The following is a 115343-nucleotide window of genomic DNA, read 5'->3' on the forward strand; positions in this document are numbered from 1 at the left end:
GTGGTGGCCGAGGCGGTCGGTACCTCGGAGTACATGCGGACCGGTGACGAGCGCCTCGGGGTCCACCCGATGCTTCGCCTCCTGCCGCCCCGCCGGTCCTTTCGGGACCTCTCGCCCGACCGGGTCCTGCTCGGCCACGGGGCCGGCGTCCACGACCACGCGAGCGCGGCGCTCTCCGCGGCGCTCTCGGGGTCCCGTCGGCGCGCACCCGCGCTGTACGCGAAGGCCGCACGGCTGTTTCTCCCCGGATGACCGCGGGCGCGCCGCCCGCCGACGGTCGGACCGGCCGATGAGGACCGTCCACGCGACCCGCGGGCTGGTCGACGGGCTGCTCGACTTCGCGCGCGAGGCCGAACCCGAGGCGGTGACGATCCCGCTCGCGACCACGCCCGCGGGCGAGTTCGCGCCCGACCTCCCGCCGGAGACGCCCGTCTTCACGCACTTTTACTTCCCGGAGGCCGGCGGTGCGGTCTCGGCGGTGTTCGGGATGGACCTCGGGGTACCGGCCGGACAGACCCAGGGCCGGTTCGTCTCACATCCCCAGGGAAAGCTCGAACTCACCAAGGCCGACGACCTCCACGGGACGGTCTTCGTCGCGGTCGCGCCGTGGGAACGCGCGTCGCTCGCGGCCTTCGGGCGCGACGGGCGGAAGAAGTCGCTCGAACTCGTCGACGCCGAGCCACCCGAGGAGTTCGTGGACTACCCGAGGTAGCCCAGATCCCGGAGCTGGTCGGTTATCTCGTCGAACTCCGCCTCGGTGAGTTCGCCCTGTTGTTGGTGTTGGATCACGATGCTTCGGAGGAGGAAGCGAACGAGGTCGCTGGTGCTCGAAAAGCTGGTGCCCTCGATGGTCTCCTCGACCCGGTCGGCGAGGTCCTTCGGGATCGAGACGGTGGTGTAGTCGGTCATAGGGGAGGAAGTACAGTCCACCGGATAGTCGTTGTGCACTGGCCGGAGGGTTTTCCTCGCCCGAGCCGTACGGCAGGTATGGCCGCGCGCCCGCCCCAGGATGACCCCGCCGAACCCGACGCCATCACGTTCGGGATCGCCGCGCTCGACGGTCGCCTCGCCGAAGCCGACCTCACCTACCCGACGGACGCCGCGACGGTCGTCGAGACCCTCGGCGACCCCGAGATCCCCTGTGACCCCTCCGGTCAGACGGTCGCGCTCTCGACGGCGCTCGACGAGGCGGGTCCAACTCGATTCGAGGACGAGAACCGACTGCTCGACGCGCTCCACCCCGTCTTCGAGGAGCGCCGGCAGTCCGCGTCCACGGGGTTGCTGGCGCGGCTCCGGGCGCTGTTCTAGTCGCGTTCCGCGCCGACGCGTTCGGCTGGCGGGTCGGTCGAGGGGTCGCGCTTCGGTGACCGGTCCGGCTCGTCGGCCGATTCGACCCGCTCCACCGGACCGCCGGGCCGGCGGTAGTCGTCCGTCCGTGAGCGGTCGGTCGCCTCCCGGTCGAGCAGCGCCTCGAACCGTCGGGTCTGCTCGCGGTTGATCGCGAGGATCATATCCGAGAGCACGCCGAAGATCACCAGCTGGACGCCGACGATGATGGCGAAGGCCGCCGCGACCGCGAGCACCTCGTGGGAGACCCGGAGGGTGACCCACTCGACGAAGACGTAGGCCGCGACGGCGGTCCCCGCGATCCCCGAGAGCACGCCCGCGCTCCCGAAGTAGAAGAGGGGGTTGTTGGTCTTCGCCAGCCGGTAGAGCGTGAGGAGGATCTTCGCGCCGTCGCGCACGGGTCTGAGGTTGGTCTCCGAGTTCTCGGGGCGGGCGAGATACTCGATCGGCACCACTGCGAGGGGGACCCCGTGTTTGACGCACTCGACGGCGAGTTCGGTCTCGATGCCGAAGCCGTCCGCCGCGGGGTTGCACTGCTCGAACGACTCGCGGGTGAACGCACGATAGCCGCTCAGCACGTCGCCGACGTCGCGACCGTGGATCGAGCGAAACGCCCGGTTGATCAGTCGGTTCCCGACGCCGTTGAACCGGGTCATCGCACCGTCGGCCATGTCGGCGTAGCGGTCGCCGACGACGTGGTCGGCCTCGCCGGAGAGAAGGGGTTCGAGGAGCGCCTCGGCGTCGGCCGGGCGGTACGTACCGTCGCCGTCGAGCATCAGGAGGTAGGGAGCCGTCGAGCGCGCGACGCCCTCGCGAACCGCCTGGCCCTTGCCGTTGCCCCGCCCCCGTCCGGACTGCTCGACGACGCGTGCACCGTTCTCGCGTGCGACCTCGACCGTGTCGTCGGTCGAGTGGCCGTCGACCACGAGCACGTTCTCGAAGCCCCGTCCGCGGAACTCGCCGACGACGTCGCCGATCGTCGCGGCCTCGTTGTAGGTCGGGATCAGCACGCAGACGTCGCCGCGGTCGACCATTTCACCCACGTCGGCGACCCACGCGCAAAACCCTTCGGACTCGGTCGGACGCCGCCTCGCAGCCGCTGCCGACGGAAAACGTCCTTCGGCGACGAATGACAGCGCGTTTAGGGGCCTGGCGACGAAGGGGCGGCCATGAGCGACCCGACGGGGACCCTCGACGACCTGGGTCTCACGGAGTACGAACGGCGGGCGCTGGCCGAGCTGTTCGAGCTCGGTCGGACCACCGCGCCGACGCTCGCGGGAGCGACCGGGGTGCCGAAAGCGCGGATCTACGGAGTGCTGGAATCGCTCTCCGACCAGGGCTTCGTCGAGGTGATACCCGGGCGGCCGAAGGAGTACCACGCCCGGTCGCCGGCGGAGGTGCTCGACCGCGCGACCGAGAACCGCCGACGGGAGTACGAGGCCTTCCGCGAGGCGGTCGAGGGGTCGCGTGAGGCCTTCCTCGCGGAGTTCGGCCCGCGATACGACGACGCGGCCGAGAGCCGGGACGACGAACTGTTCTCGGTCGTGGACGTCGGCGAACCGAGCGAGGCCGAGGCGCGCCGGCTCTACCGTACCGCCGAGACGGAGGTCAACGTCATCACGACGAGTTTCGAGTACCTCCCGACCGTCGAGACCGCGCTCGCCGAGGCCCTCGACAGGGGGATCGAGGTCCGGGTGCTCATGCTCCACCCCGACCACATCCCGGGCGGGGGACGCTCGCCCGCGGAGAAACGCGAGGTGCAGGCCGGGATCGTCGACCGCCTCGCGACGGCGTACCCCGCGGTCGAGACCCGGTTTTCGAGCGGCAAGCTCCCGTGGCGCGGCACGTTCTGCGACCCGAGCGCGGCCTACGATTCGGGCGAAGCGGTCCTGCTCGTCGAGGAGAACGACGTCCCGGACGCGATCCGGCAGGCGGCCATCACGAGCAACGGCTCGTTCGTCGCCGGTCTCGAACGCTACTTCGAACTGATCTGGGACCACGAGAGCCTGGCCGAGTATCCGGACCCGTCGCCCTCGGATCGACCCGGGTGACTACGTCCGTTCGTCCTCGGTGTAGCCGAGCGCCGCTAGCCGGTCCTCGACCGCCGCAGACGCCTCCTCGCGGTCGGTCGAGTTCGTGGACTGGGGCTCGCGGGTGTGTCGGTCGGTCGCGCTCGTCACGAACCACGGCACCTCCCGCAGCACGTTCAGGGGAACGTTCGGGTGACCGTAGATCCCCCACTCGCCCGCCGCGTTGCCGTGGTCGGCGGAGATGGCCACCCGCTCGGCATCGAGGTTTTCGAGGAGGCTGGTCACGTCGTCGAGGACGTATCGGAGGTTCGCGGCGTAGGCGCGCCAGACCTCCCGTCGCGTGAACTCGCCGCGCCGGAGGCCCTGCCACGCCATCTCGCGACCGTCGCGCCACTCGTCGAGGGTCGAGACGTCGCCGAGCGGGCGCGGCACGCTCGGGAAGTGTGGCTGCATGTAGTGGACGACGAGCCGGCCGTCCGAATCGAGGTGGTCGCGGCCCGCCTGAATGGCGCGGTCGGTCACGGTTCGTGCGGGCACGATCCCCGCCTCGTCGTCCCAGCCGTCGCGCCAGACCTCGTCGAGCACGCGAAATCGCTCGGCGTCGAGATACTGGTGGGTGAACGGGTTCGCGCTGACGTGGACGGTGTTCGCCATCTCCTCTTCGTACTCGTCGGTGAACGTCCGCTCCAGCCACTCGTAGGAGGTCGATCCCGGCGAGCGGTGCGTCCCCGGCGAATCGAGGAAGTCGTAGGCGGGTGCGGTTCCTCGAAGGAGGTCGGCCCGACAGCCGTCGAGGATCAAGAGGGCGTCCCACTCGCGGTCGTAGACGTTCACGCCGGGGTCGACGAAGCGGTCCGCCCGCCGGAGCGCGCCGACCCGGAGTTCGTAGGCGCTCTCGTGGACGCCGGCCATCCCATCGCGGGCGACCCGCGCTCGGGTCTCGTCGATCCAGTCGGCGAGCGTCATCGTCTCGACAACCTCGATCCACTCCCAAAGGTCTGTCGGGGTCGGCTCGGTAGGACCGACTCAGCGGTAGCCGAGCGCACGGAGCCGCTCGTCGATCGCGAGGCGTTCGGTCTCGACGCCCTCGGATTCCGGGAGCCGTCTCGCGAGCGCACGGAGTCGGTCCGGGTCCGGGTCGTCGACCGGCGCGCGTTCGGCGGGGTCGGCGGCGAGGTCGTAGTATTCGGGTCCCCAGTCGCGGTTCGGGTACTCGACGTACTTCCCCGTCGAGGTTCGAAGGGCCCGAACCCAGTTCTCCTTCCCGCGGAGCGCCGCCCCACAGGCCCGGATGTAGGCCTCGCGGTCGTCGAGTTCCTCATTCGCCGGATCGAGCAGCGATTCGCCGTCGACGTCCTCGCTTCCGTCGAGCCCGAGGGCGTCGAGCAGCGTCGGGTAGAGGTCCACCTGCCGGCAGACCGCGGTCTCGCGACCCGGTTCGATGCCGGGCCCCGAGAGGACGAGCGGAACGTTCGCGACGTGGTCGAAGACCGTCTCGCCGTGGCCGTTCTCGACGAAGTGGTCGTGGATCGACGCGGGCGCGAGGGCCTCCGCGAGGCGGTCGAGCCGTCGTTCCATCCCCCGGGTATCGACGCCGAACTCGTAGCGGGCCTTGTCGCGGGCGCGTTTCGCGACGCGGCGGAGGGGGTTGTGTCGCCAGGTGATGCTCTCGCCGTGGTCGCCACAGAGCGCGACCACCGTGTCCTCGGGAACCGATTCGAGGAGCCGTTCGAGGGAGGGGTCGAGCGCCGAGAGCGCCCGCTCGTAGGGCCACCGGCCGTTCTCTCGACCACGGAACTCCGCCGGCACCGTGATGGGTTCGTGGAGCTCCCAGAGGTGGAGATAGCAGAAGGAGGGTTTCTCGGTCGCGAACAGGGAATCGAGTTCGGTCGGTTCCCAGCCGTCGAAGAGCGACTCGGTGTTCTCGCGGTAGCGATACGTATCGAACCCCCGGTCGAGGTCGGTCTCGGCCACCAGCGGGCCGGTGACGAACGCGGCGGTGTCGTAGCCCGCTACGGAGAGCCGCTCGGCGAGCGTCGAGACGCCGGGCGCGAGGCGGGCTTCACGGAGCGAGCGCACGCCGTTGCCCTCGGCGTACCGACCCGTCATCATGCTCGCGACGCAGGGGGTCGTCGTGGTGGCCGACGCGAAGCAGTTGGCGTACGAGCGCCCACCGGCGACGAACGAGTCGAGAAACGGGGTCTCGCCCCAGCCGTCGTCGACGGCGTCGCCGCGTAGGCAATCGACACAGAGGAGAAGCAGGTTCGGCGTGTCGGGCATCGAGTTGGTGGGGGTTGCGGGCAGGCGGGCTTCAAAACATCGATGGGAGCGGGATCAGCGGACGGGAAGGTTTCGTCGGACCGTGGCGCGAAACCGGTTCGAGAGCCCGACGAGCCCGGCGAAGTAGACCGCCCCGCCGACCGCGACCAGCCCGACCGTCCAGGGAACGCCGGAAGGCGCGAAATTGCGTGCCACGAGAACCACGACACCCATCGCGACGGCGGCGGCGACCTGGTTCGCGAGTTCGCGGGTGGGTATCGGGACGGCGACGAGCCGTCGGAGAAAGTAGTAGCCGAGGACGAGCCCCACCGCCGCCGAGGTCGCGGTGGCGACCGCCGCGCCGAGCCAGCCGAACGCGTAGACGAGCGCGAGGTTGAGGACGAGGTTGGTGGCGACGAAGACGACGTTGACCCGGAAGGCGGCGTCGGGGCGGTCGATCGCCGCGAGGACGTTGGTGAGCTGGGACTCGTAGACGTAGAGCAAGCGCCCCACGACGAGCACGACGAGCACGGCGTAGCCCTGGACGAACTCCGGGCGGTAGATCGCGAGCACCCGGTCGCCGACGACGAGACAGCCCACGAGACCGGGCACCACGAACAGCCCCGAGAAGGCGATCGAGTCGTCGATCAGGCCACGGATCGCCTCCCGGTTCTCGGCGCTCGACAGCCGGCTGATCGCGGGAAAGAGGGTGGTGCTCACCGACGCACCGAACACCGCGAGGACCGAGGCGAGGTTCCAGGCGACCTCGTAGATCCCGATCCGACTCGAACTCACGGCGAAGACGGGGACCGCGAGCACGAGGGTGTCCATCGAGGCGAAGGTCCGGGATTCGAGCCCCGAGAACCACGAATATTTGGCGTAATCGAGCATGCTCGCGACCTGCGCACGGGTTGGGAGCTGCGGTCGGAGGCCGAGGAGCGCGATCCCCACCATGCCCGTGACGAATTCCGCCGCCGCGAAACCCGTCAGGAGCCACTTGACCGTCCCGAGCCCCACGACCACGACCCCGATCTGGAGGAGACCGCGAAGCAGGCGGTCGAACGGGCCGAGCAGCGAGGAGAGGTCCACCCGATGACGACCTTCGAGCGCGGCTCGGACCTGCCACACCAGGAGTCCAGTGAAGAGGAGGACGACCAACAAGAGTGCGGCGTCGGTGCGGAGATAGTCGTTGACCGGCCCACGGAAGACCAGGATCGCCGCGGCGAGGACGACGAACGCGAACGTCTGGAGCGAGAGCCCGCCGCCGAAGAATTTCGCTTCGTCTGCTCCCTCGCTGATGCGCTTTCGGGTCGCCATCTGGATGCCCTGGCCGCCGAGGACCTTCCCCCAGACCACGACGGCCGCGACGAGGTAGTACTCCCCGAGCACCGCGCTCCCGAGTTCGCGCGCGAGGTAGATCGTCACCACGAAGCCGAAGACCGAGGTCGCGACCTCCGAGACGAAGTTGACGACGGAGGTCTGGCCGATCCGCATCAGCGACTCACGGGGTTCGTCCACGCGTCCCTAGCAACGAAAACCGGCGGGGGAGACACGTGCGTCATCACTCCGCGTAGCCGAGGTCGCGGAGGCGCTGTTTCGTGGTCTCGTCCATCTCCACAGTCGAAAGGTCGTCAGCGGTCGCGGCGATCGTCCGGCGGTGGTCGTCGAGGACCGCCTCGATGCGCTCGCGTTCGTCGGGGTTGTCGGCCGCGACGTCCCGCTCCTCGCCGGGGTCGGCTCGGAGGTCGTAGAGCGCGCCCACCCCGTCGCGTTCGACGTACTTCCAGCGGCGGTCGCGGTAGGCGTAGCGGTGTTCGCCCTCGCCCGTGTTCTCGGCCGACCAGTCGCCGACGACGTGCTCGCGGGGCCACTCACCGGTTCCGTCGAGGAGCGGCCGGAGGCTGTGGCCGTGGAAGGCCTCGGACTGCGTGCCGCCCGCGTAGTCCACGATGGTCGGGGTCACGTCGAGCAGGCCCACGATCTCGTCGTGGGTTTTCGGCTCGCTCGATTCGGGACCGAGGTCGACCACCAGCGGGACGTGGAGCACCTCGTCGAAGAAGGTCTGTGAGTGGCCGAACTGCCCGTGCTCGCCGAGCGCCTCGCCGTGGTCGGCGGTGAGCACTATCACGGTATCCTCGCCCCACGAATCGCGAACGGAGTCGACCAGCCGACCGATCTCGGCGTCGGCGAAACGGGTCTCGGCGTCGTAGAGGTCGATCAGGGTCTCGCGTTCGTCGGAGGTGAGGTTCTCGGGTTCCTCGACCATCGTCCGGCGGAGGCGCACCGCCTCGCGTTCGTCCACCGGGTCGAGTCCCAGGGCGCGCTGGTGGCGCTCGGGCGGGAGGTAGGGGTGGTGGACGTCCATGTAGTGCACCCAGCCGAATCGCGGGCCTCTATTCTGGCTTTCGGCCCACGCGAGCGCCTTGTCGGTGATCTCGTCGGCGCGGACGTAGGCCGAGCCGAAGGAGAGGCCGGCCTCCTTCTCGGCGGTGTCGACCGCGCCCGAGAGGAGTCGGTAGAGCGCGCCGTCCTCGTCGAGCCGGCGCTTGACGACCTGCTTGAGACGGGCGATCCGTCCGGGGTCGGTCTTCGAATCGAAGAAGTGCTCGAAGCCGCGGTCGTAGCCGAACTCCGCCGAGAGGTAGAGGTTCGAGTGAAAGCCCGCCGTGCGACAGGCGTCGGGGAGCGCCTCGGTGACGAGGGTCTGCTTTTCGGAGACGCGTTCGTAACCGCCGTGCATCAGCGCCGTCGCGGAGGTCAGGATCGAGGGGAAGGAGGCCCGGGTCGCACACGCGTGGGCGAACGCGTTCTCGAAGCGGTGGCCGCCGGCCGCGAGGGCGTCGATGGCGGGGGTCGTCTCGCGCCCGTAGCCGTAACACCCGAGATGGTCGGCTCGGAGCGAGTCGACGGTGATGAACAGCACGTCTCGCATCGTTCGTTTCGAGTCCTCCCCACGGCTTTGAGTACCTTTCCCTCCGTCGTCGGCCGGGTTTTCGGTAACGAAATTACCTCGGTGGGAGGCCGGTGCGGCCACGGTGCAGTGGTGGTGCGGTTGCGGTACGGATGCTGTGGCGCGCGCTCGCGTCGGTGCGAACGAAGTCGTTCGAAAGGCGCTTCGCGCCTTTCGTGATGACGAGAGAGCGAAGCTCTCTCGAACCATGAGCGCCGACCGCGAACATTGTGCGAGGGATGAGTGAGCGACCAGAGGGAGCGAACGAATCGGCTGGGGAGGCGTGTGGCCCTCGTGGGGCGGTAGCAGGGCGGTCTCTCGTTTGTGTCGGGATTCGTCGTCGCGGCGTCAGTCACCAACTATCCACCCACTCGTGCACACCATCCCCGAACGGAAAAGCCGTTAACCCGCGCTCCTAGATGTCGTACCAAGACTCGTGCCGAAGACAGTCACACTGCCACGCTCGCTCCAGACAGGAGCGGGCCCGCTCGTCTCCGTCGTCGTCCCGACCTACGGCGACGCCGAGTACCTCCCCGAAGCGCTCGAATCCATCGCGAACCAGACCCACGCGAACCTCGAACTCGTCGTCGTCGACAGTTCGGGAGTGAGCTGGCTCCGAGAGCTCGGCGAACGCGTCGAGGGCTTCGAGTACATCGAACAGGAGCCCCAGGGTTTGGCGGCGGCGCGGAACCGGGGGCTCGACGCCGCCACTGGCGCGGTGATCAGTTTTCTCGACGCCGACGACCGGTGGTGCCCGACGAAACTCGAAAGACAGCTCGCGGCGCTCGATGACGGTGCCGATGTCGTCTACTCGGACGTCTCCCTCCTCGAAGGCGACTCGAAACGCTACCAGTCGGCGTTGCCGGTCGAGAACCCGGAAACCCATCACGTCGACTTCCTCTACGAGGGTGGGGTGCCGATGCCGACCGTCGTCGCCCGCCGGGAGTGCTTCGCCGCGGAACGGTTCGACGAGAGCCTGCCGGCCGTCGAGGACCGCCACCTCTGGGCCCGGCTGTTCGCCCGCTATCGGCCCGCCCGGGTGGCCGAACCGCTCGCGTGCTACGCCGTGCGCGAGGACTCGATGAGTTCGGACGCCGAAACCATGTACGACTCGGAGCTCGCGGTGGTCGCGGACCTCTGTGACCGACTACCGGGACTCGACTCCCATCGCGCGGCGCTCGAACGCAAGGCCGAGTACAAGTACGGGAAACGGCTGCTCCGGGTCGGCGACGCCGGGGCTGCTCGTGCCCCGCTCCGGGCGGCGCTTTCGGGCGAACGGTCCGATCCTCGACTCCTCGTACTGCTCGCGGTCGCGTACCTTCCGTTCGGCCACCGACGAGTACTCCAGCTCCTCGAACGTCTTCAGGAACGCCGGCGATAGGTGTTACCGTTTTCCTGCGCCGACGACGCGCCTGATGACCTGCGCGTAGCCCTCGGCGATCCGTGCGTAATCGAACTCCCCGACGTGGTCGCGAAACGCCTCGACGTCGCGCTCGCCCGCCCGTCCCACCGCACGGGCGACGCTCTCCGGGTTCGGGTCGCAGCACTCGACGAACTCGCCGAAGCGGTCCTCGACGCGACCGTGGAGCCCGACGGCGGGGAGACCAGCGGCGGCGTATTCGAGGATCTTCAGAGTGTGGGGGTCGTCGACCAGCGCGACTCCCGCCTCGGCCGCGTGGAGGTAGCCCGGAACTCGCTCGTGGGGCACGCTCCCGAGGAAGACGACGTTCTCGCGCTCGGCGGCGGCCCGTTCGACCAGCCCTTCGAGCGACCCCGTCCCGAGCACCGCGAGGGTCCAGTCGTCGAGGCGATCCATCGCGCCGAGGAGGGCTTCGACGTGATAGATCGGTTCGAGCCCGCCGACGTAGATCGCGAGCGGGGTCTCCGGACCGACACCGCTCTCCGCGAGGTGTGCTCGTGCGTCCGCGACGATCCCCCTGTCGGGGTCGGCGAACGCCTCGAAGGCGACCCCGAGGTCGGTCTCGGTCGCGGCGCGGGCGTACCGCTCGACGCGCGGACGTTCCTCGTCGTAGACGTAGAGCGTGTGGTCGGCGAGCCGAAAGGCGACGTTCTCGGCGAGGCCCACTCCGAACGAGAGCGCGGTGCCGTGGGTCTCCGCGAACTGGCGGATCGGGTCGACGTGGTCGACGACCAGTGGAACTCCCGCGAGCTTCAGTCCCGCCCCCGCGAACGCGCCGGCCCGCGTCGTCCCGACCACCACGTCGTACTCGGCGCGTTCGCGAAACGAGGACAGCGCGGTCCGCGGGGTCGTGCCCCGGAGCGTGACGCGAAGGCCCTCGTCCCGGAGGTGCTCGGCGATCCGGCGACGACCAACGCTGATCGTCTCGGGCTTGTCCGGCGTGAGCCAGAGCACGCGGATCGAGTCCTCGTTGGTGTCAGCCATCGTCGGACTCCGCGGGACGGTATCGAAGCATCGCGTAGACGTATCCGAACCCGACGAGACCGGTGAGCAGGACGAGCGTGACGAGTTGACTCGCGCGTTCGCGCGACGGGTGCCGAACGAGGCTCGCGAATCGGTGGGGAACGAACTCCGTGAGAAGCGCTCCCAGAAACGCGCTCTCCTCGCCCGTCGAGTCCGGCACGAACGACTCCATCGCGCGCTTCGAGTAGCCCTGCCAGAACGCCCGGCCCGCGAGCCACCGCGGGTCCGTCCGGTAGGCGAACACCTTGTGGCCCACGAGCGCGTCGGGGTCGTACCACACCCGTTCGCCGTACTCGCGTTCGAGCCGGGCGCAGAGTTCCGTTTCGCCGCCCTGGAGCTTGTTGTTCCCCTTCCGACCGCCGATCTCGGTGTCGAAGCCACCCAGACCGAGGAAGACCTCGCGGCGAAAGGAGAGGTTCGAGCCGTTGGTGTTGCGGACCTCGCCCGGACGGTGTTCGTCGCCAGCGGGGCCGAACCCCCGGTGGGTGACGCCGACGAGCCAGTAGAACTCCGCCGGGAGGAACGTCGGTCGTCCGGCGACCCACTCGGGGGTCATCCGACCGCCGACGGCGAGCGCCCCCCGCGTCTCGTAGGCCGCGACGAGGCGGGCTATCCACTCGGGGTCGGCCCGCGCGTCGTCGTCGAGGAAGGCCACCACGTCGCCGGCGGCGACCTCGGCCCCCGTGTTTCGGCTTTCGAGCAGTCCTCTGTTTTCGTCGTTCTCGTGGATCGTGACGTCGTCGTGGGTGCCGTAGGTCTCCCGAACCCGGTCGGCGAGCGCGGGGTCGCCGTCGACCACCACCACGAGCTCGGCGGGGTGGGTGTTGGCGAGCACGCTGTCGGCGGCGGCCCGGAAGTCCGAGAACAGCGCCGGGTCGTAGCTACAGAGCACCACTGACACCCGCATGTGCCCGCTGGGATCGGTCGCGGCATAGCCCTTTTCGTTCGGTCGTCGAGCGGGGAGAGGGCTTCCGTCGGGCGTTTCACAAGCTTTATGCGCGTCTTCTTGCTGGGATGGACAATGAGCCAACGCCGGGAACGCCTCGCCGATTCGGTTCCCGACCCGGTTCTCGACGCGGTCGAGTCGTGGTATCACGTCCCGCTTCTCCTCCTCCTCGTCGCGTTCATGCTCTGGATACGGGTCCGCAACTGGCGGAACTTCATCGTCGACGGCCAGGTCTACTTCAGCGGCAACGACGCCTGGTACCACCTCCGGCAGGTCCAGTACACCGTCCGACACTGGCCCAGCACGATGCCGATGGACCCCTGGACCGGCTTCCCCGAGGGCGCGACGGTCGGCCAGTTCGGCACCCTCTACGACCAGCTCGTCGCCACGGCGGCGCTGGTCGTCGGCGGCGGCAGTCCGTCGGCCCAGACCACCGCGCTCACGTTGCTGTTCGCGCCGGCGGTGCTGGGAACGCTGGTGGCGGTCCCCGCCTACTTCCTCGGCAAGCGGTTCGGCGGGCGGCTCGGTGGGCTGGTCGGGGTCGCGATACTCGCGTTCTCGCCCGGCTCCTTCCTCTCGCGCTCGATCGCCGGCTTCTCCGACCACCACGCCGCCGAGGTGTTCTTTCAGGTCCTCGCGGTCGCGCTCCTCGTGGTCGCCATCGTGGTCGGCGAGCGCGAGAAACCGATCTACGAGCAGTTCGTCGAGCGCGACGTCTCGAGCCTCCGAAAACCCGTCGGCTGGGCGGCGCTCGCGGGCCTCGGTTTTACGCTCTACGTCTGGGCCTGGCCGCCCGGCGTGCTTCTCGTGGGGGTCTTCGGCGTCTTCCTGCTCGTGGCGCTCCCCCTCCAGTTCCTCCGGGACGAGAGCCCCGAACACCTCGCGATCGTGGGCGCGGTCTCGCTCGGTGTCGCCGGCATACTGCTGCTCGCGACGTTCGACACCACCGAGGTCAGCGCGTCGAGCTTCTCGCTGCTCCAACCGCTGCTCGCGCTCGTCGGTGCGGTCGGCTGTGTCTTCCTCGCGTGGCTCGCACGCGTCGTCGAGCGCAGCGAGTATCCCAGCTACGCCTACCCCGGAACGATCCTCGGGCTGTTCGTCGCCGTCGTGGTCGTGATGGCGGTCGCACTCCCCGACTTGCTCGACTTCTTCGTGAACCAGCTCGTCCGTACCATCGGGCTGGGGTCGAACGCGACCGCCCTCACCGTCGGGGAGGCACAGCCGCCGTATAACGCGGGCGCTCCGTTCGGTCAGGCGGTGGGCCAGGCCGTCGGCTTCCTCTTCAACTCCTACGCGTTCGCGCTCGTCGGGGGTGCAGTTGGTGCGGCATTGATGCTGTTCGGCCTCGCGCGTGGCCGACTGAAACACCGAACGGCGGCCGGGTTCGTGCTGCTCTGGACCGGCTTCATGCTCGCCGCGACCCTCACCCAGTCGCGGTTCGATTACTACCTCGTGACGCCGGTCGCGGTGCTGAACGCGTACCTCGTCGGCTGGGTCGTCGGCTACTTCGCCGAGACCGACGCCCGCGCGACCCTTCGAAGCCTCCACCTCCGCCAGGTCCTCACCGTGTTCGTGGTGGTGCTGTTCATCACCGCGCCGCTCGCGGTCGGCGGAAACGCGGGGGCGGTGACCTCCGCCGGGAGCTACGCCGACGGGAGTTCGACCCCCGGATCGACCATCCAGGGCTGGGACGGGGCGCTGGAGTGGCTCAACACCAGCACGCCCGCCGAGGGCACCTACGGCGGCGCGGACAACGAGATGGGCTACTACGAGCGCTACGACCGCACGAACGACTTCGAGTATCCGAACGGCTCCTACGGGGTGATGTCGTGGTGGGACTACGGCCACTGGATCACCGTGCTCGGCCATCGGATCCCGGTGGCGAACCCGTTCCAGCAGAACGCCCACGAGGCCGCGAACTTCCTGCTCGCGCCGAACGAGTCCCGCGCCAACCAGATCGCGAGTTCCCCCGAGGGGTCGGGCGACCGGTACGTGATGATCGACTGGCGGATGGGTGACGTCGCCGGGGGTGCGCTGTACACCGTGCCGTACACCTGGTACAACGACGGCCCGATATCGCTCTCCGACGACGTGTTCGTGGTCGCGAACCAGTCCTCGGGGAACCAGTTCATCGCGTACAACCAGCGCCACTACGAGACGATGCGAACCCGGCTCTACGCCTTCCACGGCTCGGCGGTCGAACCCAAACCGGTCGTGATCGACTACGACACGACGCAGGCGACCTCCAGCGGCGTGCAGGCCGCGGTCGCGACCGGCGGCCATCCCACGGTTCGGCGGTTCGATAACATGAGTGCCGCGCGCGCCTACGTCAGGAACGACAGCACCTCCCAGATCGGCGGCGTCGGGAAGTACCCAGAGGAGTACGTCCCCGCGCTCCAGCACTACCGGCTGGTCAACGCGACGGAGACGAGCGGTCTCCTGAGCTCGCAGTCGTTCTATCAGTCCCTGATCAACCAGAACCAATCGACGGGACTGAGCCCGAACGAGCTCTACGCCACCCCGCAGAACTGGGTCAAGACCTTCGAGCGGGTCGACGGGGCGACCGTCGAGGGACAGGGCCCGCCGAACAGCACCGTCGAGGCCAGCGTCGAGCTCCGGATGCCCGCCTCCCCGGTGCTCAACGACACGTTCACCTACACCCAGCGGGCGAACACCTCGGCCGACGGCTCGTTCACGATGACCCTGCCGTACTCCACGACGGGCTACGACCGGTGGGGCCCGGAGCAGGGCGCGACCAACGTCTCGATCCGGGCGACGGGCCCGTACACGTTCGAGACGGCGGGCGCGAACGACACCCGGTCGAGCACGACCGTCGACGTCCCCGAGGGCGCGGTGATCGGGCGAACCGACGGCCCGGTGACCGTCGACCTCCAGCGGGGGTCGGCATCGGGCTCGAACGCGACAACGAACGCCTCGACCGCCTCGGAACGCGCTCCCGTCGCTGAGACGACCGCCGCGAGCGTGGTACGATGAGCCGCCGGCGCTCCGTGCGGGCGCTGGTCGTCGTCTACCTCAAGGGCATCTTCATGGGCGCGGCGGACGCGGTCCCGGGCGTCTCCGGCGGGACGATCGCGCTCATCACGGGGATCTACGAGCGGCTCATCGCCGCGATCACCGCGCTCGACCCGCGGGCGCTCCGCTACCTCCCGCGGCTCCACCGCCGGACCGGCCGCGCCGCGTTCCGCGACGCGCTGGTCGAGATGGACATCCCGTTCCTGATGGCGTTAGGACTGGGTATCGCGACGGCGCTGGTCACCGTCGCACGGCTCATGGCGTACGCGTTCGAGACGTACCCAGCCTACGTCGCCGCCCTCTTCTTCGGGCTGATCGCCGCCTCGGCGGTCGTCCTCTACGAGTACGTCTCGCTCGATACGCCGCGCCGAGTCGCGGTTGCGGTGTTCGGGTTCGTGCTGGCGTTCGTCGTCTCCGGTCCCGAGGTCGGAAGTTCCTTTTCGAACTCGCCGACGATCGTCTTCTTCGCGGGCACGATCGCCATCGCCGGGATGATCCTCCCGGGGATCTCCGGAGCCTTCTTCCTCTACGTTCTCGGCCAGTACGAGTACCTGAGCAACACCCTCACGACGTTCACGAACCGGCTCGCCGGCTTGCTCTCGGGAGGGTCGGTCGGCGGGTTGGTCGAACCCGGCATCGTCATCGTCGCGTTCGGGGTCGGCGCGCTCATCGGCCTGTTCTCGATCTCGTACGCCATCCGATGGGCGCTGGCGAACTACCGCGCAGCGACCCTCACGTTCCTCGTGAGCCTGATGGTCGGCGCGCTTCGCCTTCCGGTGACCGACGTTCTCGACCACACTTCGAACCCGAATCCGACGGTGATCGGGACGATCCTGGTCGTGGCCGTTCTCGGCGGCGTGCTCGTGCTCGTCGTCGACCGGTTCACCGAGGATATCGAGTTCTCCTGATACGGCGCTCGAATCGACATTTTTCGATGTTCAAATCGTAGTATTATGGGTACGACTCGTCATAGCCGACCGGCAGTTGCAGGCTCAACCCGAAAGGGGTCGACGAGTGTTCGAATAGATGGAGACAAACCATGAATCCCCTTCCCGAGGACCTGCAGCTGCCGAGTGGCTGGGTCTGCAAGCGAGCGTGCGCGGACGAGCTCGTCCTCGGTCGGTGTGCGGATGGGTTCGAGGTCGTCGCGACGCGAACCAGCGACGCCGACCGGCTGCCGTTCGAGCCGTCGCGCGGGTGGGACCTGTCGTGTCGGATCCGGGCGGGCGAGTCCGTGAACCGGCGGTCCATCGGTCGGGTGTCGACCCAGCGCGCGGCGCTTACGGCGCTGCGCTCGTGCATGGAACGCGTGACGGAACTCGCCGATGCCCGCTCGGCGGACGAGCTCAGCCTCGCGGTCGTGGTGCAGGACATCCACAACCGGTGTGAGATCCCGTCGATGACGCACGACCGCGCGGTCAGCGGGTAGCCCCGGTCACCCGATCGTCGCCAGCCGGTTGAGCGCGTAGACGATACGGAGCACCTCGGCGGCGCTCCCGCGGTCGAAGACGAGTTCGTCGGTTCGGATGACGTAATCGAGCACCGCGCGAGAGGCGTGTTCGGGCGCGGCGGCGAGACCGCTGTCGCCGACCCACTCCATCACCCGGAGGTCGGACTTCGAATCGCCCATCACGAGCGGGAAGGCGTCGTCGATACCGAGCACGTCGAAGGCCGCCTCGACGCCGACGACCTTGTTGAGTTCGAGACTGCCGATCTCGGCGGCGTCGGCCTCGTAGTAGGCGACGTCGATGCGCTCGAAGGTGTCCGTGACCGCTGACGGAACCTCCTGGACGTCGAGGTCGGGGAGGGCGTCGCGGGCTTCGAGCACGCCCCGGATCTCGGGGTCCGCATCGGCGTAGAACCCGCGGGCCCAGTCTGTTCCGGCTCCGTCCGCCGCGGTATCGGTACGGTCGGCGACGACCTCGCCGAGGAGGTCGAGGAGGTGACACAGCGCGGTGTCGATGACCTCGGCTGCCGGGTCGCTACCGACCTCGGCGTTCGGCTTGAGGGTGACGTTGAACTCGTTGCCCTGGAGGTGACAGCCCTGGCGGATCGCCTCGGGCGCGTCGGGCAGCACGCGCGAGCGGATCCGGTAGAAGACGTCCTGGATCTCCTCGTCGAGGTCCTCATAGAGGAGTTCCTTCGTTCGGGGGCCGTGTCCGGGCGTGAACGCGCCGGTGCCGGCCTCGTAGACGATACTGACGTTTCCCGAGTGGACGAGTTCGCTGCCGAGGCCCTGGATCGTGAAGCCCTTGACGTTCTCTAAGGTCTGTCCCGTGCAGATAACGATCGGAACGCCCGCCTCGTGGAACTCGGTGAGGTAGTGGAGGGTCTCCCTCGGGATCTCGTTGTCCGTGCTGCCCGCCGAACGAAGGGTCTCGTCGACGTCGAGCACGAGGACGTTCACCCGACGGCCGTGTTCGGTACAGAGGTCGAGCGCGGTGAACGCCTCCTCGCGGGTGGCGTGGGCGGCGACGTCGGCGAGGGTCTCGCCGGCCTCGAAGGCGTCCCGGATCTCGTCCTTTCGGTCCGTGAGTTCGGCGTCGATCGTCTGGTAGTGGGAGAGCGCGACCCGCGAGTCCACCGGTGGGAAGACGTCGACGAAACGCTGGTGGTCCCGGAGCGCGTCGGCGTCGAACTCGTCGTAGAGCTCGTAGAGGAGGTCGTAGCGGTCCATAGCTGCAGAACAATCCCCGTGGTGAAATACTGTCGGCCGGGCTCGATGTCGAGTCGGGTGGGTGGAGGCTGGGCGCACGGTAGCGGTCGGCGTGTGCGGCTGGAGGCGGTGCGGTTGCGGTAGGGTTGCGGTGGCGGTACGGTTGCGGTAGCGGACGGTTGGCGCGCGCTCGCGGTCGTGCGCGAACGGACGTGAGCGCGCGACCGTTGACATTGCGCGAGGGATGAACGAAACGAGCGAAGCGAGTGAAGTGAATCGGTTGGGGAGGCGTGTGGACGATGGGGAGCGGTAGTGATGGTGGTTCTACTGCGAGCGAACGGAGTGAGCGAGCAGCCTTTTTAGTCCAGGTTTTTGCGACGAGCGGTGGCCGACCGGAGGGAGGCCACCCGAGGAGTAAAAAAGTGGGTGCGGTAGCGGTGCGGTCCCTCATTTGTAACGGGTTACTCGCGGTCGTCGCTGGTACACCGCCGTCACCAACGGATGAGGACGAGAACCCGGGGACCGGTATCGTCGTCGCCCGCACTCGAACGGTTTTTTGCCGCCGCGGCGGAACCACGGCCAATGAATCTCCTCGTCGTCGGCGCGGGCGCGATGGGACGGTGGTTCGCCGACGTCGTCGGGTCGGCGGGCACCGAGGTCGCCTTCGCCGACACCGATCCCGACGTGGCTACCGCCGCCGCCGACGCGGTCGGGGGCCGTGCCGTCGCGCTCGACACCACCGAGCGCTTCGATGGGGTCTGTCTCGCGGTACCGATCTCGGCGGTCGAAAGCGCGGTCGCGACGTTCGCGCCGCGCGCCGAGCGCGCAATGGTCGACGTCACCGGCACGATGGCGACCCCGGTCGAAGCGATGCGGACCCACGTGCCCGACCGCGAGCGGCTGAGCCTCCACCCGCTGTTCGCCCCGGGGAACGCCCCCGGCCGGATCGCCGTCGTCGACGACGCAGCGGGGCCGGTGACCGACGAGATCCGCGAAACCCTTGCCCGGGAGAACGAACCGTTCGAGACGACTCCCGACGAACACGACCGCGCGATGACCACGGTACAGGCCCGCACCCACGCCGCGGTGCTGGCCTACGCGCTCGCCGCCGACGACGTCCCGGACCGCTTTCACACGCCGATCTCCGGGCCGCTCTCCGAGCTCGCCGACCAGGTGCTCTCGGGCTCGCCGGGGGTCTACGCCGAGATACAGACGGCCTTCGACGGGACGGACGAGGTCGCCGCCGCGGCCGAACGCATCGCCGCCGCGGGTCCCGAGGAGTTCGAGGCGCTCTACCGCGAGGCGCGCGGTTCGGTGGGCGAGCGATGAGCGCCGACCAGCGCGAGCAGATCAGGGCGAACGCGAAGTACCTCCGGGAGGTTCGACCTATCGACCCCGAGGAGATCTTCGAGTACGTCGACGGCCGGCCCCACCCCGCGGTGGTTCGGGAGACGCTCCGCGACGTCGCCCCCGACCTCGGACTCGTCGAGCGGGCGGACGGCACGTTCGTTCCGGTCGCCGACGACCCGATCGCGGTCGAGTTCGACGGCGTGTCGGCGTTCCCCGACTCCCACACCCGCGAACTCGAGAACCTGCTGGTCGAGGCGTATGGATCGGGCTGGCCCGACGGCGAATCGGGCGACCGGCTTCGCGATCTGATTCGCCGGTTCAAGGAGTCCTACTTCGCGGGGCGGGCGGTCGAGTACGATACCGATACCGCGCTGGCGTACGCCATCTACCACCTCCCCGACTACTACGCCGTCGCCCAGTACGTGCTCGCCGACCTCGCGCGAGACGGACTGCTCTCCCACCACCTCCGGGTGCTCGACGTCGGTGCCGGCGTCGGCGGCCCGGCGCTCGGCCTCGCCGACCTGCTCCCCGGCGACGCGCTCTGTGAGTACCACGCGATCGAGCCGAGTCCGGCCGCCGACGTGCTCGATTCGCTGCTCGAATCCACCGGCCGGAACGTCCACCCGACGATCCACCGAACGACGGCCGAGGACTTCGAACTCGATGGCGAGTACGACCTCGTGCTGTTCGCCAACTCCCTCAGCGAACTCGACGACCCCGCGGGAACCGCCCGACGGTATCTCGATGCCCTCGCCCCCGACGGGTCGCTGGTCGGGGTCGCCCCCGCGGACCGCGAGACCTCGATCGGCCTCCGGCGGGTCGAGCGCGCGCTAGCCGACCAGGGCCCCGCGACGTGCTACGGCCCGACCGTTCGGCTCTGGCCGGGCCACGCGCCCACGGACCGCGGCTGGTCGTTCGCTGTCGAACCCGATTTCTCGGTGCCGGGCTTCCAGCGACGGCTGGCCGATGGTGCGGGTCCCGAGGCCGACCCCGACGCGTTCGTCAACGTCGACGTCCAGTTCTCCCACACGGTCCTTCGGACGGACGGGAAACGACGGGTCGAGTTCACCCCCGACCCGAACCGAGCGGCGAAGATGGCCGAGAGCGAGCGTCACGTCTCGAACCGGGTGGACTGCGTGGCGGCGAAGCTCAGTCGATCGCTGTCGACGGGCAACCCCCTCTACAAGGTCAGCGACGGCAGCGAATCCGTCGACCACTACGCGGTGGTGACCCGCGAGACCGGGCTGAATCGCGCGCTGACGACGGCCGACTACGGCGACCTCCTCGCGTTCGAGAACGCCCTCGTGCTCTGGAACGACGACGAGGAGGCCTACAACCTCGTCGTCGACGACGAAACGGTCGTCGACCGTCTGTGAGGCCCTCCCAGGGGTGTATCGTCGACCACTGGTTTCGGTGCCCGACCGACGGCGGAGCGGTCGACGGTGAGCAGGCCGGCACCGAAGGGGAAGAGGGCGACCTCCCCCGCCGCGGCGAACCAGAGCGTGACTCGGCCCCGCCGGTCGTGGGACGGAGCGGATCCGGTCTACCGCTGCCGACGTGAGCCGGCGTTACGTTCATCACGTCGGGGGTCGTAGCGTGAACAGACCCGAATGAGGCGCGAGTACTTCGACCTCCACGTCAGCAACACCGATTGGGTATCGGCCGAGGACGAGCCTCGAAAACCCACGATCGTCATCGCGTTCGAGGGCCCGCGCGAGGTGCTCGAAACCCGCCTCGCGGGAACCGACGAGGGCCTCGTCGAGGCGAGCGAGACCGACGTCAACTACCGGTTTCACGCCGACGGGCCCGCGGGCGACGGCGTGCTCTCGGTCACCAACCGCATCACGGGCGACTTCGTGCTCGAACTCAACGCGACCGCCGACGGCGTCCTCGAGTTCATCCGGGCGGCCCGGGCCTACGGCGAGCGCGCCGCCGACGGCGACGGCCGATATCAGCTCGTGGTTCGCTTCGAAGACGAGGAGCTCCTCGCCCACGAGAAGTCCACCTTCCTCGTCTACAACCACGAGGGCAACCTCGTCCGCCAGCACAGCCTCATTCCCGGCGGCGTCGAACTCTAAACCCGGTCCCCATCCTCCCAGATTAAGTAGCCCCGCCACCCGAGACTGGATATGACGCTCTTCGGTACCGCGGGTATCCGCGGTCCGGCGATATCTCGGGTGACACCCGAACTCGCGCTCGCGGTCGGCCGGGCGGCGGGGCTCGACGCCTGCACGAGGGACGACGTGGACCCGACGTTCGTCGTCGCACGCGACGGTCGCGAGACGGGGTCCGGGCTCGTGGCCGCCCTCGAAGCGGGGCTCGAAAGCGCCGGCGTAGCCGTGCGCCGTGCGGGCGTGCTCCCGACGCCAGCGCTCGCGTTCGCCTCGCGGGGACGGCGCGGCGTGATGGTCACCGCGAGCCACAACCCGCCGGCCGACAACGGCCTGAAGCTCTTTCACGACGGCCAGGAGTACGACGACGACGCCGAGGCACGCATCGAAGCCAGGGTCGAGGACGACGCTGGCCCGGTGGCGTGGGACGAGTGGGGGACGGCGGAGCGACTGTCCCCGCTCGGGGCGTATCACGAGGCGGTCGTGGACTACGCGGAGGAGTACGGCACGGCGCTCGACGGCCTCGCCGTCGTCGTCGACTGCGGCAACGGAATGGCGAGCCGAGCGACCCCCCAGGTGCTCGACGAACTCGGCGCGGACGTCACGACGTTGAACGCGAACGTCGACGGGTCGTTCCCCGCTCGTGGGTCGAAACCCACGCCCGCTACCCTCGGTGACATTCGGGCATTCCTCGCGGACGGCGACGCCGACCTCGGGTTCGCTCACGACGGCGACGCCGACCGGATCGTGGTGCTCGACGGTACCGGCGAGATCGTCCACGAGGACACAGTCGTGGCCGTGCTCGCCGAACGGTACACCCGCGCGAGCGACGCTACGGATCCGGTCGTGGTGACGACGCCGAACGCCTCCTCCCGGATCGACGACCGCGTCACCGCGGCGGGCGGGCGGGTCGAACGGGTGCGTTTGGGCGCGCTCCACGAGGGGGTCGCGGTGGCCCGCGCGGCGGGGACGGACGACACGCGAGTGGTGTTCGCGGCCGAGCCCTGGAAACACGTCCATCCCGGACACGGCCCCTGGATAGATGGCGTGGCGAGCGCCGCGGTCCTGGCGCGACTGGTTGCCGAGAGCGGTCTCGACGCCCTCCGCGAGCCTATCCAGGAACTCCCCTACCGAAAGGTGAGCGTCGACTGTCCCGACGACCGAAAGGGACCGGTGATGGAGCAGCTCGCGACGACCCTCCCGGACGAGTTCCCCGATAGCGAGGTCTCGACCGAGCACGGAGTCCGCATCGAGCGCGACGACGGCTGGGTGCTGGTGCGTCCGAGCGGTACCGAACCGAAGGTCAGGATCTACGCCGAGAGCGAGCGGGTGGATGCGCTCATCGACCGAACCCGTCAAGTCATCGGGACCGCCATCGACCGACCGAACTCCTGAATCGGCTGATCTCGGGTTTTCTTCGAGCAAGCGTGCTCGGCGAGATAGAGGCGAATTAGGTATCGCAGTATATAGTTTATACGTCGTGAATCAGACAGGGTTCTCACAAAAGAAGCATATCCAACATATCACTTTATCTGTCGTTTCGCGGGGAAGATCATCCGAGTGAACCAAAAGTGGTCGGAAGGGAGGGAAGACGAAGGACTGTAGTGAGCGGCCGCCGTCGAAGAGATCCGGTTCGTATAGCAGGACTCGATATACTCGTTCGACACGGTTGTAGGAGGTACCCAAACAGGTGTGGTGTATCGTGCGGCCGTACGGATGTTTTCTCCTCCCCCTCGGGAGCCGCTTAGGAATGGCTCGACGGTTTCTCGCGGCCTCACGCTGGCTGACGACGAGAGGAGGTTCACGCGCGTCCAGAGCCCTTTATCGGAAGGGAATCGAAGCACTGTGGCGGTCAGCAACGCTCTCCGCCCCAGATGGCGAGGACTCCTACGGCCGTATCGCAGCGCTGAGCTGGAGGTTTCAGGGCCGCAGTTCCTGACAACTGCTGGGAGTGCAAACACCTGGTATTCCCCTCGTTCGGGCCGTCACGACGGACGAGTGGTCCTTCGATCACCTTCGGAAAGGGCGTTCGCCGAGTGTGGAGGTGTCGAAGCTCGTTCGACCATTCCGGTATAAGCATGGATATGGCGCGTTCGATGGCGTGAGATGCGTCCGCAGACAGCCGAAGTGTTGTGATTTGGGCGGCTGCGAGGCCTACGACCCGAGATTGCGCCCCCGTGTCCCCATTCTCGAAACACTTCGCGTTCTTGGCTGCAGGAAGACGCATAGCCCGTCCATACCCTACAGAACGAGGTTTCGTGCCAGTTCTTTCGCTGGATCACAGTCCGGGTGGCAGAGCAGCTCCCCTCGCTCCGGTCGCAACGAAATGGTTAGTGGGCCGTTGCGATGCTCGGTCCCGCCTCCGCTCCGAAGAGCACTCGACTCCTCGTGTGGGGGGGCCATTCGAGCGAACGCGTGCATATCGTCCTCCTTGAAAAATTCGGAAGCTGAACCGAGATGAGGGTCGAGACATCGGGAGACGACGAGCGGTCATTCGTCCCGCGCCTCCCGCCGGTCCTGTTCGATGAGGGCCTGCTGAACCTGGTGGCGAAGCGGCGCGCCGTCGATATCGTACGGGAACCCCTCGACGGTCTCCTCGACGGCGATGGCGAGGCGCATCGCCTCCTTGACCGCCTCCGAGCGCGAGCCGGCGTGGTCGGGCCCGCAGCCGAGCGTCTCGTCGAACTCCCGGAGAACGTCGTCGTCCGCGCCGATCCAGATGCCGATCGTGGTGCCGTCCGAGGCCATGTCTCGACCTGGTTCGCGGGGGACTAAACACGCGGGATATCGCTTTCGTGATGCTCGGCGGTCCGCTCGTGGTTGGGATTGTCGGGGCCGCTCTGGACTTCCCTTGGAGAGGCTCACCGCTCGCGCTACGGATCGATCCGGTCGTTCCAAGGGTTTATGACGTTCGAGACTCAGCGGGAAGTGACCACGTTGCCAGAACGAACTCGAAAACCGAGTCCGATCCTGCAAGGCTGCAAGGCTAATCTTGCAGGCCTGTTCCAGTAGACCTGCAAGGACGCGCGAAAAACGCATGACGTGAAAGGGGTAAGCGAAAACGCTCTGTGAAAATAAGAGACCTTATCCTGTGTTAGTGCCGAAGATTGATGCCGGTGGCGTGCGAGGAGTCGATCGATGGTCGACACCGAGGCGACGGTCAGGATGAAGGTTCCCTCGTACCAACGGGAGGAGTGGCGGGCGCACGCCGACGAACTCGGGATGAGCCAGAGCGAGTTCGTCAGGTCGATGGTCCAGGCCGGACGTCACGGGTTCGACCTCGATACCGAAACCGGGGAACCCCGTTCTGACGATGCGACCCCAGGGGTCGACGACCTCGAAACACGGGTCCTCGACGTTCTGGACGAGGAGTCCCGTTCGTGGGACGAGATCGTCGGAGCGCTCACCAAGGACCTCGAAGACCGGCTCGAAACCACCCTTCAGCGCCTCCAGCGCGAGGGGCGCGTCCAGTACAACGGCCGTCGGGGTGGCTACGCCGTGACCGGGACGGATGTCGACTGAGACGGTCTCGCCGGACGACCCGGTCGCGTACTTCCTCCAGAACCTCGAATATCAGGGGCGCTCCGAGCGCACCCGTGCGGCGTACGAACGTGTGCTCCGTCGATTCGAACGGTTTCTCGACGACTCGGCGGGGCGGACGCTCGCCGAAGCCGGCGAGCACGAGTGTATGGCCTGGGTGCACTCCTTGCGAACGGACCTGGCTCGGAGCACGGTGGCGACCTACGCGACGTATCTCCACCGGTTCTACACCTACATGGCCCGCGTCGGTGCCTTCGAGGCCAACCCGATGGCGCTCGTGGTCGAGGGGATGGACGAGACGATCGACAAGAACCCTCACCGACGGGATATCTCGTTGTCCGCGATGCGGGCGTTCGTCGCCGACATCCACCATCCCCTCGACCGGGCCCTCGTGGTGACGCTGCTGAAGACCGGAATGCGCGTCGGCGAGCTCTGTAACCTCGATCTACGGGACCTCACGCTGGCCGACGACGAGCTCGCCGCTCGACTCCCCCTCGGAAGTAGAGCGCTCCAGGACCGCGAAAACGCGGTCTACGTCAGAAGCGACGTCTCGAAGGGGGCTGTCGTCAACGGCGAGGAACGACGCGCCTCGAACAAACGGAAACGAGCGACCGTGGTCCCGGTCGACGGGGAACTCCGCTCGACCCTCCGGTGCTGGTTCGCCATCCGGCCGGATACGACCTCACCCGCCGAACCGCTGTTCCTCAACACCGGCCGCAAGTGGGGTGAACGCCTCACACCGGCGATGGTGGGTCGGATCGTGCGGGAACACGCCCGAGAAAACGACTGGTACCGAACGGGTGGCGGGGCGAGCGAAAACGTCACCCCCCACTACTTCCGGCATTTCTTTACGACGCACCTCCGTGACCGTACCGGCGACCGCGGCATCGTGAAGTACCTCCGCGGTGACGTCGCCAGCGACGTCATCGACACCTACACCCACGACTGGGGTGGCCGGGTTCGCGAGCGATACTTGTCAAATATTTATAAGCTATTCTGACGGTCCGGTGATACTATCACGTCTCATCTCGAACTCGTAAATCATATGCTGTTATATGAACACGGCACCTGGGAAGTGCAGGAGCCTGGTCGGACCGGTTTTCTCGATACCGAGCGCGTGTAGGCGTTCGTCGTTGGCTTGGGACGATGACCACCGAGCCGTATAGCAGTTTTTCCCGTCTCGGCCCAATGCAATTTACCGAACATTAATCAGGATCGATGCCGTCGGTTGTGGCATGACATCACTTGACGATGTTTTTATCGTGGATGCGGTGTGCCACGCGTACGACCAGACCGAGGCGAACTACCGGGTGCCCGAATATGCAGCACAGGTGGTACAGATCGGCGTCGGCTTGGAGAACGCGATGCCGGACGGTTACGCACGCACGGAGGAAACCTTTCTCAGCGACTGGGCCATCGAGAACACGGAGAACGCGCTCTTCCGTGAAAGTCAGACGGATTTCAGCGTCATCCATCCACAGTCCATTGCGGCGTTCCACGACGGCCTTACCGCGCTCGATAAAGCGATCGCCTACCAGGAACGCAACCCGTACCGTGGCGCGGCGCTCGCCAGCATCGACGCTGTTGGGACGGACGACCCCGAGGCAGAACTGACGCGTCAGGTCGACGAGTTCGACCCCCACGGCGTGAAGGTCTATCCCTCTTACTGGGAGGAGGATGGGACCCACCATCCATTCAAAATGGACGATCCCGAGACCGCGTTCCCACTCTGGGAACGCGCGAGCGACCTCGGTCTCGACGTCGTCGCCGTCCACAAGGCCCTCCCGTTCGGCGCTGCCCCGATGGACTCCTACAAGGTCGGCGACGTCGAAGAAGCCGCCAACTGCTTCCCCGAACTCAACTTCGAGATCGTCCACGGCGGATTGACGTTCGCCAAGGAGACCGGTTGGCAGATCGCCCGCCACTCGAACGTGTACGTCAACCTCGAACTCACCCTTGCGGAGGCCGTGACGACGCCGAAAACGTTCACCGAGACGTTTCAGGACCTCCTCTACGCTGGCGGGAAACACGCGGTCGACAAGATCCTCTGGGGAACCGGTGCGCCACACTTCCATCCCCAGCTCCTCCTAGAGCGATTCTGGGAGTTCGACTTCCCCGAGATGGAGAGCTTCTCCGGGAGCTTCACGATCACGGAGGACGACAAGCGGAAGATCCTCGGGGCGAACTTTGCGGAGGCGCACAACTTCGACCTCGACGAACTGAAAGACCGAGCCGCGAAGGGCGAGTCCAGCACCGGGGAGACAGTGGCCGAACCGTGGTCGACGACGGACTTCGAGGTGGCATCGTGACGACAACAGCGGCCGTCCGCGATGCGCTTCGGGGGATCGTGGACCCGTGCAGCGTGGCGACGGGGTCCAACCTCGACATCGTCGAGATGGGGCTCGTCGAATCGATCGACGTCTCCGACGGACACGCCCGGGTCGGGATGCGACTCACGACGCCCGCGTGCCACATGGGTCCGTACTTCATCAAGGAGACCAAGGAGCGCGTCGGCGCGCTTCACGATGTAGAGTCGGTATCACTCGATACCGACGGTGGCTTCGAGTGGTCCGAGGACATGATGACCGACGATGCCAAGGAACGCCGTCAGGCAGTCCTCGACGAACAGGAACGACGCTACCGCGAGGAGATCGAGGCCGAGCGTCGTTCGGTCGTTCGAGAGTAGCGACGAAGCGAGCGATCCCATCGCCCTTCTATCGAGCAGCGCTTCGCCGAGTTTCGGGCTGTCGCTGAACGAACGCTGGAGGTGTCTCAATATTTAGCGCAGGTGAGTCCATGGCGTCGCACGGCGACACGACGACCGGTTGGCGATCGCGCTCGACCGTCATCCCCTCGACCAGGTCGACCGCACCGCCCTCGACACGGATCGAGGGTTGGGACGAGTACACGGTCGTTACCACGCTGGACCCCATCCCGATTATCAAATAGAAACTCTAAAATAGCAGAACTTATTAAGAACGAATATCTTGATAACAATATAACGATGTACGAACGCACTCGACGACGGGTTCTCACGGCGAGCGGGACGGCAGCCCTCTCCGTGATGGGGCTGTCCGGCTGCGTCGGTCGAAGCAGTCCGAGCGGTAACGACAGCGCCAGCAGCACCAACAACAAGGGGGAAACCAGCCGTGCCGGCGGTGGGAGGAGTGGTGGAAAGCTCACGGTCGCCTACGTGCCGATCTACCCGAACATGCAGCACTACATCATGCAGGAGGAGGGCTACTACGACTCCCTCGCGACCGAGGTTACGGCCAAGCGTTTCTCCGACGGCCCGAGCGTGGTCAAGGCGTTCGCGAGCGACGAGGTCGACATCGCGCTGTTCGGTGTCACGCCGGCCATGGTGCTCACCGACAAGAGCAAGCAAGCCGACGTTCTGGCGGCGAACAGCCGGAACGGCTTCCGGGCGATGGCGACGAACGCGTTCGCCGACCTGTACGCGGACCGAGAGGGCGACGCGTTCGCGGCGTTCGAAAAGCAGGAGGGCCGGAAAGTGAAGTTCGGGGTCCCGCCGGACGGGAGCGTGCCGGATATCACCCTTCGTTACTGGATCGAACGGGACCTCGGTCTGGGGGAACTGGAGTCGGTCGTGGAGAAGGTGACGGTGTCCCCGGCGAAGGCCCCACGGACGATGGGGAGCGGCGGGGTCGATGCGACGATGATCCAGGAGCCGTTCGCGACGGTGATCGAAAACGAGCGGGGCTTCGGGGAGGTCGCCTGGTCGGGCGACGTCCTTCCGGGACACCCGGTCACGGTCACGTTCGTCCAGAACAGCGTTCCGAGAGACGTCGCCGAAGGGTTCGTCGAACAGCACAGCAAGGCGACGCAGTTCGTCCGGGAGAACCCGGCGAAGGCGGCTGCGGACGCCGCGGCGGTCATCGGGTCCGGTGTCAACGCTGACCTGGCCCGGAGAGCGATCGACTCGCGAGCTTCCGACTTCCTCTCGGACCCTCGCGAGGTACGAACGCAGTCCGAGGAGATGGCCGAACTCGTCGAGGAGGTCGGGAACACCGAGTCGACGGTTTCGCCGAAGCGGCTCTTCGACTTCGGCGTCTACGATGGAGTCTCGGAGCGATGAGCGTCGGAACCGGCGACGCCGACTCGGCCACGGAAAAGCGGTCGTTCCCCGATCTGAACCCAGGCCGGATCGTGAGAGGGACCCTCGGGACCGCCGGATTTCTCGTGCTCTGGTGGGTCGCGTCGTCGCTGGTCGAACCGGCGTATCTCCTCCCGAGCCCGGCGGCGGCGGCAAGCGCCTTCGTCGAGCAGCTCACGATGAGCGCGTGGTTCACCGTCCCGCTGGTCGGTACCGAGATCCGAACGTCACGCATGGTGGTGAAACTCGCTCAGACCCTGCTCCACTACGTTCCGGGGCTGCTCGTCGGTGCCTCGTCCGGTATCGCGTTCGGGATCGCCCTCGGCTGGAGCGGGCGGCTCGACGACGCGCTGACGCCGGTCGTGCGGGTCCTCCGGCCGATCCCGCCGCTGGCGTGGGTCGTGTTCGCGATCGTGTGGTTCGGGATCGGACACGCCGGGGCGGCGTTCATCGTCTTCGTCGGCGCGTTCTGGATCAACGTCTACGGGGCGTACAGCGGCGTCGAGGACACGCCGGGGCGGCTCACGGAGGTCGCGTCGAGCCTCGGGGTGCGGGCGGACCTCGGGATGATCCGTCACGTCGTGTTGCCGAGCGCCGCCCCGCAGATCCTGACGAGCTTCCGGACGAGCATCGGCCGGTGTCTGATGATCGTCGTGGGCGCGGAGCTCTTCGGGGCCCCCGGGGTCGGCTACGAGATACTCAACGCCTCGAACAACCTCGCGATGGACACCAGCGTCGCGTACATGCTGGTGATCAGCCTCGTCTATCTCGTGACCGACGGGGCGTTCCGCGGTCTCGAAGGGAGGATGCTCGCATGGCGCGAGTGAGCGACGGCGAGCCGGGACGGACCGACGACTACACAACCGACGACTGCACGACCGCCACCGAACGTGCCGACGGAGCGGACCGGGCCAACGAGACGCCGGTGGTCCTCGTCGACGGGGTGAGCAAGCGCTACGAATCCGAGCGCCAGTCGGTACAGGCGCTCGACGACGTCCGGTTCACCGTCGAGACCGGCGAGTTCGTCTGTCTCGTCGGGCCGTCGGGCTGTGGAAAGACGACCCTCCTCCGAGCGGTCGCGGGGCTCGAAACGCCGACGAACGGGGCGGTCGTGGTCGACGGCGAGCGGGTCGAGGGACCGGGAACCGACCGCGGGATGGTGTTCCAGGAGTACGGCCTGTTCCCGTGGCTCACCGTCCAGGAGAACGTCTGTTTCGGGCTCGAACGCCAGGGAATGGCGCGAGAGGCCTGTGACAACCGGTGTTACGAGATGCTCGACCTCGTCGGGCTCGACGGGTTCGCCGATGCCTACCCGAAAGAACTGAGCGGCGGCATGAAACAGCGGGTCGCCGTCGCCCGCGCGCTCGCCGTCGACCCCGAGATCCTCCTGCTGGACGAACCGTTCGGGAGCGTCGACGCGCGGACTCGCGAGCGGCTCCAGAACGAACTCCTCGATATCTGGCGAACGACCGAGAAAACGACGCTGTTCGTGACCCACGAGGTCGACGAGGCCGTCGTTCTCGGCGACCGGGTCCTCGTCATGGGTGCCGACCCCGGCCGGGTAGTGGAGACGGTCGACGTCGACCTCCCGCGACCACGCTCGCGAACGGACGAGGCGTTCGTCGCGTACACCGAACGGGTCCGCTCGCTCATCGGCGGCGGGACGACCGATCGGTTTTAACAATTCGAAGGTCTAATTTATCACATGGAAGTCGTGAGCGTCTCGATGACGGACACCCTGCTCGACCGGATCGACGGGTTCGCGGACGAACACGGGTACGCGGGTCGAAGCGAGGTGATGCGCGAAGCGGCACGGGGGCTGCTCGACGAGTTCGACGACGACCGACTCGCGGACCGTGAACTGATGAGTACGGTCTCCGCGCTGTTCGAGTACGACAGCCCCCGCGTCGAGACCCGGATGCGGCGTCTCCGACACGAGTACGACGACCTCCTCGCCTCGACCACGCACGACTGCGTCGGCGAGGAGCACGGCTGCATGGAATCGTTCGTTCTCGAAGGCGACCTCGAGGAGATCTCGTCATTCGTCAGGAAGGTTCGCGCCGTGGACGAAGCGCTGACCGTCGAGTACACCCTCCTCCCCATCGAGCCCATCGACGAGCGACCCGTCCACACCGAGTGAAGTCGTAAATCAACGATAATCGGCTTCAGACGACCGCAGACATCCTTTTCCGACCGGCTCCACAAGCAAGAGCGATGGCAATCGACACCGACCAGATAGACGGTTCGACGGCGGTCGTCACCGGTGCGTCCTCCGGGATCGGCGAAGCGACGGCCAGTGCGCTCGCCGACGAGGGGGCGAACGTCGTTCTCGCCGCACGCCGCGAGGACGAACTCGAATCGCTCGCCGACGCGATCGAAGCCGACGGCGGCCGCGCGCTCGCCGTCCCCACCGACGTCACGAACGAGGACGACCTCGACGCGCTCGTCGACGCCGCGCTGGAGACCTTCGGGACGATCGATATCCTCGTGAACAACGCCGGCGTGATGCTCCTCGAACCCGTCGAGCGCGCCGACCGCGAGAACTTCCGGCAGATGGTCGAGGTCAACCTCCTCGGGCTGATGAACCTCACCCACGCCGTCCTCCCGGTGATGCAGGACCAGGGGAGCGGCCACATCGTCAACGTCTCCTCGACGGCCGGTCGGCAGGCGAACGCGAACTCCTCGGGCTACAACGCGACGAAGTTCGGTGTCAACGGGTTCACCGAGGCGCTCCGCCAGGAGGTCACGGGGGAGGGGGTCCGCACGACGATAATCGAGCCCGGCGCGGTCGAGACCGAACTCCCGGAGCACATCCCCGACGAGGAGGTCAAAGAGCAGATGGAGGAGGGCCTGTTCGATTCGATGACACCACTCCAGAGCGAGGACATCGCGCGGGCGGTCGCCTACGCCGTGACCCAGCCCCAGCACGTCAGCATCAACGAGATGCTGGTTCGGCCGACCGACCAGCAGCGCTGACGAAGGCCATCCACACGAGCGGTAGGGAGCACCGCGGGCCGGGGGCTTCCGCGAGACGCAACTACTCGTCCGCCGATCGGGACCGTTTCGGTATGAAGTTCGAGGAGAGCGACGAGGGGAAACGGGTCGTCGACCGGGAGGGGAACGTCATCGGCGAGGTCGCGACCGTCCGCGACGGCATCGGCTACGTGAGGAAGACCGGCGAGGAGAGCGTTATCGACGCCATCACGACGAGTCTCGGCTGGGACGACAGCGCTATCCAGGAGCTCGAACGCGAACACGTGGACGCCATCGACGACACCGAAGTGCGGCTCCGGGCGTTCTGGAGCGGCCCGAGCGGCCGGCGAGGATTTATACCGACGTCCGTTATCCCCTCTCGATGGTGCGACCGTTCGAAACCGTTCGTCGCAGGGGCGGGATAGCGTGAACCTCGGTGTGAGTTCGGAGCACGTTCTGTCCGGCATGGAGCGGCTGGCGGCGCTCTGTATCGCCCTCGGGCTGATACTGGGGCTGCTGCGGCGGTTGGTCTTCCAGCTCCCGTCCCGACTGGGGGTCTGGATGATGTTCTTCGGGCTGTTCCTGTTGATCCTCACCGTTGCGCTCGACCGAACGCTGTGAGGTGACCCCGCTCGAACGAACTCTCCGATGGGTGAACTTTTACTGTACGGTGACTAACAGCGGAGTGCCATGCGTCGACGAACATACCTTCTCACCGCCGGGGCGTTATCAGCCGGACTTCTCGCAGGCTGTAGCAGCGGCGACAGTGGGAACAACAGTAGCGGTGGAGGCGGCGGGAGCGGCGGTACCGAGGGCGACAACGACGACGACAGCGACACGGATTCCGGGTCGGGGAACGACAGCGATGCCGAGTCGGATACCGATTCAGACGACTCGGATCCCGACAACGGGACGGATTCGAACGGCAGCGACGACGACACCGATTCGGATTCCGACAACGGAACCGATTCCGACGACTCGGAGACCGACGTCGGCTCGGACGACGGCAACGAAACCGACTCGGGCGACGATTCGGATTCCGACAACGAATCCGATAGCGACAACGGGTCGGACGACGATTCGGACGGCGACAACGGGTCGGACGACGGCGACGATAGCGACACCGACGCCGTCGCGAACGCCAGTTCGAACGCCAGCGACTCGGATGACTCCGACTGACGGAACGCGCGAGGGTTTCATACCGGTTCTGACACGGGCCGGCGATCGAAAGCCGAAGGGACAACCGGCGGACAGCGATAGTACGATACGGGGCGAAGGAGGATCCACCCATTCCCCTTGCTATCCTCCGACGGACCCCATGCTCTAATTCTCGAAACCGGACGCCGGGCAGCCGGCCACGAACGCGCCGAGACGGACCGGGAGAACGGGGTATCGCGGTTCGAGCTCCGGAAGTCGGACGGCCGGATCGACACGAGCCGTTTTTCACCCCGTCAATCGAGCGCCGCGAGGTCCGCTTCGAGCGCGTCGGCTGCATCGAGTCGAAGCCGTTCGGCGGTCGCTTCGTCGAGGCGGGCCGGTCCCGATATCGAAGCCGTGAGCGGCCGATAGTTCGCCGGGTCGAAGTCCATCGTTTCGAGGTACTCGCGGACGGCCGGAGCACCGATGCCGTCCTCGACGGCCGCGTCGGTCAGCTCGCGGAGTTCGGCGAAGGGCGGAACGCCGATCCGCTCGTCGCCGGTCCCGGGGTCGCCGACCTGTACCGGGGTGTCGTTCGTGCGTTCGACGAGGTTCGCGACCGTCTCGACCAGTTCGAGAACCTGGCTCGGAAGCGCCGTGTCGGGCGCGCGCCACTCGACCGTCGGCTGCTTCCCGCGGAGCCGTACCGGCGTCAGCACCGCGTTCTCGGGCTGGAAGTGCTCGCCGAACGCCGCGTCGTCGATGCCCGCCTCACGCGCGAGCGCTTGCAGCTCACGATAGCGAGCCTCGATGCGGTTCTCCCACTCCGCGACGTCGGTCGTGTACTCCCAGAGGTCGCGATAGCGCTCGAATCGCACGCCGGACTCGTGACGGTAGACGTGGGCCCGCGAGCAGTTCGCGATGCGCTCGCCGCGGTAGTACGGCGACGAGCTCACCAGCGCGAGCGCGGGGTCGAGCGCGGTCAGCAGGTTCAGCTGTCGTGTCACGCGCTCGCGCTCGAAGTGAACGTGCGTGCCGGCACAGTTCTTCGCGGGCTCGATACCGTCGCCGTAGATGCGTTCGAGGAGCTTCCCCCGGGCCGACCGGACCGCCCCGGTCTGTGACGACAGCGGCGTTCCGAGCGGAACGAGCCGTCGTCCATCGGACGCGGCGGCCCCGATCACGGTTTCGAGCACCTCGACGAGCGTCTCGCGGAGTTCCGGGATCGAACCGACCGGCGGGGTTTCGACCTCGATCATCGCGTCGACGAACTCGGGCGAGACCCGGTCGTGCGCCTCGACGAGGTCGCGCCCGTCGCACAACCTCCCTCCCCCGTCGACCACCCAGTATTCGGCTTCCAGTCCTAATCGCATGGCGTCCCTACCTGCATGGGGTATCTGTATCTGATGCTTTGCGCATCACCGAACGCTGCTCGTTGTGGGACGGAGACGAGCCGGCCGAGCCGCTGTGGGGCCGAACTCGCGGACGGGTTGGCGATCGAGTGTTCCACCCCACTACGACAATCGACCGGGCCACGACCTCTTTCGTGGGGCTCGATAGCGTGCGGGAGCCGGCACGTTCTTCACGATAGAGTATAGTAGATACTCCTGTAGGGAGCCGCCGAGAGCGGTCGCCGTCGACGCGAGTGCCTTCGCCGACCCACTGAATATCAGACCTCGAATAAAGAAGTCCGATCGGGAACCGAATCGAGATCTCTGCCCAGAATCCGTGTTACGTCGGTTCGTTGCAGCTCGCCTCGAATTCGAATACAAGACGTCACTGATCCGGTGTGCATAGAGTAAAGTATTCGGAGCCGGATCGTCACCTAATGGATGGAACGGTGGCGGTGATCGGCGGCGGTTCCACGGGGACGGGTATCGCCCGGGACCTGGCGATGCGCGGGTTCGACGTGACGCTCGTCGAGAAGGGCAACCTCACCCACGGGACCACCGGCCGAATGCACGGCCTGCTTCACAGCGGGGGTCGCTACGCGGTCTCCGACCGATCGAGCGCGCGCGAGTGTATCGAGGAGAACCGCGTTCTCCGGGAGATCGCGACCCACTGCGTCGAGATGACCGGCGGATTGTTCGTCCAGAAGGAGGGCGACGCCGACGAGTACTTCGAGGAGAAACTCGAGGGCTGCCGGGAGTGTGACATCCCGGCGGAGGTCGTCTCGGGCGAGGAAGCCCGGGCGATCGAACCCTACCTCGCGAAGGACGTCAAACGCGCGATCCGGGTGCCCGACGGCGCGATCGACCCGTTTCGGCTGTGCGTCGCCAACGCCGCGAGCGCGATCGAACACGGCGCGCGCGTCGAGACCCACGCGAAGGTGACCGACGTGCTCGTCGAGGACGGCGCGGTCGTCGGCATCGAGGTCGAACACGAGAGCGGGCCGGGGAAGCGAGTCCATCGAAAACCCGGCACCGTCGAGGAGATCCGCGCCGACTACGTCGTGAACGCCACGGGCGCGTGGGCCGGTCGGGTGGGCGCGATGGCGGGCGTCGACGTCGAGGTCCGCCCCTCGAAGGGCGTGATGGTCGTGATGAACACCCGACAGGTCGACACCGTGGTGAACCGGTGTCGGCCGAAGGGCGACGCCGACATCATCGTGCCCCACGAGACCGCCGCGATCCTCGGGACGACGGACGAAGAGGTCGAGGACCCCGAGGACTACCCCGAGGAGGGCTGGGAGGTCGACCTGATGATCGACACGCTCTCCGAACTCGTCCCGATCCTGCAGGAAGCCCGAACCATTCGATCCTTCTGGGGCGTGCGGCCGCTCTACGAGCCCCCGGGAACCGGAACCACGGACCCCACCGACATCACACGGGACTTCTTCCTGCTCGACCACGACGAACGCGACGATCTGCCGGGAATGACCTCCATCGTCGGCGGGAAGTTCACGACCTACCGGCTGATGGCCGAGAAGATCTCGGACCACGTCTGCGAACAGTTCGGGGTCGAGGCCGAGTGTCGAACCGCCGACGAGCCCCTGCCGGGCAGCGAGGACATCGGGAACCTCGACGAGTACATGGACGAGTTCGGGCTTCGCTCGCCGATCGCCAAACGGAGCACCAAGCGCCTCGGGAGCTTCTCGCCGCAGGTGCTCGGCGGGAGCGACCCCAACCCCGTCGTGTGTACCTGCGAGGCCGTGACCAGCGCCGAGATCGACAAGGCGATCGACGAATCGGGAACGGACCTCAACGCGGTCCGGCTCCGCACCCGGGCCTCGATGGGCAACTGTCAGGGGGCCTTCTGCTGTCAGGGGATGGCGAGCCAGCTCCACCCGACCTACGACGAACCCACTGTGCGCGACGCCTACGACGAACTCTACCAGGAGCGCTGGAAGGGCGAGCGCCACGGCCTCTGGGGCGAACAGCTCTCACAGGCCGCGCTGAAGTACGCCCTCCACGCCACGACGCTGAACCGCGACCGCGACCCCGCCGCACGCGAGTCCGACCTCGACTTCGCGGCGTTCGACGACGGACGGACCGCGACGAACGCGGGCACCGACGTCTCGCGTTCCGAGCGCGAAACCGCCGCCGACGGCGGTCGACGACCGACCTCTCCGAACGGGGACTCCGATGGCGATTCGTGAGGACGTCCTCGTCGTCGGCGGCGGCCTCGCCGGGATGAGCGCCGCGCTCTCGGCGGCCGAGACCGGCGCGACGGTTCGATTGCTCTCGCACAAGAAGAGCACGCTCCGTCACGCCAGCGGCCTCGTGGACTGTTTGGGCTACAGCGGCGACGACGGCCCCTTCGCGGACCCCTACGCGGCGATGGACGACCTCCCGGACGACCACCCCTACCGGATCGTCGGCGAATCGGCGGTTCGCGAGGGGTTCGACCGCTTCGATAGCGTCGTCGGCGACAGCTATCGGGGCGGTCACACCGACGTCAACGCGCTGATTCCGACCCAGGCCGGGACGATCAAACCGACGGCGCGCTATCCGGCCTCGATGGCGGCAGGCCTCGCGAGCGACACCCGCTCGACACTACTGGTCGGATTCGAGGGCCTGAGCGACTTCGACGCGCCGCTCGCGGCCGACCGCCTCGCCGCGGCGGGCGTCCCGTTCGACGTCCGGGGTGTGACGCTCCGCTTCCCGAAGAAGTTCCGCGCCGACGCCAAACTCACGCGGTACGCGCGGGCGCTCGACCGGGACGAGGAACCCGACAAAGACCGCGCGCCCCGGTTCGACGGGGTTCGGCGGGCGCTGGCCGAACTCGTCAGGCCGAAACTCGACGGGGCCGAGCGCGTCGGCTTTCCGTCCCTCATCGGCGACGACCGCAACGACGAGGTCCGCGACGACTTGGAGGAACGCCTCGGCGTCCCGGCCTTCGAGCTCGCAGCGTCGCCGCCGAGCCTCCCCGGTGTGCGCCTCGAATCCCGCTTCCTCGCGGCGCTCGACGAGGCGGGCGTCCGACGGACCACCGGCAACCCCGTCGTCGACTACGAGTCCGCGGATGGGGCCATCACGACGGTCTACACGGACAACAACGGCCAGCGCGTGCCCTACGGTGCCGACCAGGTCGTCCTCGCGACGGGCGGGCTCGTTGGAAAAGGGATCGGGAGTTCGCGCGAGAGCGTGCGCGAACCGGTCTTCGACTGCCATATCCCCCACCCCGAGGACCGGTACGACTGGTCCGCGACCGACGCCTTCGGCGACCAGCCGTTCGCCCGGTTCGGTGTCGTCCCCGACGACGACCTCCGACCGCTCGACGCGGCCGGGGAAACCGAGTTCTCGAACCTCCGTGCCGCCGGCAGCGTGCTCGGCGGTGCGGATTTCGCCGCCCAGAAGTGCGGGAGCGGCGTCTCGCTCGCGACCGGTCACGTGGCCGGCGAGCGTGCAGGAGCCCTGATCTAACTACCACAATGAGCGACGCAGACACGACCCCGACCGACGCCAGCGACGAATCGTTCGAACCAGTTGACGTCTTCTCCGGCGAGCCGATGGACCTCCGGCCCGGCGCGGACGACTGCTATAAGTGCACGACCTGCGATACGTCGTGCCCGGTGGCGGAGGTCGACGACGACTTCCCCGGCCCGAAGTTCCAGGGCCCCGAACAGTGGCGGCTGAAACGCAAGGGCGACGACGACATCGACCCCTCGATCAATGCGTGTTCGAACTGCATGCGGTGTGACAACGCGTGTCCCTCGTCGGTGCCGCTCAGCCAGATGCACAACGAGGCGCGCGGGGCGTTCGTCGAGCGCCAGATGGAGAAGCTCTCGACGGAGTACATCCGGAATCGGATCCTCGCCAACTACCACACCTCGGCGTGGTTCGCCTCGAAACTCCCGCGGGTGGCGAACTTCGCGATGAACTTCGGGCCGGCGCGCTGGGCGATGGAGAAGACCCTCGGCGTGACGGCCGAACGCGAGTTCCCGGCGTTCGCGGGGCAGACCTTCCGTGAGTGGTGGGCCGAGCGTGGCGGGGCCCACGTCGAGAACCCCGACAAACGGGTGGCCTACTTCCACGGATGTTACTCGAACTACAACACGCCAGAGGTCGCGAAGGCGCTGGTCCACGTCTACGAACACTTCGGCTACGAGATACTCGTGCCACCCCAGAAGTGTTCGGGCACCCCGATGTTCGCCAACGGGATGCTCACGGACGCCCGCCGACACGCCCGGACCAACGTCGAGGAGCTCGCGGCGGCGATCGACGACGGGGCCGACGTCATCGCCTCCTGTACCTCGTGCTCGATGGCGCTCCGCCAGGAGTACCCCGAGCTCTTCGACATCACCGACATCGAGACGGTCGCACAGAACACGTACGAGGGCCTCGAATACCTCCGGATCAACGAGGACCTCCGGGGTGCGGTCGAGGAGGGCGAGGTCGACATGCCCGATATGGCCTACCACGCGCCGTGTCACGCCCGGAATCAGGGTCTCGACCGCCAGGCCGTCGAACTCTTCCGTGACCTCGACGGGGTCGACGTCGAGGACGTCGGGCCGTCGTGTTCGGGGATCTCCGGGACCTACGGCTGGAAGGAGGAGAAGTACGACAAGTCGATGGAGATCGGCGAGGAGATGTTCGAACACATGGAGGCCGGCGCGGGCGAGGAGGGCATGACCGAGTGTCCGACGTGTGCGATGCAGATGGAACACGGCACCGGCTACGAGATCACCCATCCCCTCGAAGTGCTCCGGGAAGCGCTGACCGGGACGTCGGCGTCCTGAGGTCGAACGAACCCATCGATCCCGGCGGTCGCGATTGACACCGGGTGCGCAATTCGTAACTATCTGCGGCGACTATCGACGGACATTGAGCGAACCAAACGACCACGACGCCGTGCTCGCCGGTGTCAGGGCGGCACTCGAGGACAACGGGTTCGACGTCGAGTGGGTCGACTACGACGACGAGCACGGCGCGATCGTCGTCCAGTACGCGACCATCGTCGGCGCTGCCGACGAGATCAGGGACGTCCTCACGACGGACATCCCGAAGACGATGGGGGCGTTCCAGGGCCCCGTACTGGCGGCGAGCGACCCCGACCCCTACACCGAACTGGTCGTGCTGGTCGTCAACTCCCGGACGACGCCGGCCGAACGGACCGGGAAGCTCCGCTGGGAGATCGCCTGGGAGTGGGTCCCCGGCGAGGCGGGGGTCTCGCCCACGGAGTACGAGGAACCCCTCCAGCGGGTGCTCTCGACGGCCGTCGTGATAGACGACGAGGGAACACACGAAATCGACGCCGAGTTCGAGTTCACCGACACGGAGTGAGGCGAACGGAGGCCCCCGTGGCGTGACGCAGGAGTTTCGGCTGTGAGCTACCCGTTTTTCCCGTTTTTCCCGTTCTTCCTGCTCTTCTTGGTCCTGCCCGTGAGGTCGTCCGGTGCGGTCTTCGGCGCGTTCTTCGGCCGCTTCTTTCGGTTGTTCCCGCGTCGTTCGCGCTGGAGCGGGATCGGGACGCCGCCGCCCGACTCGATCCAGTCGAAGAGCCGGTCGTGCATCGCCTTCCGGCGCTGCTCGTGATTCCCGTCGTCGAACAGGTTGTTCGCCTCCGCGGGGTCGGCCCGGAGGTCGTAAAGTTCGTCCTGCATCGGCCCGTAGTACCAGATGTACTTGTACTGGTCCTGCCGCGTACTGAACATGGTCGGGTGCTTCGGGAAGCCACCCCAGAACGATTCGTAGTAGGGCTCCTGACTTCGGGCGGTTCCCTCGCCGGCCAGCGCGGGGAGGAAGGACTCCCCGCTCATGTAGTCTGGGCGGGAGCGACCGGCGACCTCGAGGAACGTCGGCGCGAGGTCGATGTTCGAGACCGCCCGGTCGATGGTCGTCCCGGACTCGACGAGCCCCGGTGCCCACGCGAGCAACGGAACCCGCATCGAGGGTTCGTAGGCGGTCTGCTTGCCGATGAGGCCGTGTTCGCCGAGCGAGAAGCCGTTGTCGGACATGTAGAGCGTCAACGTCGAATCGGCGACGCCGGACGTATCGAGCTGGTCCATCACCGCCCCGATGCTCTCGTCGAGCGAGAGCAGCGTCTCACAGTACCTCCGGTAGAGGGTATCGAACCCGGACGGGCCGCCGAACCCGAAGTTGCCGCCGAAGACGTAGTCCACCCCGCGAACGCTGTCGCGCTGTTCGCGCACCCAGTCCGGTTTGTCCCGGTAGTTCGCCGGGGAGTTGGCCATCGTCTTCGGGTACTCGATCGGCGCGTCGGCGTATCGTCCCCGATGACGGCGCGCGGGGCGGAACCAGGCGTGTGGGGCCTTGTGGGAGAGATAGAGGAAGAACGGTTTGTCGCCGCTCCGGTTTCTGAGCCACTGGAGCGCGTACTCCGTCAGGATGTCGGTGATGTAGCCGCTGTGGTCCACCCAATCGCCGTCGACGTTGAGCCGCGGGTCGAAGTAGTTGCCCTGCTTTTCGAAGCTCACCCAGCGGTCGAACGCCGGCCGGGGTTCGGCGCTGTTGATCCGGAACGTGTCCCACTTCCCGATGAACGCCGTCTCGTAGCCGGCGTCCTTGAGGTGGTCGACGAAGAACGGGTCGTGGTCGGCCTGTGGATGCTGGTTGTCGATGACGCCGTGTTCGTGGGCGTACTGACCGGTGAGGATGGAGGCCCGGCTCGGCGCACACAGCGACGTGCTGACCGTGGTGTTCGGGAGGTGTGCGCCCTGGTTCGCCATCCGGTCCATGTTGGGCGTCTCCAGGAACCCGGGCGTTCCCGGTTCGTCCATGAAGTTCATGAAGTCGTACCGGTGGTCGTCGCTCAGGACGAAGACGATGTTGCGAGGCTGGGACGTACCGGTGCTCCCGAGGAGGGCGACGTTGGACGAACAGCCGCTGAGCAGCCCGCCGACCCCGAGTCCGCCGGCCGCCTTCATGGCGTTTCGCCGGTGGAGGCGACGGCGGGGTCGTTCGGTGGTCCGGTCGGCCATGAGCCCCCTCGCCGCGTCGAACTGAAAGCCGTTTCTATCGGGTCATCGACGGGGTTCGGCGGCCGGTTCGCGCTCGCGATTCCCCTTCCGATGTTCGCTACGACCGCTATCGTGTGTCCCGACGTCGCGGGATTCGATCCAGGCGACTCACGCCTTCGAGGGGGAGTGTAGGGTGCCGTCTCGCACTACCCCTTCGTGGAGCGTGAAGAGGAGCGCCGGGACGATGATCACCAGTCCGATCACGGAGACCGCACCGAGCAACAACAGCCCGGCGTAGACGAAGATCAGGGTCGTCGAGTGTGTCGGGTTGCCCACCACCCAGGTGTAGCCCGTCGAGAGCGAACCGACGAACGAGCGGTCCCGCGAGAGAACCGCGAACGTCGTCAGCACGACGAGTGATAAGAAGATGAACAGATAGGTGCCGGCGATGGCGATGGCGAGGTACCGAAACGAGTCGGTTCGAACGTATGTCAGGAAGTAGGTAGCCGTGGCGAAACCTATGATGATTGGTACGTATATCAGGAGGGAGGCGTTTACGCCGTGTCGCCGAATAGTTGCCGTTATTTCACTGAATTTCACCTTTTTGTTGGAACGAAGCGAACGGATCGCCGAATACGCACCGAGAGTAGAAATTCCGCAGGTGACGACCGGGAGCGAACTAACAACCCAACAGACACTTATGACGACGAGAACGAGGCTGTGTCGGTACGCGAAGCCGAGGGCGTCCCTGAGCGACCCGCCGAACGATCCCTCGTTCTCGTCGTCCGCCCTCATCCGGTCGTACCCTGGAACTGCACCGCCTCGATGATCTGGTCCTGGAGGAGGAGGAACAGCACGAACAGCGGGAGGGACGCGATGATCCCGGAGGCCATGAAGAGACCCGGCCGGAACGTGAACGTATCACGCAGGATCACCAGCCCCAGCGGGAGGGTGAACGAGGCCTGGTTCTGGAGCACGACGACCGGCCAGACGAACTGGTTCCAGTTGTAGACGAACATGAAGATGGCGAGCGCGGAGAGGATCGGGCGCGAGATGGGCAGGACGATCCGGGAGTAGATCTGGAAGTTCGAGAAGCCATCCAGTCGGGCCGCTTCACCGTACTCCTCGGGGATATCCCGGAAGAACTGATAGAGCAGGAAGACGCCGAGCGGGTTCGCGACCGCGGGCAAGATCACGCCGAACAGGCTGCTGACGAGTCCCAGGTCCGAGACCGTGGTGAACAGCGGGACCAGGTTGACGTAGAAGGGGACCATGAAGCTCCCGATGATGATCGTGAGCAGGATCGACTGGCCGGGCCAGTTGAGCCGCGTGAGCGAGAACGCGATCATGGAGTCGACGATCAGGACGAGCACCGTCGCCGTCGTCGCGACGATGAACGTGTTGAGCACCCACTGGAGGATGAGGGTCCCCGAGAGCAACTCGGTGTAGTTCGCGAGCGTGAACTCCGGGGGGATGAGGTGCGGGACGGAGCTGATCGCGATCTCCTGGGGCTGTAGGGAGAGCGAGATCATGTAGAGATAGGGGACCATGAACAGTATCGCGACCGCGTACAGCCCGACGTGGACCGCGACCGTTCGTGTGGTGGCGTTGCTCAGGATACCTCGACGTCCGTTGGCGGTTGCTTCGCTCATGCTGAATCACTTCCGATGTACCGGTAGTTCACGTACGATACGACCACGAGGAGTCCGAAGAGGAGGTAGCCCACCGCCGCGGCGTAGCCGAACCGTTGCTGGCTGAACGCCGCGTTGTAGAGGTAGTAGACGAGCGTCATCGTGGAGTTGTTCGGTCCGCCGTCCGTCATCACGTAGGGTTGGCCGAACACCTGGAACTGCTGGATGAACTGGACGATCACGACGAACGCGATCGCGTTCCGCATCTGCGGGAGGGTGATGTCGCGGAAGGCGCGCCACGTACCCGCGCCGTCGAGCCGTGCGGCCTCGTACAGCCGCTCCGGGACGTTCTGCCGGGCGGCCAGCAGGATGACGAAGTTGAACCCGAGCAGCCACCAGTTGGTGACGACGGCGAGCACGGGCATCGCGAGGGCCGACGAACCCAGCCAGTTCGGCGGCGTCTCCATGATGAAGCCCAGGTAGTAGTTGATTGGCCCGAAGCCGGACGAGAGGAAGAGGCTCCAGACGATACCCACGATGGAGACCGTCAGGATGTACGGGCTGAAGTAGATCGTCCGGAGGTAGCGCCGGCCGATCACCTTCTTGTTGACGCCCAACGCGAGCGCCAGCCCGAAGATCACCATCGCCGGCACGGTCAACACGACGAAGTAGACCGTGTTCACCAGCGCGTTCCAGAACGCGGGGTCCTGGAGCATCGAGGCGTAGTTCTGGATCCCGAGGAACTCCGACTGGGCGGGGAACAGCGGGTTCCACTCGAAGAGGCTCATGTAGAGCCCCTGCAAGAGCGGATAGAGGAGGAACACACAGAAGAAGACCATGTAGGGGACCGCGAAGAGGATCCCGTCGACCGTCTCCCGTCGCTGGAGGCTCCCCTCGGTCGCTTCCGTGCGACTGAATCGGTCCCTAATTGACATCGTCGATCAACCCCTGGACGGTCTCCGCCCCGCGTTCGAGCCCGGCCTTGGGGGAGGTGCTGTGCGAGTAGATGTCGAGGAGGAAGTCCCACGTCGACGCCTCGTTCACGTTGAACGGGGTCCGTGGGAGGTACGCGAACTGGTCCTCGCTCGCCATCTCCGAGAACTTCGAGAGGGACTTCGACCAGAGGGGTGATTCCCGGAGTGCCGGGGAGTTCTGGAGCTTCGAGGCGGCGGGCAGGTGGCCCGCCTGCGTCCCCCAGATCGGGTTCTCCTGGGTGAGCCACTCGGCCACCCTCACGGCCGTCTGGGTCTGCTCTCGGTCCCTGGACTGCTTCCGGGGGAGCACGATCGTGTGGCTCCCGGACTCCGTCCAGTTCTGTTGCTTCCCGGGGGCGACGAACGGTTTGAACATGTTCCAGTCCATCCCGTCGAGCGTCTGCAACACGGCCGCGTACCAGGTCCCGTTCACGATTATCCCCAGGTTCCCGTCCTGGAAGGCGACGTCCGTTCTGCTGGCGGACGCGTTCGGGAGGTCCCACCCGTACTTGCCGGTGCTGTTGTGGTAGAGCTGGGCGATCCGGAGGCCGTTCGGGTTGTTGAACCGGACCTCGGTGAGGTCATCGTTGAAGAGCTGTCCACCCCGCTGCCGGTCGAACGCGATGAACGTCCGGAGCAGCTCGATCGGGCTCATGGCGGCCGAGGGGGCGAAGGCGTTGGCGTCCGTCTCGGTGACGATGGTGTCGCAGACGTTCTTGAACTCCCGGAAGTTCGTCGGCGGGGAGTCGGGGTCCAGCCCGGCCTCCTCGAACACCGAGCGGTTGTAGTAGGCTCCGATGGGGTGGGCGTCGAGGGGGAGGGCGAGCTGGTTCCCGTCGAACCGCATCCGCTTCCAGAGGGTCGGGACGTACTGCGAAGCGGTGGAGTCGTCGATGTAGCGGTTGTACGGCGTCAGCATCTGCCGGAACCGGCTGATGAGGGCCTGGTGCATGATCGCGATGTCGGGACCCTTGTCGGCGACCAGCGCCGTGTAGACCTTGGTGTAGTAGTCGTTCCACGGTATCCGCTGCCGGTCGATCTGGACGTTCCCGAGGGGCTGTTCGTCGTTGAATCGGCTCACGATGGACTGCATCGTGGCACCGTCACCGCCGCTGAACAGGGTCCAGAACTCGACCGTGGTGCCGGACCCGCTGGCGATGTCCCCGACGAGGGCGTTTCGGGTACTGCAGCCAGCCAGTCCCATCCCACCGGCCACGCCGAGGCCGGTGAGAAATCGCCGCCTCGAAGACGTCGTGTGTGCTCTCTCGGACGCTACCATAGTGGAATCGAGGCGTCCACCGTAATAAATGTTTATGGCCTTTGGTTCGCCGACACATCGTCCCTCCTCGAACGCGTGCGTGCCGGTTCGTTCACGGCCCGGTCTACGAAGCGTACGAGCGCTTTTCGACGTTTCGTGAACCACCAATTCACGGGCCGTCCACACGACGTGCCGTCGACGGCGTGAGGGAAAGCCATATATATACATGAATGATTGATGTAGTTTAGGATGAGCGAGATCCGCCTGGAAAACGTACGGAAGGAATACGGCGAGGGGATCGTGGCCGTGGACGACTTCAGTCTCGACATCGCGGACGGGGAGTTCATCACCATCGTCGGCCCGTCGGGGTCCGGGAAGTCGACGGTGCTCCGGATGATCGCGGGGCTCGAAGGGATAACCGACGGGGCGATCTACATTCGGGACCGGAAGGTGAACGACATTCCGCCCCAGAACCGCGACATCGCGATGGTGTTCCAGAACTACGCGCTCTATCCACACATGTCGGTCGAGAAGAACATGTCCTACGGCCTGAAGCTCAACTCGGACCTCTCGGACGACGAGATCGAGTCGCGGGTGCGGGAGGCGGCCGGGATGATGGGGATCGAAAACCAGCTGGAGAAACGACCGAGCGAGCTCTCGGGCGGCCAGCAACAGCGCGTCGCGACCGGCCGCGCGATCGTCCGCGACCCGTCGGCGTTCCTCATGGACGAACCGCTCTCGAACCTCGATGCCAAACTTCGGACGCACATGCGAACGGAGCTCCAGCGCATCCAGGAGGACCTCGGCACGACGACCATCTACGTCACCCACGACCAGGAGGAGGCGATGACGATGAGCGACCGGGTGATCATCCTGAACGAGGGGGTTCTCCAGCAGGTCGGCACCCCCCGGGAGGTCTTCTCCGAGCCGGTCAACCAGTTCGTCGCCGAGTTCATCGGGAGCCCGGCGATGAACTTCTTCGACGTCGCCCTGGACGGCACGACGCTGCGCGGCGAGGACATCACGTACACCCTCTCGGAGGAGTACGCCCAGCGGGTCGCCGAACGCGCCACCGAGGACGCGCTGGTGCTCGGGATCCGACCGGAACACATGACGTTCTCCGATGGGTCGACCGCGAACAGCATCGACGCCGTCCTCGAGGTCAAAGAGCCCGTGGGCGACGACAACTACCTCTATCTCCGGTCGGACGACACCGAGTTCACGATGCGTGTGCTCGGGCAGATAGACCAGACCGAGGGCGACGAGATCTCCGTCGCGTTCGACGAGTCCGACATCCACATCTTCGACAAGTCGACGGGGGAGAACCTGCTCTCGCAGGAACGGGAGTCGGACGCCCCGTTACAGAGTACACCGTCGTAGAAGCAGTCGTACCCTCGTTTCGTTCCGACGCACTCCGCATCGTCGTCCAGCGAACGCGAAATTTTCGGAGAACGAACCGACTCGAGGCGTCCTCGGGTCCCCTATCGGATGGTGATCCCGGCAACCGTCGCGGGTTCGAGGTCAGCGCTGAGCCCGTCGCCGTCGGTCGCGACGTCGAGCTCCTCGGCGGCGAACGAGTCGGCGTTGCCGGCGTCGACTTCGGTGTCGGGGTCCTGGCCTGCGAACAGGACCTCGGCGTCGATGGAGGCCTCACCGAGGTCGATGCCTTCGAGCCCGACGTCGACGGTGTGGGCCGCGCGGCAATCGAGGTTGGTGAGCGTGAGGAAGGTCTCGGTATCGTCCACCGAGGCGGACGCGCCGACGAGCGGGAGGTCGTCCTCGCCGACGTCGCGGGTCGGCGTTTCGAGCGAGGTTCGAACCGACTCGTTGCCCTTGTGGGGGGCGTAGAGGTCGAAGACTCGATACGTGGGCCGTGCCCACGCGTCGTCGCCGTCGGTCTCGACCAGACACTGGAGGACGTTCACGGTCTGTGCGATGTTCGACATCGTCATCACGTCGCTGTGGTGGTTGAAGACGTCGAGCACGGCGGCGGCCGAGAGCGCGTCGAAGACGGTGCCCGGCTGTTCGAGCCCGTTCGAGGCCACGGCCTCCGGATGCCAGGTCCCCCACTCGTCGATGATGACGCCGATGTCGCGCGTCGTGGCGACGGCGTCGATCGCCGCGGCGATCCGCTCGATGTGACGGTCCATCTCGAGGGCCTCGACCAGCATCTGGTCGTAGCCCTCCTCGCCGGCCTCGTCGACGTTCATCGTACGGCCGTAGTAGTGATGCAGCGTGAGGTGGTCGAGGGGGAACTCCACACCCCACTCGGCCTCGCCGACCTCCTCCATGAAGAGTCGATTCCACTCGTGGTTCTCGAACCCGCACGCGATGAGTTCGAGGTCCTCGTCGAGCATCAGGTCGTCCATCGAGCCGACGTAGGTCGCGAAGCGGCGGTACTCCCGAGCGTACTGCTCCGGGCTCATCCGACCGCCACAGCCCCAGTTCTCGTTGCCGAGTCCCCAGTAACGCACCCCGTAGCCGTCCTCGTGGCCGTTCGCCCGCCGTCGGTCGGCGAGTTCGGTGTCGCCCTCGTAGTTGCAGTACTCGACCCAGTCGGCCGCCTCCTGGGGGTCGCCGGAGCCGACGTTCGCCGCGAGGTACGGTTCGGTCCCGACGCGTTCGCAGAGCTGGAGGAACTCGTCGGTGCCGAACGCGTTGGACTCCTCGGGGTCCTCCTCGATGCCCTGGGCCCAGAACAGGTTCCGGCGGCGTGGGCGCTCCTCGCGGGGGCCGACCCCGTCCTCCCAGTGGTAGTCGTCCGCGAAACAACCGCCGGGCCACCGCAGGACGGGGATCTCGAGGTCGGCGAGCAGGTCGACGACGTCGTCACGGAACCCGTCGGTGTCGGCGGTATCGTCGCTCCAGAGGCCGTCGTAGACACAGCGGCCGAGGTGTTCGGAGAAGTGGCCGTGGACTTCGGGTTCGATACGGCCGATAGCGGCCTCAGTGTGGACGGTAACGTGTGCGTTCGACATCCTGATCCCTACTGCTCCGTGGTGGATGATAAATCAACTGGTTCCCACCCCGGCGTGAGGGTGGTCACGGACGGTGGGTTTTAAGCGCCGTCCACCGAATCGAGGGGTATGGATACGGACCTCTCCGGACGAACTGCGCTCGTCACGGGTGCGGGGCGCGGGAACGGCCGCGCAATCGCGCTCGCCCTCGCCGACCACGGGGCGAACGTCGTCGCGAACGACCTCGACGAAACCGTCGCCGAGGAGACCGCCGAGGAGATCGAAGACGCGGACGGAAACGCCGTCGCGGTGGGCGCGGACGTCAGCGACCCCGCTGCGGTCGAGGCGATGGTCGAACGCGGCACGGAGGCGTTCGATACGATAGACGTGCTCGTCAACAACGCCGGCGTCGGAACGGCGGGGCCCTTCCTCGATACCGACTACGACGACGCGTTCGAACTGAACCTCGACGTGCACCTCCGCGGCTCGCTCAACTGCCTCCGGGCGACGGTCGATGGGATGGTCGAGGCGGGCTACGGGAAGGTCGTCAACATCACCTCGATCCACACCAAGAACGGCGTCGGGATGTCGCCACAGTACGACGTCGGGAAGTTCAGCCTGCTGGGGCTCACCAAGAGTCTCGCGCTCGAACTCGGACGCGAGGGGGTCCGGGTCAACGCCGTCGCGCCGGGCTGGGCGAACACCCGGATGGTCGAGGACTTCTCCGAGGCCGTCACCGAACAGATCCAGGAGAACAACCCGCTCGGGCGGTTCGCGGAGCCCTCCGAGATCGCCGACGCGGTCACGTTCCTGGCCTCGCCCGCCGCCGACTACGTCAACGGCCACGAACTCCGCGTCGACGGCGGCCAGGTCCCCATCGACAGCTGGCGACTCGACGATCGGTAAACCGGTAAGAAGCGGTCCCGGTTCGACGACGGACGACGCTACAGGATCTGGTAGCCACCGTCGACGTACTGGAGGTGGCCGGTCATGTAGTCGGCGTCGTCGGAGGCCAAGAAGAGATACGACCCCGCGAGGTCGTCGGGCGTTCCCATACGGTCCATCGGGATCTCGGGGGTGATCTCGACGTCGTCGACCGCAGGGACGTCGGCGTCGTCGACGAAGAACGTCTCCTCGGAACCGCCCGGCGGCTCGGGGTTGCCGGTGCCGAAGGTCGTCTCGATGATCCCGGGTGCGACTGCGTTGACCCGGATACCGAACCGGGCGAGTTCGAGCGCCGCGACCCGCGTGATCATCATCACGGCTCCCTTCGAGCCGTCGTACATCGTGTGCCCGAGCTGTGCGTACTCCGAGGAGATCGAGGCGGTGTTCACGATACAGCCGGGTTCGTCGCGCGCGAGCATGTCCCGCGCGGCGGCCCGACAGCCGAGGAACACGCCCCGGACGTTGATCGCCATCACCTGGTCGAACGCGTCGACCGGGGTCTCGACCACCGAGGCCTCGCGGTAGATGCCGGCGTTGTTGACCATCACGTCGATACCGCCGAACTCCCGGGCCGCCTCCACGACGGATTCGACGTCCGCGGGCTTCGAGACGTCCGTCTGGACGAACGTCGCCCGACCCGGGCCGTCCTCGATGGCCTCGTGCGTCGGGGTCGATTCGCCCTCGTCCTTCGGTTCGTCGCGGATGTCGGCGACGACGACGGTCGCCCCCGCGTCACCGAACCGGCGCGCGACGGCCCGCCCGATGCCCGACGCGCCGCCGGTTACGACCACCGTCTCGTCCGAGAAATCGTAGGTTGATCGACCCATAGGTTCAGGCTCGCTACCGCTCGACGTAACTGTTTCCCTCCCACGTGCGGAGCCGGCGGGACGACGGATCCCGTTATCGTTTCGTTCGGCCCCGACCCCGAAGAGTATATGCCACCGGCTCGGGTGGGGGTAGTATGGAACGTCGAAGTCAGGTGGTCGACTCGCTCGGTTTCACGGACGTCGAGATGGACGACGCCTTCTGGTCGCCCCGTATCGAGACGAACCGGGCGGTCACGATCGAGTACCAGTACGACCAGCTGGAGGAGTCCGGCACGCTGGAGAACTTCCGGCGCGCCGCGGAGGGGGGATCGGGCGAGTTCAGCGGGATGTGGTTCCAGGACTCGGACGCCTACAAGTGGCTCGAAGCCGCGAGTTACGTCCTCGCCACGGAGGACGACCCGGACCTGAGGGAGCGCGTCGACGAGGTCGTGGACCTGGTGGCCGCCGCACAGGACGACGACGGCTACCTCAACACCTACTTCACCCTCGTCGAACCCGACGGTCGGTGGACGAACCTCCACATGATGCACGAACTCTACTGTGCGGGCCACCTCGTCGAGGCGGCCGTCGCCAACCACCGCGCCACGGGCGGCGATTCGTTGCTCGACGTCGCGATGGGGTTCGTCGACCACATCGAGGCGGTCTTCGCCGACGAGGACTTCGACGGCGCGCCGGGCCACGAGGAACTCGAACTCGCGCTGGTGGAGCTCTATCGCGTCACCGACGAGGAGCGGTATCTCGACCTCGCCCAGTACTTCGTGGACGTTCGCGGCCACGACGCCGACCGGTTCCGCTGGGAGGTCGAACACTACGACCGAATCGCGGGCTACGGGGAGGGGAAGGCCATCGAGGACGGGCCGGCGGGGACCTTCCTCGACGACGAGGGCGAGTACGACGGGAGCTACGCGCAGGCGCACGCGCCGTTCGACGACCAGGAGGCGGTCGAGGGCCACTCGGTGCGTGCGATGTACCTCTACGCGGGCGTGGCCGACCTCGCGATGGAGCGAGAGGAGACGGAGCCGCTGGACGTCCTCGACGACCTCTGGCACAACATGACCGAGCGCCGGATGTACGTCACCGGCGGTATCGGTCCGGAGGCCGCCCACGAGGGGTTCACCGAGGACTACGACCTCCGGAACGAGGACGCCTACGCCGAGACCTGTGCGGCCATCGGGAGCGTCTTCTGGAACCAGCGGATGCTCGAACGCACGGGCGACGCGAAGTACGCCGACCTCATCGAACGCACCCTCTACAACGGGTTCCTCGCCGGCGTCGGCCTCGAAGGCAAGGAGTTCTTCTACGAGAACCCACTGGAGAGTTCCGGTGACCACCACCGCAAGGGCTGGTTCACCTGCGCGTGCTGCCCGCCGAACGCCGCCCGGCTGTTCGCCTCGCTCGGCGGATACCTCTACGGCGATGACGGGGACGACCTGTTCGTCCACCAGTACGTCGGGAGCCGCGTCTCGACCGAGGTCGGTGGGACGGCGGTCGACCTCGACGTGGAGACCGACCTCCCGTGGTCCGGTGACGTCTCGCTCGACGTGACGGCATCGGAGGGAGAGTCGTTCGCCCTCCGTCTCCGGGTGCCGGCTTGGAGCGAGGGAACCACGGTCGAAGTGAACGGCGAGTCGGTGGACGCGGCGGTCGAGGACGGCTATCTCGCGCTCGACCGCGAGTGGACGGACGACACGGTCGAACTCACCTTCGAGCAAACCGTGCAGACGGTCCGGGCGCACCCGGCCGTCGAGGCGGACGCGGGACTCGTCGCCGTCGAACGCGGCCCGCTGGTCTACTGCCTCGAAGCGACCGACAACGACCGGCCCCTCCACCAGTACGTGCTCCCGACGGACGGGGAGTACGAGGTCGACCACCGCGAGGACCTGCTCGGCGGCGTGAGCGTGCTCAGCGTCGAGGCACGCGTGCCCGACCGGTCGGAGTGGGAGGGCGAACTCTATCGCCCCGCCGACGAGACCGGTCAGGAAGACGCGACAGTGACGGCCGTCCCGTACTTCGCGTGGGACAACCGCGAGCCCGGCCCCATGCGCGTCTGGGTTCGCGGCGAGCAGCAGTAAACGAACTGCCCCGAGATACAGGGAGTGGAAAAGATAATACTCCCCCCCGTCGTCGGGTGGAGCCACGATGAACGCGTTCGATAGACCCGCCGCCGTCGACCTCTCGGGGGAGTGGACGTTCACCACGGATCCGGACGACGTCGGCATCGCGGAGCACTGGTACGAACGGGACGAGAGCCTCCCGAATTCCCGAGGCGTGACCGTTCCGCACGCCTGGCAGGAACACGACGACCTCCGGGAGTACACGGGGGTCGCGTGGTATCGCCGGACGGTGACGCTCGATGGGTTCGACGACCGGGTTCGCCTCCGGTTCGGGGCCGTCGATTACCGGGCGACCGTCTGGGTCAACGGCGTCGAGGTCGGCTCGAACGAGGGTGGCTATCTCCCCTTCGCGTTCGACGTGACCGAGGCGGTGGTTCCCGGCGAGAACGTCGTCGCGGTCCGCGTGGCCGACCCGGACGATCTCCGCGAGATACCCCACGGCAAGCAGGGCTACCCGTGGTACACGCGGGTGAGCGGCATCTGGCAGCCGGTCGATATCACCACCGTTCCGGAGACGCGTATCGCCGACCTCCGGGTCACCCCGGACCTCGATGCCGACGCGGCGCGGGTCGATGTCGATATCGCGAACATCGATCGAGGAGCGGATCTGCGGCTCCGGATCCGCGTGACACAGGACGGAACTACACTGGGAACGGACGAGCTACCGGTCGGTTCGGAGACCGTCTCGACGGTCGTTTCCCTCACTGATCCGGCCTACTGGACACCGGACGACCCCGAACTGTGCGACGTCGAGGTGTCGCTTCTGACCGACGGTGGAAGCGGCGACGCGGGAATCGACGAGGGCGATAAGACGGTCGTCGACAGGCTCACCGACTACTTCGGGATGCGGAGCGTTTCGGTCGAGAACGGCGAGTGGTATCTCAACGGCGAGGTGCTCCGGGTCCGCGGGGCGCTCGACCAGGCCTACTATCCGGACACCCTCTATCGGCCCGCCGACCTCGACACCTACCGCGAGGAGATAGCGACCGCGAAGGAGCTCGGGTTCAACATGCTCAGAAAACACATCAAACCCGCTCATCCCCGCTTCGTCGAGCTGGCCGACCGGATGGGGATCCTGGTGTGGGAGGAGCCGGCGAACGCCGACGTCGACACCGATGCCTCGCGACGACGGGTTCGTGAGGCGTTCGAGGGGCTGGTCGCGCGGGACTACAACTCGCCGAGCGTCGTCGTCTGGAGCCTCTACAACGAGGAGTGGGGGTTCGGCATCGACCAGCACGACTTCCCCGACCGCGACGACCCGGTTCGGCTGTGGAACGACTCGGAGAAACAGTCGTACCTCGCCGACTACTATCGCGAGGCCAGGGATCTGGACCCCACACGGCTGGTCTGTGACAACTCCGGCTGGGCGCACGTCGCCACCGACCTCAACGACTACCACGAGTACTTCGTCGTTCCCGACCGAAACGAGGCGTGGCGGGACCGGCTCGACGACCTCCTCTCGGACCCGGCGGGAAACTACGCGGCGACGGGTGACGGGCCGGCCCCGGAAGAAGTGCCGACCGTCGTTTCGGAGTTCGGCACGTGGGGGCTCCCCGAGCTATCGTCGCTCCGGGCCCACTACGGCGGCGACCCCGACTGGTTCGACCACGAGTTCCTCTCGGGGCTGAAACGCCCTGCAGGTGTCGAGGAGCGCTTCGAGGACAGCGCGCTGAGCGACGTCTACGACGGACTCGACGACCTCGCCGCCGACTGGCAGCGCCGGGCGTTCGCGTCGGTCGCGGGGACAGTCGCCGATATGCGCCTCGAGGACGAGGTCTCCGGCTACGTCCTCACCGAGTTCACCGACATCGAGTGGGAGTTCAACGGTGTCCTCGATTACCTCCGTGAGGGGAAGGCCTCGGTCGACCGGCTCGCCGCCGCGAACGGACGGACGATGGTTCGGCTCGAACCCGACACCTGGACCCTCCGCACGGGCGACCGGTTCGTCGCGGACCTCGCCGTCGCCAACGACGGACCCGAACCCCTCGAAACGGCTGTCGAGTGGACGGCGTTCGGTGAATCGGGTCGCGAGCCGGTCCGCGTCGACCCGGCGGGAACGACGCGGCTCGACGGCGTGATCGACCTACGAGTACCGAAAACCGGAACGGGAGACGAGGAAGTGTCGACGGAGACCGCCACCGCCGACCTCGTGGATACGCCTGCCCACTGGGAATCGGAGGTAACCGTCGTCGGAGGGGGGGAAGGAGGAGCCGATACGCGCGTCTTCGCACCCACGGAGGCCGAGGCGATCCGGTCGACGCTGACGGATGCGGGCTACGACCCGCTGGGGGCAGCGGCGGACGCCGACACGTTGGTCACGACGGACTTCGACGAGCGGGCCCGTGCGTTCGCGACGGACGGCGGCCACGTCGTTCTCCTGCCGCGGCCCGACGGGTCGATGGCGGACTCCGTTCGCGACGCGTTTCCGATCCGTGAGCTCCCCGAACGCGAGAGCTGGAACCTCTGTGCCTCCTTCGTCTATCAGACGCTCTTCGATGGCGTGAAGCGTGTTCCCGGCTGGGCGTTCGAGGGGCTCTATCCCTACGCCTACGTCACACCGACGGCGGACGGCGATAGCGTCCACAGCGGCTACGTCGAGGGGTGGCTCTCGGAGCCCGGCGCGACCGTTCTCGAACGCGACGACGACGACGGACGGGTGACGGTCTGTACTCTTCGCGTAACCGGGAGTGAGAACCGGCCGATGAGCGGAGCGATCGTTCGCCGGCTCGTCGATTGAGCCGGGAGCTTCTCGCAGTTCCCGTCGTCGCGGTCGCGATCCGGACGGCCGGCCCCTCAGTCGGCACCGTGTCGTGGGACGTACCCACAGTCCTCACACCGCCACGAGTCGTTCGTTCGTGCGATCCGTCCCGTGCAGTTCCGACAGTCGAACGCCATCGCCCGAACCCACAGTTCGACAAAACATAACTCTTGATACGTCGATCGTCGAACTTCGGGGATCCGTCGACACGCCGAATCGGATGTGGCGGCTCCACCCCGTGTCGACGGTCACGAGTAGGTGACGTTCAGCTCGACGACGTTCGCGGTCTCCAGTACCCGCTCCGGAAGCTCCTCGGTGAACCGTTCGCCACGGACGCGGTTCGACGGCCCAGCGACGCTCAGCGCACCCAGTATCCGCCCGTTCGTGCTCGAGATCGGTGCGGCGACGCAGTTGAGCCCCTCGATCCGCTCCTCCCTGTCGAAGGCGACCCCTCGGTCGTGTATCTCGGCCAGCTCCTCGTCGAGCTCCCGGCGGTCGGTTATCGTTCGCGCGGTCTTCGGCTCCAGTCCGTGACGGTCGACGATGGCGTCGACGCGCTCGGGCGGGAGGTGGGCCAGAATGGCCTTCCCCAGCGCCGTGGTGTGCAGCGGAACGCGCGTCCCGACGTGGGCTTCGACCTGTACCGCCGTCTCCCCGCGTGCGCGATGGAGGTAGGCCCCGAACCCGTGCTCCTCGACCATGAGGTTGGAGAGCTCGCCCGTCCCCTCCGCCAGCCCGTCGACTTCCGGCTTCGTGATCTCGTAGAGGGGGACCTGTGAACGGGCGTAGGCACCGTGTTCGAGGAACCGAAGCCCGGCTCGGTAGGCGGTGCCGTCCTTGACCACGTACTCCTCCTGAACCAGCGTGCTCAGATAGTTGTGGACCGTGCTCTTCGGGATGTCGAGCCGGTCGGCCAGCTCCGAGACCCCGGCTCCGTCGAGTCGTTGGAGCTCGTCGACGATCCTGAACCCGGTTTCGAGGGACCCTATCGCGTACTTCGCTCGTCTTCCCATACCACCTCTCGGTATCCTTCATTATTGAATACTTTGTTCCACGGTGGTTTCTCGGTCGACGGCGGGGGCGAAAAAAGGGCCGTCGAAGCGTCTCGCTGGGGTCGGCCGCTGGCCGGGGCTGTGGACAAACGACACAGGTCCACCGGTCGGGACGTCTTCACCGTCCCGCCGACGGGATGAAAGACGCGACAGTATCGGGGACCGACAGGGGTTTCGCATTCATGAAAATTACATACAGAGTCGATGGTCGCTATATTCGAACATCCATAAACGAACACGCAATAAAACGAACTATCATCGAGATACGAACGTTTTCGGAGCCGTTATCGAACGAATCGTTCACACACGACAGGATATCGAGTTCAGTATGGTGGAATAAGGACGCGAGATGATGAATTCGAATCCGGTCCAGCTAAACTCGGTTATTCGTGGATGAACCGTTTGTAACAGACATACTGCAGTTACAACTGGGTTGGAGGAGGAACGGAGCAAGCGAAGGCGAGGGTACGAGGAACGAACCTCGACCGGTCGACTCGATGGACGTGGAAAGCCGTTCACGGATGCCGAATGGGGTCGATACTCAGTTGTAGGTGATGTTGAGTTCGATGACGTTCGCGACCTCCAGGAGCATGGTCGGGAGCTCCTCCCGAAAGCGCTCGCCCTGGAGCCGGCTGCTCGGCCCCGAGACGCTGATCGCCCCCTCGACCTCGTCGTGGTTGTTGACTATCGGTACCGCCACACAGCGGAGACCCTTCACGCGCGCCTCGTCGTCCAGCGCGTAGCCGTTCTCGCGGATCGTCTCGAACGCCTCGAACAGCGTCTCACGGTCGGTGATCGTGTTCTCGGTGGTCTCCGGCATGCCGTGGGTCTCGATGATCCGGTCGACACGCTCGGGCGGCAGGTGGGCGAGGATCGCGTTTCCGAGGGCGGTGTTGTGGAGGTAGACCTCCTGGCCGACGTACGAGTCCGTCTGGACCGCGTTGTTGCCGTGCGCCCGGTAGAGGTAGAACCCCTTCCCGTTCTCCTCGACGAGCAGGTTCGCCAGCTCCCCGGACTCCTCGGCCAGGCTCGCGACCTCGTTCCTCGCGACGTCGTAGAGCGGCTGTCCGTGTTGTGCGTGGCCACCGAGGTCGAGCAGTTTGAGCCCGATCCGGTAGGCGTTGCCCTCCTTGACGACGTAGCCGTCGTGTTCGAGCGTCGTCAAGTAATTGTGGATGCTGCTTTTGGAAAGATCGAACGTTTCGGCCAGCTCGGTGACCGTTGATCCCCTTTTGTGCTTCAACGCGTCCAGGATCCGAAGCGTCGTTCGCGCCGTTTTGACGTAGTTCGTGGATTGTTTGGTATCCATGGATACTCGATTTGGACCCATTCATCATAAGCTTGTATGGTGTGATTCTGTATGTGACTCAGTATTACTGGATTTCGGTTGAGGAGACGGTCCACACGCCGAGCGAGTGGAGTTATTCTGTGTGGAGGCACCGGCGGTGGGTCGGACGTGAAGCGACGGCTCCTCGTCTCGAAACCCCTCACTCCGCGGTTCAGCGGTGTTTTCGGATTCCGGAACGGATCTCTGGGCGGTGTCGTCGGATCGCCTGCAGCGGTGCTGGTTCGACACTGGTCCGGACCGGGCGTTTCCGATTCCCCGTTCGATATGACTGGAACGCATACTACAGCGGGGGCACGAAACGATACCAAATGAGGGAGTTCGGGAACCGAGGGACGGGGAGCGACGATCGAAGCGGTTCTCACGGGGTTCAGCGACGGATTTATACAATGTGGGCCTGGAGTATCGGTTCACATGCCACGGGCTCCACGCGCACTGGTTGCGTCGGTCACCGACCACGGCCTTCCGAACCGCTACTCGGGATCCACGACGACCCCGTCGACCGATCTCGAACGAGCGCTCGGGACGGCCACCGACCGGGTGCGGAGGAATCTGGACGAGTTCTACGATACCTTCCCCGAACCCTCAAGCGAGGACCTGGTCTATGGCTCGACCGACAACATGAGCGGCTGGACGACCTCCTTCTGGACCGGGCTCTGCTGGCTCGCCTCCGAGACGTCCGGTGAGGCGCGGTATCGCCGCGCCGCCGAAACACAGTTGGAGACGTTCGAGCGGCGGCTCACCGCCGGCGAGGTCAAGACGCACGACCTCGGTTTTCTCTATACGCTGTCCGCGGTCGCCGGCCATCGTCTCACCGGGAACGAGCGCTATCGGTCCGCGGCGCTGACGGCCGCCGACCACCTCGTCGAGCGGTTCTGGGACCGACCCGCGCTCATCCAGGCCTGGGGCGACCACGAGAGCACCGAGGAGTCCTGGGAGCGGGGGCGGATGATCGTCGACACGATGATGAACCTTCCACTGCTGTTCTGGGCCAGCGAGACGACGGGTGACCCCTCCTACGCATCCATCGCGGAGACCCACGCGCGCACGACGGCCCAGCACCTCGTCCGACCCGACGGTTCGACGTTCCACACCTTCAAGTGCGACGTGGAGACCGGCGACCCGGTCGGCGGCGAGACCGCGCAGGGCTACGACGCTGACTCCTGTTGGGCCCGGGGACAGGCCTGGGCCATCTACGGCTACGCGCTCGTAGCGGACTACACCGGTAACGGTCAGTACGCCGAACTCTCGGCGAAGCTGGCGAACTACTACCTCTCGAACCTCGAGGACGACGACGTTCCCCACTGGGACTTCGACGCACCGAGGGACGAGGACATCCGCGATACGTCGGCCGCCGCCATCGCCGTCTGTGGCCTCGACGAACTCACCAGACAACTCCCGTTCGGCGACGAGCGGGTCCCCGGCTATCGGAACGCCGCGCTCGCGACGCTTCGAAGCCTCGCTGAGAACTACACCACCGACGGGCTGGACTCCAACGGCTTGCTGACCGATGCGGCCTACGACACCGCCGACGGGGACTACGACGAGTGCTGTATCTGGGGCGACTACTTCTACTACGAGGGCCTCGTTCGGGCACAGCACCACTGGTCCCGGTACTGGTAGCTCGCGGGTTCCCGAACTTCTCGACCGCGAGACGTCGACGGTCACGATTCGAACGACGGACCGGTTCCGGAGGCGGTATGCTATACATTTATGAGGGACACTGGTCTCCTTCGGCCATGGATCCGGTAGCGGACAATCCGCTTCGAACGCGGGACGACTTCCAGCGCGCGGTCGGACAGCTCTTCGAGCCGCTGTCCGCACACTTCAGCCCGGGAAAGGCCCGGGTTCGGCCGATGGCCTCCGGCGCTCACTTCCCCGACGTCGCGGCGGAATTGGAGGGGTTCGCCCGACCTCTCTGGGGGATCGTTCCTCTGGGTGCCCAGGGCGAGTTCGATCGATGGGAGCTGTTTCGGGAGGGACTGGTCAACGGTACCGACCCCTCTCACGAGGAATACTGGGGGACGGCGGGGGACCACTCACAGAAGCACGTCGAGATGGCGGCGATAGGCGTCGGGCTCGCACTCACGCCCGAGCACCTCTGGGAGCCGCTCTCCGAGGTCGAACGGGACCGGCTCGTCGCGTGGCTGAACCAGATCAACGACGCCGAACTCCCCGACTGCAACTGGCTGTTCTTCCGGGTCATGGTGAACGTGGGGCTCCGGTCGGTCGGGGCGCGACACGACTGGGAACGCACGCAGGACTCGCTCGACCGACTCGAATCGTTCTATCGCGGGGACGGCTGGTACACCGACGGGCCGGCATCGGACCGGAGCCCCGTCGATTACTACCTCCCGTGGGCCATGCACTTCTACGGGCTCGTCTACGCGACCGTCGCCGGCGAGGCGGACCCGGAGCGAGCGGAGCGGTTCCGGGCCCGCGCCGAGACGTTCGCCAGCCATCACGTCCACTGGTTCGCGGAGGACGGGCGGGCGCTCCCGTACGGTCGGAGCCTGACCTACCGCTTCGCGCAGGCGTCGTTCTGGGGTGGGCTCGCGTTCGCCGGGCTCGACCCGCTCCCCTGGGGCGTCATTCGAGGGCTGTGGGCACGGAACGTCAGGTGGTGGCTCGACCAGCCGATATTCACCGACGGCGGGTTGCTCTCGGTCGGCTATCGGTACCCGAGCATCAAGATGTCCGAGGACTACAACTCCCCGAACTCGCCGTACTGGGCGATGAAGGCCTTCTTCCCGCTCGCGCTGTCCGCCGACCATCCGTTCTGGCAGGCGGCCGAAGAACCCCTGCCGGACCTTCCGACCCGAATCGTGCAGCCGGAAGCGGGGAAGGTCATCTGTCGGGCCGACGACCACCTGTTCGCGCTCTCGCTCCCACAGGACAGCACCCACGGACGGGAGAAGTACACCAAGTTCGCGTACTCGACCGAGTTCGGCTTCTCCGTCGCCGGGCGGTCCCCGGGCCCGGGACGGGCGGGTCACGACAGCGCGCTCGCGCTCAGCCTGGACGGCGACCAGTTCAAGACCCCGGGGTCGCTGACGGCGACCGAGATGGAAGGCACGACAGTCGTCTCCCGGTGGGAGCCGTGGAACGGCGTCCGCGTGGATTCGTGGGTCGCGCCGGCGCTCCCCTCGCACGTCCGGCTCCACCGGCTGGTTTCGGACCGGACGATACACACCGAGGAGGGCGGGTTCGCCCTCGACCGGACGGGCGACGACGGGACCGAGTTCACCCACGAAACGGGGGACGGGACCGCGCTCGCTCGCTATCCGAACGGCATGAGCGCCATCGCGAGCCTCGGGACCGACCGGTCGGCCACGGTCATCGACGGCGAACCGAACACGAACCTGCATCACTCGCGAACCGTCGTACCGACGTTGCGGGAGACCTACGAACCGGGCGAACACTGGTTCGGGTCGGCGGTCCGGGCCAGTCCCGACCGTGAGGCCGCCTGGGAGCGAGGGATGACGGCCGTCCCGACGGAAGCGGGGATCGCAGTCGAGACCGCCGACGGCGAGCGGCTCCTCGACCCGTCGAACGGGGCGGAGTAGGGTTCTCAGGGCCGCCATAGTCCGAAGTGCGGCGAGGGACTGATGCACGGTCGGCACGGTCAGGTTTATTATCGAACTCCCTGATGGATCGGGTATGGACACAGACGAGGCCGCACGCGCGCTGGCCGTCCCGGAGGACGTCGTGATAGACGCCTGTGACGACCCGCCGCTCCCCGAGATGGGGGTCATCGAACAGCGATGGGAGAGCGAGTCGATTCGAACTGACTCGATCGGCGACCACGCCGCGCGGGCGGTGGACTCGCTCCCGTTCGAGGACGTCCCCGACGGCGGCGAGATCGCGCTCGGCGTCGGGAGCCGGGGTATCGCGAACCTCCCGGCGATCGTCGCCGGGGTGGTCGAGGCCGTGGACGAACGGGGGTACGAGCCGTTCGTCTTCCCAGCGATGGGGAGTCACGGCGGTGCCACCGGCGAGGGACAGCGGGCGATGCTCGAGGACCTCGGCGTGACGGAGTCGGCGGTCGGCTGTGCGATCCGATCCGAGATGGACGTCGTCGAGGTCGGTCGGACCGCGGACCGCGACGTTCCCGTGGTCGCCGACGCGAACGCCGCCGCCGCGGACGGCATCATCCCGGTCAACCGGGTCAAGCCCCACACCGACTTCGACGGGACGGTCGAGAGCGGGCTCTCGAAGATGCTGGTCATCGGGATGGGCAAACAGCGCGGCGCGAAGATCGCCCACGAGTGGGCCGTCGACTGGTCGTTCCGGGAGATGATCCCCGAGATCACGAACCAGCTCCTCGTGACCCTCCCGGTCGTCGGCGGCGTCGCGGTCGTCGAGGACCAGTACGACGAGACGGCGCTCGTCGAGGGCGTCCCGCCGAGCGGTTTCCTGCATCGGGAAGAGGAGCTGCTGGAGCGAGCCTACGACCTGCTGCCGAAGCTACCGTTCGACTCGCTGGACGTCGTCGTCTTCGACCGACAGGGCAAGGACATCAGCGGGCAGGGGATCGACACCAACGTGATCGGTCGCCGGCCGTTCGCGATAAACGAGCCGGAACCCGAGCGGCCGGAGATCAAGCGGATCTACGTGCGTGACTTCACCGAGACGACCCACGGCAACGCGATGGGTATCGGGTCGGCCGACGTCGTCCACCGGGACATCGCGGCGAAACTCGACGCCTCGACGACGCTCATCAACGCGCTGACCGCGAGCACGATCCGCGGCGTTCGGCTGCCGCCGGTCGTCGAGACGGACCACGCGGGGCTGGTGGCCGCGCTGTCGACGATCGGGGTCGTCGACACCGAGACGGTGCGCGTCGTTCGAGCGCCCGATACGATGCATCTCCACCGGCTCTACGCCTCGACGAGGCTGGTGGAGCTGGCGCGCGACCGCGACGACCTGCGGGTGGTCGAGGAGCCCTCGCCCATCGAGTTCGCGGACGGGGAGTTCGCGGCCCCGTCGCTGGACACGTAGCCACGTGCGGGCCGTCCCGTACTCAAACATTTATTACAGATGAGGGAGGATCGAAGACGTGCCTTGCCGTTCGCACCGTGCGGACGGAGAACAGGGTCCCGCCACACCATGCAAACCCACCAACCGAAACCGGAATTCGAGTATCTATGACGTACACCGCAGGAATCATCGGCACCGGAGGCATCGCCGGGATGGGGATCCTCGGGATGCACGACGAGGACGTGATCGGCACCGAGCGGATCGAGGCGAGCCACGCCGGCGGCTACGAACGCACGGAGGAGGTCGAACTCGTCGCAGTCGCCGACATCGACGAGGAGAACCTCGCCACGTTCGGCGACGCGTGGGACCTCTCGTCCGACCAGCAGTACCTCGGCCACGAGGCCATGCTGGCGGCCGAGGACCTCGACGTCGTCTCCGTCTGTACGCCCTCGTACCTCCACCACCGACACACGGTCGACGCCGCGCGGTCCGCCGCGAACCCCGACGTGGTCTGGTGTGAGAAGCCGATCGCCTCCCAGGTCAACGAGGCCGAGGAGATGGTCGAGGTCTGCGAGGAAACGGGAACGGAGCTGGTGATCAACCATTCCTTCCGATTCACGAACAAGCTCCAGCGGCTCCGCGACCTCGTTCGCAAGCGAAACCTGCTCGGCGACGTCAAATCGGTGAGCACGCAGTACCGGATGGAGCTCATGCGCAACTCGACGCACGTCCTCGATACGCTGGTCTATCTCCTCGATACCCGGGCCGAACACGTCAGCGGCTACATCACCGGGGAGAACGAGGCGGTCGATTCGCTCGACACGATGCTCGACGTCGACGACGCCGGCGGCGGCGGTCACGTCGTCATGGACGACGGTTCGTTCGTGACGGTCGACTGTACGATCCCCCGGGACGTCTCCTCGATGACGCTGAACTTCATCGGGACCGAGGGGAAGCTCTACATGAACAACGACGACGGCGTCTGGCGGTACTGGTCGCTCGAGGACGGCGAGCACGTCGAACGGCCGCTCCCGGGCATCGAGGGGGCGTGGACCTGGGAGGACGACTACAGGCGTTCGTTCGCGAACGCGGCCGTCCACGTGCAGGACATCCTCAACGGCGAGCAGGAGAACCTCTCACCCGGAACCGACGCCACCCGGTCGCTGGAGATCATCGTCGGCTTCTACCTCTCACACTACACCGGGTCGACGGTCGACGTCCCCCTCGCCCAGCCGCTCCGCGCGGTCCCGATAACGTCCTGGTAAGCCGTTCGAAGCTCCGATCGGGGTAAAAACGTAAGATGTCGATTCCGTCGTTTCTCCGCGCTCGCCGACTCAGGCGTCGAGCCACGGCGCGCCGTCGCGTTCGACGTACCGCTCGGTCCGATCGATCGCCCGGATCCGCTCGATGTCCTCCTCGCTCAGTTCGAGGTCGAGCGCATCGAAGTTGTCCCGAACGTGTTCCTCGCTCGTCGCCTTCGGGATCACGCTCACCGCCTCCTTCGAGAGGAGCCACGCGAGGCTGACCTGCGACGGGCTCACGTCGTGTTTCTCGGCGACCTCGACGACTTCGGGGATGTCGAAGACGTCCCCGCGAGCGAGTGGTGAGTACGCGACGTGGTGGTACTCGTGTCGCTGTGCATGGTCGACGAGTTCGTCCTGCGGGAGCAGCGGGTGGGTCTCGACCTGATGGGCGAACAGCGGGGCGTCGAGGTGGTCCATCGCCTCGTCGAGCAGTTCCGTGCTGAAGTTACAGACCCCGACGTGGTCGATCAGTCCCCGGTCGACGAGCTCGTCGAACGCCGGCATCGTCTCGGCCGCCTCGTAGTTGCCGACCGGCCAGTGGACGTACAAGAGATCGAGGGAGTCGAGACCAAGCCGATCGAGCGTGACTTCGAGCCCCTCGATCACCTGGTCGTGGGACAGGCCGAACTTATCGGCGTGGACCTTCGACCCGACGAACACCTCGTCTCGGGGAACGTCGGCGGCGTCGATGCCCTCCCCGACGGCCTCCTCGTTGCCGTAGTACTGTGCGGTGTCGATGTGACGATAGCCGACGTCGAGCGCCGTCCGCACGCTCTCGGCACAGGTCTCCGAATCCGTGTTCTGCCACGTCCCCAGTCCGATCTCCGGCAGGTGCATGCACGTAGGTGCCATCCATCCTCATATATCTCTTTGGATCGCCCGCATCGGGGGCGCTCACCGACGCCCACAAGGGAAAATTATTTATAGTTACATAGGAAACGCTCTTGGTAGGCATGGCGAGCCCTCACAAACAGCGTGGACGCAGAGAGATGTTGGCACTCCTCGGGAGTCTCGGGATCACCGGTGCCGCGGGCTGTATCACGACGAACCCGCCCTCCGATTCGTCCGGCGGCGGCAACGGATCCGGTAACGGCTCCGGCGGTGGCAACGCCTCCGGAAACAACAGCGCGGCCAACGGCTACTCCGGTTCGATGGCCGATTCCTTCAGCTTCTGGGAGATGAGCGGGAGCTGGAATCACCACATGAAGCGGTACCAGGACGAGACCGGGGTGTCGATCAACCACACCAACATGGGGTACGACGAGATCATCGACCGGATGCAAACCCGGCTTCTGTCCGGTACCGACGCGCCGGGAGCGGCGCTGGTCGAGTACGCCTCGCTGAAGCAAGTCGCGAACACCGGTGGACTCCGCGACCTCTCGCCCTGGATCGAGGACGCGAACATCAAGAACAAGTTCCCCTCGTCGATCTGGACGACCGCCGGTAGCGGCAACGAGATCTACGAGATCCCGTACGACATCAACCCGACGAGTTTGTTCTACCGGAAGGACGTCTGGGACGAACACGGACTCAATGCCGATATCGAGACCTGGGACCAGCTCATCGAGGAGGGAAAGAAGCTCCCCGACGATATCGCGCTGCTTTCGCTCCCCTCGGCAGCGATCGACCTCTACTGGCGGATGCTGTACTGGCAACAGGGTGGACAGGAGTTCGACAAACAGGGACGGCTCGCGTTCGACAACGATACTTCGCTTGGCGTGTTTCGACTGCTCAACCGACTGGGCGAAGAAGGGCTGACCAACAAAGTCGCCAACTTCAGTCAACAGTGGTTCAGCGGGTTCAGTAATGGGTCGATCACCGGCTACTGCTCGGGCGCGTGGTTCAACTCGACGCTTCAAGAATCCGTCAAGGACACCGCCGGCAAGTGGCGAGCGATGAAGCTCCCCGCCTTCGAGGAAGGCGGGAATCGTGCCAGCAACCGTGGCGGGTCCGGCCTCTGCATCCCGAAGCAGGTGAGCGACGACGTCGCCCGTCGCGCCTTCGATTTCGCTCTCAAGACGAACGCCAACGCGGACGAGATGGCGTGGCTCTTCAAAAACGTCGGGAACTTCCCCGCCTTCGGGCCGGCACACGAGCGTGACGCGTTCAGTCAGGGATTCGATTTCTTCGGTGGACAGAAGCTCGGCGACCTCTGGGTCGAGCAGCTCCCGGATATCCCGCCGTACCGGTTCACCGTCGACAGTCCGACGGTCATGGACGTCATAAACACACAGCTCCGCCGGGTCGTCTACGGAAACGCCAGCCCGGAGGCAGCACACGAAAAAGCGGTACAGGAGGCGGCGAAACAGACCGACCGGGACGTCGCATAAATGAGCTCGATCGACCGACGAACCGAACTATACGACGAACTCCGGTACAAGCGTCAGCGGTTGAACCGTCTGTTGCCCTCGACGCTAAACCCGCCCTTCGTGCTTTTGAGCCCGATGCTCATCCTGTTCGCGGTGTTCCTCGCCTTTCCGATCTTCTTCACGCTGGTTCTCTCGTTCTTCGTGTATCAGGGGGTCTCCGCGGAGCCGCTGTTGGGGATCAACCTCGGTCTCGTATACATCACGATACCACAGGTTCTCGACCTCCAGTTCGTCGGGCTACAGCACTTCGAGCGAATGCTCAGCGATAGCGTCCTCCACCAGTCCCTGTTCAACACGGTCTACCTGTTCGCCGTCCTGATCCCGACGATGGTGATCATTCCGTTGGGTCTGGCTATCGCACTCAACTCGGCGCTGATCCGATTCAGGAACACGTTCCGAAGCCTCCTGTTGATCCCCACGGCGGCGAACACGATCGCCTACTCGGTGGTGTTCGTCGCCATCGTCGCCGAGGGCGGACTGGCGGACAGCCTCTTCGTCCTCATCGGGATCGACCCGATCGCGTGGCTTCAAAACGGGTTCTGGTCCCGGAATCTGATCGCCTTCATGTCCGTCTGGCGGTGGACGGGCTACAACATGATCATCTTCCTGGCCGGGCTCCAGACCATCTCCGGATCCCTCTACGAGGCGGCGGAGATCGACGGCGCGACCAGGCTCCAGAAGTTCCGGTACATCACGATACCACAGCTCCGGCCCGTGCTCCTGTTCATCATCGTCACGAGCACGATCTCGATCTTCAAGAAGTTCGCCGAGCCACAGATCCTGATCTCCTCGGGCGCACCGCTGGAGGAGACACGGACGATCGTCTACTACATCTACCAGGTCGCGTTCCAGAACCTGGAGTTGGGGTACGGCTCCGCACTGACGGTGTTGCTGGTCGTGATCGTAAGCGTCATCTCCCTCATGCAGTTCCGGGTGGGTGACTGAGATGCACGAGAAAGCCCGCAGCGAGGCCCTCTGGAAGTTCGGTGGCTACGGCTTCGTGATCGCCGCCACGATGTTCGTCATCGTCCCGATCTACTGGCTCCTCGTCGCGTCGACGCTTCCACAGACGGAGATCCTCGGCAGCGCGGGCAGCCTCCCGCGATTGCTTCCGGGGACGAACTTCCTCGACAACGCCCAGGCGCTCGCCGGTCGTCAGAACGCAAACTACTATCAGAGCGTCATCAACAGCGTTCTGGTCGCCACCGTCTACACCGTGCTCTCGCTGATCCTCTGTTCGATGAGCGGCTTCGCGTTCGCGAAGTACGAGTTCCGGTTCAAGGAGCCGATATTCCTCGGGATCCTCGGAACACTGATCATCCCGATCAATCTCCTCGTGATCCCGCTGTTCTTGCTGGTCTCGAACGTCGGGCTCTCGAATACGTTCGCGGCGATCATCCTGCCGTGGGCAGCGTATCCCGTCGGGATCTTCTTCATGCGGCAAACGATGCAATCGATACCCGACTCCCTCCTGGAGGCCGCCCGGATGGACGGTGCGTCGGAGTTCCAGCTCTACTACCGGGTCGCGCTGCCGACGGTCCGGTCGGGGATGGCCGCGCTGTCGGTCATCCTCTTTCTCTTCCAGTGGAACCTCTTCTTGTGGCCGCTGGTGGTCCTCCAGCAGGACAAGTTCACGATCCCGGTGGCGCTCACGACGATCGTGAGCCAGCAGACGCCGGCGTTCGACCAGCTGATGGTCGCGGCGCTGATAGCGATCGTCCCGATGTTGATCGTGTTCGTGGCGCTCCAGCGCCACTTCGTCAACGGTATCCTGGCGGGAGCGGTGAAGGAGTAACAGAGTATGACACAGATCGAAATCAACGAACTCACGAAGGAGTACGACACGGGCGACAGCGCGATCGTTGCGGTCGAGGACCTCGACCTCTCGATCGAGGACGGGGAGTTCATCGTCTTCGTCGGACCGTCCGGCTGCGGGAAGTCAACCACCCTCCGCTGTATCGCGGGGCTCGAAAGCGTCACGGACGGCGAGATCCGCTTCGACGACGAGGTCGTCAACGACCTCCGCCCCCGCGACCGCGACGTCGCGATGGTGTTCCAGAACTACGCGCTCTACCCCCACATGACGGTCAAGCAGAACATGAGCTTCGGCCTCAAACTCTCCTCGCAACTGTCGAGCGGGGAGATCGACTCGCGCGTGACGGACGCGGCCGAGATGATGGGCATCGACGACCTCCTCGGAAAACGACCGGGCGAGCTCTCGGGCGGCCAACAACAGCGCGTCGCCCTCGGACGGTCGATCGTCCGCGAGCCGGGCGTGTTCCTGATGGACGAGCCGCTCTCGAACCTCGACGCGAAGCTCCGGGCGGGGATGCGAACCGAGATCCAGGAGCTCCAGAACGAACTCGACGTCACGACGATCTACGTCACCCACGACCAGACCGAGGCGATGGCGATGGGCGACCGGATCGCGGTTCTCAACGGTGGGGTCCTCCAACAGGCGGCCGTCCCGGAGGAGCTCTACCGAAACCCCGTGAACGAGTTCGTCGCGGACTTCATCGGCAGCCCGAGCATCAACCTCTTCGACGTGACCGTCGAGGGAACCCGCCTCGCCGGACCGGGCGGGTTCACCTACCGGCTCTCCGGCTTCGACCTCGGCGAGCGGTCCCACGCGCGAATGGGCGTTCGCCCGGAGGACCTCGCCATCGACGAGCGGGGTGACGACCTGACCGTGACCGTCGTCGAGAAGATGGGGAACGAGAACTTCATCTACGGCGAACTGGGCGGCCAGGAGGTCGTCGCACGGACCGACTCCTCGATCCGCCCCGAACCCGACGACGAGGTCGGGTTGGCGTTCGAGGAGGAGGCCGTCTACTTCTTCGAGCCGGACTCCGGGCGGGCGATCAAGACGAAGACCGACGAGATCGACTCGATGCGAACGCAGATCTGACTCTTCGACGCGTCATCGCTCGACGGGTCGGTCCGATCGCGGTCCGGAATTTCGGAAACCGGGAACGAACACGCAGACTTAATTCCCCACCCGCTGGAGGCCACGTATGCAGCGGGCATTTCCCACATCGAGGACTCGTACGTACCGCTCCCTGGACGGTCGCTGGGAGTTCGTTCCGGACCCGAACGACGTCGGTGAGCGGGACGCGTACTACGACTCGTTCCCCGCCGACCACGACGGCCAGTACGTCCCGGGCACCTGGAACACGACCCCCGAGTACTACGACCACGAGGATCCCGCCTGGTATCATCGGAGCTTCCACCTCCAGGAACGCACGGACGCGCTGCTTCGGTTCACCGCCGTCGCGCACGAGGCGACCGTCTGGGTCGACGGTCGCGAGGTCGCGTCCCACTACGGCGGCTACACGCCGTTTCGGGCACATCTATCGGGACTCGATACGGGTACACACGACGTCACGGTCCGGGTCGACAACTCGCGTACGCCCCACAGCCTCCCGCTGCCGGATACGGACTGGTTCCCCTACGGCGGCATCACCCGCGAGGTGTTCCTTGAGACCGTCCCGACGAGCTATCTCGACGACCCCACGGTCCGGTATCGGCTCGACGGCGACGTCGCGACGGTGACCGCCGAAGTCCTCGTTCGAAACACGGGTGAGGCTTCTAACGGGACGGTCACCGTCGAAGTCGGTGACGAGCGGGTCGGCGAGTCGGTCACGGTCCCGAGCGGCGAGTCGGTTCACGAGGTCGAACTCGGGCTGGACGTCGAGCGCTGGTCGCTCGACGACCCCACGCTGTACGACGTCCGGGCCACGTTTTCGAGCGAGACCGGCGTCGAGGACGAACTCCGGGATCGGATCGGGTTCCGCGAGGTCGACGTCACCGAACGGTCGTTGTTGCTCAACGGCGAGCCGGTCGACGTGGCCGGGGTCAACCGACACGAGGACCACCCCGACTGGGGGCACGCGGTTCCCCTGGAGCTGATGGAGCGGGACCTCGACATCATCGAACGGCTGGGCTGTAACACGATCCGGACCTCGCACTACCCGAACCACCCGTACTTCCTCGACCTGTGTGACGAGCGGGGGATCCTCGTGCTCGAAGAGATCCCGTACTGGCAGTACGACGGGGACGACTTCGCTCGGGAACACGTCCTCGAACGCGGCGAACGGATGCTCGGCGAGATGATCGAACGCGACCGACACCACCCGTCGGTCGTCGCCTGGAGCCTCCACAACGAGTGTTACAACCACCAAGACGGCGTCGCCGACGCGACGAGACGGCTCGCCGAGGTCGCCAGGGAGCGGGACGACTCGCGCCCGTTGACGCTGGCGTCGAACACAGACTGGCGGGGCCACGAGGACCGCTGCCTCCAGTACGTCGACTTCGTCTGCCTCAACGCCTACTGGGGGTGGTACAGGGACGACCGGAACTGGGACGAGTTCCTCGAGGAGGTCAGAGAGCACCACCCCGAGAAACCGATCCTCGTCTCGGAGTTCGGGGCCGGCGCGATCCAGAACGAACGGACCTGGGACGACCAGAAGTGGAGCGAGACGTACCAGGCGGACCTCCTCGAACGGGCTATCGACACGTTCGACGCGGCCGAGTACGTCACGGGCTGGACGGTCTGGCAGTACTGCGACACCAGAACGGACCCCCGGAAGGCGATGAAGCGCCCGAAGACGAAGAACAACAAGGGGATCGTCGACGAGTTCAGGCGACCGAAGGAGGCCTACTGGCGGCTCCAGGGGATGCTCGACGACGGGCCGAACTGAGTCGACGGACGGGCCACGCTACAGCCGTTCGAGCGGGTCGTCGCCACCGAGGTCGAACGGCTGGAGGTCGAATCGAAACGCGAACGGCTGGGGCTCGATACGGTACTCCAGAAGCGTCGCCGGCCCACAGCTGCCGGTCCCGAGCCCGCAGTGGTCGTGGTCGAGCGAGACGGAGACCGCCTCCCGACGCGGGAGTTCGTGGTCGTGGTCCGCCGCCGTCAGGTCGGTCGTGTCGTAGTGGTGGGCACTGAAGTCGAACGACTCGTTCCCTATAACCCGTAGGCCGACGCCACGTCGGTCGGCGAACGCCACCCACCTCGTGTCGGTCCGGTTGCCGTTCTCCTGTGGCCGGACGTACGGGGTGTGAAGCTCCGAGACGGGTCGGCTGTACCGGCCGAGCAGCGCCGCTTCCTTGCTGTCGACGTAGGACTCGCCCGGCCCGCGCCCGTACCAGGTGGCTCGGTCGAGGCTCCCGTCGAGCGCGAGGTCGAGCCCCACACGAGGTAACGAGGGGAGCATCGAGAGGTCGCCTTCGGGCTCGATGGCCGTCTCGACCGAGACGGAGCCGTCGCGTTCGATGGTGTAGGACTGTTCGACGGCGAACCCGTGGTCGTAGATCGGCGGCGCGATACGGCCGACGACGTCGACGACGACCCGTTCGCCGTCCGTCGACTCACAGGCGACCTCGTCGGCGCGGAACCCGAGTTCGTCGAGCCGCGCTTCGCGCCAGAGCTGTTCGAAGCCCACGGTTCGCACGTCCGACGCCTCGACCCTCGTCCCCGTCTCCTGCCTCCTCGTCATCCGGGAGAGAAAGGTCCGGGCGAGCGGCAGGCCGCGGTCGTTGTCCGTCGGGGCCCGCCAGAACCCGACCGTCGGACCCCGGTCGATTAGATCACGACCACGGTAGCGAAACGAGTCGATACGGCCGAACGTGTCGTCGAAGACGAGTTCGAAGGCGGGGTTCGAGACGACGATCCCCCGGTCGGTGGCGTCGCAGGTGAGCGCGCCCCGCGTCTCGCGGCTCGGTCCCGGAAGGGACCGCGTCCCGAGGTCGCTGCCCGGGAGTTCGAACTGCCCGGTCGCGACCGTGTGGCCCCGCTTCGCCCACCGCGTCCCGTGTGCGAGCGATACCTCGATGGTGAGGACGTTCTCGGCGTCCGCATCGAGGCGGTCGGGTGCGACCGGAACCTCGACCGTCGCCTCCTCGCCGGGGCCGACCGTCGGAAGCGGGAGGGAGCCGTCCTGGGTCTCGACCCCGTCGGCGCGCAGGGACCACGACGCGTCGAGGCCGTCGAGCGAGCGGAAATCGTACCGGTTCTCGACGACTATCTCCCCAAACCGGCGGCCCGCGTCGCGGAGGACGACCGGTTCGATCACCTTCTTGTACTCGACGAGCCCCGGCGACGGTTCGCGGTCCGGGAGGACGAGGCCGTTGACGTTGAAGTTCCCGTCGTTGGGTTCGTCGCCGAAGTCACCACCGTACGCGAACCGTTCGGTTCCGTCGTCGGTGCGCTGTCGGAGCCCCTGGTCGATCCAGTCCCAGACGAACCCGCCCTGGAGCTGGTCGTGTTCGTCGAAGCGGTCCCAGAACTCGCGGAGGTTCCCCGGTCCGTTCCCCATCGCGTGGGCGTACTCACAGAGGATGACGGGGTGGTCGAGGTCGTCGGCCGCCCACGCGTCGAGCTGGTCGAAGGGGGGATACATCGGCCCGATGATGTCCGATACCCGCTGGTCCTCGTCGGGTTCGTAGTGGATCGGACGCGTCGGGTCGCGCTCGCGGGTCGCTTCCGCCATCCGTTCGTGGTTGACCCCGAACCCGGACTCGTTCCCGAGCGACCAGACGATGACGCTCGGGTGGTTCTTGTCGCGCTCGATCATCCGCACCATCCGGTCGACGTAGGTCGCCTCCCAGGTCGGGTCGTCGCTGAGGTGGGGCGTCGAGCCCACCTTCTCCAGCCCGTGACACTCTAGATCCGTCTCGTCGAGGACGTAGAGCCCGTACTCGTCACAGAGGTCGTAGAACCGCGGGTCGTTGGGGTAGTGGGCCGTCCGGACGGCGTTGACGTTGTGGCGCTTCATCAGCTCGATGTCCTCCCGCATCACGGAGACGGGGACGGTACGGCCCCAGTCGGGGTGGAAGTCGTGTCGGTTGACCCCACGGACGGTTATCGCTTCGCCGTTGACGAGGAGCCGACCGTCCTCGATCGCCACGTCCCGAAACCCGACGGGTTGGCTCACGACGATCGAGGAATCACCCTCCACCACGGTCAGCGTGAGGTGGTATCGGGCGGGGGTCTCCGCCGTCCAGCGGCCGGGCTCCTCGACGACCGCTTCGAAGCGAACCTCCTCGGTCGCGCCGGGGTCGAGCGCGACGGTCGTCTCCGAGAAATCGACCCCGAGCTCCAACCCGTCCTCGTCCCGAAGGGCCGCCGTGACCCGTGCGCTCGATCTCGTCTCGCCGACGTTGCTCACGTCGGCGACGCCTCGAAGCGTCCAGTCCTCGAACTCGTCGTCGGGTTCCGTACGGATGTCCACGTCGCGAACCTGGACCGTCGGCTTCGCGGACAGGGAGACGTCCCGGAAGATGCCGCTCAGCCACCACATGTCCTGGTCCTCGAGATAGCTGCCGTTGGACCACTTGTAGACCCGGACCGCGAGGCTGTTCTCGCCCGGCGAGACCGACTCGGTGATGTCGAACTCGGAGGGGAGGCGACTCCCCTCGCTGTAACCGACCCGCTCGCCGTTCACCCAGACGTGAAACGCGGAGTCGACGCCGTCGAACCGAAGCCGGATCCGCCGCTCGCTCCAGCCCTCCGGGATCGTGAACGACCGGCGGTACAGCCCGGTCGGGTTCTCGGTCGGGACGTTCGGCGGGTCGACCGGGAACGGATAGACGACGTTGGTGTAGTGTGGCTCGCCGTGGCCCGCCGTCTGCCAGTTCCGGGGAACCCGCAGCTCGTCCCAGTCGCCGTCGTCGAAGTCCGGGTCGTGAAACCCATCGGGTGTGTCGGCCGGGGTTTCGACCAGCGAGAAGTTCCAGAAACCGTTCAGCGAGCGGAACCAGGGCGAGGCGGTTCGATCCCTCACGACCGCCGTCGTCGCGTCGGCGTACGGCACCACGGGTACGTGGGGGTCGATCCGATTCCGACCGATGACCGCCGGATCCAGCCAGTCAGCAACCATGCACACACCTCGCGGAACGGGTAGTTATTCCTTTCCACCGAACCGACTGCTACTCCACGAAATTCCCGATATCGATCCGCTCCGAGCGTACCGGTATCGGTTCGAGAAGCGAGTCGGTCGGCCGGGGTCGGAAACGAACCGGGTTCGAAACGGATCGATGGTGGGGCTGTCCTACCAACGGCTGAACGATGTAATCAAAGCAAAATACTCGATCGGCCCACATGGCGAACCTCGTTCGATTCGTTCGGTCGGGTCGGTCGTCACGGAGCGTAAAGCGAACGAAATACCTCGCTATTGGGCTCTCTCCATCCTTCAGCACAGTCCTGCCGTCACGTCCAACTAACCGATCACCTCGATGACACCGGACCACAACGTATCGATCGAGATACTGCCGTCGGGTATCCTTCGTTGCGTGATTCGGCCTTTTATCGCCTGCGAAAGCGGGGTTTCCATCTCGACGAGGAACGTTGATTCCGAGAGCTGTCGGATCTACGATCAATTCGGAAAAATCGAGTTACTTTTTCTGTTTCGACGTGTGTTCGTTCGAGATGGCTACGTCGGCTATGTGTATCGCTGTCGTCCCGTCGTCGACTACTCGCCACGACGGCATGGGTCGATGAGCGACGGTCGTCCGAAGACCTGTTCCCGGCGAGCGGTCAGTCGGCCGTGCTTTCGCTCGCCACCACGTCGCCGTCGCCGACCCCACCGGCCCACACGCCGGCCGTGAGGTCGACCGCGTCGTTCCACTTCCCGACGACGGTGCTCACCGCGAGGTCGCCGGCGACGTTGTTCATCGTGCGAAGGCGGTCGAGGAGGGGGTCGATGCCGGCGATCATCGCGATGACTTCTGCCGGTGTCGACCTACTGTTGGAGACGGCTGAGTGCGATACCGCCGATCCGACGAGCGTGTTCCCGGGGGGAACGGTTCCACCGGTTCCGTAGTCACTGGTCGACGAGCACGGCCGCGACGCCGCCGCCGACCATCGTCGGGAGAACGTAGGTCGCCCCCCGATGGATGAGGACGGCGGCGGCGATCGTGGCGACCGAGATACCGACCGTGGTCCCGTCGACGAGCGCCCCCAGAACGGCGGCCACGCCACCGAGCCCACCCGGCAGCGGGGTGATACTCGCCATCGCCCCCGCCGGGATCGCGACCAGCACGACGGCCAACGGGACGGTGTAGCCCAGCGCGTAGAGCGAGAGCCACAGCGACGTCGCCAGCCCCACCCAGCCGATCGTCGAGAAGAGCAGCGCCAGCGCCAGTTTCCGTGGGCTCGTCGCGACCCGCTCGACGGCGGCGAAGAACTCCTCGATGCGGGCTTCGAGCGCGTCGGGCTCGGGTGGGGAGACGCGTGGGAGGGCCTCGGCGGTCCGCCGGACCAGCGGCGCGAGCGTCGCGACGACGCCGTGCTCGATCCGGTAGCGGTATCGCCACCCGAGAACGGCACCGACGACCAACACCGCCGCGAACGCGACCACGGCACCGGCGGCGAGCGTGAGGTCCGTCCCGAACGTGATCGTGGTGGCGAAGTAGCCCAAACCGACCAGCGCGAGCCCGATCGAGGGGACGAAGTTGAGGGCGTCGACGCTCGCGATCGCGGCGAGGCCGGTCTCGTACTCCCGGTCGGAGGCCCGCGAGATGAGCAGCGCGCTCACGGGTTCGCCGCCGGCCTGGCCGAACGGGGTGACGTTGTTGGCGAACGTGGCGCTGGCGAAGACCAGCACGGCCGTCGAGGCGGGAACGGGTGCATCGAGCGCGTCCAGCACGGTTCGCAGCGAGAGCCCCCACGCCGTGAGCCAGCACGCCGCGACGCCGACGATCGCAACGAGGATCGTCGGCTGGCTCATGACGAGCGCGCCGTAGATCTCGTGTGGGCCGATGACCCAGATCGCGACGGCGAACGCGGCCACGGCACCGAGGAAACCGAGCGCCGTGGTCCGAAGCCGTCCACTCTCGACCATACACGTACCAACTACACAACGGGAGTATGTACTTTGCGTCTCGCTTTCGTGGCCATCCGTTCGTTCCGCGTTCACCGGACGGCCCCGAAACTGCGGAGTTCTCGGGACTAGCTGGCGAGGATTCGTTCGTTACTCCTCCCTGTCATCGTCCCCGGGGCGGTCCGATTCGGTCCATCGATCCTGGGGATCGACCGGCGCGAGCGCGTGATCGCGCTCCGCATCGGTGTAGTCGCGGTCGTCGAGGTCGAGGCTCCGCCGTCGCCAGCGTTCGCCGAGGTCCGATTCGCCTTCGGGTCCGACCCGGGCACCGTGGACGGTGAAGTAGCGGCCGTTGCGGTCCATCTTCGCCCCCTCGTAGGTGTGCTGGTCGAATATCACGTCGAACTCGCCGCCGGGTTCGAGGTCGCCGACCGGGAAGTCGTAAGCGGGTTCACGACCGGCACGCCGTGCCTCGGCGCGTTCCTGGGCGACTTTCTCGAAGTAGTCGTTCGCGTAGGTGGCCTCCCGAGTCGAGGTGGCGCGGGCGGCCGCGAGCGCGGCGTGGATCGCACAGAGGCGGCCCTCCCACTCCTCGGGGCTCCAGTGGTCGTTGGCGAGTCGTTCGTACCGATGGACGTGGAGCACGACCTCGTCGCCGGCACGGAGGTCCTCGACGACGTAGAGCGCGAGCCGGTCCCAGAGGTTCCAGGCGTAGCCCGAGCGCGCGAGCTCCCACGCGGCCCACGCCGCACACTCCTCGTCCGAGCGCCGAACCGCCTTCTGGAGCAGGCTGGAGACGGTGTATCGACTGTACCCGCCGCGGGTCTCGTGCTCGCCGAGTTCGTCGCCGAAATCGTTCGTTCGCGGCTCGTCCGCCCCGTCCCCTTCGTCGATATCCGCCTCCCCGCCGCCGAGCGTGGTCTGCGTGTCGTCGCTCATACGCACGGGAGACGAGGGGCGTACATGTGAGTGACTATCCGAAACCGAGCGTCGGCTCGGGCTGTAGGGCGTACCGTCCTACACGAATCGGAGCGACCGTGTCTCGGGGACGACCTCGATCTCGGCTCCGATCGGGAGCGGACACGTCGGGTAGGTGTGGCCGAACTCGCAGTCGAGGACGACCGGCGCGTCCGGGTTGTAGTTCCGGAAGACCTCCTCGATAGCGTTCCGCTGGCGCTCCCGGTAGTCCGCCCGCCACTCCGGCGGGTTGTCCACCGCGTGGGAGCGGGCAGCCGCCCGACCGACGAGCACCCCGTCGAACCGTTCGAGCAGCCCGCGCTCGCCGAGCGCGCGGAGGTTCGCACCGACGACCGCCGGGTCCGGAACCAGTTCGCTGGTCTCGATCGCGAGGATACACCCGTCCAGTAGCTCCTCGTCGGGCAGGTAGCGCTCGGCGAGGAACTGTTCGACGAGAACCGAGTAGTTACCGCCCCAGATCCGCCCCGAGACGGACGCCTCGCCGCCGCGCCAGAGGCGACCGTCCGACGCCTCGATCTCGCGCTTCGTCTCGATCGAACGCGGGTCGTCCCAGTCGCCGGCCTGGTCCGTGAACACCGTCGCCTCGCGCCACTCGCCGAGCGAGTCCTCGAAGAGCGCGCGGCCGAGGTACTCCTCCGTGTAGGCGAACAGCTCGCCGTCCATCGCGTACTCGGTCAGCGTCGAGCCGCCGTAGAACGAGACGACACCCTCGTTCCAGAGGAAGAGCGCCAGATTCGTGTTGTCCGACCAGCCGTAGAACCGCGTCGGGTTCGCCCGGAGCACGTCGCCGTCGAGATGAGGGAGAACCGTGATCTGGTCGTGACCGCCGATGTTCGCGACGACGGCCGCGATCTCGGGGTCGCGGAAGGCGTCCATGACGTCCGCGGCACGGACCTCGGGGTTCTTCGCGAGCCACTCCGGGTCGGCGGTGGCGGTCGGGTACTCGACCGGTTCGAGGTCGAACGCCTCGCGCATGCGTTCGAGACCCAGCTCGTAGACGAACCGGGCGCTCTCGGGCGCGTTGGATGCCGGCGAGAGGACGGCCACGCTGTCGCCGGGTTCGACCGGCGGCGGAACGACGAACTCGGGCATGGAAGCCCATTTCACGCTGCGAGTGATAATCCTTCCCAACGCGATGGCGATAGACATAGCGCTCGTCCAGTTCGAGGCCGAATCGAGTCCGGAGGAGAACCTGGCCACGGCGACGCGGTACATCGAGTGGGCGGCCGAACGCGGTGCGGACCTGGTGTTGTTGCCCGAGGTCTGGAACGTCGGCTACTTCGCGTTCGACGACTATCGGGAGCACGCGGAATCCATCGACGGACCGACGGCCACGCGGCTCGCCGACCTCGCCGACGAGCTGGGGATCCACCTCCACGCCGGCAGCATCGTCGAAGCCAGCGGCGAAGCGCTCTACAACACCAGCCTCCTCTTCGATCCGAGCGGCGAGCGGATCGGGAGCTACCGCAAGATCCACCTCTTCGGCTACGAGTCGGAGGAGAGCCGGCTCCTCACGCCGGGCGAACGGATCGAGGTGGTCGACACCTCGATAGGCACCGTCGGGCTCACGACGTGCTACGACCTCCGATTCCCGGAGCTGTATCGGGCGCTGTGCGACGCCGGCGCGGAGCTCTTTCTCGTCACCTCGGCGTGGCCACACCGGCGGCTCGACCACTGGACGCTCTTCGCGCGAACGAGGGCCGTCGAGGAGCAGGTCTTCCTCGCGGCGGCCAACCTCACCGGCCGGAACCGCGGCGTCGAACTCGCCGGCAACAGCCTCGTGGTCGACCCGTGGGGCGTTCCGCGGACGAACGCGGGCACCGACGAGGGCGTCACGCTCGCGAGGATCGACCTCGACGCCGTCGAGCGGACCCGGAACGAGTTCCCCGTTCTGGACGACCGGCGGCTCGACCCGAGCGACGAGTAGCGGAGTGACGTCGTCGCCACGATCAGATCGGAGTCACGCCGAGTTGTCGTTCCCGGGCTTCAGAGGGGAGGCACGAAGTATAGGTGGCTGGCCCTCGAACGAACGCCGTATGGGCTGGCTCCGGGAGAACGCGTTCGCCATCGCCATCGGAACGCTGCTCGTCTCCGGGGGGCTGCTGGTCGTCGTTCTCGGCTACGTGAGCCTGGTCGTCTACGCCGCGCTCACGGCGGGGGTCTCGCTCGTCGGAGTGGTCACCGACCTCGCGGTGCCGTATCTACCGGTCGTCGCGGTGCTCTTCGTCCTCCTGACCGTCTCCACCGTCGGCGTTAGCTGGGGGATACTGCGTCGACTCTCGCTCCCGAAGAGCGAACGCCTCGGCAGCGCGGCCGAACGCGCCGGCAAGCGCTATCCGGTCCTCGACGAACTCGGGGTCGCGGACTCCCTCACGCCGCCGGAGCCGACGACCGAGGAGAAGCTCGAGGAGCTGAAACGGCGGTACGTCGCGGGGGAGATAGACGAGACGACGTTCGAACGCGAACTCGACCGGTTCGTCGCGGACGACTCGGTCGACGACGAACGCGTGAACGACGAGCGGGAAGCCGCGCTGGACCGGCGCACGTCGTGAGCCGCTCGCGAACTCAGTAGTCGATCGTGGCGAACACGACCAGCACGACGACCAGCGCGAGCGCGCCGGCCCCCAGGAAGGCCTCGTCGAAGTAGCCCCAGTCGGCGATCGCCCCGAAGAGGATCGGGCTCAGTCCCCCGAGCCCGACGTACACTGTCCGAAGCGTGCCCAGATTGGTGCCCTGTGCGCCGTCCGGGAGGCGCTGGGTGAGGTCGGAGATGACGATCGTCTCGAAGCCGAGCAGCCCGCTGGCGAGCACGGTAACGAGGACGAGCAACCAGAGGTCCCCGACGAACGGCAACAGGCAGAGGGCTATCCCGGCCCCGCCCATGAACACCAGGAGTGGCGCGCGAACGCCGACCCGGTCGAACGCCCGACCGGCGACCGGTTTCAACACGATCCCGAGCGCGAAGAAGAAACCGAAGAGGACGGTCGCGGCCTGTACCGAGAGCCCCTTCTCGTCGGTGAGGTACGTCGGGTAGAACCCGATCACCGCCTGCATCACCACGCTCCAGAGAACGAGCAGCATCGTTCCGAGCAGCACGGTCGGTCGGGTGAGGGTCGAGACGACCCCGTCGAGGCCGAACGATTCGGTCGGCGACCCCGTCGAGGCGCGCTCCGGAAGCGTCACCCAGAGCCCGACAGCGGCGACCAAGAACAGCGGGATAGCGAACCCGAAGCCGAGCTGCCAGGCCGCGATGACCGCGATCGAGCCCGCGAGGGGTGGCATTACCGAGTTCCCGAGGTCGCCGGCGGCCATCGTGACCCCGGTCGCCGTCCCGAGGCGCTCCGGGTAGATCTTCTCCAGGATCGTGAACCGTGAAACGCCGTACAGCGCCGTCCCGACGCCGAACAGGGCTGTGGCGACGAACAGAACGCCGGGCGAACCCGAGACGACGACGAGCGTGAGCATCGTCGCCGCGAGAACGGAACTGACGACCAACAACAGCCGTTCACCGACCCGGTCGGCGAGGATCCCGCCGGGGAGTTGGCCGCACGCGTACGAGACCCAGAGCACCGACAGCAGGAGGCCGGCCGTGGAGAGCGAGAGCCCGTAGTCGGTGCGGAGGTAGGGCAACAACGCCGGATAGACCATCCGGAGGCTGATCGAGAGAAACCAGCCGAAAGCGACCGAGAAGAGCATCTTCTCGCGGCTGCCGCCCCAGAGGTCGGCAACCGTTCGTCTCGGTATCGAGAGCGGGTTCACGTGGGACTTGATTCTCCTGTACTTCCCTTCTCGTCGGTCGTTTTTTACGCTTGCTACATCACCAACGATGGTGGTGGTCGACGCTGACGACCGCCGAAGATGGGTTTTCCCTCGTCGGCGGGGATCACGGTTCCGTTCTCCGAACCGAGTCTCCGTACCGGTCGTTCCAGCGAGCGTCCTCACGCCGATTCGATCGCGGTCCGCCACGCCGTCGGGATCGGCCGCGAGCGTTCCGCCTCGGCGTCGTAGACCACTTGCACCGTCTCCGCGGTGGCAGCCACCGTGCCGTCTTCGAGGCGGATCTCGTACTCCATCGGGATCGACGACTCCCCGAGGTCGGGAATCGAGAGGCCGACCGTGACCGTCTGGTCCGGCGCGATGGGCTGCTGGAAGTCGACGGTCAGCGACGCGAGAACGGTCTCGACCTCAGTGAGCCCCGCGCCGACGACCTCGCGGAAGTAGTCGGCCCGCGCCTGTTCGAGGTAGGTCGCGAAGACCGCGTTGTTCACGTGCCCCATCGCGTCGATGTCGCGGAACCGGACCGCGATCGTGGTCTCGAACTCGTGTTGGGTCGTCATACGGTCGCTCGTCACGAGTCGTTTGTAACCCTGTCCATGTTCACGAGCTATGCATCGAGTTCCACGACCGGAGCGAAACGAACGAGCACCACCGAAAGGGAAATCGGGGCGCTCGACCAACGGGTGACGATGATCATCACCGAGGTCGGCGACGGCTATCGGTTCGTGACCCAGCCGGACCACGGGGCGCTCGCCGGCCGGCTGGCGGCACACTGGGGCAACGGGAGGTTCGACGAGCCCGCCCCGCGCTCGGCGGTGTGTCTCGCGGCGACCCATCACGACCACGGCTGGCACGACTACGACCTGCGGCCACACCGCGCCGACGACGGGACGCTCCGGGACTTCACGAACGTTCCCGACGAGGAGTGGGTGTCGTTCTACACACGGGGGATCGAGGCCGTCGCGGCGGTCGACGCGTACGCGGGCCTCCTGACCTCGATGCACGCGACCGGGCTCCATCGAGGTGGCTACGGGGTTCGACCGTCGATCCCCGACCAGTCGGACGAACCTCCCTACGAGTCGTTCATCGCGGAGCAGGAGCGTTTCCAGCGCGAGCGCCTCACGGAGCTACGGGACGGCCGTTACAGCCAGTACGCCGGGGAGGACGAACGGGAACTGCTCTCGGACCTCCACGAGACCGGGACCGTCGAAGAACTGGCTGCGTCCGCGGCGGGGAGTCGACTCTGGCGGAACTACCTCCTGTTGCAGACCGTCGACGTACTCTCGCTCTTCCTCTGTGGGTCGGCCTCGCTCGAACGAACGGAGATCGGCCCCGCGCCCACGGCCGACTCCGAGACGGCATCGCTCGGGATCGAACCGCTCGGGCCGTCGACGGTCGAAACGAAGCCATCGCCGTTCGATACCGCGCCGCTCGCAGTGTCCGTGCCGGCGCGAACCGTTCCCGAATTGGACCTGAATTCGACGGACGAGAGCGAGTTGGTCGCGGCGTTCTACGGTGCGGAACAGCGGTCGGTCGAGTTCACGCTCCGCTAACTGGTGGGAAAGACGGTCTTCGAGATGACGACCATCGCGCGTCGAACGCTCCACGAGCGCCAGGTTCCATCGAAGCGGCGAAAGCGAGGGACCACCGAGTTCGAAGCGGTAGTAACTACAGTCCGGAGCCCGTCCCACGACCGATGAACACCGCATGGCTGTACCTCGTCGTCGCCGGGGTGTTCGAGACCGGCTGGGCGATCGGCCTCGAACTCTCCGACGGATTCACCGACCCCCTGCCGAGCGTCGCTACGGTCGTCTCGATGGCGATCAGCGTCGTTCTCCTCGCGAAGGCGGTACAATCGCTCCCGATCGGGACGGCGTACGCGGTCTGGACCGGCATCGGCGCGAGCGCGACGGCCCTCCTCGGGATCGTGCTCTTCGGCGAATCGTCGAGCATCGCCCGGCTCGGCTTCATCGGGCTGATCGTCGTCGGCGTGATAGGGCTAGAGGTAACCGGCAGCGGAAGCGGCGTCTGAGAAACGGCTCGGTCGTCGCGGTCTCACGACCGGCGACGGACGGGGTCGTCTACCAGTCCAGGCTGCCGCCGCTCTGGTACTCCGTGACCTGGGTCTCGAAGAAGTTCTTCTCCTTGTTGAGGTCGACCTGTTCGGACATCCAGGGGAACGGGTTCTCGGTGCCGTACCGTTCGGGGAGGTTCAGCTGTTCGAGCCGTCGGTCGGCGATGTGCTCGACGTACTCGGCGAACTGGTCGGGGCTCATGCCGAGGATCTCGTCGGGACAGGCCTCGTAGGCGTAGATCTTCTCGAGGTCGACGGCGTCGGCGATGAGGTCTGCGACTTCCTCGCCGAACGCGTCGGTCCAGACACCGGGGTTCTCGGTTCGGATCTGGTTGATGAGGTCGACCCCGAAGCCGACGTGGAGCGACTCGTCGCGCATGATGTACTCGAACTGCTGGCCGATGCCGACCATCTTGTTCTGGCGTTTCAGCCCCAACATCATGGCGAAGCCGGCGTAGAAGAAGACGCCCTCCATGACGACGTAGAAGCCGACGAGGTCTCGGAGGAAGTTCCGGAGGTCCTCGTCGGTCTCGATGGTGAAGTCGTCCCGGTCGATCACCTGCGTGAGGTCGACCACGAAATCGTCCTTCTCCTTTATCGACGGCACGCGGTCGTACATCCCGTAGAGGTACTCGGGGTCGAAGCCCAGCGAGTCACAGCAGTAGATGAACGTGTCCGTGTGGATGGCCTCCTCGTAGGCCTGTCGGAGGAGGTACTGGCGACACTCCGGGGCGGTGACGTAGTCGTAGACCGCGAGCACGATGTTGTTCGCGGTGAGTGATTCGGCCGTCGAGAAGAACCCGAGGTTCCACTCGATGAGCTGGCGCTCCGCATCCGAGAGTTCGTCGCCGTTCCACTGGGTGACGTCGTCCTGCATCGGGACCTCCTCGGGCACCCAGTTGTTGTTGACCCCGGCCTCGTAGTACTCGCGCGCCCAGTCGTAGTCGATCGGCAGGATCTGATTCGGGTCGTGTTCGGCGTCGGTGTTGAGGATCGGCATTGGTGGAAGTAGTGGATAGCGGTGTTACTGACAGGCTTCGCAGGTCGGGTCCTCGACGCGACAGAGCTCGTCGCTCTCCGATTCAGGCCGGCCACCGTCGGAGGCCACTTCCTCGGAGCCACCTCTATGCTGGGTCTTGCCGTACTCGGACATGTCGAGCGTGGATTTCTCGATCTGGGAGGCCCCGAGCGTACGGAGGTAGTAGGTGGTCTTCAGCCCCAGCCGCCACGCCGTCTCGTAGACGTCCGTGAGGAGGGAGCCGTCGGTCGAGGGGAAGAAGACGTTGTGTGAGACCGACTGGTCGATCCACGTCTGGCGGTGGGCCGTCAGGTCGAGCTGGTGGCGCGGGTCGATCTCGAACGCGCCACGGTAGAGTTCCTTCATCTCGTCGGGAACGGCGTCGATCTCCTGGATCGAGCCGTCGTGGTACTTGATCCGGTCGATCATCTCCTGGTCCCAGAGGTCGCGCTCTTTCAGGTCCGAGACCAGCTGGTCGTTGATGATGGTGAAGTCACCCGACATGTTCGACTTGACGTAGAGGTTCGAATAGAGGGGCTCGATCGAGGGCGTCGTGCCGTTGATGGTCGAGACGGTCGCGGTGGGCGCGATCGCCATCGTGTTCGAGTTCCGCATCCCGTACTCGTCGACCTGCTCGCGCACGACGTACCAGTCCATCGTCTCCTCGCGATCGGTCGGGATCGTCCGACCGCGTTCGTCTTCGAGGAGGTCGACGGTGTCCTGGGGGAGCAGTCCGCGGTCCCACTTCGAACCCTCGTAACTCTCGTAGGCCCCGCGCTCCTCGGCGAGCTTCGAGGAGTTGTAGATCGCGTGATAGGAGACGAACTCCTGCCAGCGGTTGGCCTTCTCGATGGCCTCCTCCGAGTCCATCGGGACCTCGAGCTCCATCAGCGCGTCGTGAAAGCCCATCGTCCCGAGGCCGACCGGCCGGTGTTTCACGTTGGAGTTCTCGGCTCGGTCCGTGGGATAGAAACAGAGGTCGACGACGTTGTCGAGCATCCGCATCGCCGTCTCGACCGTCTCGGCGAGGTACTCGCGGTCGAGTTCCCCGTCCCGAACGTGGGTCGCGTAGTTGATGCTCCCGAGGTTGCAGACGGCGGTCTCGTCCTGACTCGTGTTGAGCGTGATCTCCGTACAGAGGTTCGAGGAGTGCACAGTTCCAACGTGGTCCTGTGGCGAACGGATGTTGCAGGGGTCCTTGAACGTCAGCCACGGATGGCCGGTCTCGAACAGCCGGGTGAGCATCTGTCGCCAGAGGTCCTCGGCGTCCATCTGCTCGTACTGGCGGAGCTCGCCGTCCTCGGCCATTCGTTCGTACTCCTCGTAGCGCTGTTCGAACGCGGACCCGGTGAGGTCGTGGAGGTCGTCGACCTCGTCCGGGCTGAAGAGGGTCCACCGCTCGCCGTTCTCGACGCGTTTCATGAACAGGTCGGGGATCCACGTCGCGGTGTTCATGTCCGGCGTCCGACGGCGCTCGTCGCCGGTGTTCCGTCGGAGGTCGGTGAACGCTGGGTAATCGAGGTGCCAGCAGGCGAGATACGCACACGCGGCCCCGCGTCGCTTGCCCGAGCGGTTGATCGCGGAGGTCACGTCGTTGCTGATCCGGAGGAACGGGATCACGCCCGTGCTCTCGACGCCGGTGGACTCGATCAGCGCGCCGGCCGACCGGAGGTTGGTCCAGTCGTTGCCGAGGCCGCCCGACCACTTCGAGAGCTGTGCGTGGTGTTTGTAGGCGTCGAAGATACCCTCCAGGTCGTCCTCGACGGTCGTCAGATAACACGACGAGAGCTGTGGGTGGGTCGACCCGCTGTGGAACAGCGTGGGCGTGGAGGGGGTGAACTCGAGCTTCGAGAGCACGTCGTAGAACTCCTTCGCGCGTGCCTGTGGGTCGTCCTCCTCCATCGCCAACCCCATGGCGATCCGCATCCAGAAGGCCTGGGGGAGTTCGAGGTGTTCGCCGTTCTGCTCGGTCTTGAGGAAGTAGCGCTGGTAGAGCGTCGACATCGCCATGTACTCGAACTTCCCGTCCCTGGCGATCTCGAGGTAGTCGGCGAGGTCTCCGAGGTCGAAGTCCTCGACGAGCCGCTCGTCGAGCAGGTCGAGGTCGACGGCGCGTTCGAGGTTCGCCGCGAACGTGTCGCGGTAGGCGCGGTCGAGGTCGAAACCGGTCAAGTCCTCGCCCAGGACCTCCCGGTAGTATCGCTGTCGGAACACCTCGCCGGCGATGCGTTTGAACGCCGGCTCACGCTCGACGCGTCCGGAGAGGGCTTGGAGCGTCGCCTGGTAGACTTCGTCGGGGCTCGCCCCCTCGTAGATGCTGTGTTCGACCTCCGCGATGAGGTCGTCGCGTGCCGCTTCGGGGAGGGCTCCTTCGTACTCGCTTCGTGCTCTATCGAGGATCGATGCAACGTCGACGGCGTTCGTGGCTTGCTGGCTCATGTGTTTGGTCGGTCGGCTGGTTCGAAATCATCGACTTCCGCATCGAGAACGGCATCGAGCTCCTGGAGGAACTCCTCGGGTTCGGAGAAGGCCTTGTAGACCGAGACGAACCGGATGTAGGCGACCTTGTCGACGTCGCGGAGGTGCTCCGAGACGAGTTCGCCGACCAGCCCCGACGAGACGATCCGCGTCTCGCGGTTCTGGAGACCCGTCTCGACTGTGTCGACGAGGTCTGTCACGGCTTCGTCGGTGACGCGGCGCTTCTCCACCGCCCGCTCGATGCCCGAACGGAGTTTGGAGCGGTCGAACGGCTCGATGGCCCCGTCGCGCTTTTTGACCTGGAGGGAGTCCCACTCGGGCCGTTCGTAGGTCGTAAAGCGAAACGAACAGCGCTGACACTCCCGACGACGGCGCACGGCCATCCGGTCGGCGCTCGTCTCGGTGTCGATGACGCGGGTTCGCTCGTCGCCACAGTCCGGGCATTGCATTGTTGTCACTCACTCCGCTGGTCGTCGCCCCACATACCGGGTGTGGGCCCGCTCGACCCCAACATCTGGTGTCCACCACACGCACATAAACCTTCCCCAACTGAGTTGCGAAGAATCAATCTGAGTTGTGCTCGATGGTTCCCGGGCGTGCTCCCACGACGCGGGACGGTCACCGCTGGTGGGCGGATTCCGCCCCGCTGGGACTACTGTTCGACCGTGCTAGCGAGCGCTCGCCGTCGCTCCCGCCGTTCGGTCAACGCGGCGTCACGGAGCCGTTCCTGCGCGGTCGTCGGGCAGCGGAGCTCCGGAACCGGGTCCGGACTCTCGTTCGCATCGAGCGCGATGAAGGTGAAGAACGAACTCGCCGTCTCGTTGTGCTCGTCCTTGCTGGGTCGTTCCGCCCGGACGTCGATCTTGACGTCCATGCTCGTCTTCCCGGTGTCGTAGACGTAGCCCTCGACCGTCACCACGTCACCCAGCTCTATCGGCGCGAGGAAGTCGACGTGGTCCATCGAGGCCGTCACCACCTGGCGATGGGAGAACCGCCGCGCCGCGATCGCCCCGCAGATGTCCATCCAGTGGAGTATCGAGCCGCCGAGCGCTCGACCGAGGTTGTTGGTGTCGTTCGGCATCAGGATCTCGCTCATCTCCGTATAGGACTCCTGTAGGGTCCTCGCGTCCGTCGAGTGGGACTCCGGCATGAGCCGCGTTGTCGGAAGGGGTACAAAACACTGTTCAATTTGTCCTAGCACAATCTGAGTTGTCTTAGCCGTCGTTTCGACCACCATCGACCACCCGCGAGTAGACGGCTGGCGAGTATTTCGAACACGTCCGTTCCGGATCGATACGACAAGCCCATCAGGCCTCTTCGAACCGTTGGCTCCTCAGCGCTGGTCGACGTGTCGGTGTTCGGGGATCGGTGTCGTGCGGCCGCTCGACGGCGAAACCACCACCGGCAACCCCTCGAACCCCTCCGACGACGAGAATCCCACGATGGCCGCGTCGGTGACCTCGCCGCCGCGAAGGTAGGGGACGAACCCCTCGGGGGCCTCGAAGGCGATCCGGTCGCCGACCGCGTAGGCCTGCGCCCACGGCGGGATCGACTCCCGCATGTCGACGTACCCCATCACGCCCGCGAGCGTCCGATACGTTTCCATGAGGACGAGTACTCCGGTCGAACCGAGGGACGGGAGACACTTAGCGCGTTCGCCGGGGAGGACAGCATCGTGTGAGGGACCAGAATGAGTATGTTCGATTTCCGAGCGGTGAAGACCGATCGTCCTCGAACCGGGATGGGGTCCATAGCCTGACCAAACGTTATAACGGGTCGGGACACAGTTCGGGTATGACGATCCTCGTCGCCTACGACGGGTCGGACCCGGCACAGCAGGCCGTCGAGTACGCGGTTCGAAACGGCGGCACCGAGGAGATCGTGCTCCTGCACGTCGTCGAGGTCCCCACGGGACTGATAGACGCGGGCATCGACTTCGTGCAGGAACAGCTCAAAGAGGAGCGGGGCTGTCTCTTATACACATCTCTGAGCGGGCTGGCANTCGTTCGCCGAGGAGCACGACATCGAGACGATCGTCGTCGGGAGCCACGGACGTGAGAGCGTCTCCCGGGTCCTGCTGGGGAGCGTCGCCGAGAACGTCGTTCGTCGGTCACCGACGACGGTCACCGTCGTCCGATAACCGTCGGGACCGCGCTCGTGGCGTCGGCGAGCCCGTATCACACAGGAAGCCGACGGCACGACGTGCGACAGTGTTCACCCATCGATCGGCGCTTCGGACTGCTGTTACCTACGTTCCTGCCACACTCCGGTCGAGGTTCGTTCCCTGAGCGGTGCGCGTGTCGTCGCGTAGCTGACGGTACGCATCGGTCAGAACGGCCATCAGATAGACGATCAGGACTGCCGTGAGAACGGCCGTCACGACCGACGAGACGGTCGAAGCCGCTGGCAGGACGAATCCGATGGCGAACGAGACGACCATGAAGAGCACCATCACGACGAGGTACAACCCGAAGAGCCGCCAGCGGTTTCCGGACGCGAGACTCCAGCTACGTCGGATACCGCCGATGAAGCTCTCGTCCTCGTCGGCGACGTAGATCACCGCGAACAGCAGACTCATCGTCAGGAACAATCCCGGGATCACCAACAAAACGAACCCGATCGACGTCAGAACACTGACGACGAGGCTGGCGGCGATCGAGTTGAGCGTCACCCAGCCCATCCGGCGGGTGTAGCTCTCACGGGTGATGTCCTGCCGGTCGGCGGCCATCACGCGGATGAGGACGATGGATATCACCTGGAAGACGAGAAGGATCACGACGAAGAGGACCCCGGCGATCGTCGCCGACACCGGCACCGACATCGGAACCGACGTCGAAGTCCCCGCCGCTCCGGGCGGCAGGTCGAGACTCGCGAGGAACACCTCGGTGAGCCGGTTCGTCGTTGCGAGAAGCGCTATCTGGACGACACCGAGCACGGCGGCGAACACGAGTCCGTCCTTCGTGAGCGTCTTCCTGATACCGGCATTGAGTGCACGTCCGATCTGAACGCCTGTATCTACGCGTCTCGCGTTGGATAACTAAAGCCTTTCCCTCACTCGGATAAATCAACCGATTCAGTACTGGGTCCGCATCGGAGCCGACGTTTCCGAGGGCCTTCCGGACGGACCACCGCTTCCGTCGGTCGTTCGACGGTCACCAACGCGTTTGCTTGCGGCAGCCACGGAATAGTTCGGGGACCAGCAGAGGGGTCAAACCAACTGATAATTAGTTGTAGACATCGTATATTGATAATACCACGGATCAACTTTACGTGACGAGAAGGTACAACCATTGCAGTTTTTATTGTGATCGAAGCGAGGATACATGTTTGAGAATACGTTTGGTAGATGGAAAAGCTCGTCTTGTTATACTCGTGATTCTACTCCTCTCCTTCAATACCGTCTCAGTCAAGATACGCACCGAGTCAAAGTATTGGAGAAATTCACAGTATATCCGAAGGTATATTAATATCAACAATTCGTGGTGCTCTTGGTTTTCTGTAACTCTCGAACGACCGGCTACTGTAAACCAGATTGACGAACTGTTCGCCCCCGCTGTACGTCGTCAGTGCGTGAAATCGAGTGCTGATCGAGTGGCCGCGGGACGAGGGATTCGAGAGTTACTATCAGTTATTAATGTCCGACGAGACACCACACCACTACCGTATCCGATCCTCGGATCCGCTTTCTCGGTCAGTCGACGTACGGGATACCGACGCCGTACCAGTCCGGCCCCTCGCCGACCCACTGGTGGCTGGTCGCCGGCCCGAGTTCGTCCTCGTGCCACTCGATCGGCTCCCAGTCGGGTTCGAAGTTGAGATAGCCAGGTCCCGCGAACAGCTCGATACAGAGCTCGCTCGCCGGGTCGCTGACGTAGAGGAAGTCCGCGCGCGTGATCGCGTGTTTTCCCGGTCCGGCTTCGGGTTCCATCCCGTACTCGGCGAGGATGTCGGCACACTCCCAGAGGTCCTCGCGCGAGTCGACGTGGTAGGAGACGTGATGGAGGTTCGGGTCGGTTCCGGTCGGGAGCCGATGGATGGCGATGTCGTGGGGGAGCGGCGTCACCGAGAGCCACCAGCCCCACAGCTCCCCGTCGCTCTCGCGATACTGCTCGTTGACGTTGAACCCGAGTTCCTCGGCGAGCCACGCGGCGTGTTCGGCCGAAACCCCGTCCTGTACGTGACAGTGGTCGATGCGCCGCGGCGCGATCCGGTTGGCGGTCGCCTCACTGTAGTTCCGGTTCCGGAGCTTCGAGCGGAGCTCCTTCGGGGCCTTCGGCTTCTCGACGTCGTAGTAGAACTCGTACTCGTGGCCGAAGCGCTCGACGCGGACCGCCGACCCCTGCCCCCGCTCGTCGCCCGCCGCCACCCGTCGCACGTCGGCCCCGTTGACCTCGAACTGCTCGGCGAGCTCACCGACCGCCTCGGGCGTGGTGGTTCGGAACGCGATGTGGTCGATGCCCGTCCGCCCGGACTCGGTGACGCTCAGGGTGTGGTGTTCCCAGTCGCGCATCCCGCGGAGGTACGCCGTGCCGCCGACCCGCTCGGTGAGTTTGAACCCCATTACCTCCTCGAAGAACCAGAGTGATTCGTCGAGGTCCGGGGTGTGGACCGCGATGTGGCCGAGTTTGGCGACCTTCGAGTCGTAGGACGTCATCGGTGGGCCCCCCTCGCGTGCCGAACCCGTTCGTTCGAACGAGGGGACCGCTGGGCGAAAATGTCGCTATCCGAAACGTCCGCTTTCGGAACCATGCGGCTCGATACTCCCCACCATTATTAAACACTATCGTTCATTCTCGATCCCGTGCTTTCGCCCGGCGGACCGGGGATCAGTCAATGAGGTCGTGGAGGTTGCCGGCGAAGATGGCGTCGCGGGTCGGCTCGTCGACGTCCATCGACTCGACGGCGTCGATCGAGACCTCGATCGTCCGTCGACCCCGCTCGGGACTGAAGGGGTAATCGGTACCGAAGACGACGTTCCCCGAACCGAAGAACGAATTCGCACAGTCGAGCGCCGATACCGACCCGGAGACGGCGGTGTCGGCGTAGAACCGCTTGAAGTACTCCTCGGCGGGCTTTTCGAGGTCGGCGGCGTGCTCGTGGAAGCCCGGGTAGTTCTCGGGGTAGGCCTTTCGCTGCTCGTGGAACATCGCGATCCGGTCGCCGTAGAACGGCACCATCCCGCCGCCGTGATGCGAGACGAGTTGCAGGTCAGGGTACTCCTCCATCACGCCGCCGAAGACGAGGCGCGAGAGCGCGAGCGTGGTGTCGAACGGCCAGCCGAACAGCCGGTGTTCCATGTACTCGTCGGCCCAGTCGTACCACTCCCAGAGCTGGGGATGCATCCAGAGCGGCGTGTCGGTCGCCTCGGCGCGTTCGTAGAGCGGCCAGAACGCCTCGTCGTCGATCGGCCGCCCGTCGACGTTCGAGAATATCTGTGCGCCCGCCATGTCGAGGTCCTCGACACACCGCTCGAACTCCTCGACGAACTCCTCACCGGGTCGCGGGATGGTGGCGACCGGAACGAACAGGTCGGGATGCTCGTCGGCGAGCCGGCGGATCTCGTCGTTCGCGAAGCGGGTCAGTTCGAGCGCGAGCTCCGGGTCCATCCCCTGGAACAGCGTCGGCAGCGCGAGCGTGATGACCTGTTTGTCGACGCCGTAGTCCGCCATGTCCTCGACCCGCCGGTCGATCTCCCAGAGGAAGGCCGGGGTTCCCGACAGCCCCTGAAAACCGAACTCCTCGGTCAGCGCCTCGTGGAACTCCTGGGTGAGGATGTGGGTGTAGCCGTCGATGATCTCGGGCATGTCCCCGAGTACAGCCATCGGCGAAATAGGTCTTCGGTTCCCACCGGTCAGCGCTTCGTTCGGTCTCCCGACGATTCCGGGGGAATTATACGGATCTCCACCCTCGCTCGGGCATGGACGTGATCCACAGCGCGGTCTGGGTTTCGGACATCGACGAAACGCTCGCGTTCTACACCGACGCCCTCGACCTCGAGCGGACGCGCGAGTTCGAGAGCGGCGAGGGGGCCCGAAACGTCTTCGTCGCCGGCGAGGGCGACACCGAGATCCAGTTCAAGCACCTCCCCGACCGGGAACCACCGGAGCCCGCGGGCTACGACCACGTCGCCATCGCGGTCGACGACACCGATGCAACGGTCGAACGCCTCGTCGAGGAGACCGACTGTACGCTGAACCGCGGCCCGCTGGACTCCGAGGGCGCGAACGCGCGCGTCGCGTTCATCGAGGACCCCGACGGCTACGGCATCGAACTGGTCGAGGAGTTCGACTGATCGTTTCCGCGGGAGAAACAACGGTGTCCTTTTTTCCCGAAGCGAGCTTCAGTCGTCGTCGGCCGTCGCGTCTCGCCCGTCCGCGAGCTGTGAGGCCACGTCGGTGATGAGGTCTTCCTGCCCGCCGACGACCTCCATCTCGCCGAGTCGGGTCAGAATGGCCCGCGGGTCGACGTCGTATCGCTCGCCCGCGCGGCGGGTGTGCCGGAGGAACGACGAGTAGACGCCGGCGTAGCCCAACATCAGCGAGTCGTTGTCGAGCGTCGGCATCGTGTCCTCGGTCAGCATCGGCATCAGTACCTCCTCGGCGGCGTCCATCACGCCGAAGAACTCCGGACCGACGTCGTAGCCGGCCTTTTCGAGCACCCCGACGAGCACCTCGATCTGGGCGTTGCCCGACCCCGCGCCGAGCCCCCGAAGACAGCCGTCGACGGTGCTCGCGCCGGCGTCGAGCGCCGCGAGCGTGTTGCCGATGCCGAGTCCGAGGTTGTTGTGGGCGTGAAAGCCCACGTCGATCGAGAGTTCGTCGCTCAGCAGCCCCACCCGGTCCCGGACGTCGGAGGGCAGCATCGCCCCCGCGGAGTCCATGATGTAGACCGCGTCGGCACCGTACTCCTCCATGAGTTCTGCCTGCTCCAGCACGGTCTCGGGCGGAGCCATGTGACCGAGCATCAACACCCCGTCGGCCTCGAGCCCGCGGTCGGTGACGTACTCGAAGTGCTCCTCCGAGACGTCCGCCTCGGTGACGTGCGTCGCGAGCCGGCAGATGTCGGCCCCCTTCTCGGCGGCGAGGTCGAGCTCCTCGACGGTGCCGATCCCGGGGAGGAGCAGCACCGAGAGCTGTGTGTCGGTGAGTTCGGGTGCGACCGCGTCGAGGTACTCGCCGGTGCTCGCCGCCGAAAAGCCGTAGTTGATCGACGAGCCGCCCATGCCGTCGCCGTGTGAGACCTCGACGACGTCCATCTCGGCGTCGTCGAGCGCGCTCGCGATGTCGGTCATCTGTTGCGGCGTGAACTGGTGGTCGACGGCGTGCATCCCGTCGCGCAGCGTCATGTCGACCACCCTCGGGCTCTCAGTCATCGAGCCCACCCCCGATGGCTCCGGTTTCCATGTACTGTGTCGCGATGCGCTCGCCGGCACCCAGCGCCGCGCTGGTCATGATGTCGAGGTTCCCCGCGTAAGGTGGGAGATGCTGCCCTTCGCCCTCGACTTCGAGCATCGTGGTGAGGATGGCCGAGTCGCCGAGGTCGAACGCGACGTCGGACTGGGATTTTCGTTCGGGTTCGAGCGTCACCTCGTAGCCGGGCACGTAGGACTGGATCGCGGACTCGATATCCCGAACCGACTCCCGGACTTCCTCGACGTCGGTCGATTCGTGGACCTTCGTGTAGACGGTGTTGCGCATCATGATCGGGGGTTCGGCCGGGTTGAGCGTGATGATCGCCTTGCCTTCGTCGGCTCCCCCGACCGCTTCGAGCCCGGCCGAGGTGGTCTGGGTGAACGAGTCGATGTTCTTCCTGGTTCCCGGCCCCGCGCTCTTCGAGGCGATGTGGGAGATCATCTCGGCGTACTCGACGTTCGCGACCCGGTTCACGGCGTCGACGATCGGGATCGTGGCCTGGCCGCCACAGGTCACCATGTTGATGTTCCGCGTCCCGCCGACCACGTCGTCGAGGTTCACGACCGGGACGGTGTAGGGACCGACCGCCGCGGGCGTGAGGTCGATGGCGAACAGCCCGAGGTCGTCGTAGACCGGCGCGTTATCGGTGTGGACGTGCGAACTCGTCGCCTCGAAGACGATGTCGAACTCGTCGGCGTGTTCTTCGATGCTCTCGATGCCGTCGGTGCCGACGTCGATACCCTCCTCGACGGCGGCCTGGAGCCCGTCGGACTCCTCGACCGGGAAGACCCCGACCATCCGCTGGAGGTCGATCGCCTCGCCCCGGTCGAGGATCTTGTACATGAGGTCGGTCCCGATGTTCCCGGGGCCGACGATAGCTGCATCTACTGCCATGTGGGACGCAGTACCCGGCTGAGCCATATAGTTCTGCTGGTGGGACGAAAACCGACCTCCGGAAATCGAGGGAAGCCGGGGAACGGTCCCGGTTCAGAACGGGTAGTTCCGGGCTTCGCGCTGGACGGAGGTCCACTTCACCTCGGTGAGTTCGTCGATGATCCACTGGCCGTTGTACCGGCCCGTCCCGGAGCCCTTCATCCCGCCGAACGGCATGTGGGGTTCGACGTGGATCGGCTGGTCGTTGACGTGCATCATCCCGACGTCGATCCGGTCGGCGACGTCGCGGGCGTGGCCCCGGTCGGCCGAGTGAACGGAGCCGGCGAGACCGTAGTCGGTGCCGTTGGCGAGTTCGACCGCCTCGTCGTCGTCCGAGAAGGGGATCACGGGCACGATGGGCCCGAAGTGTTCGTTGCAGGCGGCGGCCATGTCGTTGGTCATCCCCGTCAGAACCGTCGGCTCGACGAACAACCCGTCACGCTCCCCGCCGGTGAGGACCTCGGCACCCTGCTCGACACTCTCCTCGACGTAGCCCATCATCCGCTCGACCTGGGACTCGTTGATGATCGGCCCGATGACCACGTCGTCGTCGGTCGGGTCCCCGATCTCGAGTTCCGAGGCGCGCTCGGCCAGCCGGTCGGCGTACTCCTCGGCCAGCGACTCGTGGACCAGGTGGCGGTTGATCGAGATGCAGACCTGGCCCTGATTCCAGAAGCTCCCGAAGACGCCCGCGTCGACGGCCTGGTCGAGGTCGGCGTCCTCCAGTACCACGTGGGGGTTGTTGCCGCCGAGTTCGAGCGCCGGCAGCGCGAAGTGCTCGACGGCGTTCTTCCCGACCTTCCGGCCGGCGTTGGTCGACCCGGTGAACGCCACCACGTCGCTCCCGGGATGGGAGGCGGTGCGGTCGCCGGCCGTCTCCCCGTCGCCGGTGACGACGTTGAGCACGCCGTCCGGGAGGCCGGCCATCTCGAACAGCCGGGCGAGGAGCAGCCCGCCCGCGATGGGGGTATCCTCGGCCGGTTTCAGGACGACGCTGTTGCCGAGCGCGATTGCGGGCGCGACCACGCGAAAGGAGAGCTTCATCGGGACGTTCCACGGCGTGATGACGCCGACGACGCCCGCGGGCCGACGGAGCACCATGTTCTCCTTGCCGGGGACGTTCGACTCGTTGTGTTCGCCGCCGGCCCGGAGCGGATAGGAAGCGACGTCGTGGAGGAGCCCCACCGTGCCGCCGAACTCGATGTCCTGTTTGGGCTTCGGGCTCCCACCCTCGACGGCCATGATCTCCCGGATCTCCTCCTCGTTGTCTTCGAGCAGCCCCGCGACGCGCCGGACGGCCCCGCCTCTCGTCCCCGGTGTCTCGGCCGCCCAGTCGGCCTGGGCTTCCATCGCGGCCTCGTAGGCGTCGTCGACGTCCTCGGCCGTCCCCGCGGGCACCTCCGTGAGTTCCTCCCCGGTCGCTGGGTTCTCCACAGCGATACGGTCCCGGTCCGCGACCGAGCGCCACTCCCCGTCGACGAAGATGGCGTTCCAGTCGTCGTCGATCGAGAGTCCGGCTTCGGTGTCCGTCGATATCGGTTGGCTCATTGGCTTCGTACGCAGTTCTCGCCCGCCGCGTATAGAAATGTCGGTCAGTCCGATCGACGGAACTCACGCGAGCGATACGGTTAAGTAGCGCCTCTCTCCAGCCATGATATGGCTCTCAGTCAGTCCGAGGTCGACGACCTCGTGGACGAACTCCACGAAGCCTACGAGACGAAGACCGCGATCGAGCCGGTGAGCGACGACACCGAGTTCACGACCGAGGAGGCCTACACGGTCCAATCGCGGGTCTTCGACCGGATCCACGACGAGGACAACCGACGGGTCGGCCACAAACTCGGGCTCGTCAGCGAGGCCAAACAGGAACAGCTCGGGATCCCCGAGCCCATCTTCGCCCCGGTCATCGAGGAGATGGTGCTCGACGGGAACGTGATCCCGACCGAGGAGCTGATCGCCCCCCGGATCGAGGCCGAGATCGGGCTCATCATCGACGAGGACGTCCCCGCACCCGTGACGACCGCCGACGTGCTCTCGGCGACGCGTGCCGTCGTGCCCGTCGCGGAGGTCCTCGAAAGCCGCTATCAGGGCTGGACGATCCCCTCGGCCCAGGACGTCATCGCGGACCTCACGTCGGCGGGCTACGTCATCGTCGGCGAGTCGTTGCTCGACGTCACCGACGTCGACCTCCCGATGGAGAGCGTCGTGGTTTCGGTCGACGGCGAGATCGAGGAGACCGGCGTCGGCGCGGACATCATGGGCCACCCCGCACGCGCCGTCTCGTGGCTCGGAAACCGGCTCGAAGACCGGGACGACGGGCTGTCGGCCGGCGACCTCGTGATGACCGGCGGCATCACCGCGGCGATCGACGTCGAACCGGGCGACGTCTACCACATCAAGTTCGGCTCGATCGGCTCGATAGAAGTCCGCGCCGAGTAATCCTCCCTCTTCCGGCCGAGCGCGCGAACGGCGTTTTGCCATTGAAAACAGCGTTCCGGTCGGGAGGCGTGGTCATTGGTATTTGAGCGCGAGCGAGAGTTCGTTCGCGGTGCTCTCGACCTCCCGGGTTATCTCCTCGTCGAACACCTCGTCGCCGAGGCGCTGTGTCGGTGCCGAGATGCTGATCGCCCCGAGCACCTCGTCGTCGAGCCGGATCGGTGCCGCGATACACGCAAGCCCCTCGGTGCGTTCCTCGTGGTCGATCGCGTAGCCCCGGTCGCGGGTCCGTTCGAGTTCGTCGAACAGCTCCGATTCGTCCGTGATGGTCCGTTCGGTCGCCTTCGGCAGCCCCCATCGGTCGACGATCCCCTCGACTCGCTCCCGAGGGAGGGATGCGAGGATGGCCTTCCCGACGGCGGTGTAGTGGAGGTGGATCCGGTAGCCGACGTAGGTATCGAGGTCGACCGCGTACTCCCCCTGGGCCTGGTAGAGGTAGACCCCCATTCCGTCTTCCTCGGTGATCACGTTGACGAGCATTCCGGTGTCGGTCGCCAGCTGGTTCGCCCGCACCCGTCCTGCCTGATAGAGCGCGTTCCCGTTGCGGACGTGCCCGCCGAGCGTGAGAAACCACAGACTCAGTCGATACTCGTTGCCCTCCTTGACGACGAACCCCTGCTCGCGAAGCGTGCTCAGGTGGTTGTGAACCGTCCCCTTCGTCATCCCACGATAGCCCTCGAGGTCGAGGATCCGTGCGCCGTCCAGCTCCCGAAGGCGCTTGACGAGCGCGAGGGACTTCTCGGTCGTCCGCACCGGGTGATTCGCCTTCTTCGACATTGCCCCCCCTACGACCGCGGTCGGTATATGCTTTGTTTTCCCTTTGAAAATCACGACCCGTCGATGCGAGCGGTGACCGAGCCGATCGACGCGAACTCGGCGGTGACCACGTCGCCGGGCCCGAGGTCGACGGCGGGCGTGAACGAGCCGCTGAGAACGAGCTGGCCCGCGTCGAGCCGTTCGTCCACCTCGTCGAGGCGGTTCGCGAGCCACGCCACCGAGCGCGCGGGGTGGTCGAGCACGGCCGCCCCGACGCCGCTGTCTTCGAGCGTGCCGTTCCGATAGAGCTTCACGCCTTCGAGCGAGAGGTCGGTGCCCGCGGGCGAACTCGTGGTCTCCCCCGTGAGGTACAGCGCCGACGAGGCGTTGTCGGCGATGGTATCCTCGATCCCGATCTCCCAGTCCCGGACCCGACTGTCGATGATCTCGAGCACCGGGAGGACGGCGCTGGTCGCCTCCAGCACGTCGAGATACGTCACCGGCGGGGTCAGCGAATCGTCCATCAGGAAGCCGATCTCCGGTTCGACCCGCGGTTCGATGAGTTGGTCCGCCGGGATCCGCCGCCCCTCGACGAACATCGTATCGAGCAACCGACCGAAGTCGGGGGTGTCGACACCGAGTTGGTTCTGGATCCCCTCGCTCGTCAGCCCGACCTTGTGACCGACGACCGTCGCGCCGTCGTCGACTCGACGTTCGACGAGCCGCGATTGGATCGCGTACGCGTCTTCGGCCGTCAGGTCGTGGTTCGCCGTGAGGGGGTCGATCGGTTCCCCGTCCCGGTGGGCGGCGTACAACGCCTCCGCGAGTTCGTCCACCGTCTCCCTGTCGAGTGCCATCACCCGTCGGTATCGGTCCGCGAATGAAATACGTTCGTATTCCACACGGTCTTCCTTTTCGGACGTGCACGACGTGTTGGTTCCGGACAGCATGCTCGTCACAAACTCCGTTTTCAAAAACAAAACACGGCCACCCCTCGTCGATACCAATCCTGCGTCTCGATAACAGTCCCGTGTCCGCCGTACCTCACTGCGGTCGACCGCCGCCGTCTCCGATCATATCGGATGAACTCTCGTCATTCGTTCACAGCGGATCGTCGTTGTTCGGGACGGAGTGAATCCGGATGTCCCGAGGGGCCGAAAGCGTGCGCCGGTCAGATGGTCGTGATGCGTTCGTGGCTCTCGTCGAGGCCGGCGGCGTCCTCGGGGAGCAGGGCGACGACGAGGTACTCGGCGTAGTCGCTGAAGTACTCGACGAGCGCGGCGATCCGGTCCGAGTCGAGCGCTTCGAGCGAATCCAGCACGATGAACGGGAGCTTCTCGTGGAGTTCGTGGACCAGATAACCCGCGAGCGCGAACACCAGTCCCGTGACTTCGCGTTCGCTCTCGGAGAGGTGGTCGATCGTGTCCTCGTAGGTTCGCCCGTCGTCGGTGCTCCGGACCACGTGGAGGTCGAAGACGCTTCGCTGGACTTTGCGCCGGCCCTCCCGCACGGTCCGCTCGGTTCGTTCGATCCAGATCCGGTCGATGTTCGCGTACTCGAGGATCCCGAGGATCGTCTCCATGTGGTCGTTGAACTCCTCGACGGCTTCGGATTCGAGCTGTTCGATCCGGGTTCGGAGGTCGGCGAGCTCGTCTTGGAGGTCGGCACGCTCCCGTTTGAGGTCCTCGCGCTCGTCGAGCCGCTCCTCGACCGACTGGACCTCCTCGTCGACGTCCTCCAGGTCGTTTTCGAGCCGTCCGAGCTCGAATTCGAGCTGGTTCGCCTCCTTGTGGAGGTCGAGCAGTTCGCTGTGGTCCTGGTCTTCGAGCTCGTCGACGTCGGTTTCGAGCTCCCCGATCTCGTCTTCGAGCCGGTCGCGTTCGCTCGTCAGCTCGTCGACCGTCTCCTCGCGCTCGTCGATCTCGCGGTCGATGTCGTCGAGCTTGCGCTGGAGGCGCTCGTGCTGGTCGCGCTCGTTGCGGAGCGCATCGCGCTGTGAAGTCAACTCGTCGAGTTCGCTACTGAGTTCGTTGCGTTCGTGGGCCCTCTCCTCGCGAAGCGAACGGAGGCTTTCGAGGGTCTCGTCGATCGCCTCTCGGTCGACCTCGCTGCCGCAGGTCCAACAGACGGTCGTCTCGTCGGCCGTCTCGTCAGCGAGCAGCTGGTCGGTGAGTGCACCGTCCTCGTCCCCGTCCCCGTTCGCGGTGGTCCGCGGGGCGGTCTCCTGTAGCGCGTTCTGTAGCTCCGGGTTGTCGCCGTCGAGCATCTGCTCGTTGAACTGGAGGACCCGCTGCAGCTGGGAGATCGTGGATTCGAGCGACTGCTTGTGGTCCCGGAGCCGCTCGATCTCCGAATCGAGTTCGGAGATATCCCCGGCCGGCGTCCCCGAGAGGTCAGCTACCTCGGTTTCGAGGTCGTCGCGCTCGTCTTCGAGCGCCTGGATGCTCTCGCGCTGTGTGTCGAGTCGATAGCGGACGTTGTCGAGTTCCGAGCGGGTCGACTGGAGGTCGTCGAGCGCGTTCTCGAAGGCGGACTTCTGCTCGCGCGTGTCGTCGACGGTGCTGTCGGCGTTCTCGATCTCGGTGTTCTTCGCTTCGAGTTCCGTTCGCTTGTCCTCGATCTGGTCTTCGAGCCGTGTGCGCCGTTGTTCGAGCTCCGGAAGTCGGTCGTCGAGCGAATCCAGCCTGTCGAGCCGGTCGTCGAGGTCGCGTTTGCGGGTTTCGAGCCGCGTGATCTCGGCCTGGATGGCGTCGGTGTCGACCGGACGCATGATCACTTCACGGAGGTCGTCGCCGCGTGCGACCGCTCGACGCGCCTCGTTGTTTTCGAGGAGGAAGGCGAAGAGGTCGGCCCCCTCGGGGTCATCGAGGTACGGCTCCCCACCCATCACGACCGTCCCCCCCTCGCGTTCGAGCGCCCGTCGATACACGTTCTCCCCGAGCGTGAGTTCGACGTGTCCTTCGTCCGAGTCCCCCTTCAGCGAAGCGTGTTCGCTCCCGAGGGCAGCCATTATCGCCTGCAGGAACGAGGTCCGATTGGTCGCGTTCCGCCCCGTGAGGACGGTCACACCGGGGGAGAACGAGACCTCCGTCTCGGAGATCCCCCCGATGTTGCTCGCCGCTATCTCGGCGGGGTGTTCTGCAACGCTTGTCTGACTCATGTTATGACACTCAACGGAACCCCGATACTAAAGCATTGTCATCCGGAATGGCCGAGATACACATCGACACCGTGTCAAAATACAAAATTTTGGCACTATTTTGCGCAATAGTCCAATATTACGGACGATCTGACGATAGCGTTCGAAATACTGCTTCGCTACCCGTATCATCGGGCGGAACGACATTTTTGAGTGTGCTGAATTGCTGTACGGAAGGCGATCGGAGAAGGCCCAGTACTCCGACTGGCTAAAGCGTATCGGAAATTACTGTAACAAGCATAGGACTGTTATGAATTCGCTCGAAGACGGTCGCGCGAGCGGTCACATCGCCCCTCCTCGCCTGGGAGCGATCATCCGAATCTCGGTCGAATGATGGATCGAGGACGTTTCTGCCCTCCGTCAATTCAACCACGATACGAGTCGAATTCGTCGGGGGATCGGCCTGCGGCGAATTCGAAGGCTTTTCACCCGATAAAGGAAATCCGGCCATTTCGGAATCATTGCTGTGTTTCGATATTTAACGACGTTGGAGGTGGAGACCGGAAAGAGTGCAAAGAGCGTAAAGTAGTTATCGGATGAACGTGCAGTACGCCCATGGAGAGCGACCTTGAAGCCGAGCACCACCGCCTGGTCGTCACAGGGTCGGGGATTGCGGGGCTGACCGCCGCGATCTACGCCGCCCGCTCGAACAACGACCCACTCGTCCTCGAAGGCGACGAACCCGGTGGCCAACTCACTCTCACCACCNACCGCCGCGATCTACGCCGCCCGCTCGAACAACGACCCACTCGTCCTCGAAGGCGACGAACCCGGTGGCCAACTCACTCTCACCACCGATGTCGCCAACTACCCGGGATTTCCCGACGGCATCGGAGGCTCCGAACTCGTCCAGCGAATGAAGACACAGGCCAAGAACTTCGGGGCCGACGTCCGCCACGGTATCGTCGTATCCGTCGACGACTCGGGTCGGCCGTTCGAACTCACTCTCGCCAGCGGGGAGTCACTCACCGCCGACGCGGTCATCGTCGCCAGCGGTGCCAGCGCCCGCACCCTCGGGATCCCGGGCGAGGACGACCTCATGGGCTACGGGGTTTCGACCTGTGCGACCTGCGACGGGGCCTTCTTCCGCGACGAGGAGATGGTCGTCGTCGGCGGCGGCGACGCCGCCATGGAAGAAGCCAGCTTCCTCACGAAATTCGCCTCCAAAGTCCACCTGATCCACCGCCGCGAGACCTTCCGCGCCGAGGACTACTGGATCGACCGTCTCGAAGAGCACGTCGAGGCCGGTGAGGTCGAAGTCACCAAGAACACCGAACTCGACGAGATCCACGGAACTCCCGAGGGCGGGATCGACGGCGTCTCGCTCCTCTCCCATCCCGAGGGTCACCCGAGCGAGAAACGCGACGATCCGAACACTGAAAAATACGACCTCGACGTCGGCGCAGTGTTCCTCGCCATCGGTCACACCCCGAACACCGGCTATCTTCGGGAGACGGGTGTCGAGATGGATGCCATGGGCTATCTCCACACCAAGGGCGGCACCGGCGGCGGACAGACCCGAACCGGCGTTCCCGGCATCTTCGGTGCGGGCGACGTCGTCGACTCACACTACCAGCAGGCCGTCNAGGGCGGCACCGGCGGCGGACAGACCCGAACCGGCGTTCCCGGCATCTTCGGTGCGGGCGACGTCGTCGACTCACACTACCAGCAGGCCGTCACCGCCGGCGGCATGGGCGCGAAGGCCGCACTCGACGCCGACGACTATCTCGAAACCCACGACGTACCGACAGCGGAGAAGGCGACCGTCGGATCCGACGACTGATTCGCGTCGGCGTACTCGGCAGGTCCCGCGACGGTGTGAGGGGCGGCCGTCGCCCTATTCGAAGAAGCGCTCGATCGCCACCGCGCGCTGGAGGGTTCCGGTGTCGGTCCGTGGGAGGGGTTCCGTGGTGAGCGCGTACCGTCGGGGTCGCTTGAAATCCGCGAGGTCGTCGTGGTCGATACAGAACGCATCGAGTCCGGCTTCGGTGACCGCTTCGGTCGTCGAGATCACCGCGCAGAGGGCCTCGCCCCACTCCTCGTCCGGCCGGCCGAAGACGACGGATTCGCGCACGGCGTCGTGGTCCTCGAAGACACGCTCGATCTCCTGGGGGTAGACGTTCTCGCCCCCGGTGATCACCATGTTGTCGACCCGGTCGACGACGTGGAGGTAGCCGTCCTCGTCGAGGCGCACGACGTCGTTGGTGCGGAGCCATCCGTCGACGAACAGCGTCTCCGCGGCCGGTGGGTCCCCGAGATAGCCATCGGTCATCGCGGGACCACGCGCGAGGAGTTCGCCCGTCCCGCCGGGCTCGACCACCGACTCGGCGTCGGGAAGCTCGTCGGGTGAGGCGGTCTCCACGACCCTGAGCTCCCACATGAACGACTCCGTGCCGATGGTACCGGTGTGGTCGGTCTGTCGCGATGGATGGGCGAACGCGAGGTTCGGGCCGCCTTCGGTCAGCCCGTAGGTGTTGTAGACGCCCTCGGTGAGGTGTTCCGAGGCCCGCCGGACCAGTCGTGGCGTCACGACGGAGCCGCCGGTACGGATGTACGAGAGCGTCTCGACGTCGTGTTCGGCCTCGGTCTGGGCGTCGATCATCGCGGTCAGCTGGGTCGGCACCGCGAGCAGCCCCGTGAGGTCGTGGTCGGCGATGTGTTCGAGCGCGACGTCGGGGTCGAACGTGGGCTGGAGCACGAGCGTCGCGCCCGCCTGGAGATGCGGAAGTATCCACGCGTCGGTCGTCACCATGTGGAACCACGGCGTCGTGACCAGCGCACGGTCGGTCTCCTCGATGCTCATCTCCATGATGACCTGGGTGCTGCCGTGCCACAGCTGCTCCTGGTCGAACAACAGCGCCTTCGGGTCGCTGGTGGTACCGCTGGTGAAGAAGACGCCGTACTCGTTCCCCGCTCGGTCCGGTTCGCCGTCGGGTGCCGTATCGAGAGCGGTTCCGTAGTCCTCGACCAGCGGGCGTTCGATGGGGCTCTCGCCCGTCCGGAACGCACAGTCGAGGTCGGTTCGGGCGAGGACGGCCCGTGCGAGGTCGGCGTTCGCGTCGTCGAAGACGAGCCCCGACGCGTCCGCCGTGTCGAGCATGGCTTCGAGTTCCGCCGGGGCCGCCCGGTAGGGAAGCTGGACGGTTCCGTGGCCACGCTTGCCGCCGGCGATCATCGAATCGACCGCCGCGAGACCGTTGTGGGTCAGGACGGCACATCGCTCGCCGGGGATACGTTCTTCGAGCGCGTTCGCGAGCCTCCCCGCCCGGTCGTTCAGTTCGTCGTACGTGACCGTCCCCCTGTCGGCGATGACGGCCGTTTCGTCGCCGTGACAGCGCACCGTTCGCCGAAATACGTCGATGAAGTTCATGACAGTCCCACCAATACACAACGGTGCTGTGCGTGAGTATAATAGTGTTGCCCTTCGGCGGATCGTTCGGAACCCGAGAAGTGGATGGGGAATGGACGATGAATGGAGCACTCGGGATCGAACCCAGGCGTTTTCACCCTGAAAACATTTGCCATCCACGCAAGCGAACGGCAACTCGTCGAAGGTTCACCTAGCGGTAGGCAACGCACCCAGTACAGAAGTTCTACAAACGCACGGAGTCAGTCGAGAAGGGAAGACGGCTCGGAAGATCTTCGGTAAGCGTGCACTCATCACGGTCGTGTTTTCAAAAACAAAACAGAGCTTGCGGTTCGGTGGACGGTGTCGTTTGCTTCGGTGTGGAACGCCGGTACGCGACCCAGGATTCGTGAGAACCCTTCGACCACGAATCGACGGGAAGTAACGGAGGTATGTGTGTCACGGGAGCGTGCCCGGGCGTTTGTCCCGCTACATCGTGTGTCGAAATCCGACGATATCGGATGGGAGTCGACGGACCCGTTCGGTACGCTCACGTGCCGTACTGGTAGTTGACCGAAACGGTGTCCTCCATCTCGTCGAGGTAGTTCAGCAGCTCGTCTCGACGCGATTGCTTTTTGATTCTCCCTGTCGGGACGATGATGCCCAGCGAACCGAGTACCTCGTTCCGGACGCGGACCGGGACCGCCGCCATCCCCATTCCGACCACCTGTTCGTCCCAGTCGATCGCGTAGCCGTCCCGTCGGACCTCCGCGAGTTCGGACCGCAACCGGTCGGGGTCGGAGATGCTGTATTTTGTCTGTTTCGTCAGGCTCTCCGTGCCGATAACCTCGTCGAGGGTGTCCTCGGGGAGGTGGGCGAGGATCGCTTTGCCCGTCGCGACGGTGTGGAGGGGGGTTCTCGCGCCCGGATAGGTGCCGAGGCTCAGCGCGTGGTTTCCCTCCTCCTGGTGGAGGATGACCGCCATCCCCTGGTCCTCGATGGTGAGGCCGACCAGTTCGTCCGTCTCGGCCGCGACCCGCCGCATCTCGGGCTTGGCCACCTGAAAGAGGTGGTTACGGTACCGCATCTTGCCGGCGGTCGTGAGGACGTAGGAACTGAGGTAGTACTCCCCGCCTCGTCTGGTCACGTACTTCGTGTTGCTCAGCGATTTGAGGTAGTCGTAGACGGTGCTGTTCGGTAGGTCCATCCGCTCGGCGAGTTCGGTGGGACCGACCCCGTCCAACTCCCCGATCAGGTCCATGACCTCGAACGCCCGCTGTACCGACCCGAGGGAGGTCCGTTCTCGTGTCATGCCCTCCCTTGCGCATCATCGATAATGTGGCTTCCGGTCAATTCGGATTACGAATCCACCGGTCAACTGTTTCCTTCGTCGAGGATATCCCGAAGGTCGCCGGGCAGTTCCCTGCTCTGGTTGTCCGCCGCCGAAACGCAGACGTGCTGTTCGTGGCCGGTGTACGCGACGGATCCGTCCTCGTGGGTGGCGGTGAAGTCGAACCCGAGGCTCTTGGTCCCGAGGTCGGGTTCGACCGCTATCTCGATCGTGTCCCCGACCATCACGGGACGCTCGAACTCGAAGTCGACGGCGACGAGCGGGAGGTGGACGTCGTAGTCGTCCGGGATATCCCAGTAGGCGACGCCGGCTTCGTCCATGAACTCCTCCCCGGCCCGGTGCATCGCGTTCACCAGTCGAGGGTAGTACGCGATCCCCTGCGGGTCCGCGTGTCCCCACGCACACTTCCATCGGTAATGGAACATCATAGAGGAGTGCACGAGCGGTGGTTAAATAGCTTTCCGACGATGGGCTGGGGCCACGGACCACCCGTTCGACGTACTCGACCGGCCGAACACGGCCACATCCGATACTATCGAATCGAGTTCGTCGACCGTCGCAGGGGAGTTCTATGGGAACTGCTTCCCGGAGACCGGCCGCCCTCTCCGTGTTGTAGAGGAACATCGTGATGGTCATCGGCGGGCCAGCGAAGCGAACGGGGGGTTACTCGGCGAGCCGGCCCCGCCGCCATGACTCGGTATCGGGTGTTTGGTTGAAGGTGTAGACGTGAACCCCCCGGATATCGTAGTCGGGGTCCTCGGCGTAGCGAGCCAGTCCGTCGATGAGGTCGTCGGGCGCGTACTTCCCGCGCGAGCCGATGAGCTGGCGGACGAACCCGACGATCCCCGTCGTCTTGCGGAGGAAGTGGACCGAGTCGCCGACGCCGACCTTCTGTGAGATCTCGAGGAGCCGCTGGTACTTCATCACGCCGGGGATGCCGACCTCGACGGGGAGGTCGACACCCCGACCCCTGATCGTCTCGACCCACTCGACGACCGCGTCCGAGTCGTAGCAGAGCTGTGTGACGATGTACGTCGCGTACGGTTCCTTTTCGGCCATCGATTCGGCGAGCGTCTCGGCGGGGATGAAGTCGTGGCCCTCGGGGTAGCCGGTGATCCCGACCTCCTCGAACTCGTAGTCGAGGTCGTCGAGAACGACGAGCAGGTCGTGCGCCGACTCGAACTCACCGGCTGGCTCCTCGAGGTCGCCGCCCGGAACGAAGATATCCGTGACACCAGCGTCCGCGAGCCGCCCGACGATCCCCTCGAACTGCTCCCTATCCTTCACGTACCGCGCGGCGATGTGCGGAACGGGTTCGTAGCCCCGAGCGGCGGCGCTCTCCGCAGCCTCGACGGTCGCGTCGACGCCCAACGAGGGGGACGTCGTGATCGCCACTTCGGCACCGTCGGGCAAGTGGGTCAACTGTTCGTCGAAGCTATCGAACGGCATCAGTTCGAACCGGGGGTTGGCGAGGAGGCCCGATACACCATCGGCCGTATCGGGTATCGTTTTTACTGACATTGTCCCGTACGGTGTCGTCACACCGGAGCGTATTGAATGTACGGTGTCCCTCGGTCAGCTTCGGACGGGATGGTCAGGACCGGTCGACGTGAGGACCGGCCACACCGCGCCGCACAATTTTTATTAACGACCCCGATAGACGATGAGGCAGATGACCCGAAATTCGACCGGGGAAGTCGTCGTCCGACCGCCGTGCCGGCAGCCGGAAGTGACCGACGACGGGCCGTCAGGAGTAGCCGGCGACGGGCCGCACTGGCCGGACACGCAGGACGCGAACCGCCCTTCGAAGCGGGGCGGCGAGTGACGATGCACCACACCTCGACGGTCGACCTGCCGGTTCTCAAGGACCTCTCGAGTACCGCGGCCGCGAACAGTCCCGACAAGGTCGCCTTCGGGAACGGACTCGACGGGCGGACGGTCACGTGGCGAACGTTCGACGACGAGAGCAATCGGGCGGCCAACGCGTTCGCCGCCCGTCTCGGACAGGGCGACAAGGTCGCGTTCTTCTGTCAGAACTCCATCGAGCACACCGTTCTCTGGAACGGCGCGCTCAAGGCCGGGTGTGTGGTCTCGAACCTCCACAGCCGTGAGTCGGTCGAGTCGGTCCAGTACTGCATCGACTCGTTCAGTCCCCGCGCGCTCGTCGTCGACGAGACGACCGCCGAGTTCTTCGAAGAGCGGGTCCGGGACGGACTCGATACGAACGTCGACGTGCTCGTCACGACCGGCGAGCCGCGAACGGACCACGAGCAGGGGTTCGATTCGTTCATCACCGAGCGGTCGACTACTGCACCTGACGTGCGGGTGCGCGAGGACGACCTCGCGGCGGTTCTCTGGACCTCGGGGACGACGGGGACGCCGAAGGGGTGGTGTCACACGAACCGGGGCCTCTATCTCCGCGGTATCAACAACGTCGACGTCCTCGGTCTGGACCGGTCCGCACGCCAGCCGAACACGTTCAGCCCCGCGTTCGCGGCGTGGTACTCGGTGATGCTCCCGGCGCTGGCGTCGGGAGCGAGCACGTTCTTCCTCAGTCGGTGGGACCCCGAGGACTACCTCCGGATGGTGGAACGACACGCGATCACCGTGACCAACATGGTGCCGACGATGTATCGGGAGATCCTCGACGTCGACGGCTTCGAGGCGTACGACACGAGTTCGCTCAAGACCGTGGTCTCCGCGGGCGAAGTCCTCGACCCGACGACGCTGAACCGCCTCCGCGAGAACCTCTGTGAGGTCGTGAAGAACTCGTACGCGGCGACCGAGGTCTACGCGACGGTGATGGCGAACGACGAACTCAACGAGGAGCGTGCCAAGAGCGTCGGCAAGCCGGTTCCGGGGGCCCGGATCCGGGTGATAGACCGGAACGGTTCCTACCGCGACACCAAGCCGACGGGCGAGGTCGGCGAGCTCGCGATCAAGGCCCCGGACTGTCCGGTCTGGGCGTGGGGGCGGACCGACCGCACCGAGGAACTCTTCGAGGACGGGTGGTGGTACTCGGGTGACCTCGGCCACCGCGACGAGGACGGCTATCTCTACATCGAGGGCCGCACCGACTTCATGATCCTCTCGAAGGGGATCAAGGTGTACCCCGCGCCGGTCGAGGAACGCCTCAACGCCCACCCGGGGGTGAGCGAATCGGCCGTCGTCGGTGTCGAGGACGACGAATACGGCCAGCGGGTCACCGCCTACGTCCACCGCTCCGACCCGGAGGTGACCCCCGACGACCTCGACGAGTGGTGTCTCGAAAGCGACAAACTCGCCCGGCTGGAACGGCCACGCACCTATCACTTCGTGGACGAACCCCTACCTCGAACCTCGACCGGCAAGCTCGACCGACGGAGCACCAAGGGTCTCGAACGACCGCGGTAGATCCGGAACCGGGACGGGAGGGGAACCTTCCCGAAAGAACACGATGGATGCGTAATGTATAAGTGAGCATACGGTGTCGTGGTAGTACGGAGCACCAATGAGTAGTCAACGAGCGTGGTCGTTCGACGATAGTATGGAAGAGGCGATCGCAGCCGCCGGTAGTCCCACGGAACTCATTCGAGACCTGGGCGTGGGGCGGTTCACGAGAGCCCGTGACGAGTACACCCACTGGATCGAGGAGCAGCGTTCCTGGCAGGAGACCTGTGCGCTCGCCGACCAGTCCTACCACATGACCGACCTCCACGTCGAGGGGGCCGATGCACTCGAGTTCTACTCGGAGTTCGCCGTGAACAATTTCGAGGGGTTCGAGCCCGGAAAGGCCAAGCAGATGGTGGTGGCGAACCCCAACGGCTACTTCATCGGCGACGCCATCCTGTTCTGTCTCGGCGAGGAGGAGTTCCTGAGCGTGGGGGCTGCGGCCGCGCACAACTGGCTTCGCTATCAGATCGAGACCGGCGACTACGACGTCACCGGCGACCTCCAGCCCCGACCCGCCGCGACCGGCGACGACCCGAACAACTACCGATACCAGGTGCAGGGGCCGGAAGCCATCGAGATCATGGCGGACGCGACCGACGAGCCGCTGCCCGACCTCTCGTTTTTCAACTTCGAGACCGTCTCGATCGACGGGAAGGACGTCAATCTCCTGCGTCACGGGATGGCCGGCCAGCCCGGCTTCGAGTTCTGGGGGCCCTACGACGAGGGCGAGGAGATCAAGAGCGCGGTTCTCGACGCCGGCGAGGAGTACGGGATCCGCCGGCTCGGGGGCAAGAGCTACCAGACCCCGAACGTGATCCTCGGCTGGATCCCGCTCGTGGTTCCGGCGATCTTCGACGAGGAAATGGAGGAGTACCGGGAGTGGCTTGACGTCCGGAGCGGACTGCTCTCGCTCGGCGGGAGTTTCGACTCCGACGACATCACCGATTACTACGTCTCGCCGGTCGAACTCGGCTACAGCCACATCATCGACTTCGACCACGACTTCGTGGGGAAGGAGTCCTTGGAGGCAGAGGTCGACGACCCCGACCGCGAGCGGGTGACGCTGGTGTGGAACAGCGACGACGTGCTCGACGTCTTCGCGTCGCTCTTCGAGGAGGGCGAGACGCACAAGTTCATGGAGTTCCCCCACCCGCGGGCCTCGGCGTGTGTCTACGACGAGATCCACGTGGACGGGGAGACCGTCGGCGTGTCGACCGATAAGAGCTACATCTACAACGAGCGCGAGATGCTCTCGCTGGCGCTGGTGGACACCGAGTACAGCGAGCCGGGAACGGAGGTCGCGTTCACCTGGGGCGAACCGGAGGGCTCGTCGAACCCGATGGTCGAACGACACACCCAGACGGAGATCAGAGCGACGGTCGCCCCCTCGCCCTACCGCGAGGACCAGCGGTAGATTCCCCGTCCGTCGCTGTCCGGTTCGTCCTCGTCACCACTCGAAATCGTTCAAAACAGATAGCGAACGAGCCCGTCGTTCCTGCTCTTCCTCGAAGCGACGGAGAGTAACTGGCTATCCGGTGACCGAATCCCGCGACCGACTATCCCGCCGTCGGGTCACTGATTCGGAGCGCCCTCGTTTCCGTCGAGCGGTGCTTCGGCGTCGACGGGTTCGGCGGGGTTCAGTTGGTCGATCTCGCTCGGCAGCCCGAGCACTCGTTCTTCCGGGTTCTGGACGTGCGTTCGGCCGCGACCGACCGAGACATTCCCGTCGAGATGGAGGTGGACGGCCTCGACGAGGGCTTCGGCTTCGAGCGGCTGGCCTCGCCGTTCCAGATCCGCCTCGGTGGCGTCGTCGGGGACGTTGAACGCTCGCTGGGTGATGATCGGCCCCTGGTCGAGGTCGGGGGTCACGTAGTGGGCGGTGACGCCCGCGATCCGGACGCCCTTCTCGATGGCCTGCATGTACGCCGAGGCACCGGGGAAGGCGGGCAACAGGCTGGGATGGACGTTGATGATGCGCTTCTCGTACCGGAAGACGACCTCCGGACCGAGGATCCGGATGTAGCGTGCCAGGGCGATCAGGTCGGTATCGTACTCGGCGAGCAGCCCGAGCAGTTCGTCCTCGTCGGGGCTGCCCTTGCTGTCGCCGACGTCGTGGAACGGGACGTCGTACCGTGCGGCTATCGGTTCCAGTTCCGAATGGTTCCCGATCACGACCTCGACCTCGGCCCCGGAGCCGTTCGCGGCGAACTCCTCCAGCATCGCTTCGAGACAGTGGCGCTCCTTCGTGACGAGGACGGCGATCGAGTCCGGCTCCGAACGGGTCGGGAACCGGACCTTCACGTCCAGGCCCAGTTCGTCGCACAGGTCGGTGAGCGAACGCCGGAGGTCCGCCTCGGAGCCGTCCATCCCCGAGGTATCGACCTGGAGGGTCATCCGGAAGACGTCGTCCCGTACTGCCTGGTCCATGTCCTCGATGTTGACCCCCCGGTCGAACAGCAACGAGGTGACCCGGGCGATGAGCCCGGTACTGTCGTTCCCGACGACCGTGATCTCGGTCAGTTCCTGATTCATCTCCACCGCCCCTGATGAGTGCTCATAGCGTCTTCGTCTTGTCGCCACACGACAAAAGTCCATCGCAACACGCTCCCTGTGGGGGCGTTCTCGCCGTGAAACGGGACGGCTCGTTTCGTGAGGACGGGTAGGTAGGGTGGGTGGAGAGGGGAAAATAGTGTTGCTTTTTGGACCGAAATCCTATTGGTCGCGTTCCTGGTACCGGTTGGCATGCACGAAACGGACGTCATCACGACCGAAGGCGGGTTCGAGGCGGTCGCCCGTGGGGTGGCCGACGGAACCCGGGTTCCGGTCGAGGTTCGGGTCGCCGTCGACGACCCGTTCGACGCCTACCGCCGTGCTCGACGCGGCGGTGGGCAGTGGGATTTCTACCTCGAAACGACCGGCGGACAGCCCGGCTGGGGCTACTTCGGGGTCGACCCGGTCGACCGGCTCGAAGTCACGGGGGACGAGACGCCGACGCTCGCCGCGCTCGCCAACCGGCTCGACGAGGAGCGCCTCGTTCGCGGCCCCTGTGACGTCCCGTATCCCTGTGGCGCGGTCGGCTGGCTCTCCTACGACGTCGCCCGCGAGCTCGAAAGCCTCCCGGCGAGCGCGACCGACGACCGCGAGCTGCCGACCCTTCAGCTCGGGGTCTACGACCGGGTCGCGGCCTGGGAACACGGGGGCGATCCGGACGACCGAACCACGCTCCGGGTCACTGCCTGTCCGCGGGTCGGTGGAGCCACGGCGACCGAGACCGGCTCCGGGGCGGACGAAGCCGATCGGGCCGCGGCGGCGTACGAGCGCGGGCGTGAACGGGCGCTCGATCTGGCTCGGCGGGTGGTCGACGGCGACCCCGCCGTCGGGGAACCGCCGGTCGCCACCCGAACGGCGCGGTTCGAGAGCGACTGTGGTCGGGCCGCGTTCGCCGACCGCGTTCGACGCGTCAAGGAGCACGTTCGGGACGGGGACACGTTCCAGGCGAACATCTCCCAGCGGCTCGTCGCCCCGGCGGCGGTCCACCCCGTCGAGGCGTTCGCCGCCCTCCGGGACGTCAACCCGGCACCCTACTCCGCCCTGCTCGAATTCCCCGGCGTCGACCTGGTCAGCGCGAGCCCCGAACTCCTGTTCGCCCGGGACGGCGACCGCTTGTCGACCGAACCGATCGCGGGGACGCGGCCGCGTGGCGATTCTACAGCGGCCGACGCGGCGTACGAGCGCGACCTCCTGACCGACGAGAAGGAACGCGCCGAGCACGCCATGCTCGTCGACCTCGAACGGAACGACCTCGGGAAGGTCTCGGAGTACGGGTCGGTCGACGTCACCGAGTACCGCCGCGTCGATCGCTACTCCGAGGTCATGCATCTCGTCTCCCAGGTCGACGGGACGCTCCGGGGGGATGCGGGCCTCGCCGAAGCGGTCGCCGCCCTCTTCCCCGGCGGAACGATCACCGGCGCACCGAAACCTCGGACCATGGAGATCATCGAGGACGTCGAAGCCACCCGTCGCGGCCCCTACACGGGCTCGATCGGTATCTTCGGTTTCGACGACCGGGCGACCATGAACATCATCATCCGAACGCTGGTCCGTCACGGGGACGAGTACCACCTCCGCGCGGGAGCCGGGATCGTCCACGACTCGGTCCCCGAGCGGGAGTACGAGGAGACGCTCTCGAAAGCCCGGGCGCTCGTCTCGGCCGTCGACGAGGCGCTCGGTCGGACGGCGGACCTCTCGATCGAGCACGCGGACCCCGAAACCGAGCGCGACGAAGCGGAGGGAGCGGAGAGCGGACGAGGGGGGTCGGCGGCGCGATGACGATACTGGTCATCGACAACTACGACTCGTTCGCCTACAACCTCGTCCAGTACGTCGGCGTCCACACCGATGTGGTCGTTCGACGGAACGATGCGATCGACCTCGCCGGGATCGGCGCGCTCGACCCCGACGGGATCGTCGTCTCCCCTGGCCCGGGCAGCCCGGAGTCGGCCGGCGTCTCCGTCCCGCTCTTCGCGGAACTCGACTACCCGACGCTCGGGGTCTGTCTCGGTCACCAGGCGCTGTGTGTCGCCAACGGCGCTCCCGTCGGCCACGCCGAGTCGGTCGTCCACGGGAAACCCTCGACGGTCGCACACGACGGGGGTGGCGTGTTCGCGGACCTTCCGGACCGGTTCGACTGCGGTCGATACCACTCGCTCGCCGTGCGACGGGCGGACCTCCCGGACTCGCTAGTCGAGACGGCGACGACCCTCGACGAGGAGGGGGTCGTCATGGGCGTTCGCCACGTCGACCGCCCACACGAGGGCATCCAGTTCCATCCCGAAAGCGTGCTCACCGACGTCGGGGAACAGCTGATAGCCACGTTCTGTGACCGATGCGAAGGGAGTGATTCGTAACATGGAACGATACTACCACGTCGACGGGGAGCTACGACCGGCCGACGAGGCGACGGTGAACGTTCGGGACCGGGGGTTCCTCTACGGCGACGCCGCCTTCGAGACCCTGCGGACCTACGGTAGAAGCGTCTTCGAGTGGTCGATGCACCTGGAGCGGCTTCGTTCGACCGCGAGGACGCTCGGGATGGGCGCTGCGGTGCCGACCGACGAGGACCTCCGGACGCGCGTCCGTGAGACGCTCAGCGCGAACGACCTGACGGACGCCTACGTCCGTCTCTCGGTCACTCGCGGCGTGCAGCCGGGGAAGCTCACCCCGGACCCCGACGTCGACCCGACGGTCGTCGTCATCGTCGACGGGCTTCCCCGGGGGGGAACGGAGGGGCCACCCGTCTGGGACGACCGGGCCGTCGTTCGCACGGTCGAAACCCGCCGCGTGCCCGACGAAGCCGTCCCGGCGACCACGAAGACGCACAACTACCTCAACGGGATCCTGGCCCGGCTCGAACTGCGTCGGTCCGGAGCCGATCCGAGCGGGACGGACCCGACCGCCGACGAAGCACTGCTCCGCGACGGGGAGGGATACCTCGCCGAAGGTACGACGAGCAACGTCTTCTTCGTCGCCGACGGCGTGCTTCGGACGCCGAGTACGGACGGGTCGCTCCTCCCCGGCGTGACCCGGTCGGTCGTGCTCGACCTCGCTCGCGATTCGGCGATCCCCGTCGAGACGGGCCGGTACACGGTTCGGGACCTCCAGTCGGCCGACGAGGCGTTCCTGACGAACACGACGTGGGAGATCCGACCGATCGCCACCGTCGACGGCGTCGAGTTCTCGGAGGGTACGACGAGCCGTCGTTTGCGGGATCGATTCGACGAACTGGTCGAGGAACGGCACTACTGATCCGTCGAGATTCGAACCGCCGCCGGGGGAGCGAGCAAAACGTATAAGCCGCTTGGAGAAGCGATCACAGTCGTCATGGAGCAGCAAAACGGTTTCAGGCGGACCATCGAGAACGGCGACGTCGCCTTCGGCGCTCGGGCATCGACGTTCTCGCCGACGGTCATCGAGGTGTTCGGCGAGTTGGGGTTCGACTTCGTCTGGCTGGACTTCGAGCACATGGGGCCGAGCCCCTACGACAGCCGCGTCTTCGAGGACCTCACCCGAGCCGCCGAGGCCGGCGGGACGGAGCTGTTCGTCCGGCTTCCGTCGGGGGATCCGGCCCTCATCAGGAAGGTGCTCGACGCGGGCGTCCGGACGCTTCTCGTCCCCCGGGTGGACACCGCCGAGGAGGTCAGGGAGGCCGTGGAAGCCACCCGGTTCGTCTACGACGGCGAACCCGGCGAACGCGGGATGGCGAGCGGCCGCGCCCGCAGCTGGGGCAGCAGCGATGCCTACGTTCGGACGGAGGACGAGGAGGTCTGTATCGGGGCGATGGTCGAGAAGACCGGCGCTGTGGAGTCGATCGAGGAGATCCTGTCGGTGCCGGAACTCGGGTTCGTCTTCGTCGGGCCCTCCGACCTCTCGGTGCAGCTGGGTCATCCCACGGACAAGACCCATCCCGAGGTGCTCGAAACCATCGAAGGGATCGAAACGGCCGCT

General features: G+C 66.0%; 101 protein-coding genes and 3 pseudogenes (2 of these 104 cut by a window edge). 57 read left to right on the forward strand and 47 right to left on the reverse strand.

The features are described from left to right. Both C447_RS10855 and C447_RS10860 read left to right on the forward strand, forming a co-directional pair. Nucleotides 1-252 carry the 3' end of a hypothetical protein gene (locus C447_RS10855; RefSeq protein ID WP_007693816.1) on the forward strand. It extends 426 nt beyond the left edge of the window, so the window shows 252 of its 678 coding nt (coding positions 427-678); its start codon lies off the left edge, out of view; it ends in the stop codon at nt 250-252. Between the two features lie 37 nt (nt 253-289). Continuing rightward, nucleotides 290-712 (forward strand): hypothetical protein, encoded by a 423-nt coding sequence (locus C447_RS10860; protein ID WP_007693817.1) that lies wholly within the window; start codon nt 290-292, stop codon nt 710-712. Here C447_RS10860 and C447_RS10865 read toward each other — a convergent pair. After that, nucleotides 700-909, reverse strand: a complete 210-nt coding sequence (locus tag C447_RS10865) for a ribbon-helix-helix domain-containing protein (RefSeq protein ID WP_007693818.1) — start codon at nt 907-909, stop codon at nt 700-702. The genes C447_RS10860 and C447_RS10865 overlap by 13 nt on opposite strands. A gap of 78 nt (nt 910-987) precedes the next feature. Between C447_RS10865 and C447_RS10870 the strand changes: the two genes are divergently transcribed. Continuing rightward, the gene (locus C447_RS10870; RefSeq protein ID WP_007693819.1) at nt 988-1308 is read left to right on the forward strand and encodes a DUF5789 family protein; all 321 of its coding nucleotides are present in this window, start codon (nt 988-990) and stop codon (nt 1306-1308) included. Here C447_RS10870 and aglJ read toward each other — a convergent pair. After that, nucleotides 1305-2381: an S-layer glycoprotein N-glycosyltransferase AglJ gene (aglJ, locus tag C447_RS10875; protein ID WP_007693820.1), complete on the reverse strand. Its 1077-nt coding sequence runs from the start codon at nt 2379-2381 to the stop codon at nt 1305-1307. The genes C447_RS10870 and aglJ overlap by 4 nt on opposite strands. Nucleotides 2382-2516: 135 nt before the next feature. Between aglJ and C447_RS10880 the strand changes: the two genes are divergently transcribed. Then, complete coding sequence (locus C447_RS10880) at nt 2517-3398, forward strand: TrmB family transcriptional regulator (RefSeq protein ID WP_007693821.1); 882 nt, start codon at nt 2517-2519, stop codon at nt 3396-3398. Here C447_RS10880 and C447_RS10885 read toward each other — a convergent pair whose 3' ends face one another. The 4 genes from C447_RS10885 to C447_RS10900 are packed head-to-tail and all read right to left on the reverse strand — an operon-like array spanning nt 3399 to nt 8568. Then, a complete protein-coding gene (locus C447_RS10885; protein WP_007693822.1) occupies nt 3399-4343 on the reverse strand; it encodes an alkaline phosphatase family protein in 945 nt (314 codons plus the stop codon). A 60-nt stretch (nt 4344-4403) separates the two neighbouring features. Continuing rightward, the gene (locus C447_RS10890; protein ID WP_007693823.1) at nt 4404-5657 is read right to left on the reverse strand and encodes a sulfatase-like hydrolase/transferase; all 1254 of its coding nucleotides are present in this window, start codon (nt 5655-5657) and stop codon (nt 4404-4406) included. Between the two features lie 54 nt (nt 5658-5711). After that, nucleotides 5712-7154 (reverse strand): lipid II flippase MurJ, encoded by a 1443-nt coding sequence (locus C447_RS10895; protein WP_007693824.1) that lies wholly within the window; start codon nt 7152-7154, stop codon nt 5712-5714. Between the two features lie 43 nt (nt 7155-7197). Then, nucleotides 7198-8568 carry a sulfatase gene (locus tag C447_RS10900; protein WP_007693825.1) on the reverse strand — a complete coding sequence of 457 codons (1371 nt, stop codon included), beginning with the start codon at nt 8566-8568 and terminating at the stop codon, nt 7198-7200. Nucleotides 8569-9022: 454 nt separating this feature from the next. Here C447_RS10900 and C447_RS10905 point away from each other — a divergent pair, with 454 nt between their 5' ends. Beyond that, on the forward strand, nt 9023-9967 hold the full coding sequence (locus tag C447_RS10905; protein ID WP_007693826.1) for a glycosyltransferase family 2 protein: 945 nt from the start codon (nt 9023-9025) through the stop codon (nt 9965-9967). A gap of 3 nt (nt 9968-9970) precedes the next feature. Here C447_RS10905 and C447_RS10910 read toward each other — a convergent pair whose 3' ends face one another. Together C447_RS10910 and aglG are read right to left on the reverse strand one after the other, a co-directional pair. Next, nucleotides 9971-10990 carry a glycosyltransferase gene (locus C447_RS10910; protein ID WP_007693834.1) on the reverse strand — a complete coding sequence of 340 codons (1020 nt, stop codon included), beginning with the start codon at nt 10988-10990 and terminating at the stop codon, nt 9971-9973. Next, nucleotides 10983-11936, reverse strand: coding sequence for a glucosyl-dolichyl phosphate glucuronosyltransferase (gene aglG / locus C447_RS10915; RefSeq protein ID WP_007693836.1), 954 nt, complete (start codon nt 11934-11936; stop codon nt 10983-10985). Before aglG ends, C447_RS10910 begins: the two co-directional genes overlap by 8 nt. A 114-nt stretch (nt 11937-12050) precedes the next feature. Between aglG and C447_RS10920 the strand changes: the two genes are divergently transcribed. From C447_RS10920 to C447_RS10930, 3 genes are all read left to right on the forward strand, one after another. Continuing rightward, nucleotides 12051-14969 (forward strand): oligosaccharyl transferase, archaeosortase A system-associated, encoded by a 2919-nt coding sequence (locus C447_RS10920; protein ID WP_007693838.1) that lies wholly within the window; start codon nt 12051-12053, stop codon nt 14967-14969. Next, on the forward strand, nt 14966-15916 hold the full coding sequence (locus C447_RS10925) for a DUF368 domain-containing protein (protein ID WP_007693840.1): 951 nt from the start codon (nt 14966-14968) through the stop codon (nt 15914-15916). Before C447_RS10920 ends, C447_RS10925 begins: the two co-directional genes overlap by 4 nt. Before the next feature lie 131 nt (nt 15917-16047). Continuing rightward, nucleotides 16048-16437, forward strand: coding sequence for a hypothetical protein (locus C447_RS10930; RefSeq protein WP_007693842.1), 390 nt, complete (start codon nt 16048-16050; stop codon nt 16435-16437). 6 nt (nt 16438-16443) lie between these two features. Here C447_RS10930 and C447_RS10935 read toward each other — a convergent pair whose 3' ends face one another. Continuing rightward, nucleotides 16444-17685 (reverse strand): HAD family hydrolase, encoded by a 1242-nt coding sequence (locus C447_RS10935; RefSeq protein ID WP_007693844.1) that lies wholly within the window; start codon nt 17683-17685, stop codon nt 16444-16446. Nucleotides 17686-18246: 561 nt separating this feature from the next. Here C447_RS10935 and C447_RS10940 point away from each other — a divergent pair. Genes C447_RS10940 through C447_RS10955 form a run of 5 tightly spaced genes read left to right on the forward strand, consistent with a single transcriptional unit; the run spans nt 18247 to nt 22520 of the window. After that, on the forward strand, nt 18247-18993 hold the full coding sequence (locus C447_RS10940; RefSeq protein WP_007693846.1) for a prephenate dehydrogenase/arogenate dehydrogenase family protein: 747 nt from the start codon (nt 18247-18249) through the stop codon (nt 18991-18993). Further along, the gene (locus tag C447_RS10945; RefSeq protein WP_007693848.1) at nt 18990-20390 is read left to right on the forward strand and encodes a small ribosomal subunit Rsm22 family protein; all 1401 of its coding nucleotides are present in this window, start codon (nt 18990-18992) and stop codon (nt 20388-20390) included. The genes C447_RS10940 and C447_RS10945 overlap by 4 nt, the downstream gene beginning before the upstream one ends. Then, nucleotides 20387-20575: a hypothetical protein gene (locus C447_RS17185; RefSeq protein WP_007693850.1), complete on the forward strand. Its 189-nt coding sequence runs from the start codon at nt 20387-20389 to the stop codon at nt 20573-20575. Before C447_RS10945 ends, C447_RS17185 begins: the two co-directional genes overlap by 4 nt. A 49-nt stretch (nt 20576-20624) precedes the next feature. After that, a complete protein-coding gene (locus C447_RS10950; protein ID WP_007693851.1) occupies nt 20625-21092 on the forward strand; it encodes a DUF5793 family protein in 468 nt (155 codons plus the stop codon). Nucleotides 21093-21143: 51 nt separating this feature from the next. Then, the gene (locus C447_RS10955) at nt 21144-22520 is read left to right on the forward strand and encodes a phosphohexomutase domain-containing protein (RefSeq protein WP_007693854.1); all 1377 of its coding nucleotides are present in this window, start codon (nt 21144-21146) and stop codon (nt 22518-22520) included. Nucleotides 22521-23615: 1095 nt separating this feature from the next. Here the strand turns inward: C447_RS10955 and C447_RS10960 are convergent. Further along, entirely contained in the window at nt 23616-23873 is a 258-nt protein-coding gene (locus C447_RS10960; RefSeq protein WP_007693856.1) for a hypothetical protein, read from the reverse strand. Nucleotides 23874-24263: 390 nt separating this feature from the next. Here C447_RS10960 and C447_RS10965 point away from each other — a divergent pair, with 390 nt between their 5' ends. The 12 genes from C447_RS10965 to C447_RS11020 all read left to right on the forward strand — a co-directional run bounded on the left by C447_RS10965 (nt 24264) and on the right by C447_RS11020 (nt 32931). Beyond that, entirely contained in the window at nt 24264-24647 is a 384-nt protein-coding gene (locus C447_RS10965) for a DUF5805 domain-containing protein (protein WP_007693858.1), read from the forward strand. Continuing rightward, nucleotides 24637-25665, forward strand: coding sequence for a tyrosine-type recombinase/integrase (locus tag C447_RS10970; protein WP_007693861.1), 1029 nt, complete (start codon nt 24637-24639; stop codon nt 25663-25665). The genes C447_RS10965 and C447_RS10970 overlap by 11 nt, the downstream gene beginning before the upstream one ends. A gap of 235 nt (nt 25666-25900) precedes the next feature. Next, the gene (locus C447_RS10975; RefSeq protein WP_237713466.1) at nt 25901-26974 is read left to right on the forward strand and encodes an amidohydrolase family protein; all 1074 of its coding nucleotides are present in this window, start codon (nt 25901-25903) and stop codon (nt 26972-26974) included. Beyond that, the gene (locus tag C447_RS10980; protein WP_237713467.1) at nt 26971-27351 is read left to right on the forward strand and encodes a metal-sulfur cluster assembly factor; all 381 of its coding nucleotides are present in this window, start codon (nt 26971-26973) and stop codon (nt 27349-27351) included. Before C447_RS10975 ends, C447_RS10980 begins: the two co-directional genes overlap by 4 nt. 318 nt (nt 27352-27669) lie before the next feature. Beyond that, on the forward strand, nt 27670-28761 hold the full coding sequence (locus tag C447_RS10985; RefSeq protein WP_007693868.1) for an ABC transporter substrate-binding protein: 1092 nt from the start codon (nt 27670-27672) through the stop codon (nt 28759-28761). Beyond that, on the forward strand, nt 28758-29606 hold the full coding sequence (locus C447_RS10990; RefSeq protein ID WP_007693870.1) for an ABC transporter permease: 849 nt from the start codon (nt 28758-28760) through the stop codon (nt 29604-29606). The genes C447_RS10985 and C447_RS10990 overlap by 4 nt, the downstream gene beginning before the upstream one ends. After that, nucleotides 29594-30460: an ABC transporter ATP-binding protein gene (locus tag C447_RS10995; protein ID WP_007693871.1), complete on the forward strand. Its 867-nt coding sequence runs from the start codon at nt 29594-29596 to the stop codon at nt 30458-30460. The genes C447_RS10990 and C447_RS10995 overlap by 13 nt, the downstream gene beginning before the upstream one ends. 24 nt (nt 30461-30484) lie before the next feature. Continuing rightward, a complete protein-coding gene (locus tag C447_RS11000) occupies nt 30485-30919 on the forward strand; it encodes a CopG family ribbon-helix-helix protein (RefSeq protein ID WP_007693873.1) in 435 nt (144 codons plus the stop codon). A gap of 74 nt (nt 30920-30993) precedes the next feature. Continuing rightward, the gene (locus tag C447_RS11005) at nt 30994-31755 is read left to right on the forward strand and encodes an SDR family oxidoreductase (RefSeq protein ID WP_007693875.1); all 762 of its coding nucleotides are present in this window, start codon (nt 30994-30996) and stop codon (nt 31753-31755) included. Between the two features lie 92 nt (nt 31756-31847). Then, nucleotides 31848-32177: a hypothetical protein gene (locus tag C447_RS11010; protein ID WP_007693880.1), complete on the forward strand. Its 330-nt coding sequence runs from the start codon at nt 31848-31850 to the stop codon at nt 32175-32177. 13 nt (nt 32178-32190) lie between these two features. Continuing rightward, the gene (locus tag C447_RS11015; protein ID WP_152416148.1) at nt 32191-32373 is read left to right on the forward strand and encodes a hypothetical protein; all 183 of its coding nucleotides are present in this window, start codon (nt 32191-32193) and stop codon (nt 32371-32373) included. Nucleotides 32374-32442: 69 nt separating this feature from the next. After that, complete coding sequence (locus C447_RS11020) at nt 32443-32931, forward strand: hypothetical protein (RefSeq protein WP_007693882.1); 489 nt, start codon at nt 32443-32445, stop codon at nt 32929-32931. A 272-nt stretch (nt 32932-33203) separates the two neighbouring features. On the opposite strand, the gene C447_RS11025 is transcribed toward C447_RS11020, so the two are convergent. Further along, nucleotides 33204-34262 carry a glutamate-cysteine ligase family protein gene (locus C447_RS11025; protein WP_029601996.1) on the reverse strand — a complete coding sequence of 353 codons (1059 nt, stop codon included), beginning with the start codon at nt 34260-34262 and terminating at the stop codon, nt 33204-33206. A gap of 455 nt (nt 34263-34717) precedes the next feature. Between C447_RS11025 and glpA the strand changes: the two genes are divergently transcribed. From glpA to C447_RS11045, 4 genes are all read left to right on the forward strand, one after another. Continuing rightward, nucleotides 34718-36487, forward strand: a complete 1770-nt coding sequence (glpA, locus tag C447_RS11030) for an anaerobic glycerol-3-phosphate dehydrogenase subunit GlpA (RefSeq protein ID WP_007693886.1) — start codon at nt 34718-34720, stop codon at nt 36485-36487. Next, the gene (glpB, locus tag C447_RS11035; RefSeq protein ID WP_007693887.1) at nt 36474-37754 is read left to right on the forward strand and encodes a glycerol-3-phosphate dehydrogenase subunit GlpB; all 1281 of its coding nucleotides are present in this window, start codon (nt 36474-36476) and stop codon (nt 37752-37754) included. Before glpA ends, glpB begins: the two co-directional genes overlap by 14 nt. An 8-nt stretch (nt 37755-37762) precedes the next feature. Next, nucleotides 37763-39070 carry an anaerobic glycerol-3-phosphate dehydrogenase subunit C gene (locus C447_RS11040; protein ID WP_007693889.1) on the forward strand — a complete coding sequence of 436 codons (1308 nt, stop codon included), beginning with the start codon at nt 37763-37765 and terminating at the stop codon, nt 39068-39070. A gap of 85 nt (nt 39071-39155) precedes the next feature. Then, nucleotides 39156-39614: a hypothetical protein gene (locus C447_RS11045; RefSeq protein ID WP_007693891.1), complete on the forward strand. Its 459-nt coding sequence runs from the start codon at nt 39156-39158 to the stop codon at nt 39612-39614. Between the two features lie 47 nt (nt 39615-39661). Here the strand turns inward: C447_RS11045 and C447_RS11050 are convergent, their stop codons facing one another. The 5 genes from C447_RS11050 to C447_RS11070 form a co-directional block, all read right to left on the reverse strand. After that, on the reverse strand, nt 39662-41272 hold the full coding sequence (locus C447_RS11050; RefSeq protein ID WP_007693894.1) for a sulfatase family protein: 1611 nt from the start codon (nt 41270-41272) through the stop codon (nt 39662-39664). A 147-nt stretch (nt 41273-41419) separates the two neighbouring features. Further along, nucleotides 41420-41662, reverse strand: coding sequence for a hypothetical protein (locus C447_RS18570; RefSeq protein ID WP_239639170.1), 243 nt, complete (start codon nt 41660-41662; stop codon nt 41420-41422). 380 nt (nt 41663-42042) lie between these two features. Beyond that, the gene (locus C447_RS11060) at nt 42043-42903 is read right to left on the reverse strand and encodes a carbohydrate ABC transporter permease (protein ID WP_007693898.1); all 861 of its coding nucleotides are present in this window, start codon (nt 42901-42903) and stop codon (nt 42043-42045) included. Continuing rightward, nucleotides 42900-43817 (reverse strand): carbohydrate ABC transporter permease, encoded by a 918-nt coding sequence (locus C447_RS11065; RefSeq protein ID WP_007693900.1) that lies wholly within the window; start codon nt 43815-43817, stop codon nt 42900-42902. Before C447_RS11065 ends, C447_RS11060 begins: the two co-directional genes overlap by 4 nt. Beyond that, entirely contained in the window at nt 43807-45135 is a 1329-nt protein-coding gene (locus C447_RS11070) for an extracellular solute-binding protein (protein ID WP_237713468.1), read from the reverse strand. The genes C447_RS11065 and C447_RS11070 overlap by 11 nt, the downstream gene beginning before the upstream one ends. Nucleotides 45136-45363: 228 nt before the next feature. Here C447_RS11070 and C447_RS11075 point away from each other — a divergent pair, with 228 nt between their 5' ends. Then, on the forward strand, nt 45364-46494 hold the full coding sequence (locus tag C447_RS11075) for an ABC transporter ATP-binding protein (RefSeq protein ID WP_007693904.1): 1131 nt from the start codon (nt 45364-45366) through the stop codon (nt 46492-46494). 101 nt (nt 46495-46595) lie between these two features. On the opposite strand, the gene C447_RS11080 is transcribed toward C447_RS11075, so the two are convergent. Then, nucleotides 46596-48092, reverse strand: a complete 1497-nt coding sequence (locus C447_RS11080; RefSeq protein WP_007693906.1) for an alpha-N-arabinofuranosidase — start codon at nt 48090-48092, stop codon at nt 46596-46598. A 108-nt stretch (nt 48093-48200) separates the two neighbouring features. Between C447_RS11080 and C447_RS11085 the strand changes: the two genes are divergently transcribed. Continuing rightward, nucleotides 48201-48977 (forward strand): SDR family NAD(P)-dependent oxidoreductase, encoded by a 777-nt coding sequence (locus C447_RS11085; RefSeq protein ID WP_007693907.1) that lies wholly within the window; start codon nt 48201-48203, stop codon nt 48975-48977. Nucleotides 48978-49015: 38 nt separating this feature from the next. On the opposite strand, the gene C447_RS11090 is transcribed toward C447_RS11085, so the two are convergent. Continuing rightward, nucleotides 49016-49843: an SDR family NAD(P)-dependent oxidoreductase gene (locus C447_RS11090; protein WP_007693908.1), complete on the reverse strand. Its 828-nt coding sequence runs from the start codon at nt 49841-49843 to the stop codon at nt 49016-49018. A gap of 134 nt (nt 49844-49977) precedes the next feature. Between C447_RS11090 and C447_RS11095 the strand changes: the two genes are divergently transcribed. Further along, nucleotides 49978-51915: a glycoside hydrolase family 127 protein gene (locus C447_RS11095; RefSeq protein WP_193361389.1), complete on the forward strand. Its 1938-nt coding sequence runs from the start codon at nt 49978-49980 to the stop codon at nt 51913-51915. Nucleotides 51916-51982: 67 nt separating this feature from the next. Then, entirely contained in the window at nt 51983-54694 is a 2712-nt protein-coding gene (locus C447_RS11100) for a sugar-binding domain-containing protein (RefSeq protein ID WP_007693910.1), read from the forward strand. A 269-nt stretch (nt 54695-54963) separates the two neighbouring features. On the opposite strand, the gene C447_RS11105 is transcribed toward C447_RS11100, so the two are convergent. Together C447_RS11105 and C447_RS11110 are read right to left on the reverse strand one after the other, a co-directional pair. Further along, nucleotides 54964-55728, reverse strand: a complete 765-nt coding sequence (locus tag C447_RS11105; RefSeq protein WP_007693911.1) for an IclR family transcriptional regulator — start codon at nt 55726-55728, stop codon at nt 54964-54966. 580 nt (nt 55729-56308) lie between these two features. After that, the gene (locus C447_RS11110; protein ID WP_007693912.1) at nt 56309-57076 is read right to left on the reverse strand and encodes an IclR family transcriptional regulator; all 768 of its coding nucleotides are present in this window, start codon (nt 57074-57076) and stop codon (nt 56309-56311) included. 450 nt (nt 57077-57526) lie between these two features. On the opposite strand from C447_RS11110, the gene C447_RS11115 reads away from it, so the two are divergent. From C447_RS11115 to C447_RS11130, 4 genes are all read left to right on the forward strand, one after another. Next, the gene (locus C447_RS11115) at nt 57527-58735 is read left to right on the forward strand and encodes a glycoside hydrolase family 88 protein (RefSeq protein WP_007693913.1); all 1209 of its coding nucleotides are present in this window, start codon (nt 57527-57529) and stop codon (nt 58733-58735) included. 116 nt (nt 58736-58851) lie between these two features. Further along, nucleotides 58852-60678 (forward strand): DUF2264 domain-containing protein, encoded by a 1827-nt coding sequence (locus C447_RS11120; RefSeq protein ID WP_007693914.1) that lies wholly within the window; start codon nt 58852-58854, stop codon nt 60676-60678. A 94-nt stretch (nt 60679-60772) separates the two neighbouring features. Next, nucleotides 60773-62113 carry a DUF362 domain-containing protein gene (locus C447_RS11125; RefSeq protein WP_007693915.1) on the forward strand — a complete coding sequence of 447 codons (1341 nt, stop codon included), beginning with the start codon at nt 60773-60775 and terminating at the stop codon, nt 62111-62113. Nucleotides 62114-62259: 146 nt separating this feature from the next. Further along, complete coding sequence (locus C447_RS11130) at nt 62260-63357, forward strand: Gfo/Idh/MocA family protein (protein WP_007693916.1); 1098 nt, start codon at nt 62260-62262, stop codon at nt 63355-63357. A gap of 69 nt (nt 63358-63426) precedes the next feature. Here C447_RS11130 and C447_RS11135 read toward each other — a convergent pair whose 3' ends face one another. Beyond that, complete coding sequence (locus C447_RS11135) at nt 63427-64233, reverse strand: aldo/keto reductase (RefSeq protein WP_007693917.1); 807 nt, start codon at nt 64231-64233, stop codon at nt 63427-63429. Nucleotides 64234-64385: 152 nt separating this feature from the next. Between C447_RS11135 and C447_RS11140 the strand changes: the two genes are divergently transcribed. The 5 genes from C447_RS11140 (at nt 64386) to C447_RS11160 (ending at nt 70465) form a co-directional block, all read left to right on the forward strand. Then, nucleotides 64386-65726 carry an ABC transporter substrate-binding protein gene (locus C447_RS11140; protein WP_007693918.1) on the forward strand — a complete coding sequence of 447 codons (1341 nt, stop codon included), beginning with the start codon at nt 64386-64388 and terminating at the stop codon, nt 65724-65726. Further along, nucleotides 65727-66710 (forward strand): carbohydrate ABC transporter permease, encoded by a 984-nt coding sequence (locus tag C447_RS11145; RefSeq protein ID WP_007693920.1) that lies wholly within the window; start codon nt 65727-65729, stop codon nt 66708-66710. It begins immediately after the preceding gene. A 1-nt stretch (nt 66711) separates the two neighbouring features. Continuing rightward, nucleotides 66712-67560 (forward strand): carbohydrate ABC transporter permease, encoded by an 849-nt coding sequence (locus tag C447_RS11150; protein WP_007693922.1) that lies wholly within the window; start codon nt 66712-66714, stop codon nt 67558-67560. Nucleotides 67561-67566: 6 nt separating this feature from the next. After that, on the forward strand, nt 67567-68673 hold the full coding sequence (locus C447_RS11155; protein WP_007693924.1) for an ABC transporter ATP-binding protein: 1107 nt from the start codon (nt 67567-67569) through the stop codon (nt 68671-68673). A 106-nt stretch (nt 68674-68779) separates the two neighbouring features. After that, nucleotides 68780-70465: a glycoside hydrolase family 2 protein gene (locus C447_RS11160; protein WP_007693926.1), complete on the forward strand. Its 1686-nt coding sequence runs from the start codon at nt 68780-68782 to the stop codon at nt 70463-70465. An 18-nt stretch (nt 70466-70483) separates the two neighbouring features. On the opposite strand, the gene C447_RS11165 is transcribed toward C447_RS11160, so the two are convergent. The 5 genes and pseudogenes from C447_RS11165 to C447_RS11185 all read right to left on the reverse strand — a co-directional run bounded on the left by C447_RS11165 (nt 70484) and on the right by C447_RS11185 (nt 77659). Then, nucleotides 70484-73648, reverse strand: a complete 3165-nt coding sequence (locus C447_RS11165; protein ID WP_007693928.1) for a glycoside hydrolase family 2 TIM barrel-domain containing protein — start codon at nt 73646-73648, stop codon at nt 70484-70486. A gap of 656 nt (nt 73649-74304) precedes the next feature. Next, nucleotides 74305-74544 (reverse strand): annotated as a pseudogene (locus C447_RS18790) (cation:dicarboxylate symporter family transporter); the annotation flags it as partial. A gap of 46 nt (nt 74545-74590) precedes the next feature. Beyond that, the gene (locus C447_RS11175; protein ID WP_007693931.1) at nt 74591-75610 is read right to left on the reverse strand and encodes a lysylphosphatidylglycerol synthase transmembrane domain-containing protein; all 1020 of its coding nucleotides are present in this window, start codon (nt 75608-75610) and stop codon (nt 74591-74593) included. A 129-nt stretch (nt 75611-75739) separates the two neighbouring features. After that, complete coding sequence (locus tag C447_RS11180) at nt 75740-76528, reverse strand: hypothetical protein (protein WP_007693933.1); 789 nt, start codon at nt 76526-76528, stop codon at nt 75740-75742. A 78-nt stretch (nt 76529-76606) separates the two neighbouring features. After that, the gene (locus tag C447_RS11185; RefSeq protein WP_007693937.1) at nt 76607-77659 is read right to left on the reverse strand and encodes a S66 family peptidase; all 1053 of its coding nucleotides are present in this window, start codon (nt 77657-77659) and stop codon (nt 76607-76609) included. Between C447_RS11185 and C447_RS11190 the strand changes: the two genes are divergently transcribed. Continuing rightward, on the forward strand, nt 77658-78494 hold the full coding sequence (locus C447_RS11190) for a carbon-nitrogen family hydrolase (RefSeq protein WP_007693938.1): 837 nt from the start codon (nt 77658-77660) through the stop codon (nt 78492-78494). The two genes, C447_RS11185 and C447_RS11190, sit on opposite strands and share 2 nt — an antisense overlap. A 109-nt stretch (nt 78495-78603) precedes the next feature. Continuing rightward, nucleotides 78604-79119 carry an SHOCT domain-containing protein gene (locus tag C447_RS11195; protein ID WP_007693939.1) on the forward strand — a complete coding sequence of 172 codons (516 nt, stop codon included), beginning with the start codon at nt 78604-78606 and terminating at the stop codon, nt 79117-79119. 13 nt (nt 79120-79132) lie between these two features. On the opposite strand, the gene C447_RS11200 is transcribed toward C447_RS11195, so the two are convergent. After that, nucleotides 79133-80326, reverse strand: a complete 1194-nt coding sequence (locus tag C447_RS11200) for an MFS transporter (protein ID WP_007693940.1) — start codon at nt 80324-80326, stop codon at nt 79133-79135. Between the two features lie 179 nt (nt 80327-80505). After that, on the reverse strand, nt 80506-80904 hold the full coding sequence (locus C447_RS11205) for an acyl-CoA thioesterase (RefSeq protein WP_007693941.1): 399 nt from the start codon (nt 80902-80904) through the stop codon (nt 80506-80508). Between the two features lie 129 nt (nt 80905-81033). On the opposite strand from C447_RS11205, the gene C447_RS11210 reads away from it, so the two are divergent. Next, nucleotides 81034-81897 carry a DUF3891 family protein gene (locus C447_RS11210; protein ID WP_237713470.1) on the forward strand — a complete coding sequence of 288 codons (864 nt, stop codon included), beginning with the start codon at nt 81034-81036 and terminating at the stop codon, nt 81895-81897. 143 nt (nt 81898-82040) lie between these two features. Further along, the gene (locus tag C447_RS11215; protein WP_007693946.1) at nt 82041-82376 is read left to right on the forward strand and encodes a DMT family transporter; all 336 of its coding nucleotides are present in this window, start codon (nt 82041-82043) and stop codon (nt 82374-82376) included. A 49-nt stretch (nt 82377-82425) separates the two neighbouring features. On the opposite strand, the gene C447_RS11220 is transcribed toward C447_RS11215, so the two are convergent. The 5 genes from C447_RS11220 to C447_RS11240 form a co-directional block, all read right to left on the reverse strand. Then, a complete protein-coding gene (locus C447_RS11220; RefSeq protein ID WP_007693948.1) occupies nt 82426-83418 on the reverse strand; it encodes a ribonucleotide-diphosphate reductase subunit beta in 993 nt (330 codons plus the stop codon). A gap of 24 nt (nt 83419-83442) precedes the next feature. Further along, on the reverse strand, nt 83443-85875 hold the full coding sequence (locus C447_RS11225; protein WP_007693950.1) for a ribonucleoside-diphosphate reductase subunit alpha: 2433 nt from the start codon (nt 85873-85875) through the stop codon (nt 83443-83445). Beyond that, on the reverse strand, nt 85872-86363 hold the full coding sequence (nrdR, locus tag C447_RS11230; RefSeq protein WP_007693951.1) for a transcriptional regulator NrdR: 492 nt from the start codon (nt 86361-86363) through the stop codon (nt 85872-85874). The genes C447_RS11225 and nrdR overlap by 4 nt, the downstream gene beginning before the upstream one ends. Nucleotides 86364-86566: 203 nt before the next feature. After that, on the reverse strand, nt 86567-87064 hold the full coding sequence (locus C447_RS11235) for an acyl-CoA thioesterase (RefSeq protein WP_007693952.1): 498 nt from the start codon (nt 87062-87064) through the stop codon (nt 86567-86569). Nucleotides 87065-87247: 183 nt separating this feature from the next. Then, nucleotides 87248-87520, reverse strand: coding sequence for a hypothetical protein (locus C447_RS11240; protein WP_007693954.1), 273 nt, complete (start codon nt 87518-87520; stop codon nt 87248-87250). Nucleotides 87521-87708: 188 nt separating this feature from the next. On the opposite strand from C447_RS11240, the pseudogene C447_RS11245 reads away from it, so the two are divergent. Then, nucleotides 87709-88054: pseudogene (locus C447_RS11245) on the forward strand (universal stress protein). 108 nt (nt 88055-88162) lie between these two features. Here C447_RS11245 and C447_RS11250 read toward each other — a convergent pair. The 3 genes from C447_RS11250 to C447_RS11260 form a co-directional block, all read right to left on the reverse strand. Continuing rightward, a complete protein-coding gene (locus tag C447_RS11250) occupies nt 88163-88861 on the reverse strand; it encodes a hypothetical protein (RefSeq protein WP_007693957.1) in 699 nt (232 codons plus the stop codon). Nucleotides 88862-89605: 744 nt separating this feature from the next. Next, the gene (locus C447_RS11255) at nt 89606-90568 is read right to left on the reverse strand and encodes a VOC family protein (protein ID WP_007693959.1); all 963 of its coding nucleotides are present in this window, start codon (nt 90566-90568) and stop codon (nt 89606-89608) included. A gap of 172 nt (nt 90569-90740) precedes the next feature. Continuing rightward, nucleotides 90741-91718: an amidohydrolase family protein gene (locus tag C447_RS11260; RefSeq protein ID WP_007693960.1), complete on the reverse strand. Its 978-nt coding sequence runs from the start codon at nt 91716-91718 to the stop codon at nt 90741-90743. A 113-nt stretch (nt 91719-91831) separates the two neighbouring features. Between C447_RS11260 and C447_RS11265 the strand changes: the two genes are divergently transcribed. Then, on the forward strand, nt 91832-92206 hold the full coding sequence (locus C447_RS11265) for a VOC family protein (protein ID WP_007693961.1): 375 nt from the start codon (nt 91832-91834) through the stop codon (nt 92204-92206). A 48-nt stretch (nt 92207-92254) separates the two neighbouring features. Here C447_RS11265 and dmpG read toward each other — a convergent pair whose 3' ends face one another. The 3 genes from dmpG to C447_RS11280 form a co-directional block, all read right to left on the reverse strand. Further along, the gene (gene dmpG, locus C447_RS11270) at nt 92255-93286 is read right to left on the reverse strand and encodes a 4-hydroxy-2-oxovalerate aldolase (RefSeq protein ID WP_029601998.1); all 1032 of its coding nucleotides are present in this window, start codon (nt 93284-93286) and stop codon (nt 92255-92257) included. Then, nucleotides 93279-94220 (reverse strand): acetaldehyde dehydrogenase (acetylating), encoded by a 942-nt coding sequence (locus C447_RS11275; protein WP_079255081.1) that lies wholly within the window; start codon nt 94218-94220, stop codon nt 93279-93281. The genes dmpG and C447_RS11275 overlap by 8 nt, the downstream gene beginning before the upstream one ends. Before the next feature lie 93 nt (nt 94221-94313). Further along, nucleotides 94314-95807, reverse strand: a complete 1494-nt coding sequence (locus tag C447_RS11280; RefSeq protein WP_007693968.1) for an aldehyde dehydrogenase family protein — start codon at nt 95805-95807, stop codon at nt 94314-94316. Nucleotides 95808-95915: 108 nt separating this feature from the next. On the opposite strand from C447_RS11280, the gene C447_RS11285 reads away from it, so the two are divergent. Then, complete coding sequence (locus C447_RS11285) at nt 95916-96698, forward strand: 2-keto-4-pentenoate hydratase (RefSeq protein WP_007693969.1); 783 nt, start codon at nt 95916-95918, stop codon at nt 96696-96698. 72 nt (nt 96699-96770) lie between these two features. Here C447_RS11285 and C447_RS11290 read toward each other — a convergent pair whose 3' ends face one another. From C447_RS11290 to C447_RS11300, 3 genes are all read right to left on the reverse strand, one after another. After that, nucleotides 96771-97532 (reverse strand): IclR family transcriptional regulator, encoded by a 762-nt coding sequence (locus C447_RS11290; RefSeq protein ID WP_007693971.1) that lies wholly within the window; start codon nt 97530-97532, stop codon nt 96771-96773. A 50-nt stretch (nt 97533-97582) separates the two neighbouring features. Continuing rightward, nucleotides 97583-98368, reverse strand: a complete 786-nt coding sequence (locus C447_RS11295; RefSeq protein WP_007693973.1) for a 2-keto-4-pentenoate hydratase — start codon at nt 98366-98368, stop codon at nt 97583-97585. 314 nt (nt 98369-98682) lie between these two features. After that, nucleotides 98683-100671, reverse strand: a complete 1989-nt coding sequence (locus tag C447_RS11300) for an archaea-specific SMC-related protein (protein ID WP_007693975.1) — start codon at nt 100669-100671, stop codon at nt 98683-98685. Nucleotides 100672-101265: 594 nt separating this feature from the next. Here C447_RS11300 and C447_RS19035 point away from each other — a divergent pair. Together C447_RS19035 and C447_RS11305 are read left to right on the forward strand one after the other, a co-directional pair. Beyond that, nucleotides 101266-101361, forward strand: a pseudogene (locus C447_RS19035) (hypothetical protein); the annotation flags it as partial. A gap of 34 nt (nt 101362-101395) precedes the next feature. Then, a complete protein-coding gene (locus C447_RS11305) occupies nt 101396-102493 on the forward strand; it encodes an NAD(P)/FAD-dependent oxidoreductase (RefSeq protein ID WP_007693977.1) in 1098 nt (365 codons plus the stop codon). Between the two features lie 54 nt (nt 102494-102547). Here the strand turns inward: C447_RS11305 and C447_RS11310 are convergent, their stop codons facing one another. The 4 genes from C447_RS11310 to C447_RS11325 all read right to left on the reverse strand — a co-directional run bounded on the left by C447_RS11310 (nt 102548) and on the right by C447_RS11325 (nt 106928). After that, a complete protein-coding gene (locus C447_RS11310; RefSeq protein WP_007693979.1) occupies nt 102548-104080 on the reverse strand; it encodes a class I adenylate-forming enzyme family protein in 1533 nt (510 codons plus the stop codon). Nucleotides 104081-104606: 526 nt separating this feature from the next. Continuing rightward, nucleotides 104607-105368, reverse strand: coding sequence for an IclR family transcriptional regulator (locus C447_RS11315; protein WP_007693981.1), 762 nt, complete (start codon nt 105366-105368; stop codon nt 104607-104609). Nucleotides 105369-105430: 62 nt separating this feature from the next. Then, nucleotides 105431-105832 (reverse strand): acyl-CoA thioesterase, encoded by a 402-nt coding sequence (locus tag C447_RS11320; protein WP_237713471.1) that lies wholly within the window; start codon nt 105830-105832, stop codon nt 105431-105433. 238 nt (nt 105833-106070) lie between these two features. Beyond that, nucleotides 106071-106928 (reverse strand): methylenetetrahydrofolate reductase, encoded by an 858-nt coding sequence (locus C447_RS11325; protein WP_029602000.1) that lies wholly within the window; start codon nt 106926-106928, stop codon nt 106071-106073. Nucleotides 106929-107234: 306 nt separating this feature from the next. Here C447_RS11325 and C447_RS11330 point away from each other — a divergent pair, with 306 nt between their 5' ends. Together C447_RS11330 and C447_RS11335 are read left to right on the forward strand one after the other, a co-directional pair. Next, the gene (locus C447_RS11330; protein WP_007693987.1) at nt 107235-108800 is read left to right on the forward strand and encodes a class I adenylate-forming enzyme family protein; all 1566 of its coding nucleotides are present in this window, start codon (nt 107235-107237) and stop codon (nt 108798-108800) included. Nucleotides 108801-108897: 97 nt separating this feature from the next. After that, the gene (locus C447_RS11335; protein WP_237713472.1) at nt 108898-110253 is read left to right on the forward strand and encodes an aminomethyl transferase family protein; all 1356 of its coding nucleotides are present in this window, start codon (nt 108898-108900) and stop codon (nt 110251-110253) included. 158 nt (nt 110254-110411) lie between these two features. On the opposite strand, the gene C447_RS11340 is transcribed toward C447_RS11335, so the two are convergent. Then, complete coding sequence (locus C447_RS11340; RefSeq protein ID WP_044956311.1) at nt 110412-111371, reverse strand: formyltetrahydrofolate deformylase; 960 nt, start codon at nt 111369-111371, stop codon at nt 110412-110414. 210 nt (nt 111372-111581) lie between these two features. Here C447_RS11340 and C447_RS11345 point away from each other — a divergent pair, with 210 nt between their 5' ends. The 4 genes from C447_RS11345 to C447_RS11360 form a co-directional block, all read left to right on the forward strand. Beyond that, nucleotides 111582-113168, forward strand: a complete 1587-nt coding sequence (locus C447_RS11345; RefSeq protein ID WP_007693993.1) for an anthranilate synthase component I family protein — start codon at nt 111582-111584, stop codon at nt 113166-113168. Then, entirely contained in the window at nt 113165-113746 is a 582-nt protein-coding gene (locus tag C447_RS11350) for an anthranilate synthase component II (RefSeq protein ID WP_007693994.1), read from the forward strand. Before C447_RS11345 ends, C447_RS11350 begins: the two co-directional genes overlap by 4 nt. A 1-nt stretch (nt 113747) precedes the next feature. After that, a complete protein-coding gene (locus tag C447_RS11355; RefSeq protein WP_007693997.1) occupies nt 113748-114644 on the forward strand; it encodes an aminotransferase class IV in 897 nt (298 codons plus the stop codon). Nucleotides 114645-114719: 75 nt separating this feature from the next. Beyond that, a protein-coding gene (locus C447_RS11360) for an HpcH/HpaI aldolase family protein (protein ID WP_007694000.1) crosses the window boundary here: on the forward strand, nt 114720-115343 show its 5' portion. Its footprint extends 156 nt past the window's final position; only the first 624 of its 780 coding nucleotides appear in the window; it begins with the start codon at nt 114720-114722; the stop codon falls past the right edge of the window.

Origin of the sequence: Halococcus hamelinensis 100A6, from assembly GCF_000336675.1 — an archaeon.
Lineage (GTDB): Archaea > Halobacteriota > Halobacteria > Halobacteriales > Halococcaceae > Halococcus > Halococcus hamelinensis.

What these genes read in the sequence shown, in the direction of transcription:
- C447_RS10860 (WP_007693817.1), top strand. Translation starts at nt 290, where the DNA reads ATGAGGACCGTCCACGCGACCCGCGGGCTGGTCGACGGGCTGCTCGAC.
- C447_RS10865 (WP_007693818.1), bottom strand. Translation starts at nt 909, where the DNA reads ATGACCGACTACACCACCGTCTCGATCCCGAAGGACCTCGCCGACCGG.
- C447_RS10870 (WP_007693819.1), top strand. Translation starts at nt 988, where the DNA reads ATGGCCGCGCGCCCGCCCCAGGATGACCCCGCCGAACCCGACGCCATC.
- aglJ (WP_007693820.1), bottom strand. Translation starts at nt 2,381, where the DNA reads ATGGTCGACCGCGGCGACGTCTGCGTGCTGATCCCGACCTACAACGAG.
- C447_RS10880 (WP_007693821.1), top strand. Translation starts at nt 2,517, where the DNA reads ATGAGCGACCCGACGGGGACCCTCGACGACCTGGGTCTCACGGAGTAC.
- C447_RS10885 (WP_007693822.1), bottom strand. Translation starts at nt 4,343, where the DNA reads ATGACGCTCGCCGACTGGATCGACGAGACCCGAGCGCGGGTCGCCCGC.
- C447_RS10890 (WP_007693823.1), bottom strand. Translation starts at nt 5,657, where the DNA reads ATGCCCGACACGCCGAACCTGCTTCTCCTCTGTGTCGATTGCCTACGC.
- C447_RS10900 (WP_007693825.1), bottom strand. Translation starts at nt 8,568, where the DNA reads ATGCGAGACGTGCTGTTCATCACCGTCGACTCGCTCCGAGCCGACCAT.
- C447_RS10910 (WP_007693834.1), bottom strand. Translation starts at nt 10,990, where the DNA reads ATGGCTGACACCAACGAGGACTCGATCCGCGTGCTCTGGCTCACGCCG.
- aglG (WP_007693836.1), bottom strand. Translation starts at nt 11,936, where the DNA reads ATGCGGGTGTCAGTGGTGCTCTGTAGCTACGACCCGGCGCTGTTCTCG.
- C447_RS10920 (WP_007693838.1), top strand. Translation starts at nt 12,051, where the DNA reads ATGAGCCAACGCCGGGAACGCCTCGCCGATTCGGTTCCCGACCCGGTT.
- C447_RS10925 (WP_007693840.1), top strand. Translation starts at nt 14,966, where the DNA reads ATGAGCCGCCGGCGCTCCGTGCGGGCGCTGGTCGTCGTCTACCTCAAG.
- C447_RS10930 (WP_007693842.1), top strand. Translation starts at nt 16,048, where the DNA reads ATGAATCCCCTTCCCGAGGACCTGCAGCTGCCGAGTGGCTGGGTCTGC.
- C447_RS10935 (WP_007693844.1), bottom strand. Translation starts at nt 17,685, where the DNA reads ATGGACCGCTACGACCTCCTCTACGAGCTCTACGACGAGTTCGACGCC.
- C447_RS10940 (WP_007693846.1), top strand. Translation starts at nt 18,247, where the DNA reads ATGAATCTCCTCGTCGTCGGCGCGGGCGCGATGGGACGGTGGTTCGCC.
- C447_RS10945 (WP_007693848.1), top strand. Translation starts at nt 18,990, where the DNA reads ATGAGCGCCGACCAGCGCGAGCAGATCAGGGCGAACGCGAAGTACCTC.
- C447_RS10950 (WP_007693851.1), top strand. Translation starts at nt 20,625, where the DNA reads ATGAGGCGCGAGTACTTCGACCTCCACGTCAGCAACACCGATTGGGTA.
- C447_RS10955 (WP_007693854.1), top strand. Translation starts at nt 21,144, where the DNA reads ATGACGCTCTTCGGTACCGCGGGTATCCGCGGTCCGGCGATATCTCGG.
- C447_RS10960 (WP_007693856.1), bottom strand. Translation starts at nt 23,873, where the DNA reads ATGGCCTCGGACGGCACCACGATCGGCATCTGGATCGGCGCGGACGAC.
- C447_RS10965 (WP_007693858.1), top strand. Translation starts at nt 24,264, where the DNA reads ATGGTCGACACCGAGGCGACGGTCAGGATGAAGGTTCCCTCGTACCAA.
- C447_RS10970 (WP_007693861.1), top strand. Translation starts at nt 24,637, where the DNA reads ATGTCGACTGAGACGGTCTCGCCGGACGACCCGGTCGCGTACTTCCTC.
- C447_RS10975 (WP_237713466.1), top strand. Translation starts at nt 25,901, where the DNA reads ATGACATCACTTGACGATGTTTTTATCGTGGATGCGGTGTGCCACGCG.
- C447_RS10985 (WP_007693868.1), top strand. Translation starts at nt 27,670, where the DNA reads ATGTACGAACGCACTCGACGACGGGTTCTCACGGCGAGCGGGACGGCA.
- C447_RS10990 (WP_007693870.1), top strand. Translation starts at nt 28,758, where the DNA reads ATGAGCGTCGGAACCGGCGACGCCGACTCGGCCACGGAAAAGCGGTCG.
- C447_RS10995 (WP_007693871.1), top strand. Translation starts at nt 29,594, where the DNA reads ATGGCGCGAGTGAGCGACGGCGAGCCGGGACGGACCGACGACTACACA.
- C447_RS11000 (WP_007693873.1), top strand. Translation starts at nt 30,485, where the DNA reads ATGGAAGTCGTGAGCGTCTCGATGACGGACACCCTGCTCGACCGGATC.
- C447_RS11005 (WP_007693875.1), top strand. Translation starts at nt 30,994, where the DNA reads ATGGCAATCGACACCGACCAGATAGACGGTTCGACGGCGGTCGTCACC.
- C447_RS11010 (WP_007693880.1), top strand. Translation starts at nt 31,848, where the DNA reads ATGAAGTTCGAGGAGAGCGACGAGGGGAAACGGGTCGTCGACCGGGAG.
- C447_RS11020 (WP_007693882.1), top strand. Translation starts at nt 32,443, where the DNA reads ATGCGTCGACGAACATACCTTCTCACCGCCGGGGCGTTATCAGCCGGA.
- C447_RS11025 (WP_029601996.1), bottom strand. Translation starts at nt 34,262, where the DNA reads ATGCGATTAGGACTGGAAGCCGAATACTGGGTGGTCGACGGGGGAGGG.
- glpA (WP_007693886.1), top strand. Translation starts at nt 34,718, where the DNA reads ATGGATGGAACGGTGGCGGTGATCGGCGGCGGTTCCACGGGGACGGGT.
- glpB (WP_007693887.1), top strand. Translation starts at nt 36,474, where the DNA reads ATGGCGATTCGTGAGGACGTCCTCGTCGTCGGCGGCGGCCTCGCCGGG.
- C447_RS11040 (WP_007693889.1), top strand. Translation starts at nt 37,763, where the DNA reads ATGAGCGACGCAGACACGACCCCGACCGACGCCAGCGACGAATCGTTC.
- C447_RS11050 (WP_007693894.1), bottom strand. Translation starts at nt 41,272, where the DNA reads ATGGCCGACCGGACCACCGAACGACCCCGCCGTCGCCTCCACCGGCGA.
- C447_RS11060 (WP_007693898.1), bottom strand. Translation starts at nt 42,903, where the DNA reads ATGAGCGAAGCAACCGCCAACGGACGTCGAGGTATCCTGAGCAACGCC.
- C447_RS11065 (WP_007693900.1), bottom strand. Translation starts at nt 43,817, where the DNA reads ATGTCAATTAGGGACCGATTCAGTCGCACGGAAGCGACCGAGGGGAGC.
- C447_RS11070 (WP_237713468.1), bottom strand. Translation starts at nt 45,135, where the DNA reads ATGGTAGCGTCCGAGAGAGCACACACGACGTCTTCGAGGCGGCGATTT.
- C447_RS11075 (WP_007693904.1), top strand. Translation starts at nt 45,364, where the DNA reads ATGAGCGAGATCCGCCTGGAAAACGTACGGAAGGAATACGGCGAGGGG.
- C447_RS11080 (WP_007693906.1), bottom strand. Translation starts at nt 48,092, where the DNA reads ATGTCGAACGCACACGTTACCGTCCACACTGAGGCCGCTATCGGCCGT.
- C447_RS11085 (WP_007693907.1), top strand. Translation starts at nt 48,201, where the DNA reads ATGGATACGGACCTCTCCGGACGAACTGCGCTCGTCACGGGTGCGGGG.
- C447_RS11090 (WP_007693908.1), bottom strand. Translation starts at nt 49,843, where the DNA reads ATGGGTCGATCAACCTACGATTTCTCGGACGAGACGGTGGTCGTAACC.
- C447_RS11095 (WP_193361389.1), top strand. Translation starts at nt 49,978, where the DNA reads ATGGAACGTCGAAGTCAGGTGGTCGACTCGCTCGGTTTCACGGACGTC.
- C447_RS11100 (WP_007693910.1), top strand. Translation starts at nt 51,983, where the DNA reads ATGAACGCGTTCGATAGACCCGCCGCCGTCGACCTCTCGGGGGAGTGG.
- C447_RS11105 (WP_007693911.1), bottom strand. Translation starts at nt 55,728, where the DNA reads ATGGGAAGACGAGCGAAGTACGCGATAGGGTCCCTCGAAACCGGGTTC.
- C447_RS11110 (WP_007693912.1), bottom strand. Translation starts at nt 57,076, where the DNA reads ATGGATACCAAACAATCCACGAACTACGTCAAAACGGCGCGAACGACG.
- C447_RS11115 (WP_007693913.1), top strand. Translation starts at nt 57,527, where the DNA reads ATGCCACGGGCTCCACGCGCACTGGTTGCGTCGGTCACCGACCACGGC.
- C447_RS11120 (WP_007693914.1), top strand. Translation starts at nt 58,852, where the DNA reads ATGGATCCGGTAGCGGACAATCCGCTTCGAACGCGGGACGACTTCCAG.
- C447_RS11125 (WP_007693915.1), top strand. Translation starts at nt 60,773, where the DNA reads ATGGACACAGACGAGGCCGCACGCGCGCTGGCCGTCCCGGAGGACGTC.
- C447_RS11130 (WP_007693916.1), top strand. Translation starts at nt 62,260, where the DNA reads ATGACGTACACCGCAGGAATCATCGGCACCGGAGGCATCGCCGGGATG.
- C447_RS11135 (WP_007693917.1), bottom strand. Translation starts at nt 64,233, where the DNA reads ATGCACCTGCCGGAGATCGGACTGGGGACGTGGCAGAACACGGATTCG.
- C447_RS11140 (WP_007693918.1), top strand. Translation starts at nt 64,386, where the DNA reads ATGTTGGCACTCCTCGGGAGTCTCGGGATCACCGGTGCCGCGGGCTGT.
- C447_RS11145 (WP_007693920.1), top strand. Translation starts at nt 65,727, where the DNA reads ATGAGCTCGATCGACCGACGAACCGAACTATACGACGAACTCCGGTAC.
- C447_RS11150 (WP_007693922.1), top strand. Translation starts at nt 66,712, where the DNA reads ATGCACGAGAAAGCCCGCAGCGAGGCCCTCTGGAAGTTCGGTGGCTAC.
- C447_RS11155 (WP_007693924.1), top strand. Translation starts at nt 67,567, where the DNA reads ATGACACAGATCGAAATCAACGAACTCACGAAGGAGTACGACACGGGC.
- C447_RS11160 (WP_007693926.1), top strand. Translation starts at nt 68,780, where the DNA reads ATGCAGCGGGCATTTCCCACATCGAGGACTCGTACGTACCGCTCCCTG.
- C447_RS11165 (WP_007693928.1), bottom strand. Translation starts at nt 73,648, where the DNA reads ATGGTTGCTGACTGGCTGGATCCGGCGGTCATCGGTCGGAATCGGATC.
- C447_RS11175 (WP_007693931.1), bottom strand. Translation starts at nt 75,610, where the DNA reads ATGGTCGAGAGTGGACGGCTTCGGACCACGGCGCTCGGTTTCCTCGGT.
- C447_RS11180 (WP_007693933.1), bottom strand. Translation starts at nt 76,528, where the DNA reads ATGAGCGACGACACGCAGACCACGCTCGGCGGCGGGGAGGCGGATATC.
- C447_RS11190 (WP_007693938.1), top strand. Translation starts at nt 77,658, where the DNA reads ATGGAAGCCCATTTCACGCTGCGAGTGATAATCCTTCCCAACGCGATG.
- C447_RS11185 (WP_007693937.1), bottom strand. Translation starts at nt 77,659, where the DNA reads ATGCCCGAGTTCGTCGTTCCGCCGCCGGTCGAACCCGGCGACAGCGTG.
- C447_RS11195 (WP_007693939.1), top strand. Translation starts at nt 78,604, where the DNA reads ATGGGCTGGCTCCGGGAGAACGCGTTCGCCATCGCCATCGGAACGCTG.
- C447_RS11205 (WP_007693941.1), bottom strand. Translation starts at nt 80,904, where the DNA reads ATGACGACCCAACACGAGTTCGAGACCACGATCGCGGTCCGGTTCCGC.
- C447_RS11210 (WP_237713470.1), top strand. Translation starts at nt 81,034, where the DNA reads ATGATCATCACCGAGGTCGGCGACGGCTATCGGTTCGTGACCCAGCCG.
- C447_RS11215 (WP_007693946.1), top strand. Translation starts at nt 82,041, where the DNA reads ATGAACACCGCATGGCTGTACCTCGTCGTCGCCGGGGTGTTCGAGACC.
- C447_RS11220 (WP_007693948.1), bottom strand. Translation starts at nt 83,418, where the DNA reads ATGCCGATCCTCAACACCGACGCCGAACACGACCCGAATCAGATCCTG.
- C447_RS11225 (WP_007693950.1), bottom strand. Translation starts at nt 85,875, where the DNA reads ATGAGCCAGCAAGCCACGAACGCCGTCGACGTTGCATCGATCCTCGAT.
- nrdR (WP_007693951.1), bottom strand. Translation starts at nt 86,363, where the DNA reads ATGCAATGCCCGGACTGTGGCGACGAGCGAACCCGCGTCATCGACACC.
- C447_RS11235 (WP_007693952.1), bottom strand. Translation starts at nt 87,064, where the DNA reads ATGCCGGAGTCCCACTCGACGGACGCGAGGACCCTACAGGAGTCCTAT.
- C447_RS11240 (WP_007693954.1), bottom strand. Translation starts at nt 87,520, where the DNA reads ATGGAAACGTATCGGACGCTCGCGGGCGTGATGGGGTACGTCGACATG.
- C447_RS11255 (WP_007693959.1), bottom strand. Translation starts at nt 90,568, where the DNA reads ATGACGTCCTACGACTCGAAGGTCGCCAAACTCGGCCACATCGCGGTC.
- C447_RS11260 (WP_007693960.1), bottom strand. Translation starts at nt 91,718, where the DNA reads ATGCCCGAGATCATCGACGGCTACACCCACATCCTCACCCAGGAGTTC.
- C447_RS11265 (WP_007693961.1), top strand. Translation starts at nt 91,832, where the DNA reads ATGGACGTGATCCACAGCGCGGTCTGGGTTTCGGACATCGACGAAACG.
- dmpG (WP_029601998.1), bottom strand. Translation starts at nt 93,286, where the DNA reads ATGACTGAGAGCCCGAGGGTGGTCGACATGACGCTGCGCGACGGGATG.
- C447_RS11275 (WP_079255081.1), bottom strand. Translation starts at nt 94,220, where the DNA reads ATGGCAGTAGATGCAGCTATCGTCGGCCCCGGGAACATCGGGACCGAC.
- C447_RS11280 (WP_007693968.1), bottom strand. Translation starts at nt 95,807, where the DNA reads ATGAGCCAACCGATATCGACGGACACCGAAGCCGGACTCTCGATCGAC.
- C447_RS11285 (WP_007693969.1), top strand. Translation starts at nt 95,916, where the DNA reads ATGGCTCTCAGTCAGTCCGAGGTCGACGACCTCGTGGACGAACTCCAC.
- C447_RS11290 (WP_007693971.1), bottom strand. Translation starts at nt 97,532, where the DNA reads ATGTCGAAGAAGGCGAATCACCCGGTGCGGACGACCGAGAAGTCCCTC.
- C447_RS11295 (WP_007693973.1), bottom strand. Translation starts at nt 98,368, where the DNA reads ATGGCACTCGACAGGGAGACGGTGGACGAACTCGCGGAGGCGTTGTAC.
- C447_RS11300 (WP_007693975.1), bottom strand. Translation starts at nt 100,671, where the DNA reads ATGAGTCAGACAAGCGTTGCAGAACACCCCGCCGAGATAGCGGCGAGC.
- C447_RS11310 (WP_007693979.1), bottom strand. Translation starts at nt 104,080, where the DNA reads ATGAACTTCATCGACGTATTTCGGCGAACGGTGCGCTGTCACGGCGAC.
- C447_RS11315 (WP_007693981.1), bottom strand. Translation starts at nt 105,368, where the DNA reads ATGACACGAGAACGGACCTCCCTCGGGTCGGTACAGCGGGCGTTCGAG.
- C447_RS11320 (WP_237713471.1), bottom strand. Translation starts at nt 105,832, where the DNA reads ATGTTCCATTACCGATGGAAGTGTGCGTGGGGACACGCGGACCCGCAG.
- C447_RS11325 (WP_029602000.1), bottom strand. Translation starts at nt 106,928, where the DNA reads ATGTCAGTAAAAACGATACCCGATACGGCCGATGGTGTATCGGGCCTC.
- C447_RS11330 (WP_007693987.1), top strand. Translation starts at nt 107,235, where the DNA reads ATGCACCACACCTCGACGGTCGACCTGCCGGTTCTCAAGGACCTCTCG.
- C447_RS11335 (WP_237713472.1), top strand. Translation starts at nt 108,898, where the DNA reads ATGAGTAGTCAACGAGCGTGGTCGTTCGACGATAGTATGGAAGAGGCG.
- C447_RS11340 (WP_044956311.1), bottom strand. Translation starts at nt 111,371, where the DNA reads ATGAATCAGGAACTGACCGAGATCACGGTCGTCGGGAACGACAGTACC.
- C447_RS11345 (WP_007693993.1), top strand. Translation starts at nt 111,582, where the DNA reads ATGCACGAAACGGACGTCATCACGACCGAAGGCGGGTTCGAGGCGGTC.
- C447_RS11350 (WP_007693994.1), top strand. Translation starts at nt 113,165, where the DNA reads ATGACGATACTGGTCATCGACAACTACGACTCGTTCGCCTACAACCTC.
- C447_RS11355 (WP_007693997.1), top strand. Translation starts at nt 113,748, where the DNA reads ATGGAACGATACTACCACGTCGACGGGGAGCTACGACCGGCCGACGAG.